Raw genomic sequence first — 115,343 nt, forward strand, 5'->3', positions numbered from 1 at the left:
GCAAAACGACGGTCTGTCGTCCTTAGTGATGCTGCTGAGCCCGTGTAGGGTACAGCTATCGAAAGACAGAGTGCCATTATACTGGCCTCAGGACCGAAGGACAGGCCCTTGATCAAAGGCCATTGTCTTGTCTTTTCTGTTTTCATATTTACTTTTTTTGTTTATAAGGTGCTTTTATCTTGAAATTTTTGACACAAAGCATCCCCTATCATGCAAAAAATTGCATGATCCAATTCGGTTGAGGACGCTATGTTTTGTTATTTTTCTTTTGTACGATAGGCGATCCAGTTATGATCTATACATACGTTAAGTTGTTGTGATTTGGGTGAATAAATCTGATAGTTCAGTATCTTACCATCTTTCCATTCCATATCTAGCGTGTGATTTCCCTTGATGCGCATGCCCCTCACCCGGCCTTCTTTTTTCCAGGCCTGAGGCACCGCCGGTAGAAGATACACCGTATCCTGATGGGACTGCACCAGCATCTCGGCGATACCCGCTGCTCCGCCAAAATTACCATCGATCTGAAATGGGGGGCCTGCTGTTAGCAAATTGGCGTAAACACCACCACCGGCGCCATAATTGATATGTGTATCAACACGTGGAGTCATGAGTTGCCGAAATAATTTATAAGCCCGTTCGCCTTCATGCAATCTGGTCCAAAACAGTAGTTTATGGGCAATGGCCCAACTCGGTCCATCATCCCCCCGTACATCCAGGCTTTTTTTAGCGGCAAGCTGCCAGTCTGGATGTTGATCATAACGGATCAGATAGCCCGGATACAAGCCATACAAATGCGAGATATGCCGATGCTGCGGATCCACCTCTTCATAATCTTCGATCCATTCCATGATACGGCCATCTTTGGCTAGCTGCACCGCTGGTGCTAAGCGTTTCAGTTGCGCCGCAACCTTCGTTAAAAAAGGATCCGATTGATTGCCCAATAATCCCGCTGCATGAATGATATTTTCAAATAATTCGCGTACGATCTGATTATCTATTGTTGGCCCCATCGTGACGTTTGCCTGCTGCCCATTAGGGAGCTTGAAGGAATTTTCGGGAGATACAGATGGCGAAGTCAACAGCCAGTCCATGGTTGGGTGTTCGGTCAGGGCACTGGAGTAAAACTGTGCTGCTCCATAGAGAATCGGGTATATCCGCCGTAGATAGTCCATATCTTCGGTATAGAGGTAATGTTCCCAAAGGTTATTGCAGAGCCAGCCCGAGCCCGCATTGGCAATTCCCCAGGAAGCAGACTCTCCCGGTTCGGTATAGCCCCATACATTGGTGATCACATGGGCTACCCAGCCCGGTGCATTATAGTACGCTTTCGCGGTCTTTGCTCCCGGGGCCATCAGGCCTTCCACAAGACCCACCAAGGGTTCATTGAGCTCCCCCAGATTAGCCGCCCCGAGGTGCCAATGGTTCATCTGCACATTGATATCCAGGTGGTAGTCCCCATTCCAGGGCGTCTGAATCTGATTTGCCCATAAGCCCTGTAAGTTTGGTGGTAGCAAGCCTAAACGCGTACTGCTGATACTCAGGTAGCGACCATACTGATAGAATAGCGCCGCTAATCCTGGATCCTGATCCGGTTCTTTACCGAAAGCCACCAAACGCTGATCGGTCGGTAAGTCATCTTTCGACTGCCCCAATTGGAGCGACAAACGGTTGAACTTTGCCAAATAGTTTTGCAGATGTTCGGCATACTGCTGGCTATAGGATTTTTTCAAAGCCTTTGTTAGCGTTTCAGCTGTCGTACGCTCAAAATCCTTACCTTTAAAATCAGTATCTGTTGCCACGTAAATTAGCACTTCGTCAGCCTGTTGAATAACAATAGATTGTCCTTTTACCAGCTGTTTTCCTCCTTTTATCTGCGCGCGGACACGTGTTTTGAACTGCATTCCTTTACCATCTACACCATTGTCCAATTGTCCTACCAAAACAAGCTCGCCATCCTCGGTCTTGGAAGTAGCCCTTTCGGGACGGTCAATCTTGATTTCCAGGCTAATCTGTCCTTTTTTGCTGCTCTGTAAACGAATAACGCCCAGGTCATCGGCAAAGCTTGTCCAATATTCGCGGCTATACCTGACACCTTTGAGCTCATAGCTTGTTTTTGCCATCGCTTTATCGAGATCCAGTTCCCGGCGATAGTTCTGCACTGCGGTGAGATCCGCTTGTCCGTCAAAGGCAAGCATCAAATTTCCGAGCACTTGATAACAGCCCCATTGCTTGCCGCCCGATCCCGGGCCTTTGCAGATAAAATGCTGGTCTATCAGACGCTGAGCAAGGTCGTTTTTCCCACTTTTGATCAGATTTCGAATACTATCCAAATACCTACTGGCCTCATAATTATTGGCATCCTGAGGACTTCCCGACCATAGTGTGATATCATTGAGTACAATATGGTCATTCTTTAAGCCACCATCGGGCATCATGCCAATTTTTCCATTGCCAAGGGGTAAGGTCTCCTCCCATTGTTTTGCCGGCTGCCGATACCAAAGTTTTCCCCCCTGCACTTGCCCAAATAAGTTGCCCGAAAAAAAGAAAACCACAAGCGTGCAGAGTAACTTACCTTTCCGAAGATTTATTTTTGATGATCTATTCATGTGGTTTTAGTTTTTTGTCCAGTCATCGGTTCGGAAGGGAGATCCGGGTATCCCGGCTTCGTTGTATAAGGTCAGGTCCGGATTATCGGCCCAGCCGTAACGTACCGCGACGGGTGATGGTACTTCTTTGGCCGATACGATCAGCTTATTTCCGACCTGTTTGACTTCTGCAGGATAAAAGACCTGATCGGCACCGGCAATGGTAAAACTACCGTTGCGTTTATCCGTTTCCTTCAGCACCAGCCTTTTGCCCATGGGGTTAAAGCTGAGTTGCATTGCTGTTCCCTTTGTCGTCCAATGCTTAAGAACAGGGCCCGAATAAGGGATCTTCTTGCCATACAGCTGCGCTGTTGCAATCCATCCAAGCCTTCTACCAACATCTTGCTTATTTTTCGGATGGATATCCAGTGCATCGCCGATATCAGCAATGACTGCCATACCTGTATTAGGCAGTTTGAGTGATTGGCGCTGTGCTTCCCGTAATCTCGCCCAGGAAGAAGGCTGCGGTGTTAAACTTTTCGCCTTAAAGTTGGCCAGTTGAACAAAATAGAATGGCATCTTTTCATTGTTCCACTGCTGGCGCCAATCCCGAATCAGTGCGGGCAGCAGTTGCTCATAGGGAGCGTCTTTTGAATCCGCGTTACTTTCACCCTGGTACCAAATGGCGCCTTTTATTTTAAAATCCACAAAAGGTTTAACCATGGCATTATAGAGCACAGTAGGCCTATTGGGACCCTCCATCGCATTAGGTTTTGCCGGCAGCTTCGCCAGATCATAACCTACTTTACATTTCCAGTCTCCAACGAGAGCTATCTGTTCGCCATTCGGTCCTTCCAGTCGTGGCTGTTCTGTACCGCCATATATTCCGCCATCACCGGCTCCATCAAATACGCGAACGGCGATATGCAATAGGCTGCCATTGTTGGCCGTTGCAGGAATGGTATACTTCCGAATCTGGTCGTAACCGACAGTTTCGCCCACCTTTGTACCATTGACATAAGTGATGTCGTTGTCATCAATTGCTCCCAAAATCAACTTGAGAGGTTTACCTTGCCAATGTGCCGGTAGTTCAACGTCTTTGCCAAAATAAACGACACCATCCATTCCCGGAAACAGGTTTTTGTCAAAAAAACTAGGAATTGTAACCGTAGACCAGCTGCTTTTATCCAGTTGTGGTGTAAACCACTCGCCCTGCGTTGCTGTCTTCACCTGATCCTGCTGTTCGGCGACGCGATTCCATTCGGCCAGCTCTTTCGCATAGATTTCCTGTGCATCCGGACGTTGGATTTTTTCGATAGCCGCTGTATAGGTTGAAAAAGGTGTAAGGGCATCCCGGCTCATCCAGGCTTCAATGATTGTTCCGCCCCAGGAAGAATGGATCAGGCCAATTGGAATGCCTGTTTTCTCGTAGATCTCACGTGCAAAAAAATAGGCCGTAGCCGAAAACTCCGGAATACTTTGTGGCGTCACCGGATTCCATCCACCGGACTCCACCTGCACTGCTGTGGTAGGTTGATTGGCGGTTGCTTTTGGAATCTGCAAAATACGAATATCGGGGAAGTTGGCTGCTTTGATTTCCTGCTCAAAGTTATTGATCTTACCCCAGCCCGCCAGGGGCATTTCCATATTTGACTGTCCTGAACAAAACCAGACTTCACCGATCAGGATATTTTTCAGGATCAATTGATCACCATCGTTGATGGTAATTTGGTAGGGTCCACCGTATTTTGGTGTCTCCAAGAGGACCTGCCATCTTCCCTGCTGGTCTACCTCCGCCTGATAATTCTTGTTGTTCCAGCTGGTGTTTACGCTAAGTTCCTTGCCTACTGCTGTACTGGTTCCCCAGATCTTGACCTTTTCCTTCTGCTGCAGCACCATATTGTCGCCAATAAAAGCTGGCAGCTGTACTTTTGCCTGTAGGGCAGAAAATCCACTGGCAACGCTGAGTAGCAGGGCCAACAAAGTCCGTTTATACTGTTTAGGTTTTATCATGATTTTTGAGTTTGTTGCTCAATTGGGTTTATACATTTGGCGCATCCGAAGCCCAGACTCTTGGAGTTGAGGCTACGGATGTGCCACAGTTATTTTTTTTAAAGTGCCGATATTTTTAGTAAAACACTGGTACGGTTGCTATTCAGGTCTGGATTTACGCCAACTTTCATCAGGTAGTCGCCCGAATAAGTTTGTCCCTGGCCTAAGCTCGACTTGGCTCCCGGATACAAGTTGATCTCCTCCACCCGATATTGCTTTTGGGCGTCCAGTCCTTTTAAACGGACGGGATCGGTTGTTCCGATACCGTAGCGGTTATTGACCAGGTAGTTGAAGATTACAGCCTCGGTTTTTTCGCTATTCACGTAGCTCAGGGCGGCAAAGTCACCTTCACGTGGATCGGCCAAACGATACTGCTCCCCATGCCAGATTGTTGCTTTAAGCGCGTCGTAATTCTTTACCGCCTGCTGGCAGAATAACAGATCCTGCTCATTCAGATGACTCACCACAATGTCAAAACCCAGTTTACCCATCATGGCTACATCCGTACGGAATTTGAGGGACTGTTTTCCCCAGTCTGTCACATGGTTTGAAGTGCTGATTGCCGGGAAAAAGTAAGAATACTCGTACTGCATAAAAATACGCTCCAAAGGGTCTGTATTGTCCGAAGGCCAGAATTCGGTAAAGTACCGAAGTGCCGCATAGTCCACACGTCCACCACCGCCCGAACATAACATCATCGGCACTTTCGGATACTTCGAACGAATACGCTCCAGCACTTTATAAAGACCTTCCACATAAGAAACATAGAAAGCACCCTGGTCTTTTAGAAATGCGGAATGCGCATTGTAAATGACCGCATTACAGTCCCATTTGATATAGGCCAATGCCGGATTTTTGGTAAACAGGTCGTCCAGGATGTTAAAGACAAAATCCTGCACCTTGGGATTTGTCAGATCCAGGACCAACTGATTGCGGAAGTAATGTTCTTCCCGCTGCGGCTGTTTGACGACCCAATCCGGATGTTGTTCGTAGAGTTCGGATTTGGGGCTAACCATTTCGGGTTCTACCCAGATACCAAATTTAACGCCCTGCTTAGTCGCTTCTTCCACGAGTGTCGCGATACCATTGGGCAGTTTTGTCCGGTTCGGTTGCCAATCTCCTAGACTGGAGTGATCGCTGTTACGCGGATATTTATTTCCAAACCAGCCATCATCCAATAAAAATAGGTCTACCCCTAGTTTTTTGGTATCCTGGAGCAAACCTTTTAATTTTTGCTCATTAAAATCAAAATAAGTCGCCTCCCAATTGTTGAGTAAAGTCAGGCGTTCGCCATTTCCATCCAGCAGCTGATATTTACGGGCCCAATTGTGCAAATTTCGGGAGGCGGTGCCTTTTCCCTTTGTTGACAAGGTATAGATCAATTTGGGTGTTGTAAACTCCTGGTTGCTGGCCAATTTCACATTGGAAGCATAGTTATTTATGCCGGCAATGATACGTAGGTTATTGAGGTAATCCACTTCGAAATCCACCTTAAAATTTCCACTATACCCAAGGCTTGCCATCAGGACCGTTCCTTCATCTTCGGATGCTGCCTTGCCCAGTGAGACCATAAAGGAGGGTGGCTGAAATAAATTCGCACGTGTTCCGAGCTTACTGTCCAGCACTTTAATGCCATGTGTTAACGGAGCCTCTTCCACCTGCATTTCTTTTGCCCAGTCGCCATGGTACTGCCGTAGCCAATATGCGTTGGAGCGCAAGGTCAGGTTGGCCGAAGCAAATTTTTCCAGCGTAACGACTTTCTTTTCTTTATTTTGGATGGTTGTCCACTGCTCGATGATATCCTCATTCAAAAAAGATTTGTAGTGTAAAACGACATAAATATCGTATACCGGATCTTTTAGGGTGATATCAAGCTGTTTGACATTGGCATCCAGGTTGTTCACCGCATGCTTTTCATAGCGCAGGTCGAGGGAGCGGTTACCGTCCGCATGGACGATACTAATCGCTGGTTCCAGCAAATTTTTTGAACCGGAAGGCGTATAAGCCGCATTGGACAGTCCACTATAATCTGTCAATTGTCGATAACTGCTTGCAATGGTCGAATACTCTTTTAAATCACGCAATTTTTCGCCGTAATAGAGCATTTTCAACGTTTTCGTGGAATCGTACTCCAACACTAGCGCATTCGACCTGGTTTCTATGGGAATCTGTCTGGACTGCGCCTGTGCTTCCAGATGGACAAGCCCCTGGGTCATCAAAAGCCCGAGTACAACATGTTTAAAATGAAGGGTTGGCATATATCAATAGATTTAGGATTTGTTAACGAACTTGACTATTTTGTTTGCTTTCAATTGAATCTTGTAAAGGTATTTACCCTTGATTTCCTGCTCTGGGTTTAGACCGGCCAATTGGGAAAGGCTTAATACCTGAATCGTTTGATCCTGCGGCGATGAAAGAATAAGCTGCCTAATGCTACTGTTATTCCATTCCATTTTTTCAATGCATACATTGCCCCGGGCTTTGAGCCCCTTGACTGTTCCGGCCGACCAGCGATCAGGCAGGGCAGGAAGTAATTCCAGCACATCCGTCTGCGACTGCAGCAACATTTCACTCAGGGCAGCCACATAACCCAGGTTGCCATCAATCTGGAAAGGTGGATGCGCGCAGAGCAAGTTGGCGTAAACACCACCGCCATTATTGTAATCAATACCGTCGCCGCCGACGAGGTTAATGAAATTAGTCAGGATTTTATAGGCGTGATTTCCATCCTGCAAGCGGGCCCAAAAAGCCACCTTCCAGGCCATGGACCAACCTGTAGATTCGTCGCCACGCGCGGTCAGCGTAACTCGTGCAGCTTTGGCCAGTTCTGGTGTTTTCAAAACAGAGAATTGGTTGCCAGGATACAGACCAAACAGATGCGAGACATGGCGATGCTTGTCCTGTGGATCATCACGATCCGTTTCCCACTCCTGCAACTGTCCCCATTGACCGATTTTGGGTTTGAGCAGCGCATCGCGAAGTGCCGTGATATGTTTACGGTAATCAGCGTCCATATTTAAAACTGTGCTCGCCTGGATGTAGTTGTTAAAGAGATCGTAAATAATCTGATGGTCATAGCTAACGGCATCCTCTGTAGGGCCATGTTCCGGCGACCAGCCCTGCGGCGCCACCACAGTTCCGTCCGGTCTTCGAACCAGACGATCATCCCAAAACTCACTTATTTCTTTTAAAATCGGATAGGCAAACTCGCGTAGATATTTCTCGTCCTTGTTAAAGGCATAATGCTCCCAGAGAGCCTGGGCATACCAGGCACTTCCGGGGGTGTTCCAGAGAAAGCTCTCGCCGCCGAAGATATTATTTTCGGTCTTTACGGTCCAGCCCCTGACGCCCGGAAATTCCTTTTGTGTATTTATTTTTTTCACCTCACGCATGCTATTGATGTAATCAAGGTAAGGCCAGGCCGATTCACTTAAATTGGCAACTTCTACTGGCCAATAGTTCATCTGTATATTGATATTGGAATGGTAATCTGATCGCCATGGTGGATTGTTACTGTTATTCCATAACCCCTGTAGGTTTGCGGGCAAGCCACCTTTTCGTGAGGAACTGATCAGAAGATAGCGTCCATATTGATAAAGTAATGCTTCCAGAGCCGGGATCGGCTGTTTTTTATAGGCTTCCAACAACGCTTTTGTTGTTTGCTTGCTATCCAGCTGGCTATGACCAAGATCAAGCTCCACCCGACTGAACAACGCTGTATAATCCGCAACGTGCCGTGCCAGTAGCTTATTTACGCCATATTTTTCCGCTTGGCGCAGATACCGTTCATTGACCTTCATCGGTTCCTCGGCCGACTTCCATTTGGTAGCCCGTGTATTGGCATAATCTGTTGCGGCACTCAGCAGCAGAACAATTCGATCGGCAGATTTTACGGCAAGGACAGCCTGTCCTTTTTCATCTGTTGTTTTGGAAAGTGAACCACCTATGACCTGCACGCGCACCTGCGCGGCATACCGCATGCCATTGTCGAGCGTTCCCTGAAACCACAAATGACCATCTTCTACCTGCACCGCCTGTCCATGTGCATCCTGAAGTGCAATTTGGGCATTGAGTTTCCCTTTTTTACTGTTTGCATAGTCAAATACCATAACCTGATCGGGCTGACTGGCAAAATACCGACGGTTGATCTGCTGTCCATCCTGCTGATAGGCTATTTCATGCAGGCCCTTATCCAAATTCAATTTCCGACTATATGCGGTAAAGGATTTATTAACGTCGGCGTCAAAGCGAACAAAAAGATCACCGAAAGCCTGATAGGCACCTGTTTCCTGTTCATCACCTGTCCATAGGCTATTTTCATTAAATTGAATATGTTCCTGATTTACTCCGGCAAAGATCATGGCACCGATTCGTCCATTTCCGATGGGATATGCTTCGGTCATCCAATCTGTTGCGGGCTTATTATCCCAGAGGTAATAGCGTTGTGCATACGATGTGGCCGAGCAAAGGGTTAAACATATAAAGATGAGATATTTAATTTTTCTGTGCATTAACATAGCGACTGATACAATTTATTGAGCGATGCCCAATGGTGAAAAAACAAAATAGATGACAATCATCAACAGGATGAGAAAGGCGCCGATCCTGTACCTTCCCTTCCAATAGGTGCCTTTGTCCTGGCCCGAAAACTCAAATTGATAAACCGATAGATAGTTTGGCTGGCTCAATTTACTTCCCCCCCAGATGACCAGCGCCACCGCGATAAACAACAGTGCGAACAAGTGCAGATAGTGCAGCTCTGTCTTCCAGACAAACACCAGAATGAAATAGCTAAACATGTACAGGAACAGGCCGATTTGTGCCATCCTTGGCGTCACACGACGGGATAGAATCCCTAAGATCATAATGGTGAAGATCGGCATATTGAACAGCCCCGATACGGTTTGTAGGTATGTATAAAACCCATCGTGGGCAAATAGGATAAAAGGCGCAATAAACATCGCCGAGGTGGAAATAATCAATTCAAACAGTTTCCCTTTTCTGACCAATTCTTTTTCACTAAGATCTCTTTTTTTATACTCCAAATAAGGCTTGTAGATATTAAAAATAAATAAGCTGCCACAGCTCTGTAATCCAGCCGTATAGGTGGTCATTGCGGCACCAAAGACCAGCGCCAACGAAAAGCCAATCAGCACATCAGGAAAGATCAGTACAATAAGTTTCGGAAAAACAGAAGCTGTAGGCTGCACATGCGGCAATAAGTGTACCGCCAGAAGACCGGGTAAATTAATCAACAGCGGCATCAACAGCTTCCCTCCGGCGGCTAAAGTCATTCCCTTCTGTGCTTCCTTTAAATTTTTGGCACTTAATGCCTGTTGTGCGATATAGGGTTCCATTCCCCAATAGTAAAAGTTGATCAGGAGCATCCCGGTAAACAGGGTAGAGAAAGGTACCGCATCCTGTTTGGATCCCACAGCATTGAGATGTTCTTTCTTGTCGTGAAATAACTGGAGGACACCCGCCCAGATATCGCCATTGCCCAGCTGCCAAAAGGCAAAAATTGGAATCAGCAGCGCAAGCAAAAACAGGCAAAGGCCGAGGCCCATATCAGACAGCGAGATCAACTTCAATCCTCCTAAAATACTGTACAAGCTTCCAATGATACCCAAAGCCCAGACCAGTATCCAGATACTCTGCCAGTAACTGATGTGCAATAGCCCGGGCACATCAAACATCGTGGCCAGGCTTAGTGCGCCACCGTATAATACCGGTGGCAATAAATTAACGATGTATCCGATCAGGATCAGGATAGATACCAACATTTTCGTTTTGGGGTCAAACCGCAGCGCAAGAAAGTCCGGTACCGTCCGAAAGCCATGTTTAAAATAGATAGGCAGCAAAAACTCCGAAACCAGCAGCATGGCGACGACAGAACTTACGCCCCAGCCGATCACCGACAGGTTGTTGATATAGACCGATTCATTTTCACCAATAAACTGGTTGGCGCTGAGGTTGGTCAACAGCAAAGCCGACCCCACCATCCAGAAGCTATTGCTCTTTCCGGCAAGGAAGAAGCCGTTTAAGGTATTGGAATAGTTGGTTTTAAACTTCCATAAGGATCCCAAAGCAACCAAACCGGTAAAAAGACAAAAACTAAAAACTATCATCTTAAAAACTTCCCTATTTTAGACAGAGTTGCGGTCTGCCAATGTCGTTGGCACCACTTCTTTGATCAACGTTCTTTCGAGTACAAACTTGTCGGCTACCGATCCGATACGCGCAAAACTTGTCGAAAAGGTGGTAATACCGCCGCTGATAATCTCTTTGATGACATCATCATTATGCGATAAAATCCCCAGATCCTGCCCTAGGGTCCAGCCTTTTTGTAAAACTTCCTTCAGCATCTGATAGAGCTCCGGATTATGAATGGTAAAATACAGTTTTCCCTTTTTTAGGTCACCTACATGGTATTGCTTTTCGATATGCCCTTTTACCTTATAGTCTTTCAGAAAGCGCAAGAACGCATCTTTGATTTCATTGGGTTCGGCTGTATTTTCCCTAAAATAGAAGATCACTTCTTTATACTTTTTGATCTTTGGATAAAGCTCCTGAAACACGGCATAGGTGGCTGCTTCAAATTCCTGGGATACGTAGGAATAATCTTCTCCGAGATCCATCAAACGATCAATAATCAATAACTTGGACGCCGGGATGGAACGTAACAGCATTTCGGAATCTTTATTTTCAATCGGAGCGACAATATATACCGTATATCGTCCCTGAATACGATTGAAAATATCTTCAAAGGTTTCCATATTGTTGTGATGGAAAAAGAGATCCACGCTTACTTCTTCCGGAAGGTTGGTCCGCAGTTCATTCACCAAGGTATCTTGAAAGGTATCGTATGCATACAGCAGGACCGCAACTTTTTGTTTCATCTGTGTATTGTTGCTCACCACAAAATATCCTTTTCTGTTTTTCGATTCCACGACTCCGTGGGCAATCAGGTCGCGGTAAGCTTTGGCAAAGGTTTCGCGTGCATAGCCCAGGTATTGGATCAAGTTATTGACAGAAGGCAAACTTGCGTGTACCTCCAGTTCATTGGCATCAATGGCATCCAACACGCCCTGTACGATACATTCATGTTTCGAAAGCCCATTTAAAGCTTCCAATCGTTTGATCCGATCGATCAACGCCTTAAACTGTTCTTCTTTGGTTATCTTCATATAATATTATTAACTAAAGAGCAATCTTAAGCAATTTTGCTCCTGCTTGCTCAAAGGCAATGGGATTTTTAGCAGTAAATTCCTGCGCTGTTTTTTCAAACAGTTCCACCGCCTTATAGGTTGTATTTGGCTCCAGGCCAATCTGTTTAAAATCTATGTTTATTGCTGCCGGGGCTGTCTTGTAATTAAATACGGCCACATACAGCGTTGTTCCAATCTTTTTGTAATAATACGTATTTGCTGCTTTTCCTTCTACAAATCCTGCCGGACGGAAGCTTTTACCGTCGGCTATAATTTTTAGAATTTCGGGATCCTGCAGATATTGATTCATCTTTGGCTGCCAGTTTTCTTTTTTCGATAGGTCATCACCAAGGATAATGGTCCCCGTTACCACACCGGAAAGCAGTCTTGCCTTATTGACTTCAGGGCTTTCATCGTGAAAGACCAGGTGGTCGGCATCGATAAAATCGTAAAGATAAGTTTGCCACCAGCCGTAACTAACGCTGTTTAGCGTATATTGAGTTTGATCGATCGTCTTCCAGGCATCGCAGGCTATTCTGCGCATGTGTGCAAATTGGGCTGTCGCCAGGGAAGGTGAAATTGCGGCATAGATCAACATTTTACCCTGCAGCACGTCGACGAGATGTTTCATCCCCACAGCATAAGCCTGCATACCTGTCTGAATTTTCTTATCGTAAAAACCTGTGGATTCGATTGCCGCATGAGAGAGGAAATCGACCTTGATCATTCGGAAGCCACAGTCGACCAATTTGCCCAAGATCACATCCATACGGGCCAACGTACCGGGATGTGTCGGATCAAGAGCCCGACCACCATCTAAATTGTGGTAGCCTTTTTGGGTTTTGGTCCAAAGCTGGCCAAAGGTAAACTGGCTCCCCTCCGCTTTGCGGTCTGGGCCACTTCCATGCCCCCAGTCTGTAAAAGGCGCCCAATACACCCCGGGCTTGAGTCCCAGAGAATCACAATAAAGAACAAATTGCTTCAGTTGTGTGTAGTCACCCGACATTCCTCCGGGTGTCATATTATCCCAGAAAGAGTCTAGGTCTATAAAAGCCTCACCATCTGCATTTCGGAAATAAGGAATATCTTTTGCAAAATAGTCTGCTGTACCTGTGGCATTCTGAAAATTAAGTTTTTCCTGAATCACGCCCCAGCTGTTCCAGCCGACAGGTGTGGCGCCTTGCCAAGATTTCACATAGGCGGGCGATAGCTTCCGGTGGATTTTAGCATAGTTTTCAAGCCCAATGCGCCAATCCTTGTCATAAGATACGAGGTATTTTGGGGAGCGAATCACATCCCCCTTTACAGCTCCATGCGCCATGGAATCCCGTGTGATATTTACATCTGTAAATCCGGCCTGTGCTGCTAAGTGGGTATATTGCCCCTGATCTCCTTTGATCGCAATACCCGATTTCCAAACGGATTGATCCAATGACCCAATCAACAGACCTTTTCCGCTGTCCTTATCGTATACAACTCCGACCTCTGCGCTGATCTTACTATTCATCGCAAGGATATTGTTTTCATAGGAAATAAAGGTATCGTTATCAAAAGGAACAGCCAGCTGATACAAGGATTTTCCCAGGCCGGTAATTGAGGCATTCGACCAGATAGGCACAAGTTCATTACTGGCTATATTTTTACCCCTAACTTCCATTTCAAGGATGACACCATCTATTGTGTCGTAGAAATAAAAATGCTGCAGTAATGTGATACCCTGCCCGGCTTTAACTGAGATTGTATACCGGATACCCTTACCCAGATTGTCCTGAACGGGCTTTTCTGTGACGCTGCGGGTTCCTGTCAGTTTATCTGTACTAATTTTTTGTCCATTGGCAAGTCGCACATAGGACACCGCCTGATTAATAAAAAGCTGCCTTTCCGATCCAATACTATAGGTACCTTTCGCTTTATTATAATTAAATGTAATTCTATTCTTCTTGATTTGAAGCGTCTGTCCCGACAAAGTCATCGAAGCCGCCAATAAGAGTAATATTCCAAAAAAATATTTCATCGGTTTAATTTGATTGATTCGTTTTGATTCCGTTTTTCCATATGGAAATACCTAGCATATCACCACTTTTTTATACTATTACTGTCCATTCCAAAAACTGAGTTCACTCATATTACTCTGATTTGTATCACCGTTTGCATTATGTTTGACCCGAATTCTAATATACCTAACTGGTGGCGGATTTTTGATCAGTTCAAACTTTTTGGCAGCGCTTCCATCATCGGTTCTGACGGCATCCAATAACAGCGTCCATCCTTTCCGTATCGCTTCATCCTTCCAACCTGCATCGTTGGCGGGCAAAGTAGTAGCTGCATTACTAATATCTGCTATTCCCCAGACCTCAAATTGATCCGGATTATGGCAGCAATTTCGCCCTGTTTCCTCTAAAATACTTAGATTATTGTATATCTTACCCATATCGAAACTAATGGTATGTGGTAAAGGGACATTGCCTTGACTATGATATATATTCGGATATCCTTGCGGGCCTACGCTACCGTCCCACAGATTACGAAGGGGACTTTCTGCTAATGTGCCGACATCATTGGGTAGCGAAAGCTCCCTGAACAATGATTTATCACATAAAATATTAAAATAAATCGGTGGAAAAACCGCATCGGATGTGGTACTAAAAATATCTATTGCATTCCTTGTAGGTTTATAAAAGGATCTATACCTAATCTCCGTTCCCGGCTTATAATCATTTAAATGCAAAATACTATCTGTTGGAGCAAGATCGGCTTCTTTGATCGTATTCGCAGTAGTGGTATATTTAACTGTTGTCGTCACATTCACTGTATCCGGCTTATTAAAATTAAGTTCTACCTTTCCATTATCAAAAGCCACATACGGAACATCACCATTGTAAGGTCGATTCAACAGGCTCGCCTGATAAATGGGACCATATATTTTGGCATTTAACAGTTTCGGAACCGATTTATTTCCTTTCGCATCATACGAATAGATTGTAAATGTATATACCGCTTCTTCCAAATTTGTAATCGTCGCCGAGACACTGTCTTTTTTATCGGTTACGTCAACAACTACGGAATCTTTTTGATTATAAAAAATCACATATTTGACAATGCTTGGATCAGAACTTTTTTTCCAGGTCAATATTGTCCGCAGATTTCCGGGTTTTTCAATCACCTGACCAACCAGACCGGTATAAACAATTTCATGTCCCCCCAATAAGTCCCTGAAATCTGTCTGTTGTTTGCTACAACTTGCAAGCAATGCAAGTAAGCAACAGATTAAAGTAGTTAAATTATTTTTCATTGTTTGTTTCCTTGATAAATTCCACTATTCAGGTGTTCCATAAGGTGTTACCTCCATCAAATGCGCACCGGCCTCCCTTCCCCAGACCGTTGACACGGCTATTCGTAGATATTTAACTGGAGGAGCGCCAAATGGTACTCTAAAACTTACCCCTTGCTTGACAAAATCTTCATCTGCCGCAGTAGAATTGGCCGGTGCATTTCCAGATGGTGGTTCAGGAAAAACGAAATTCCCTAGATTTACCCAATTGCCAATGACCGTACCTTCATCTGCACGTACAGGTAACTTCACGTTATCCGGTATCGCCGCGTTAGTCCCCCACAAAGAAAACTCTTTAGGATTGGCATACTTATACGTATACTGCGATCCTGTTCTTTCAAACAACACAAAGCGACTCAGTTTGTATGTTTTTCCTATGCCAAAACTGCAGGAATAAGGAAGAGGCTCACCGAACTTTGTATGCCACCCGCTACCATCTGCCCGGCCATCCCACAGATTCTGCACCTGCCAATTAAAATCTATTGGCGTATCTGTGCTCAAATTCAGTGTGCTGAATTTATTTTTATCCATTGCCTCCTCAAACAATGGGGTCAGGGAAGTCTGTAATGTATCTGAAAGGTTTCCCCAACGGTCAGCAACATACACTGCAAATCTGCGTTCAACGGCATTAAATCCAAATACCGAATGATCTATTTTAGTGTTTTTAGTAACAAACTGGTCTTCGATTTCCATTAGGCCAGTATTCTTATTGAAACTTAACAAAACAATACTGATCTGCTTGCCCGAAGGGTTATTGCCTGTAATATTAACTCCGGAAAAATCTGGTGACAGCACAAGTGATGGACGAGTTTCGAGATAAGCGGGTATCTTGGGGTTTACGGTAACAGTAACAGGATCTGACATAATATTAGCTCTAGTTACGGTGTATAACGTAACCTCATAAGGTTGTTCTTTCGCAAATCCCTCCACAACTACCGTATCTTTATAATAAGAAGATTTAGTTTCCCGTACTAGATTGTCGTTCACCCGGTATTTGGCTAACACATATAATATGTTTGGCGAATTGGGGAGGTTATAGGTAATATTGGCTCCGCCAGTAAAGTTTTCAACCTTAACGTTACTAACAGGCAAAGGCTTGCTTGTATCTTCCGAAATAACAGCGTTAAAGCCGTTGTTTTTCTTACAGCTGCTTATAATAGATACCATTATAAGGAGAAATAAAGGAAGAGTATATTTTTTTATATTTATCATAACTAAGTTTACTATTACCACAAAGGATTCTGAACCAGATTATTATTTACAGGAAAATTATCCGAATTAATTGGCCACAAATAGTTCTTCGCACTAAATACCGGAACGAATAAGGTCAAAGGGCGATAATAATTGACGGATTGCTCATTGTATATATTCCAGCCTTGTATAGGCTTACTCATAACACCCTGCAATTCTTTCCAGCGACGCAAATCCCATCCCGGCACACATTCAAAGGCAAGTTCAATTCTTCGTTCCTGATGAATGATCTGACGTAGGCCAGATTGTGTCGTATATTTTGATGGGTTAGTAGACAAGGCGGGTGTATACGCGTCCTCGATAGCGGGTATATTGGCTCTGGCCCTGACAATATCAATGTAAGGCAATACTTCACTATAGTTTTTACCTTGTTCATTTAAAACCTCTGCATACATCAAATAGAGATCGGAAAGCCGCATCAACGGAAAATGAAAATTTTCATAAGTCATCTGGGTACCATACACCGTCAGATAATTCACCAACTTTTTGACCCAATACCCAGTGATATTGGTATGTGATTGATCTTTAGGTCCGGCATAACTTGTCGTTCCTTTCGCTTGCACATAAAATGCATTTGCAGGATTATTTAATTCACCGTTTCCATACCATACACCGCCATCAAAAGCTATCGCAGCATAGAACCGAGGCTCACGCTTGAAATGCGCTGCGACAGTTTCATAACCATTGTGTACATGATATTGATCGGTAGCTGTTGCTGTTTTCAGGGCATACCTATTCCTATAATCCCAAGTTTTGTCTTCCTCAATTGGGAGTCCATTCGCAGTATAAAATAGCTCCTGCTGAGCAATCGGAACAGAAAGCGTGCCTTGGGCGCTACTTAAATTGGTCGCTGAAGCAGCAGATAGACGTGGCATAAAACGTTCTTGTAGGCCAAACCCAAAGACAGGATTCAACCCCCATATTAATTCAGTGTTCAATTCCCATTTTTCAGTAATGGCCGTTTGCATGGTCAAAACATCCTTTAATTCTTTTGGAAGATTTGCGGGCATCGCTGCTGTTGGTGTGAACGTGTGCAAACGCAGACCATTGGCAAGGCAAGCATTGAGCGCTTCGGAACAGGCTTGGGCCGCACGGTCCCATTTGGTATTATCTTTTGCCTGATTAAACAGAGGTTGTCCGTCTTTATTGCTAAAGCCAATGTAATCAGGATTTCCATTAAATAATGGACTAGCAGCAGTTGTTAAAATCTGTGCTTTGACGGAAAGTGCTATAAGTCCTGTGATCCGCCCCAATTCCAGTTGTGGATTCTGGATCTGAATAGGCAGATTTGGAATAGCTTCATCAATTAAACGCACCATGTAGTTCACGACCGAATCTACTGGTGCCCGTTTCACTTTAACGTCTTCGATCGAACTATTTATAGGAAGGTTGGCATCAATAATAGGAATAGGTCCATACATTCTAAACAGGTAGAAATGATAATAAGCTTTCAGAAACTTCGTTTCCGCAATCCATCTTTTCTTTTCCGATTCGCCGAGGTCTATGGGCTTATCAATGTTCTCAAGCATCGTGTTGCAGCGTCTAATTGCTTTAAAAATAGCTTGCCCTCCCTCGGTGCCATCCCAGTAATTCAGCCCCGGTTTTCCCGCGTTCTGCGTACCTCTCATGATATTAAACCCTACGGGGTTAAGTCCTTGATTGTCATTTATTTCATTAGGTGCAGGATAGATTATCTCCCCGGAAGTAGAAAAACCAGCGTCCAGCCAAGGCGTATTCATCTGTTGTAGCGTTGAGTAGCAGGTGAACAGATAATTTTCAGCCTCGTTACGATTTCTAAAAGCGTAATCTATTGTACCGACATTGTCCGGTGTGACATTCAGGTACTTCTTACATGACACTGTCGAAATAATCAGGACAGCCATGTATAAAAATTTTGAATATGATGTCTTCATGTGTTGATTCATTATAATAAAGATTTATATACCCAGATTGATACCGAGGTTATATACTTTCTGTAGCGGATAGGCAAATCCATTTCCTCCCAGCTCGGGATCCCACATTTTAAAGGGACTCCAGGTCAATAGATTCAGTCCGCTAAAATAGACACGCAAATTCCTGATTTTAATCCTGTTAAGTAATTTTGTCGGGAATCTATAGCCAAACTCTAAGGATTTCATCCGGATAAAACTACCGTCACGCAGCCACCATGTGCTGTTTTGGCGGTTATTTTCTATCTCCGCACCATTTGTACCCAATCTTGGGTATAAGGCATATAAATTTTGGTTATCTTCAGACCAATGGTCATCTGCATATTGTTGGATCACCTGCGTATTTCCCGGTAACCAGGAGTCAGGACTTTTGATAAATGGGCTTGTCCGTGCCGGATCGATAACGAAAGACACCCGTGCCTGTCCCTGAAAAAATACGCTAAGATCAAAATTCTTATATCCTGAGGATAAACCGAAACCATACACGATCTCCGGTACGGTAGGGTTACCGAACCAGGTTTGATCCTTACCATCAACAACGCCATCCCCATTTAAGTCACGATATTTAATATCACCACCTCTCGGTGCAATTCCATTGCTACTGAAAATTTGAGTCGGTGAATTCTGTGCTTCTGTATCATCGACAAATAAGCGCTCGGCGATATAACCATAATTTCTATTTATTGCCACGCCGGTATGCAGTCTGTATTTTTCATTGTAATCAGGTTCTTCATACTGGGTATATTTGTTTTTGGCGAAAGTAAAATTTGCAATGGAGGAGATCCACAGGTCGTTGCTAAAGTTGTGTTTTCCGTCCAAGGAGAATTCAATTCCCTGAGACTCCACCTTTCCAATATTTGCGTTTATACCGGCCTCTAAACCCATTGTTGTCGGAATGTTAGCACGATCTTGGAGAATATCAGATTTATAGTTTTTATAGACCTCGGTAATCAGCTTAATATTTTTCAGGAAGGTGAGCTCCAATCCCAAATTGATCTGTCTCGAAATTTCCCATGTTACATCTCTATTTTCATAGTTATTGATTGTTACACCATTATGCGAGTAGCCATTATTTATTCCAAAGTATGCTGGATTGCCACCATTTAAGTTTACATCAGATAGATAGAAGAACCTTCGGTCACTAATTGCATCATTTCCGACCAAACCGTAGCTACCTCTTAGTTTCATTCGGTTGATGACATTGGAAAAATGGCCATAGAACTTTTCATCAGATATAATCCATGATGCCCCCATTGTCGGAAAGAACCCATATCTATGATTTTCCGAAAAGCGTTCAGAACCGTTATAACCGAAGTTGAACTCCAGGAAATACCTACTTTTGTAGGCATAGGTCGCACGTCCGGATAAGCCTAAATTTCGATAGGGCAGCGAGGTGAACAAAGTCTTCGCGTTCGCATTTAACTGCTGTTGTTGTGTTCCTATCAGCGCTGCACTAATGTTGTGATTTTCATTCAGATCAGCGGCATAGTCCAATACACCCTGTAGATATAAAAATGTATTGAGTGTGCTCGCTCCGGCATAATAATTCAAATATTCCCGCGCCTGGTCCGGTTTATTGTTTATCCAGTTCAAGGTATATTGGTTACTGGCTTTATCGTAGGACTTTACATTGTAAAAATAAGGTGCATAGGCCAGTTCGGACTCAAATCGCGCATACCTATTCGTGCTAAATATACTTCTGAAATTCAGACCTTTTGTAATAAAATCCAATTTTTGATTCAGCTCCAATTGGGCCAGCATTCTGGATTCCGAAAATCTTCTGTTACCCCGGAGTAAAGCAGCATAAGGGTTTATGTTCTTTACATCCGTCGAAGATGAAGGTAATGTACTCCCATCGGGCAAAACAGTTGCGTCGGTATTATTTCCAAAAAGGATATGTTGTACGCCAGCATTGGCAGCATCAGGTTCATAAAAGGCCGGAAAGTCCACTGGGCTAGTATGCATCGCAATATTATAGAGATCGGTAGCAAAAGAGGGATCATTGGTCATCGGCCCTCTATACTCATTGAAATTTCCAGAAAGACGAACAACGAGTTCCGTGCTTTTTGTCAGATCAATATTGACATTGGAACGGAGCTGATAGTTTTTAAAGCTCACGTTGTTATTGTTGTTATTTCTGATATCCGTCTTCAAAATTCCGGCATCGTTCGAATATGAACCTGCGATATAATAACGGGCGACGCCACCTCCACCAGAAACATTTAGATTTGCCCGCTCGGTACTTGTACGTTTTTTAAACAGCATATCCATCCAGTTTACCGCAGGATAGACAAATGGATTACTCCCTGGCGCTCCCTCCATGGAGGCCTGTGTATTCATAATTTTGTTGGGCGTATAAAGCGGTACCGCTGACGGGTTTCGTGTTAAAGTCGCTTCATTGTACAACTTCATATAGGTAATCGGATCGGCGAGCTGCAAATTTTTAACAGATTCCGAAGCGGAACGTTCTAACCTGACATCTATTTTGGCTCTCCCGCTCTTGCCCTCTTTTGTCTTTACTAGAATAACACCATTACCTCCCCGGGCACCATACAAAGCCGTAGAACTTGCATCTTTCAAAATCGAAAAACTTTCGATATCATCAACCTGCAACCGCGCCAGATCTGAACTGGTCATCTCTACGTTATCAATCAAAATTAAGGGATCCTTTTTATAGCCAAAGGTTGTAACACCGCGGATAAAAAAATTTGAATTGTCCTGTCCCGGTTGGCCACTTGGCTGAAAGGCAATTACGCCAGCAACTTTTCCCGCCAACGCATTGGTCAGATTACTAGCCGGCACTTTTAGATCACCCGGCCTAACGGAAGTAACAGCACCGACAATTGCTTCCCGTCGCTGCTTTTGACCCATTGCCGTGACAACAACTTCGCCAATTTCGTTGCTTGTCGACTTCATGTGTATTGTAACAGTAAGCTGATTAGGTTGCACTGTCAGGAATTGCTGCTGATACCCCACTATGGAAAATTTGAGCACATTTCCAGTTGAAACATCCAGTTGAAACTTTCCCTGTGCATCGGTCTTTGTCGCACCTGCCCTCCCCTCCGTGGCTACAATGCTCACACCGGCAATTCCCGCTCCCAAAGTATCAACAACAGTTCCGGAAAGCTTCCGAAGCTGTTCCTGAGCATATCCTTTAGTCATTGCCAAAGCAATGAAAAGTAGGAATAACCCAGCTTTTTTAATAAAGTTAATAGAATTCACAAACATAGATAAGATGGTTATTATTGGTTATTATACAAGGTTTAAAACAGAATAGTGGCTCCCTTAAAACAACTATTCTATACTACTCTATACTAGTTATTGGTCAAATGTATAAAATGTATTTATTCCCTCCAAATAATTTTTTAAATAAATTGAATAATGCGGAGCAATAACTCACTGAATTATAGCCACATTAAAACATATTAAAAAAACAAGAATCTATTCGATTGCGAATAAGTTAAGCGAAGGAGGTTAGGCGAGCAAAAAAAGGTAGGCCTAGCCTACCCTTTTGTCAATGAGTGGTGATATTTTAAGGTATTATTGAGCGAATGTGCAGTCTGTCGGGCATCGTCCTGGTAAGACGACAGATCCTCACAATTTCGAATGTCTGCCACATCCACTTTCTTTCTTACTTTGCTGATGACCTGATTTAGCTCTGATTTCCAGTTACCCGGATCGCCAAAATCGTCCATCCAATTTTTATTGATAAACTTTTTGTAGTTCAAAAGCAAAATATACAATTCCTCACCACTACCGGCGCGATTGATTGACGTGCGCCAGTTCTCTAATTTTTCTTTAAAACTCATAACCAGCAATATACAAAAAAATATGGACATTCCAAAATCGCTTCCTTTGAAATGGATGAATATTATTAAAAATTAAGCGATAGAATGATTAAACCTTCGGTGAATTATTTCGGTCATAAGGTAGAGGTTCAATATTAATATTATAATACAAAACAGAATAAATTATGGTCTTTATCAACTTAAAAAATATGCTTGTTATTTCCTTTGCATTGCTATGTATAATGGAGAAAAGTATTGCTCAACACATTGGGGATAATAAAAGACCTACGTCTCAGACGACCTTTCGGCACGACAGAGAAAATGATTATGTCAGCATAGGCAACCGGATTTTCTACAGGGATAACATGGTCAAAGATGTCGATGCAGGATCTTTCAAAGACCTAGGTAATGCTTATGCAAGAGACAACTGGAATGCCTATTATCGGGGCATTAAGATCAAGGATGTATCGCCACATTCATTCCAATCACTTGGTTGGGGATATGCCAAGGATAGTTGGAATGCCTATTATCGGGGTGTTAAAATTAAAGACGTCTCTGCGCCCAGCTTTAAAGTACTGGATGAGGGATACGCTAAAGATAGTTGGAATGTCTATTATAGAGGTAATCAAATAAAAGATGTATCCGCCCCAAGCTTTGTTCTTCTTGGCGACGGATACAGCAAGGATAGCTGGAAAGTCTATTATTTTGGTCGGGAGATAAAAGATGCAACTGCTTTTACATTTGAATATTTGGGCAAAGGTTATGCGAAGGATAGCTGGAATGAATATTATAGAGGAAAAAAATTAGAGTAATTTATTCGATAATAATGTTAATGCCGACCATCTTCGCTTTGTATTTAATCTTTTCGATAAGACCGTAGTAGCTCCAGTTTCGCAACAAGAATTCATCACCTTTGGCCATTTCCTCCTTATTGGATTGGTTGACCAGTAAGAGGGTACCCGCTTGTGCTTTCACACAAAGCTCAATTAATCTACGGCTATACAGGTGGAGTTTGGTATCTACGTAATTTTTCTCCTTTTCATTGTAGTGTTCCAAGCTTTTCATTTTCCGCTTACGTCCACGCCCACCTTTATCAAATGCGGCGGCCTTTTGCAAGCGATGTCGCGCTGCTTGGATAGCCATACGGCGGTAAGTAAATTCCTCTTTATTGCCGATCTGAAAAGACTCCTTACCGATAGTTACCGCTATGGGATGTTCGATGGAAAGTGACGCTTCGGCGATAACGTTATCCTTTAGTTCTTGGATTTTTTTTGGAAGCTCGAGTGCAAGAAGGAGAAAAATCTTGCCTTTGACAATTTTGATTGCGCTGCTACAGATTTTGATCTGCCCAACCAGTGCACGTTGGAGCAACACCTTTTTATCCGATCGGTCTTTACCGAGGTATGTCCGAAACGGTATTTTGAATAGTGTGAATTTAAAATCTCTATTATTCTCATCTTTATTCAAGTTAATTTGTCTACCAGAAAAGGGAATAGGCATATCCTTTTTATAATTGCGGAGCGATTTTTCACCTTTCCAGTATGAGAGGCGGTCCGCCTGAAAATATTTGATTAAGGCCGTGTTTATTTGGGACAAGATATCCGTTGGGATACGCCCTTTGAAATAGCTGGAAAGCAGGCGATAAGTTGTATTCATCCGTGAAGTATTCAATACACCTTCTGGATCTTTCGCCTGATCGGCCAGTTTGATTTTAACATCTTCTTGTAGGTAAATCAGATCTTTCAAGTTCTCCTGTACATATTGGTGGGTGATGACCATATTCGCACCACGGAAGACAAGATCCTGCCATTCAAAGAGCTGTTTAAAATACCCCGATCGTTTTTCTTTATCATCACAATCAACAAAAACCTGTATTTTGCGGGTCAATACCATTGTATCAGCTGCCATATCTTTTTATATTTAGTTATGCCGTTTTCTTAGCAGATTTAATTTTTGCATGAGCATTAATAAATAATGTGCGCACCTGCCCCCCGTCCAATTGTAAAGCTTCTGAAATCTTGTCAAAGGAATACTGCAATTCATAGCGCATGCGGAAGACCTCAGCCTCCTCTTCGGTCATTTCGTCATTTAATTTAAATTCGACAGGTTTAGCCATCAGCTGCATTTTCTCTTCACTATGAATGATGGAACGCAGGTATTCGATTGTTTTCTCCATATGTAGACCAACCTCATAATCTGAGATGTTCCCCATATAGTAAGCGATACGTTCATAGTTAAAACTATATTTTAGGCAAAGACGAATAAAGAGTTGTTGATCGCTGTTGAGATTAGGCAGAATGGCATTAATTTGATCCATCTTCTTTTTCTTCTCCAATTCCAGTTGTTCGATATAGAGCAGATCGGCTTCGCTTTCCTCTTCCAGTTCATAGCCCAGCATAAACTCCTGATAATCCTCGATGCTATCGAGACGGAGTAAGCTTCGGTGAAATCTATTGCGCGATTTTTGATAAAAAGCCTGAATGGCAGACTTTACCTGGACTTTCAGAAACTCAAAGACCTCCGATTCGGAATGCACATTTTCGCGGAACAGCCAAAGCCTGAGGAATGCTTCCTGCGCAATACTTTCGCCCGTACATTCATCATCGGTTGCGCGGTGCGCACGAAAAAAGAAATGTTCATAGAATTTTTGGTAGAAAAATTTAAGTCCCTTTTCATGACCATTGTGAAGGTGTTCAATGGCAGCTTTAATGTCCTTGTTTAGTAAAAGTAGTTTCATAATTCGTTTTTATGGTTAGCAATATATCAGCAACTTACCACGGCTCCGGCGGAACTTGACGGATTTTATGGAAACCGAAGCCGGGTAAGTGTAAATCGTTACATGGTTATAAAAACTTATTGGTATTGAGTTGGATTAGAGTTTTGAAGATTACAATAGTTTTGATGGCTATGGTATAGCGCTCTATCAGATTGTTTTTTCATAACTCGTATTGTATATACCCTACATTTTGAGATCATCAACATCGGACAGTTTATCTTAAGATTTCTAAACTCGTTGTGTATACCCTACTTTTTGAGATCATCAACATCTAGAGCAATTAAATTTATTATTAACCGCTGTATATACCCTACTTTTTGAGATCATCAACATCCTACCTTCTAGTATCGTAATAATAATCAATAACATAGCATCAATTTTAACCAACATCTTTATTAAAAAGGGTATTTAGTGAGTCGACTTTGCGCTCACCCTACGGCATAACAAGATGCCTCAATATATAATTTTGAAAATTTTTATACTTTTCAAGTACTATGCAAGCGAATCACGGTAGCAACCCATGTGTCAATAGCCTGTACCGTACTTTTTGAGATCATTAACATCGTTTAAATGATAATGAATGCAACGGGAAGGTTGTGTATATCCTATATTATGACATCATCAATTGTCGGCGCAAGACAATTACACGTGATTTGATTTATATATACCCTACTTTTTGATATAACCGACATCTGGAATAAATGACATTATAAATGTCTATAAGTTGCATATCCCCTACATTTTGAGATCATCAACATGTTGCGTCAACCGGTATCCGGAAAATTATACGCTGTATATACCCTACTTTTTGAGATAATCACCATCCTCAACGAAAAGTTTGACTAAATTTATGGTGATTGTCCATACCCTATATTTTTTGAATCGTCAACATCTCCTAAGGATGAGCAAATCGTAATCCATTAGTTGTAAACCCTGCATTTTGAGAGCATCAACATCATCTCATTCACAATGAGTTGAATTTTCCATGTTGTGTATACCCTAGATCTTGAGATTACCAACATCGCTCTTGAAGCATATGAATTTCTTCTAATGTTGTGTATCCCCTTCATTTCGACATCATCAACATCCTCCCCCAGCATCTCAATAAGAATCAAGGACATAGTATAGAATGTAACTCGACACTTTTTAAAAAAGGTATTCAGTGAGTCGCCATTGCGCTCACCCTACGGCATAACAAGATGCCTCTTATCATCATCAAACCGATCAGCAAAACATCCGATCAGCCTATATTTTTATATTCTCCTTTTTCAATACCAATAAGTCAAAGAACATCCCTCACGCAAAATAATTATGTTATTTTTGCGCAAAAACAGCTTTAAAATAAACTCAGTAAGGAGTCTATTTCAACGATTCAAATATTTTATTTTTTATTAATCCTATGCTTTGAATGGCAGTTACAAGTCAATAATAGGGGTTATCAACATAGGATGCTAGATACAAGTCTATAAAATTGAAATCAATTTTATTCTGGTGACTTTGCGATATTTTTAAAACTTAACTTTCTCATTCATTAGATTTTAGTCATAAACAACAGATTCAACCTTCTCTCCAAGACTGTTGTTGCCTCTCATATTTTTTATCGGCCCTCGTTGAAACAAATATAAAAACAAATATTTATTTGCGCAAATAAAATTAAAATTTATTTATTCTAAAAATGCGCAAATAAGTTTTCCATTTGTATATGGGAGATATTAATGAGCAAATACTTGAGGAAATTGGCGAGCAATTGCGTATTCAACGTGAGAAAATATACTACACCCTGAAAGATGTAGCCAATATGACGGGATTAACGACCAATACAATAGCGGCTGTTGAAAGAGGAAAAGGCGCCTCGCTGAACAACTTTATCCTGATCTGCCGTGCTTTGAAAATTCAACCACATACCATATTCAAAAAACAGATAGATTTAACACCGCTCTACAATATCCCGCCTGAGTCAAAGCGCCGCATCGAAATGACCAAAGAACTGGATGACCTTGTTTACAATTCCAATTTTTTCGAAATACCCCGCCGCGTTTCTGATATCATACGACAACTGAATGCCAACAAAGAACAAAGCAATAAATTTTCTGTGTATCTCAGCAGTTATTGTGAGGAAGGTACACTGGAATACGAAAAACATGGAAATTATAAAGAATACCGAAAAAAGCATTCTCCAAAACCTGTCAAAAAGTATAGTAAATGATCGGTTTCGCACAGTAAAATTGCGATCCAGTCTCATGGAAGTTTCGCGAAGTCCTATGACTGCTACAAACAAAGCAATGGAACTTTGATTTCCCCTCGTGGAAAAATGAAACAAACGCGTGTTTGTCTCATCTTCCCGGGTAACTGAACGAAAAACTCCCCTGANNTCAGGGGAGTTTTTCGTTCAGTCGATGGACTGTTTGATTTCCCCACGTGGAAAAACCGAACAGTCATCGGTTTGTTTCATACTTTTAGATGGGGAAAATGCAATGATGCAGCGCGGATTGACAAATCCATCCCGCAAAATCCACCAAGTTAAATTCCCTTGCACAAAGGAAAAAAGTGGGAGAAAATTTTTAGGATCATTTAAGGATTAATGACCAAACTATTCCCTAATCCCGTCATAAATCCCGGACCGATATTTTGCGCTTTCAGTAAATCCCGATGTTTAACGTCCAATTTTGGAGCACCAGCATCTGCTGCGGCCGCAAAAGGATAATTACCAACAAAAGCACCCAACACCGGACTGGTACTGGTGGGCTCATAGATTCCGTCAGTTGTCAATGTATAATGTGGATTCTGACGTGTAAAGCCCGCCGGAAGCTGTTGGCTCGTCGGCACGTCATAGACGATATTTCCCTGATAGGTAAAGTTAACGGGTTGATCTGTGAAGGTCAGCATGGTTGAAGTCGCCGCTTGCGACACCACATTATTGGCAATATGTCCATCTGTCGGTGGCAAGGTACGGCTACTCCCCCCTTTCCCCGAACCGATATCAAATGACTGTTTACATTTAATCATAGTATTGGCCACCACCTTTGCACGTTTTACTTGATAGTAACCGCTTAATGGTGAATTAGGTACCCCGTCCATTAAAACCAAGGGTGCTTTTTGTCCCGTTCCCGCCATATGCTGAAAATAATTATTATAAACAATATGATCCTCGCCGATGATACGGATTCCGCCGGCGGAGCTAATCCCGTTACCGACAAAATAGTTTCCATAGACGGCAGAACCGTTTCCATGTCTCAGGCACAATGTCCCTTGACTCTCGTGGAAGAAATTATTGCGAATGGTATCAGCTCCCATTTTGTTTGAGATAATTTCCATCTCACCATTGCAACGCTGAAAGATATTATCCTCAATCGTCGTATAGGCATTGGTCATGGACCAGTCACTCGTTCCGATACGGATAGTTTCGCCGCCATTATTGGGCAGTTCCGCCCGCTCCCCAAAAAAATTATGGTCTATCCGGTGCTTCATGGTTTTGTTTGTTCCCCAGACCACCATCGTAGGGCCCTGATGGGATTTTCCTTTGAGATAGCAATGGTCAACACGGTGATTAGAGCCATTGATCGAAACCCAGCGGTAGTCCGTTGTTGCCGTAGGTGGATTATAATCCACGATAGCACTATTTGTTAACCGGCAATTCGATGAAGATGAGGTGAAATCAACGACATTTTTGCCTGATGTATATCCGTTCTGGAAAACCAGCCCGCTAACCACAAGCCATTTTCCCGTAATACTAACGGAAGACATACCTTTCAGAATCACTGTGCCGGGTTGTTCAGCCATCAGCACGATAGGCTGCAGACTTGTCCCCTGGGCGGCAAAGGTCAATTCCTGGTCTGTCCATTGCCCCGATTTCATAATCACCGTATCACCCGGCTGCAGACTTAGGGCCTGCAGATCGGCCGCAGATTGAATGGTATGACATTGCACACAGGCGACACCATTTAATTGCATGTTGATCATAGCCGGTTTCTCACAGCTGCTCCCGATCACCAATAAGAGTGAGAGCGAAGCAAATACCATTTTTTTTGCGTTCATATTTAAGTTTATCGAAGGTCTTTAATTTACTGTAAGGAAATAAAAGGATAGACAGTGGTGTTTCCCTTTACTCCGTAAACATGCACCACACCGTTCGTGACCCCATATCCCCCCGATCTATTGGTTGTTTTATTATTAATCTGAATCGGAGCCAGATCACTATTGTTCACCAGCTTTAAATACATCGCTCCCTCCTGATCAAAACCTTTCCCCTCATTCAGGTAGCCCAGCAGCGATCCTTTACTGGCAACAGTATTTGCCGGCAATAAAGTTTTTGCCTTCACATTGTCGATGCTCAGATCAGCGAAGTTATATTTCCCTTGCAAGATGAGATAAAGAAAATAATTCCGTACGTCCTCTTTGCTATAATCTTCCCATTTCACCGCAGGTTTGGTCAGTGGCTTTCCGGTTCCATCTACTCCTGTCACGATAGGAAAATCTAAAAAGAGTCCACCCGTTACCTTTTTTGTCTTCACATCCCAGATTTTAATGGCATCATTGTGCAAAAAAATAAATGTTCGATCTGCTTTTTCCAGTTCATTCAGATCAATGCCGGCGTATTCCAAACCCATGCGCATCCATTTGAAGGCGGTATCTGTTGGATTTTCAGGGGTTCCATAGGAACGGTTTTCTAAAAACTTCCTCGCGCTAATGCCAATATTAGGATCGAGCGTTTTATGTTCATAATCGTAATTTTCCTGCAATTCCATATCAAAAAGGGAACAGCCAGTTGTCAGTAAAGTCAGGAGCATCACTCCGACTTGTATCCACTTGATGTTAAAATTTCTTTTCATAATTTCCTTTTCTAAATTCCCGCATTAATCTGTGTACCCCGGATTTTGAACCAACAAACTATTGGAGTTCAAAACATTTCTATTCAATGGCCAGTAAGCTCGATTTTTAGGGTCCAAGAATCCCGGCATTTCCAGGTTTCCGGCATCCTCTTGTCTACGTTTCAGAATAGGGTCCATCACGACCTTGACACGGTTTGTTCTGACCAGGTCGAACCATCTTTTCCCTTCTCCGAAAAGCTCCAGCTGCCGCTCGTTCAGAATTGCGGTTTCCAGTGCATAAGGGGTTGCCAATTCGGGTGCACTCACATCATATGCTGGAAGCTGAGCACGTTTGCGCACAAAATTCAAGTATTTAATGGCTTTTTCCCTGTCGCCCCTTGCATTCAGGGCTTCGGCATACAGTAGATAAATGTCACTCAGGCGGTACATGGTCAGATAGACCGGAAGCAATTGATTTGTTGCAGGCCAGGGATCCGCTTTGGTTGGATTTGCTTCTGTCGGATACCATTTAATAAATCGATCCCGCTTATTGCTTGGCATACCGAAATAAACATCCAAGGTCTGTTTTGGCCGAATATCCGGACTTGGTGTACTTGTTGTCTGTGGCAGAAACCAGCTGGTCCAGATCCCTTCATCCACAATCACCTGTTTGTTATTTGATGTCCAGGAAGTTTGCATGCAGGCACAGCCATTTTTCAGGTAATCCCAATGGATACTCCAAATGGTCTCTTTGCTGGAAGATGGATTTGTAAAGATGGTTTTCCAGGTCGCTGCATCCTGTAGATTGGTTTCATTTAAACCAGCATAAGTAACATTGGTCGGTGACTTTGCCAGGAATAATTTCTCTATCCACTTGATCGCATTTTCATGATCTCCCTGCCACATATATACATCGGCCATAATCGCACATATTCCAGCCTCACCGATTGTCCACAAGGGGCTTCTGGCGTCTTTGGTGATTAATGAATAGGCTTTTTCCAGATCTGGAATAATTACGTCTTTTAGGAGTTTCTCCTTCGGTTCACGCGCTCTTTCAGCAGGTTGCTGCACATCTTCGTAGGGTTCTAACCAGACCGGTGCGTCACCCCAGACACGAACAACATAAAAGTAAGACATGGCGCGAAGCGCATAGCTCTGGGCCAAATAATCATTTTGCATAGCCATTGTTATCCGACTATCCAACTGTGCCGCCTGCGGGATATATTTGATGTTGTTATTCGCCCGCCCAATGGTTGTATACAGGCCACTCCAATCTGAAAAATCATTCGAAGGAGTGATACTGTTCAACACAATTTCATCGACATAGTCCTTGGTATAACTAATAAAGCGATCGAAATTATCGGACCGATATTCTCCCCAGTAAAGATATTTCTCGGTATACTGTTCCTTCCCGACCATTTCCAGCTGAAAAGCACTATACATGCCGGCCATTGCAGCCTGTACATCGTACATATTTTTGTAGTGCTGATCCAATGTCCCGTCTGCAAGTGGCTTTTCGTCAAGGAATTTGTTACAGCCACCCAAGGTGCCTAAAAAAAGTAATGCTGCTAAAATTTTTATTTTGTACATAATTGAAATCTTCTAAAAATTAACATTTACACCGAAACCAAACTCTCTCCTTCTTGGATAACGGCCATCGTCCTCGCCCGGTGTCAACGGATTCGTTGTGCTGAATTCAGGGTCATAGCCTCTATAATTCGTCCAGGTCAATAGGTTTGTTCCATAGATATAGGTTGTAAGGCCTTTCATTTTCAATTTATTGGCCAAATTTGGGCTAAACGTATAGGCCAGACGTGCACTGGCAAGTCGAATAAACGAAGCATCTTCGATGTACAGACTGTTTTGGTTCGTCTTCATATTTCCACGGTTATTTCTTTCAGGGTAGTAAGGATACTTGGCCTCATCCCCCGGTTTCCGCCATACATTGTATACCATATCCGGTGACCCCGCTCCGGTATTTGAAGGATAGTTCTGGCGTTGCAATAAAGCATTATACACTTCTCCACCGATGGCCCCATTGAACAGCACATTTAAAGAAAAGCGTTTGTAGGTAAATGTCTGCATAAAACCAAAGTAGAAATCAGGGGTAGGATTTCCCAGGATCATGCGGTCATCGTCATTGATCAAGCTATCGCGTTTGTTGTTGAACCACTCGGCATCGCCCCCCTTCAGCTTGCCGTCGGGAGCATACAGATGATGCACCGGGCCCTCGTAATTTTGACCGTCTGATGTATAAACAGGTTTACCGTCACGATACAATGGCTTCCCCTGGTCATCAAGTACGAGGGTCAGTTTATCCCAGTTGTCGTTATAGGCATTGGACTCATCCCAAGCATATACACCGAGATTACGCCATCCGTAAAAATTACCGATGCGTCCTCCCTCTTCGAGATACCATTTATTCCCCGGAAAGAAGGGAATACCGTCGGCGAGTTTCACGACCTTGCCACGCTCAAAGGAGATGTTTCCATTGATTTCCCAGGTAAAATTCGATTGAACGATCGGTCGGGCATTAACGACAAACTCCATTCCGCGGGTCCGGATTGATCCCACATTTACCTGTAGTTTTGTGTATCCGGTTTCTTTTGGCAATTCCCTTGGATATAAGAGATCCGTGGTTGTCTTCACATAGTAGTCCGCCGTAAAGCCCAATCTTCCATTAAGAAAGGTAAGATCCAAGCCCACATTGTTCTGCGTGGTCATTTCCCATTTGATCAAATAATTACCTAATGTCGGCGTCATTGAAGCTCCCCCCACACCATTATAATTTCCACCAAATGCTACTTTGGCGTAAGATTCGTAATCCCCTATTTTATCATTTCCTAGCTGTCCAAAACTATATCTGAGTTTAGCATCCTGTAATGCCGGTTTAGCCCATTTCATAAAATTTTCGTCCGAAAAACGCCAAGCTGCAGATCCCGAGAAAAAATTCCCCCATTTGTTGCTCGGTCCAAATCGTGAGGAACCATCTCTTCGATATGAAGCTTGCAGGAGGTAACGGCTTTTATAGTTGTAGCCAATTCTGCTGAATAACGAGGCTGTTGCATTTGCAGTCGCCGATGTATAGGTCTTCGATGAGGTCAGATAGTCCGGAAATGTGACCAGGACCTCCTCGTTTACACTGTTCAGATATTCAGAATGGAAGCGATCGAAACGTCTACGATCGGCACTGAATCCCAGCAGGGCATATACGTTATGGTCCTGTGCGAATGTTTTGTTATAATTGGCAAATGCCTGGAATTCCCAGGAGAAAGTCTTGGTAAATTCATTCGATCCATTGTTCTGATCTTTATTGGCCGATAGAAAACGAGGCGAAAAACCTGTATTTTGCAAGTTATCCAACCGCGCATTGAACAAAGTCGTCAATTTGAGATCATTCGTCAACTGATAGTCCAATTGGTTATTAAATTGACCAGAATAGGTTTCGTCAATATTTTGTTCATACAATGCATTGGCGACCGGATTTCGTTTAGATCCAACATAACTCGTCAATGATCCGTCAGGATAATAGATCAGCGAATAGGCCGGCCTGTCCATAACGACACGCACCGTATTGGCAATTGGAATGCTATTGCCTTTTTGCCAGGCAAAGGAGATATTGTTGGAGTATCTCAGTTTCGATGAGGCCTGATACTCCACATTGATCCGCGACTGCAAACGCTTTGCATAGCTATTCAGGATAATGGACTTATCATCCAGATAATTTAAACTGCTGTAATAACGAAGATTTTTTTGGCCACCACCTATACTCAACTTGATCTCTTTCTTTTGCGCAAGATTGCCGAGAAGCAATTTTTGAAGATCATTATCCGCATTAAAGCTTGGATTTAGCGAGTCTATATTGCTATTTTGTCCTTGTATATTTCTAAACTCGCGCACTTCAGCCGAATTACTCACCGGAATATAGTGTGCCAGACGGCCAAACAGGTGGTTGTAATTGACGTTAATCAGCGGTTTTCCTTCTGCACCACGCTTGGTTGTGATCAAAATAACACCATTTGCTGCGCGCGATCCATAGATTGAGGCAGATGCAGCATCTTTTAACACTTCGATATTTTCGATATCCGTAGGGTTAATGTTTGCGCCATCCGGATTGATAACACCGTCGACCAGATACAAAGGCCCGTTACCACCGTTTAACGTTGAGGTTCCCCGCACCTGTATGGAGCCTGTTGCCCCCGGAGCACCACCACCATCGTTAACGATCAGTACGCCGGCAGCTTGTCCCTGTAAGGCATCAAATAGATTAATGGGTTGTCTTTCCTGAATTTTTTTTGCGCTGACAGAAGATATTGCCCCGGTTAGGTCTCGTTTTTTGGCGACGCTACCATAGCCGGTCACTACAATCTCATCCAGCGCATTATCGCTTTCGACCAACTGTACATCAATCTGTCGCTGGCTGCTAATGGCCCGTTCCTCCTCTTTCATGCCGACCTGACTAAATACGAGGATATTCGTAGGAGCAGCCTCAAGCTGATACTTCCCGGCGGCATCTGTGCTCGTTCCCTGACTCTTTCCTTTAATACGGACGCTCACCCCTTGTAGCGCATCGCCTTTACTGTTGCTCACTTTGCCTGAAATCCGGATATTCTGCTGGGCAAAGAGCGGTAAGCCCATACTGCCCATTAGTAAAAATAGGCAGAGTACAAAGCACCCCATTTTTGTGATACTTTTCATCATAAGTTAGATTTTTATTAATTGGTTATTTACTATACTATGGAATTCGGACCATCATGCTCCCATTTCGTCCCGGCTTCGCTATTGACCGAAGCTAATGACAGACTAACCCGTATTTCCTTATTTGGTTATTGTTTATAATTCGTTATTACCCAAATATCGGGTACTTCCTCTTGTCAAAGGGGGTAAATTCTGTTCTTTTTAGCAGTAAAAAATGGTCATTTTATCCCAAAAAGCACCTGATTCCACCATCAGTGACAAGCGGTTTTACTATTCCTATTTTGTCATAAATTCAAATTGAACCCTTCCAAACGTATTTGGTTTTCCTTGCTGCGGTTTGGATATTTCGCCACTCAGACTCCCTTTTTCATTTTTTTTGACCAACACCCTACGCCAGGCATAGCTTCCTTTTTCATAGTCAAAGCTCACACCATCATCATCATACAGCCGATAGCTTCCCTCTTTCTCCCCGTAATGACGGATGGTCAAATCAACCTTTTCATTTGAAAGTGGTGCATGTAAACGGCTGCCCATCATGGGTATAATACCACCATCTTTGACGTAGACCGGTATGCGGTCCATATCCGGCGAGGCTACGATCTCTTCTCCATTACCCGCGTATTTTCCAGTATAGAAATCATACCAATTACCTTTTGGCAACAACACTTTTCGGGATGACTCTCCAGCGAATAAGGGCGCGACCAGTATATATTCACCACACATATACTGATCCTTGACTTCCCTGCTGACGGCTTCGAGATATGGATTTGTTTCCAGATCCTGATTGCCCAGCACCGCCTTGGACTGCCCCTGGAAACCTTCCTCCAATACCATCGCCCGGAAAGGAGGCGTACCCTCAAAGTGATACTTTGCAAATTCGGAATATAAATACGGCATCAGCTCCATCCGCAATTGTGCATAATATTTCACCTGATCGGCGACTTCGGGAAAAGACCAGGGTTTTGTCCCACTGGACCAGGCATTGATCATGGCCATTGGCGAAAAGACAACGGACTGAAAGCGACGTAGCCACTCCTGCCCTGTTTTCGATCCCCGCACTTCCGGCGTCCACAGTACACCGCAAAATCCGCTATTGACCAGTGCCGTGATAAAATCCTGATGACTGTAATAATCATTGTAGATAACATAGGGCAAATTATTGGCTCCGGCATTCGATGCGCGTACCAGTCCATAGGTGCGCTTATTCAGACTTCTATACAGACTATCGGTTAATTTCTGCGCGAGTACACCATAGGTCTGCCGCATCTGGATACCACTAATACCCGATGGAAATTTGGCCATATCGGGCCAAAGATAATAATCGTAACCATCGACTTCATCCATTTTATAACCACTGACGCCAATGTTGAGCTGCGCATCCATGAATTGTTTAGCCAGGATTTTTTTGGCTTCGGGATGATTCAAATCTGGTACCGTACCATTCCACACCGTATGGGAGCCCGTATAAGGTTCGATCGCCTTACTGATCCCGGCTTCGGGTGAGATATACGGATTTGTCCAAAGATTTAGACGGATTCCCTTGGCGGTCAATTTCCTGATCAAAGCAGCGGGATCCGGAAAACGCCCTTTATCCCATTCAAACGTGCATGGATAGGCCCGCGACTGCCATCCGGGTTCAAGACCAATGAAATCAAGCGGAAAACCATGCTCTTCAAATTGGTCGGCTTCATGGAGTACCTCTTCGGCCGTATAGAGTTTTTGTACCCGCTGCGTAAATCCCAGTCCCCATCGTGGAGGCAATGTACCACCGCCACAGAATAGATTATACCGTTTGATTGCATCCAAGGGATTGATACCTGCAAAGACGTAGATCTCTACACCTGCTGCCGGGATATAGATCTCCACCGCATCCGAATAAGGACGCGAGTTCCAGCTTTTATCGGTATTGCGATCCTTGGCCTCTGCCGGCTCCTTGGCGTCTTTACGAACAGCAGTCCCCACGTAGTAGGTCAGATACTGTGCGGAATTAACAAGTATACCATAGCCCTTGGAGGAGACATAGAAAGGAACGGGTGCGTGTGTGCGTCCGTTGTCCTTGCCGCCATAATGGTCCACATGCAGGTTAAGTATCTTGCCGCGCTGGTGAACAGTCTGAAAATTCAGCCCCAGACCATAGATCTGTTCATTTTTTGTCAATGGCATCCGCACATAGGTTTTCCCGTCAATCAGTTCGGCATGAACCTCCATTTTCGGCAGCGGGAAGTCCGTTGACTGCAGCTGTTCCAGTGTCGAAGCGCGCGGTTCAATACCCGCAGCACCCAGCAGGGTGTATTTTTCAGGTTGACCAAAGGTGCCCTTCCATACACCGGGGTATTGTTCTTTCCATTGGATAGGCTGTGCCTTTACATGACTACAGAGCAACAGCAACAGGATAATCAGGATTTTTTCCATAATGGGTTATTTTTTTAACAGGGCATATATGCACCAGAGTATTGGCGCCTGCCCATGCATATCACCTGTTTTTTGTTTTCGATCCAGGTAGTACTGATAATCATTTTTTCGGTTTGTCCCTTCACAGACATTGGCAATATCCCCTTCCTTATTGATATACCCGACCAGCGCCAACCAAGCCTTACGTGCGATTGGCGTATATTCACTGGCATCAAGCCAGCCGTTCCGCACGCCTGTGATCAGCGCATAGGTAAACATGGCCGAACCCGAAGTTTCTACCCAGGATTCCGGTTTATCGATCAGTTGCCCCCACAAGCCATCTTCACGTTGATATTTTTTGAGGCTGGCCATCATTTTTTTGTAAGAGGCCAAAATGGCAGGTCTATTGAGGTTATCCTTGGGCAAAGCAGATAGCAATTCGCTCATCCCGGCTGCCATCCAGCCATTTCCCCTACCCCAAAAGAAAGGGGCATCCGGGGCATGATAGAAAAGGCCGTTTTCTTTTTGAATGGTATCGAGGTAGACAAGCATTTCATGTGCTGCACGATCAATGTACTTACGCTCCCCGGTCACCTGAAATGCTTTGGACTGCAGCATGGTGATCATGTACATGTCATCTATCCAATAGCGTGTCTGCCAGGTCAGCCCCTTGTCCAGAAACTTTTGGTAGGAATCTTTCACCGTTTGGGGCGAATCAATAGGAATACTCCATTGCGCATCGGCAAAACGCATTCCCATCTTGCGAAAAGTTTTGTTTTTTGTCTGCCGGAAAAGTTCAAGGGGAACCGTTCCAAATACCGCGAAATCCACATGCCAAGGTCGCGGCACCAGATGCTTCTCGGTATCAAAAAAAGGCATAAAGCGTTGTGTCAGCTTATCGAGCAGCGCTTTGTCCTGAGAGATTTCCGCAAACTTCAATGCCCCATACCAGGTACATACTTCAGGATAAGTAATGGATTTGGGCGGTGCCGGCGGTTTAAAGCTGTTATGTGGACTTTCGACAAAACGCTGCGCGACCAAACGGCCAACGGTCATGGGATTGGCCGCTTCGGGCCAGTTTTTTAAATCTATGTTCTGTGCCGGAGCATATAGTGCCAAAGACACAGCAATACCCGAAAGTATCGACCTCATAAAAGTTATCATCAGCTGGGTTTATATTTAGTTATTATACCAAATATCGTTATGCCGCTGCTTTTTTGAGGGGTAATTTTCGGTCATTTAGGTGGAAATATTGACATCTGCGGTTGCACCGTCAAAAAATTATAGATCCATCATCACACGCAGGCTCATAAAGGCCATTAGGACAACGATTGTCACGCCAATCAGCGTGAGGATCAACGGTTGTTTATAGACACCGACAATTGCCGGTTTATAGGCAGCGATTAACATCACCGTCAGCGAGACGGGCAATATAATCCCATTTACCGCACCGGCGATAATCAATAAATGAACAGGTTTACCTACAGAAACAAATATGATGGTCGAAATCAAGATAAAGGCAATAATAACCCAATTTTCATTTTTAGCGATCCGTGCACTGAATGTTTTTATAAATGATACGGAAGTATAAGCCGAACCGATAATCGATGTAATTGAAGCGGCAAACATCACCAGCCCAAACAGGCGATAACCAAAGTTGCCAGCAGCAAGCCGAAAGACCGAAGCTGTAGGATTACCATCCTCGATCAGCAGACCCTGGCTCAGCACCCCCAGTGCAGCTAAAAATAGACATACCCTGACCAGCGAAGCAACAGATATCCCCATGACAGCACTCCTATTGACGGTAGGTAAAGCATCAAATCCCTTTACCCCCGCATCAATCAGACGATGACCACCCGCGAAAGTGATGTAGCCACCGACAGTTCCTCCGACCAGCGTAATGATGGAGACAAAGTCAATTTTTGCAGGAGCCACCGTACGCAGTACCGCCTCGCCCAATGGTGGCGAAGATATCAGTGTGATGTAGATAAAAGCCAATATCATAATTGCTCCCATAAGCTGCGTAAAACGGTCCATGGCTTTGCCGATCTGCTTGTTGATAAAAACAGCAATGGCGATCAATGCAGAGATGCAGGCCCCGGTCATGACATGAACACCAAAGAGCGCCTCCAGCCCCAGTCCAGCCCCGGCGATGTTACCAATATTAAATGCCAGTCCACCGAGGATAATAAGCAAGGAAATAAATCCCCCTAGCCCGGGCAGCAATTTATTGGCGATATCCTGTGCCCTCATTTCGGATACGGCGATCACACGCCAGATATTTAGCTGAACGCCAATATCAATCAGGATCGAAACCAGAATTACGAATCCAAAGCTGGCGCCCAGTGATTTGGTAAAAACCGTGGTCTGGGTCAAGAATCCCGGACCGATAGCCGATGTCGCCATCAACAATGCCGCACCAATAAGCGCTGAGGTATTTTTTTGTTTCATCGGATAAGTATCTGCTTGTCTTTTAACGTCTGGTTGATTGTCTTGGCAAATTGAACGGCCTCTTCGCCATCGCCATGCAAGCAGACGGTATCGGCCCGGATATCGACGGCAGTACCTTGCAGGGAAATAACTTTTCCGGTTTTAATCATACCAAACACCTGCTCGGCGGCCTGTTCAGGATCATGGATCAGCGCATGTTTATCTGACCTTGCAGTCAATGTGCCATCCTGTTGATAAGTACGGTCGGCAAAGACCTCACTATAAACATTCAATCCCTTTGCTCTGCCAGCTCTGATGAGTTCACTTCCCGAGAGCCCATATAATATAAGTCCGGGGTCTATATCATAGATGGCTGCTGCGATAGCATCTGCCAGTTCAGGTTTTCTTGCCGCCATATTATAAAGCGCACCATGCGGTTTTACATGTTGCAAAGTCGTTTGCTGAACTTTGGCACAAGCAGCAAGCGCTCCCACCTGATACACGACCAGTTCATACACTTCCCGCGCTGAAAGCTGCATCTCACGCCTACCGAAACCTACCAGATCCGGAAAGCCGGGATGGGCGCCTATTTTGACCTTGTACTTCAGAGCGAGCTGAACAGTCCTCATCATCGTTGCGGGATCTCCGGCATGAAAACCGCAGGCAATATTTACTGCGGAAACATAAGGCAGGATCGCCTCGTCATCGCCCATTTTCCAAGAGCCGAAGCTCTCGCCCAGGTCACAATTCAAATCTACGGTAAGCTGTTTATTCATATTTCAATGCGATTGCACTTTTCAGTTTTTTTAATTGCGTATGCTGTTTCTTCAGTAGGCCATGTGCCTCATCCAGGCTAATCCGTTCAAATCTGACACGATCGTTTGGTCCTTTTTGAGCCAGAAGCGGCAGGTCTATGGTGGCCACCTGTGCAATCACCGAGTAACCACCTGTGGTCGGATGGTCAGCCATTAGGATAATCGCATTGCCATCAGGCGGCACCTGTATGCTCCCGAAGGTCACCGCCGTTGACAACAGTTCCTTCTGTTCTGTTAGCCGAAGCGGTTTGGATGTCAGCCGGTACCCCATCCTATCTGAGTTGTTGCTGATGGTAAATACATCCGAAAAGAAGCTTTTTTGCGCGTTACTTTCAAAGCAGGCAAATTGAGGTCCATCCAGCACCCGAATAACCTCCGTGGTGAGGTCAGGATATAGGCCGGGATCCATGCTCCAATGGAACAAGCTATCTTTGCCCGTATAGTAATGTCGGAAAGCGATGCGGTCTCCTTCATGAAGCGCTCTTCCCTGCCAGCCACCTAATCCTCCTTTACTATAGGTCGACCTGCTTCCTAATATTTCGGGGATATCAAGCCCCCCCTGAAAACAAATATAAGCCCGGCAACCTAAATGTGGTCGGCCAAAAGAGAGCAGTGAACCAGCCTCAACCAGGACTGGTCTCCACATGGGCAGTGGATTACCATCAATCATGGGCGACAGGTCTGCCCCTGTCAGACAAATAAGTTGAGCCTGTTCAAAGTAAATTATCGGTCCAAGAACAGTACATTCTATAGCGGCTTCATTATCCGGATTTCCGAGGATGCCATTACCAAGACGGAGCGCATAGCTATCCATCGCCCCACTCACAGCCATTCCGTAACGCTGTAGCCCGTAGCGCCCCAGGTCCTGTATCGTTGTTAGCATACCTGCTTTGACAATCTTAATGCCCATTGCTTTTCGTTTTTTGTTGAACAAACTCATCATAGCTTATGGGAACAAAGCATACGCGGTCACCCACTTCAAGTAGCGAAGGGCTCTCCCGCGTTAGGTCAAACAGTTTCTTCGGCGTATGTCCGATAATCTGCCAACCACCTGGAGTTTCGATTGGGTAAACGCCAGTCTGTTCCCCCGCGATGCCGACTGCACCCGCTTCTATTTTCAAGCGGGGCACCTCCTTTCGTGGCGTCGCGATCCGACTGTCCATACCGCCCATATAGGGAAATCCGGGAACAAAACCGATCATATATACCCGGTATTCGGGGGTACTGTGTATACGGATAACTTCTTCCTCTGTCAACCCATTATATTGGGCGACATAAGCCAGGTCAGCCCCATTGTAATAGACAGGGATTTCCTTTTTTAGGCCTTTATATTCCGTATCCTCTGGTATATCTTGTACAATCATTTGGAGCGCCGACAATAGCTCCCGATAGGTAATCGTAAGCGGATCATAGTAAATCGTGATCGTCGTATAGGCCGGAACAAATTCGATAAGACCGGGCTGTGACCAATTTGCGAGAGATGCCACAACCTTACGTACCTGCGTATTGAGCGCTTCGGAAAGCGTATCGCCGAAAGAGAGGACAATCGCCTGATCTCCCATGGGATAATACCGGATGGGGTTTGGCAACGCTATACTTAGAGACTGCTCGTGGGAATTTCCCATAATTTATTTATTATAATCTATACAAAGATTATAAATACCTGACGATAATCAAAAAAGAATCGGGTTGTTATTTATCGTTATTTATAATGGCTTTATCGATTGTGATGAAGCTTCCGCTGACATTGTTATTTTCTTTAATGCGCGAAAACCAATAATAAAAATTGACTTCGTTGATGCCATTCTCAGTGCAGTACGCTTTTTTGCTTTTTCCACTTGTTTGCCAGTATGCTATCACGGAAGCATCGAGGCTCTTTTTTCTTGCATATTCATGATACAAAGCTACGCCCTTACAACTAAGCTATAATATGTACTTGGTAGGATGGATACTGTTATTTTTTATATGAAACCTAGAACAAGTCATTCTCATTTCCCCATTTATAATAATCGATATTAATACTGTAGTTGCAGCGATAGCCAGAAAGATAACTGGAAAACATACCAAAATCAAGTTTCAAATATTTTGCTAATATTGTGAAAAAATCGTTCGATTAATCTTTTATCTTTCAAAATAATATCTGCTTGACCTGTCATACCAGTTTTGAATTTAATATTTTTTCCCCTAGAGGTTATCATATCCGGAAATTCCACCAAAAGCATATTTAAATTACCATCCTTCTCTGATTCTGTAGTACTAGCAGATATTTCCTTAACATTTCCTTTAATATAACCAAATTCTTCATATGGATACTCTTCTATTTTCAAGTTAACTCGATCACCAATTTCTATTTTACCAGCACCTTGAGATCTAAGGCTTACATCCGCCGTCAATAATATTTTTTTTGGCACTAAACTAAAAACCGGTCTGCCGGACTCCAAAAATTGCTGAGTTTTCAAATGATTTTCAATTTGCAAAGTCCCAGGAATTGTCGCTCTCAAAATATACTTTTTTTCCCATTCTTGAGATTGAGCTCTGAGGTTATTAATCGAAGATATCAATGAATTCTTATATACCTCTTCCTTTTCTGTAAAATCAATCCTCAAATCATTCAAAGCCTTTTGAAATTCTTCATCACGCAATTTTAAATTAGATAATTCTTGTTTGTCTGTGAAATCGCTTTTTTCCATTCCAAGATATTGTGCTCTTTTTAGACGATATTCTTGTTCAGATATAACTTTCTTCTCAAATAAGATTGAATCTTTATGAAGATTTTCAGCGTGTAAGCTTAAATAACGCCTATTAAGAGAAATAGACTGTATTTTTTGCTCTTGGATATCTTTGTTTTTTTGTTTTAAATTGTTGATATCTCTTGCTTTAATTTCAAAGGCCCCTAAATTTATTAACGACATATATTTCGAATAATCATTGCGAAATTGATTGTAGGCTTGCTGAAGTTCTCCCAAATTTAATCCTTCAGGTAACAATCTAATTAAATTCAATCTATCATTATTTACATAAGTTGCTAAACTATCTATATATCTAATGAGCTCTAAAACATCATCATTGTTTGTCGAATTTTTAACAATTGCTACAATTTCGTTGGAGTCAATCCATTCTCCATGCTTAGCTTTAAAGATAATTAAACCTGAACTAGGCATTACAGATTGCAGGGTGGATGAAGTGGACGAAATAACAGCCTTCCCTCTGATAATATCGGGGTATTTTATAATGTAACTTAATCCCAATCCAAAAAAAATAATGGATAAAACAAGTATAATACCATATATAAAATTTCTACTAGGCATAGACTCTACTATCTCAGTTAGCTCTTCTGAACGATAGGATGTCCCTTTTTCATTTCTTAACATAACTCCTCGGTTCCTAATTGGTTTTCGATAAGTTTAAAATATTCACCTTTTTGAAGATATAATTGATCATGTGTTCCAATTTCCACAATAGTTCCGTCAGAAATTACAATTATCTGATCAGCTTTTCGTATTGTACTTAAACGATGAGCAGATATAATTACCGTTTTTTCTTGAAACTCCCGAAAGAGATTATTCATAATCCTATTTTCGGTCCTTGCATCTAGTGCATTTGTTGCCTCATCTAATATTATGAGTTTAGAATTTCTATAAAGTGCCCTAGCCAAAAGGATACGTTGGCTTTGTCCTCCACTTAATTTAACACCAGCTTGTCCAACCTTTGTTTGCAATCCCAATTCTAAATTTTGTATAAAATCTTTAACACAACAAATCTCCATACATTGAGAAAGCCATGATTGATCAATAGATTCACTTCCTAAAATTATATTATTGAGTATAGTGTCATTAAACAACTTACTTTCCTGCAATACCGCAGATGTCATGTCACGGTATTTTGTTAATTCAACTCCTTTAAAATTTATATCCCCAAGGAACAACTCACCGGAAGAAGGGTTATATAAACGAAGTAACAGTTTCAAAAGCGAGCTTTTTCCACTACCGCTTTCACCTACGATTGCAGTTATTTTCTTTGAAGGTATTATCAAATTAATCCCCCGCAGGGCTATATGTTCGACCCCAGGATATCTGAAATATAAATTTTTTAAAAGAATAGGAGGAAAATTCTGAGTATCTATATTAAATATTGTCATCTCTTTTCCCTCACCTTCATTTTCATGTTCATTTAATAGTCTTAAACGATCAAAGCTAAATTTTGCATGTTCAAAGGATCGGAAAAAAGTAACTAATTGAGCCAATTGAGGAGACATCATCCCCACCATAAACTGTACAGCGATCATTGTTCCCGTACTCATTTTCCCCTCAATCACCGAAAGTGCACACATAATCGTTAGGACCAAATTCGTTAAATTACTGATCAATTGAGAACCAAATGATTGCTGATTCGTCATAGACATCATTTTCATATTCATTTTGAAAATAGATGCTTGAAGATTTTCCCAAGACCATCTCCTAGCTTGTTCATAATTATTTATCTTTATATCGTAGATAGCGTCGACGGTTTCTAACCAGTAATTATTGTTTTTAGCATCTAGTGAGGCTAGTCCGTAGTCGACCTTGTTTTGCATTTTGACATAAATCCAATTCCAAAAAAGATAAATTAAATTTCCAATAAAAAAAACTAAAAACAATTTCCAATCATAAATGGCCAAAACTGTTGAAAAAACAAGCACTGTAACACTGGTAAAAATTGTATTTATACCAGAATGAGTGATAAACGTTCGAATACGATCATGGTCTTGTGCTCGTTGAAGAATATCTCCTGTGGAGCGTTTTTCAAAATAAGATAAAGCCATTTTATTAAGTTTATAGATATAGTCAGATATTAAACTTATACCTATTCTTCCAGAAATATGCTTAATTAAAATATCTCTAATCAAATTTCCACAGGATACAGCTAATAAGAGCACTACTTGAGCTAACAGAACTATAAATATGAAATTGATGTCTTGAGTTTGGATACCTACATCATATATTGATCTCGTAATAAATGGAAGGCTGGATTGAATCAAAATTATCAAAAACATTATTCCAAGAAGATAATATAAAAACCTTCTAAAAGGCAGCAGATACCCCGCAATAGATTTAATAGTATTGTCTTTTTTCCAATAGGAGGTGTTATGATCAATATCCTCAAAGTTTGCTGTAGGCTCAAATAACAATGCAACACCCTTAGAAACATAAGAATTAATCCAATATTTTTCAAACTCCTCATGCTTATATGAAATCAGCCCAATTGATGGATCAGAAACAAGCACTCTCTTTTTTGTAACTTTATAGACAACAATAAAATGTTTATTTTTCCAATGCACAATACAGGGAAGGGGAATACTTGTGAGCTGCTCAAATTTAAGTTCTGTTCCTAAGACTTTAAAACCTATTCTCTCTCCTGCTCTAGCTAAATCAGATAGGGATACCCCTTCACGCGTTACATTACAAATATCCTGTAAATACTTCAATGAGATACTCCTTCCATAGTATTTTGCTATTATTCTCAATGATGCTGGACCGCAATCCATTTGCTCTAATTGCCTGTAAAACGGAAAACTAAACATTCTATTAAATATTTTTTAGCGAATAATAAATGAAGCAATGATGTTCTTTTTTTATCAAAAAAAGTGATAATACGAGATTAAGAATATGATCTACAATTTCTTCGACAAAAGTGTCATAGAATGGATATATCACAAAAACAATTGATGAATGAGGAACCTTTTTTAAAATTTCGAATATATTATTCAAGTATGATTTCAATCCTTTTTGTAAGCATTCATCAACAAATTTCGTCGAAAAATATTGCACCTCCCTTTCCAATCTGTTCAATAAGCTAATTTTAGAATCTACTAACTGAGCTTTTGTAGTAAGATATCCTGTATCATAGGCCGAAACAAAGTAACGTTCAAATAGTTTTTCTTTAAATTCATTTAAAGATTCTTCAGGCAATAAAAACTCCAAAATTACTTTGCATAATCCCACAATATCACCTTTGGAAATTTTATAATTAACCGAATTGATATTATGGTATAAAAAAATACTAAAGTGATCAAGGCATTTTTTTAAACTCTCTTCAATAATCATCGGATGCAAATCTATTTCAATGGGATAATAGATGTACGGTTTGATATCTCTATACCATTCTAAATCACCCATAAAGTTCTTCCAACGAAATCCATTGTCTTCAAAAGAACAGACAAAGATAATCGAAGGATTATTTTCCCCCTCTATCTCATTAAATAATATTTTAAAAAAGGTTTTGCCAAACGAGTTTGTTAATTTTCTTTCAATTGTACTGCAACATAAATTAGTAGCTTCATGGTCCGTACTCTTTATTTGTATGCATAAATAATTGGCAAAAAAAAATGGTACGCCTGCCCCCTTTGCTGAACATTGCGGATGCGAATTAGCATATCTCAGATAATCATCGCTTATCGCAATAAATTCACCAAAATCTCCTTCGGAAATCCCCTTTTTTAAAGATTGTGTTATATATTCTAAATCCTTTTGTTGATTTTGATTTAATAAATCCAAAACATATCTATCAGTAAACAACCATTTATTATTTCTGATGAGATAAATCGCTATTAGTTGTTGGTAAATACTAGTTGCCGTAATAATTTTCGACGATAAATCGTTTGAAGACAACAGATCTGATATAGATCTATCGAGCTGATAGCAGCTTTTCTTCAAATTATGATAATCTGATTTGGGAGGCCCTTTAAAAAAGACTTTCGAACATCTATTTTTCAGATTTAACAAAATATTATTCTTGTCTCTTATTATTTTAGATTTTGATATCAAATTAATAATATGTCCTTTACTACTTGTATAATCAAGCCAAAGAGCATGATTTATTTTATGTAGGGGGTAATACAATACTTGAAATTTTATATTCTCAAATTCTAGATCGTATCTATTAAAATAATCACACACAGGGTCTATTACAATTAGATCAATATCCGACATACCCGAAAAATGTCCCACAGCGGCACTACCAGACAACAGAATAAATTCACACTCATTTAAAGTTAAATTAACAAAATTTTCTATGGTTTTCTCTAAATTCATTACTATATTTAAGCTAGAAAATTATTGTTAAATATAAAACATATAAACTTAAAGAAAATGAAATCAAGAAAAAAAATGACAATCGACGATTTCCCTGAATTGGAAATGAAAAGAATGCAAGTTATAAAAGGAGGCTTCCAATTTTATGATCCCACCTACAATGGAGGAAACCTTCCGCCAGTTGATATATATCCCGGAGGGGGAAATAATGATCCATGGGGAGGACAATATGATCCATGGGCTAATGGAGGTTCGAGTTCCGTAGACTATCCAGGAGATTATGGAAATAACGGTGGCTACGATAATTCAAATAATACAGGAGCAGATGAACCATGGTTAAGAGACAGCAATGGAAATTTGGTAGCAACAAGAACATCTACGCCCCGGCATATTGACAATACATACAATAATCAAATGCTCTTAGAAGAGTATGAATTAAACACTGGTAAGGAAACTTTTAAAGTATACAAGGTGATATCAGTATTAGACCCTGAGACAGGAGAAAGGAGACCTCCTTATGAAAGAGAGAAATCCAACTGTTTAGGCTATGCATTAGCAGATGGGGATTTTTGGATTATAGATAGCCCTTTGACACAAGGTGTAGATGAAGGAAAACTTAACGATTTCGTAAAAGATTACTATAGTGAAGTTTCTAAAAATGAATCAAACTTCGTTGCTATCTACGACGAAACAGGTGACATCGTTCATGCGGGAAAATATAATCCAGCTGACGGAACATACGAGGCAAAAGGAGGTGTCTATAATATAGTTGAAAATATATCTAATGAAGAAACCTTCAAGCAACCTTACGGTCCTAATGGACCTACGTATTGGGGAGAAGGATACCAAATAAAATACTTTAAATAATATAAATATTCTATCTTTTCTTGGCCATTAACTACTGTAGAAATAATTTGATTAGATTCAATTTTTAATTGAATTATCTCTACAGTAGTTAGTTTAAATTTACACTTATGATAAATATCTTAAAAATATCGCTTTTCATTATATTTTCATACTCTATCGCAGCTCTTGCTCAAAAACGAGATCAATTAAATGATAATGGTCCAAAAACAGAGCACTCATCAACTACATCAATTGCTCCTCAAAAAACGATATATGAAAAGACACCGAATATTAAATCAGTTTATTTGGCCTATAAAGCTAAACAGCCTTACTACGTTATAATAAGTTTCTTAGATAAAAAAGTAAATGAGACCTACAATCTCGATTTTGAAGGAGATATATTTATTCTTTCAAAAAAGTACCCAGAAATATATAAACTTACATCCGAAAGTTATCTTAAAAATATTGCTATAAACGATTCATTGAAAATTGATGAAAATTTTAAAGCATTAATTTTCAAAAGAGAGAGAACAGATTTCGAAGTTTTTAATGGAGATCTTGACCAGACGACAAAAAAACAATTAATTGAGAATATTTGGGCTACTCCACCAAAATTAAAAGCAGGAAATGTTGATTTAGTGAATAAGATAAGCTCTGCCTTAAAAAATAATAAACTCAAGGCCCCTATAGATTCGATACAAGTTTTCAAAGTTAGAATAGACAAAAAAGGTGTTTTTAAAGAATCTGAGCTATTATTTGGAAGGGAATCATCTTTTTCTAGGTTGATAAAAAAAATTCTATCAGATCGAGAAACATTTTTTTTTAAAGATGGCACCTCCAAATTCCTTCCAGCAATAAGATTAAATACTGCCGCTCCGTTCGAAACCAACTTAAAAATATATGTTAGACTGCAACCAGACGGCAACATCATTATTAAAACCCCCTTAGTTCAGAGAAATTGGAGCGGTGAAATAACACAGACAAATAACTAAACAGATCGGCTAGTTTATACAATACAACTAAATATATCGGACAGATGTCGATCGGCTTTGATTGAAATAATGATTATATATTTTTTATCATTGCTATCCCGTTGTTTAGAGAGGTTTTTCAACCAAATGAACTTGAAAACATAGTTTTGTATCAGATGAATCTGACACCCCATGTTTCAAGATAAATACGTTTTCGCTCAATTGACCTCCTTTCTCAACCGAAGTAAATTTAACCGTATTGTTGCCAAGTATGATGGCGACAAATACGTGAAGCACTTCACCTGTTGGAACCAGCTTCTTGTATTGATGTTCGGTCAACTTTCCAATCGTGAAAGTTTAAGAGATCTGGTGATAGCTATCGAAGCCCATCATTCAAAGTGCTACCACTTGGGAATGGGTAAGAACATATCCAGATTATCTTTGGCAGGGGTCAATCATGATAGATCTTATCTGAACTTTGAAGAGTATGCTTACTATTTGATTCCCCAAGCCCGAGAAAAACGCGCGACCGGGATTTTCAATATTGAAGGCAACGTCTACGCGTTTGATTCTACAACGATAGATCTATGTCTTTTTGTATTCTGGTGCGCAAAGTTTCGTAAGCGAAAAAGGAGGCATAAAAGTACACACGTGGTATGATTTGGAATCAGCATAGCTCTTCCCAAAACTTAACTATATTGGATAAATGAATAAAGGCTATAAAGCAAACACTTTCCTTCTATAATTTCCTAGCTTCGTTTTAAGTTTCACCTACTGTTGACCTACATTTTTCCTACTGTTGGCCTACTGTTGGCCTACTGTAGTAGGTCAACAGTAGGAAAAATGTAAACCAAAAGAATATAAAAGGGTGAATAAAGTCGGTAAAAATGGAAAAGAAAATAGGACGTTGATACGGTTGACGTTGTCAGCAAATTGTTCGTCCTTCTCCCGGCTTGTAAAAAAAAGATAGATGTACTTACACTATTGAATAAAAAAATCCCGGCAATACTGGCCGGGATCTCTTTATATTAGAAGTTCACCTTGGGTTAGAATATATAGCTAACACCTACTTGCATTTTCCAAGTAGTGGATAAAGCCGTTACATTTCGGAATGGAGTTTTTGATCAATATGCCCCAGTTTCTTTTGTGGTAAATTCGTGCGCTAGATCTTTGCATAGCAACTACTATACAGAGGCTTTCCTTAAAAGATCTTCTACGATTACGTCAAGTCTCACCTACTATTCCCCTATATTTTTCACAATGTTGGTATACCACTGTAAGGAAGCAGGAGGAAAATAGTCTACCAAATACCGGGCAAGATTCGAGTAAGCTCAGAAAAAATATTAAAGAAAGTAGGAAAATACTTGATTGGAGAGAACAAAGTATAGATTAATTTATTTAGTTTAACATTTCTTTTTTGGTTTTTGATTTTCAGAAACACAAAAAAGCCTCAAGAACAAATTCCTGAGGCTTTCTATTTACTGACGTACTATCTAAAATGAATATCTCAAACCGATCATAGCTGACCATGTTGTTGCCGTTGTACTTGCCGGAACAAAAGGAGACGTAACTAATTTTCCATCATATTGCAACATTTGGAAAGTTGGATCAGCTACAGCATTTTTTTCTACCTTACCTAATATTGCTCTTCCATTAGTCAATATTACATCTTGTACTCCCCACTTAGAGTTGAATAAATTACCAACATTTATAATATCCACTGTGAATTGTAATTTATCTTTCTCTGTTGCGATATTGTTAAACAAATTCTGTGTCCAACGAACATCAAATCTATTCAGCCAAGGCATTAAGAATTGATTACGCGGTAAAATTTGCCCTCTGTATTTCTCTAATCCGTTATCGCTAACAAACTTATCAAAAGCTTCAATTTGTTGCTCTTTAGAGAACAAAATGTCAGATCCCTTCATGATATTGGCAAATTTCATGTCACTAGTATTCTTCGGGAGGAAGATTAGGTCATTTGTAATTCCATCACCATTTAAGTCAAAACTATGATAGTAGGAGAAACGCCCTTGATTAGCTCCATTATAATAAATACCTAATGTTGTGTTTTTAATAGTATAACTCACATTAGCAACAATTCGATGTGGAATTGCATAGTCAGAAATACTCAAAAAATCTTGATTAGGACTGTTTATTACAGGAGAGCCTAACCATGCAGAACTTGCATTAGATCCATTATTAGCAGAAACCTCTTTAGCTTCTGAATACGTATAAAAAATAGATCCAGATAAGCCGTTCCATTGTGATAATGAACCTCCAAATGTAGCAGAGAAAGCATGCCCTTTAGTTTTTGTGTTGGTTAAAACGACCGCACTGTTTCCACCGATAGATTGATTATATTGGTAAGATCCGTTATTTGGATAAAAGTCACGATCTACACCTGCATAAGTCATTTTCTCAGTTGTTGCTTTTCTATTCGCCCCGAATTGATATGCCGCATTTACATCTCTAGTATACAAAATATCAGTGGTTAAAGTTATTGGTGTATTAGGGATTCTATAATCTGCACCGATACTTGACCTCCAAATTGTTGGCATTTTAAAATTATCATCGACCAAAGCAAACGAATCAGGAGCTCCGTCCTTTGGATTTGTAATAAATGGCGTTACGTCTTTACCTTCTTTATCTTTATAATAGATTGGATTTTTTACATAATAATAAGGATCCTCCGGATGGAATTGAACTTTTCCAATCCAACCTGCTACATCATCATAACTTTTGGGTTCTAATACATTTTGTAGAACACCTGCATTTGTTGGCATATTCGTTAACCATACGAATGGTACACGACCTGAGAAAATACCGGTTCCACCTCGTACCATGAAGGACTTATCTCCAAATACATCATAATTAAAACCTACCCTCGGAGACAAAATAACACGTGATTTAGGCCATTTACCCGATGCATAGTTACGTTCATTCCCATCGACTCCTAATAGTTTTAATGCATCAATCGAGCTATTAGGAGTGAGTTTATTCATATAAATCGGCAATTCTGCTCTCAATCCCACCGTCACATTAAATTGATCATTTACAGTAATTTTATCTTGAGCATAAAGAGAAGCTAAACCGTAACTGATTCTCGAATATGTATCCTGACCTTCGTAAGGATAAGTAAGCGAATACATTATTGGAGCGACCTCCTCTGGAGTGCCTGTTTTTAAGAAATCTGCTACGGAAGCATAACGGTAATAACCTGTTCCTGAACGAGTATAAGAGTTACCGAATTTCTGTATATCAAATGCGGCACCACCAGTAAATGTATGTTTTCCAATTGAATAAGTTAAGTTGTTGGTAAATGAAAAATTATCATTTACAACGTCATTCAAATAAGAAAACAACTCTGTTCCGAAACTCATATAGTTGCTTCCTGAACTGCTACCATCCCAAATATCAACAAACGGAAACAATCCTTTACTAGGTGATTTTCGCTTATCTTGTACCCGTGTATAAGTAAATAAAAACTTATTTGAAAGTTGTGAATTGAAGTTAGAATTTAACTCTGCAGCTAACGAACTCACTGTATTTTCAAAAGAATAATTAGCGTTTTCAAATACCATTGAATTTTCACTTACCCTACCTGAAGCGGATCTTGGAGATGGTCCAGAGTTAAAATTCGCTTGTTGCATCGAGGTTCCTTTTAGTAAATTATATCTAAAGGAAGCCTTATGTTTTTCACTAATATTCCAATCAATTCTAGTTAAAAATTTGTTACCATGTTGTTTTGCCTCATCAGCATAGCCTTGATATCTTCCAGGATCATAGCCCCATACGTTTTTTAAATGTTCACTTACAGCAATTAAATCTGATTCTTTCACTCTGGTTATATTCTGAGCAACATTTGCTACACCGTCTTGAGATGCTTTCCATAAGTTCGCACCAGAAGCATTAACACCAGTAGCAGCTTCACGTTCACCACTTACGAAGAAAAATAATTTATTTTTGATGATTGGTCCACCTAAAGTAAAACCATAATTTTGTTTTGTGCCTTCACCGTAATCTATTTTCTTTTTATTGATTCTAAACCCATTGAGGTTCTGATTATTATAATACCCATAAACGGATCCGTGAAATTGGTTAGTACCGGATTTTGTAACCGCGTTTATTCCTGCACCTGTAAATCCCGATTGTGTAATATCGAATGGCGCGATATTAACAGATATTTCTTCGATTGCATCTAATGAAATAGGTTGTGAATTCCCCCCAGGTAAAGGATTCTTTGTATCTGTTCCAAAGCCATTATTAAAATTTGCACCGTCAATCTGTAGATTGTTGTAACGAGAATCTCTACCCGCAAACGAAGTTCCATTAGCCTGAGGAGTCATACGAGTAAATTCTGTAATACTTCTGCTGATTTGCGGCAACTCTTGAATTTGCTTTAATCCAACATTTGTTGCAACCCCACTTTTTGTAGCATTTAATTTACCACCTTTTGCTGTTACTAAAACTTCATTTAAAGTTGTACCTGAATTTGTAAAAACAGGATTAAGTGAAAAAGCTTCCCCTAACTTTAAATAAATATCTTCATACACAATAGGCTGTTGTCCTACATAGGTTACCTCTACTTTGTAAGGACCGCCAATACGCATCGCTGGCAGATTAAACCGACCTGCAGCATTCGAAGAACCCGAATAAACCGTTCCCGATGGCACGTGCGTTGCCTTGATTGTAGCTCCTGAAGTTAGACTGCCATTTGCTTCTTTTACAATACCTGTAACGCTACTTGTTGTGACCTGAGCTTGTACAGCACCATAACTGGCCATTACAAGAGCGAAAAAGAGTAAAGATCTTTTCATATAATGTGATTTGTTAAAAAATGTTAAGCAAAATTACTAAGAGATTTCAAATAACAAAGGACTTAATATAAACTTAACACACTACAGCACATTCATTTCCTAACATTTACCGGCAAATTCCTACTTTCTAACACAATTTTTAAATAAAAAAAACGTTATAACACCTTTTAAACTGCCATTAACAAAGAATCAAATCCAAACAAAATAGTTTTCCACACCGCATCAAACCATCCTGTTTGTAACAACATTCTTCCAATCATAAAGAAAGCTTTTAAAAAAAATTCACTAACTTTCTGTCAACCGAGCATTTTATTAATCAACTCGTTTTTTTGTAGCAATGACGCTACTAACCTAGGATTTGTATTAAAACAGTAAACTATTGTCCCTGCGAACTGGTTTTCTAATAAAAATTTGTTTTAAAAAATGGATAACTTTTTAGAAATTCGCACACCTTTATAATTCTCTTTCTCATGGAAGTCGGTATTCAAAATTCCTCTTTTCACGAACCCGCTGACATTAAACTGTCTCCAGCAGGGCTCGCTTTCTTAGCTTCAGCAGCTAAATGGGCCAATTTTTTGGCTATCGTCTGTTTTATTTTTATCGGAATATCGGCCATCACCATGATTAGCCTGATCTTTGGCGCGAGTGCTTTATCCCTCGGTCAGGGCGAATATGTCTCGGCCGGTACAATATCCACCTTCGGGGTGCTCTATCTCCTGTTCCTGGCTTTCTCCTGCCTCCCAATTTATTATTTGTATAATTTCGGATCCAAAGCACGAAAAGCAATAGAAAACCGCGATAGCATTCAGCTTGAACTCTGCCTCGATGCCCTAAAAAAACATTATAAATTCATCGGGATCATCATCATTATCACGATCGCATTTAATTTTCTGGGCCTTATTCTCGGCATCGTCATGGGTATCTCTGATGCGATAGCTGCCGTATAAAACCAAAATAGCATAAACTGAAACAAAAAAGGGAGCATCTGATATGCTCCCTTTCTATTATAATTAAATTACATCTCTACTTTTTGTAATACCGCATTGCATTTGGAATCTGTTTCTCAATATCCGCAATACGACGGGCATCACTCGGGTGGGTGCTCAAAAATTCAGGTTGCCCTTTTTGACTGCCCGATGCCATACGCTTCCAAAATCCAATGGCTTCATTCGGATCGTAACCGGCCAATGCCATAATAATCAGACCGGCCTGATCGGCAGAAGACTCATCACTTCGTGAGAATTTCAACTGTGCCAAGCTGCCACCCAAGCCATATAGGTTGTTAAAAATACCTAGTGAACTGCTACCCGTCATCCCCGCTGCTGAGCCCAAGATCTGACCACCCATTTGTAAAGCCATCTGGTTGGATGCCTGAGCCACGGAATGCTCTTCAATCGCATGGGCAATTTCATGCCCCATGACTGTCGCCATACCTGCTTCCGTACGCGTTACCTGTAATATTCCTGTATATACGGCAACTTTACCGCCCGGCATACACCAAGCATTCACATCGTCGCTCTTCACCAAGTTAAATTCCCAGTTGAAATTATATTTATTGGCTATACCCTTGCTTTGCAGATACTGGTTTACCGCTGTTGCCAATCGGTTACCCACACGTTTCACCATTGCCGCATCGGCTGTACCGGTAATCACCTTTGCACTATTTTTCGATAAAAAATCTTTATAAGCTAATGCTGCCTGCTGATTCACCTGGTCAGCACTGACCAATTTCAAATATTTCTTTCCAGTAACCGCTGAAGTTGCACAACCTGACATCCCCGATGCTAGCGCAACACAGGCCAAAACCATAGCCGAATACTTAAATATGCCTTTCATAATATTCTATTAAAATCCGTTTTACAGGATACAATTATTGTGCCTATTCTTTTTCTTTCGATTTTTTCTTGAACAGATAAATCTTGGATTCATGTCCCTTTAACAGACGCTCTATATTCTTTTGGTGGGTAATTAACAACAGGATACAGATGGCTATCCCATAAAGCAGCACAGAAGGTATGGTTGTTTTAAAAATAAAGGCCAAACTAAAAGGAAATGCAAAACCTGCTGAAATGGAACCGAGCGAAACATAATGGGTTGTCAGCAAGATGATGATAAACACAGAAACACACACCAAAGCGGCAGGTGTATGTATAGCGAGGATCATACCACACAGGGTTGCCACCCCTTTTCCACCTCTAAATCCCGCAAACACAGGAAACAAATGCCCCAATACCGCAATAACGCCAAGTGCCAGCTGAAAGTTGACAAATTGGACATCGCTCGTATTTTGCCCCAGTTCTATTAAATAAGCCAGGTTTGTTGCTGTCCAGCCTTTAAATATATCTACAAACATCACGATCGATCCCGCTTTAGGGCCCAATACGCGAAAGGTGTTAGTCGCTCCAGCATTACCACTCCCATACTCACGCACATCTACGCCATAAAATGCCTGACCCAACCACACTGCTGTAGGTATAGAACCAAACAAATAAGCTAGTAATACTGCAATTACTAAATAAATCGATATCATTAAATTAAATCAGTTCTTATAATAATTTGGCCTTCAAACTAAGATCCAAACTCTTGACACTGTGTGTCAAAGCGCCCACCGAGATATAGTCTACTCCAGCCTCTGCATAGGCCCGAATGGTTTCAAATGTTATTCCTCCAGAGGCTTCTGTCTTAAATCGATGACCGATAATTTTAACAGCTTCGGCCACATCCGCAGGTGAAAAATTATCCAACATGATTCGGTCCACTTCGCCAAAGTTAAGAACTTCGTCAAGTTCCGCAAAATTTCGGACCTCAATTTCTATTTCTATCGGTTTATTTAATTTCTTTCGATAGTCGTTTGCACGTGTCAATGCAGGTACAATTCCGCCACTATAATCCACATGGTTGTCCTTGATCAGGATCATGTCGAATAAACCAAAACGGTGATTGGTGCCCCCGCCGATTTTGACTGCTTCCTTTTCCAATACACGGAGTAAAGGTGTCGTCTTACGGGTATCCAATACTTGGGTACCTGTACCTTTTAACAGGTCTACATATTTTCGGGTTGTCGTCGCAATGCCACTCATACGTTGCATCACATTCAACACCAAACGCTCTGCCAACAAAATACTCCGAATATTCCCGCGCACAAAAAAGGCTATATCACCAACTTTTACCTGGCTCCCATCTTGAATAAACACGTCACAGGTTAAGGTCTCATCGATGTAGCTGATGATCGCCTGGGCAACTTCAACACCCGCCAAAACGCCATCGTCTTTCACGATCAGTTTCGCTTCGCCCTGCGCTCCTGCCGCAATCGTGGATAATGAGGTATGATCGCCATCCCCAACATCCTCCGCGACTGATTGTTTTACAAATTGCGCCAAATAGTCCTTGATTTCCTTCTCCATAAATACAATTTATTGGGCTAAGATGTGGAATAATTTTTTAATCGGAAAATAGAATGATAAAAAAAATAGTGTCTGGCTTAACTTTTATCGACCCGAAGTTCCTCGATGGACTGATTATTGGATCCAGCTCCGATCTTAATAAATATGCGGTAGTTTGCCTGTTCGGTAGCCAGTGAAAAGGTGTAGTATTGATAACCATTATTCGCGTTGCTGGCCTGGGTCAGTTTGACTGTCTTGGGTTTATGTTGATTAAAAAATGTAGCTAGCATAATCTCAGACTGGTACTTGGTATACACCCCGTTTTCACCCAAAATGGACAAGGTCAGGTTGGATCCAAAATATTTAGCTATATTCTTTGCATTCCCCTCCCTTAAATAGGTTTTAAGTTCTTCGGAAATACTTCCCAAAGACAATTCCTCGACCTGTAAAGCAGGCTGCGCTAAGTCATTAAAATCTTTCGAATTATGCCCTGAGGCGTCAGTGTGTATAAAAAGACTATAGACAAATATAAATACGCAATAGCTAAAAAGTTTCATATAGCTCAGAATAAAATAGAACAGTTTCCACAATAGATGTATCAATTATTAGGTAGCATAGTTTACACCGAACATAAACTATGCCACAAACCTATAAAATTATTAGATATAAACAAGGGAAGATTTTAAAGATGCATTGATAGATTCTAAAATTAAGGTTATCTTTGTTATACGATGAATAAGAAAAAAGTTGCACTCATGATCCTAGACGGACTAGGATACGGAAAACATGATAAATCAAATGCAGTTGAAGCTGCAAATACCCCATTTTTAGATCATTTATTGGACACATACCCAAATTCAAGTCTGGAAGCTTCCGGTGAAGCCGTGGGCCTTCCCGACGGACAGATGGGAAATTCAGAGGTCGGTCACATGAATCTTGGCGCCGGAAGAATTGTCTACCAGGAACTAGGACGTATCCACAAGGCCGTAAATGACGGCGTATTCAATACAGATATCGTTATCCAGGACGCATTTAAATACGCGCTTGAAAACAATAAAAAAGTACACTTTATCGGTTTGCTTTCCGATGGTGGCGTACATGCGCATACCAAACACCTGAAAGGTCTTTGTGACGCCGCAAAACATGCCGGACTAAACAGTGACCAGGTATTTATCCACGCATTCCTTGACGGTCGTGATACAGACCCCAATTCCGGGATCAGCTATGTCAAAGATCTACAAGAATATCTAAAAACAACCTCAGGCACCTTCGCTTCTGCCATCGGTAGATATTATGCGATGGACCGTGATAACAGATGGGAACGCGTTAAGCTGGCTTACGACCTATTGGTGAAAGCCGAAGGCGAAAAATCCAATGACTTGGTTGCCTCCATCCAAAAATCTTACGATGCCGGTGTAACCGACGAGTTCGTTAAACCCATCTCATTGGTGAATACAGATGGTACCGCAGTAGCAACAATCCAGGACGGTGACGTGGTCTTCTGTTACAATTTCAGAACAGACCGTGGTCGTGAAATCACAATTGCACTGACACAAAAAGCGTTCCCTGAGTATGATCTGGCGCCATTAAACCTGTATTATGTCACCATGACTGCCTATGATGAAACGTTCCAAAATGTACGTGTTGTCTTCCAAAAAGATAACCTGACCAATACACTCGGTGAAGTTTTGGAAGCCAACAAGAAAACACAGACCCGTATCGCTGAAACAGAAAAATATCCACACGTGACATTCTTCTTCTCCGGCGGCCGTGAACAACAATTCGAAGGTGAAAACCGTCTTTTGGTACCTTCACCGAAAGTAGCCACTTACGACCTTCAACCTGAAATGTCTGCAAGTGGAATCACCGAAGCAATCGTCAATGATATGGAAACCCTTCAGCCTGACTTTATCTGCCTTAATTTTGCCAATCCGGATATGGTAGGCCATACCGGTGTATTTGAGGCTGTTGTAAAAGCAGTAGAAACGGTGGATCAATGCACAAAAACAGTAGTGGAAACTGGATTGAAAAATGGTTATTCATTTATCATCCTGGCTGACCACGGCAATTCAGAATTTATGGTCAATGAGGATGGCTCACCAAATACAGCACACACAACGAATTTGGTTCCATGCATCTTGATAGATGATCATTACAAAAAAATAGCAGATGGTAAATTGGGAGATATCGCTCCAACCGTCCTTAAACTTTTGGGCGTAGATATCCCTCTTGAAATGACAGGAAATGTATTGGTATCAGAATAAGAATCTATATAAAAAATTAAACAGCGCACTTCCACTACTGGTGGGAAGTGCGCTGCTTTTTTGGAGCTGTAGCTCCCCCTCGGGTCAACAGAAACCTAAAAAGACGACGGATATCTTTTCAGTAGACTCTTTCTTCAGTGCCGAAGCGCAACGCCTGCAGCAGCTCAATCCTTCGGTATTAAAATCTGTCAATAAAGACGGTGAAAAAGAACAACGTGAAATTAAAATCGCAAACTGGAAAAATGAACTTTCAGCTTTTCAGTCGGCAGATATCAGTAAAAACTTTGATCCTGCCCTCTATGATGTCAAAGCTGTAGATTGTGTGACAGAGTTTACCGCCAAAAAGGAAGAATTGCAGATACAAAAACTCAGGATCGAATTTGATCGCAACAACGAAAAGGTCAAACATATCCATATCGATAAAAAGATTGCAAACTCCCTCTACGATAGCAATGAAAAACTGGATTACTATAGCGACTCGTTGTATAGCATCATAAAATTACAGGATGTACAAGGTCTCGATGCAAATCAATATGAGATTATTGGAAAGTTTGTACAATCCAAAAAATAAACTACTAAAAAATGTCTTTATGTGAATCCATAAGGACATTTTTTTTATTTCCCCTTCCAATACAAACAAATAAATGCAACATCATTGCTTTATTTGTTTTTTTATTTATATTTGCCCATTATATGTCTACAAAGACGACAGTTTAGAAAAAACAAGGTGCGCGGTATTCCATTGAACAAATTAGCAGCGTTTACGCTTTTAATGACCTTTTTAATCGGTCAGTTCATTGTCTATACCCATTCCCATAAACCGTCGGTATTAAGTATCGTGGACTGCAATTCGAAAAAACATCATGCAGACCATCCCAAATGCTCCATCTGCGACCAAAATTCACATCCGCAACTACTCTTTAGTTTCATCCAAAGCGAATTTTTGCTTCCCGAACGGGAAATAGTATTTGGTCTTTTTGTACCCGGCGACCAGATGGTCAGGGCATTGCTATCGGGCAATCGCGGTCCCCCCTTGTGTTGATTTTGATCCAATATGCAACAATGGCTGTTTTTATCGAAAGCGGCTGTATGCGATGATATATCGGCTTTCCCTGTTCCCAGTTTTAGCGATCAGTGCTGCCGTTTTCATCATGAATTTTCTTCATATTCAACAATCGGATGATCGGTATGACAGGCCATCAGCTCGATAACGTCCCATCTACGATGGCATAAAAATATTTACAGATGAAACTCAAAATTAAAGACGGCATACTCATGCTTGTCTGCTATTTCCTGCTATTTTCTGCTACTGCTGCAACCATTTCTGGTCGAGTGACAGATTCAAAAACAAATCAACCGATCGCCGGAGCGACGATCTCGCTGCTCCAGCTGCGCTCGAGCACCTCTTCTGACCAACAGGGACATTATGCTTTCAAATCACTTCCTTCGAGTGGACGTTATCTCGTCGAAGTACGTTTTATTGGTTACCAATCGCTGATCAAAACGATAGCGCTGACATCGGAAGATGTGACTGTCGATTTTGCATTGAATGAAAGTATTATCGAAACAAATGAAGTCGTGGTTACAGGTACGCTTGTCACTTCACAAAGCCGTCGAAACAGCACCTCTGTCTCCGTTGTCTCCAAAGACGAACTGCAGGGCGGTGCGACAAACCTGATCGACGCACTTGCACGTCAGGTACCCGGATTAAGCCAGATTACAACAGGACAGGGAATTTCCAAACCCGTCATCCGCGGTCTTGGCTATAACCGCGTTGTCACCGTCAATGATGGTGTAAAACAAATGGGCCAACAATGGGGGGACGAACATGGCATCGAGATTGACCAGAACCAACCGGACCGTGTAGAGGTCCTGCGGGGAGCAGCTTCGCTGATGTACGGATCGGATGCCATCGGTGGTGTCATCAATATCCTTGAACCCAGTGTGCCCACTGCCGGTCAGATAAAAGGTGAATTACTTTCGAGCTACTCGACCAACAATGGCCTGACCAATAATTCATTGATGCTTACAGGTAATGAAAATGGCTTTGTATGGCGCGGGCGTGGATCTTATCAAAATGCTCATGCCTACAATACACCAGAAGGACGCTATATCAATAGCGGTTTTAATAATACGAATTTCAGCGGAATGCTGGGTTTGAACAAACAATGGGGATATTCACACCTCAACTTCTCTTACCTCAAAAATAACATCGGTTTTTACGATGCCGACCCCGGAGATCCTTTATACAATAATTCCAAAAGCCGGACATTGGATTTCCCAAAACAGGACATCCGTCATTATAAGCTTGCCCTCAACAATAATTTTGTGATCGGTTCGGGAAATTTAAAACTGGATCTGGGCTACCAAAAAAATCAACGTCGCGAACTGGAGTCGGCAACTCCTTCCCTCTTTTTCGATTTAAATACTTATTCTTTGGATGCTAAATATTACCTGGCGGAACGAAACGGCTGGCAGCATGTTGTTGGTATCAGCGCCAGTCAGGAACATAGCACCAATAAGGGCGTTGAATTTTTGATCCCGGCTTATGACCAGATCGAACTGGGGGCATTTGGTTATGCCAAGAAAAGCTGGGGCGAGAATACCTTTAATATGGGATTACGGTACGATTTCGTCCATACCAAAGGTAAACAGCTCCTTGTCGATAATGAGGAACAATTTCCGGGATTTAAAAACAGGTTCAGCAATATTAGCGGCGCGCTGGGGTATACGCATAGTTTCAGTGAAGATTTTAACTTCAAAGCCAATGCAGGATCAGCTTTCAGAGCACCTAACCCAGCGGAACTTGGTTCCAATGGTGTACACGAAGGGACATCCCGCTATGAAATCGGAAATGAAAACCTGAAGGCAGAACGTAGTTTCCAGGCAGATGCCACCCTCGAATTTGGACATAGCATCGTCACGGGCAGCATCGGCATCTACGAAAATTATATCCATAATTTTATTTATGCTTCGGCTAAAAAAGGAGATACCAAAACCATCATTGATGAAGATAATAACGAACAGACCTACGATGTCTATCGCTATGGCCAGGTCAATGCCAATCTCTTTGGCTTTGAAGGGAGTTTAAACTTCCATCCGCTCAACTGGGTTCACCTGGACAACACATTTACCTATACACATGCGCAAAACAAGACTTTTGACCGGCCATTGGCATTGATCCCTGCAGGTGTTTTACATAACACGCTACGTCTCGAACCTAAGATCAATGGCCTACATGCTTTCTATGTATCGGTAGGTTTAGACAATTATTTTAAACAGAATCGCATTGATGAAACCTTTGAAACGGCCACAGATTCGTATTCACTGATCAACGCCGGAATAGGTACTACCTTACACGTAGGAAAACAACAAGTGAAGGTATATGCAGCGGCATCCAATCTAACCAACAAACGCTATTATGATGCCTTGAGCAGATTACGCCCGGGAAGATTATCGCAGGACGATCCGAGCTATGGGGTTTACAATATGGGAAGGAATATGACCTTTGGCGTCTACCTCCCACTCAGCATAAAAAATTAAAACAACCATAAAAAAGCAGGGATCCAAAAAGAATCCCTGCTTTTTTATGGGCTATTCCAATCCATTCAAATGATACAAGAATAGCTCCTTGACATTATTTGGGGCCATTATTATTTGGGATCTTCAGCTGTTGCTTCGCGTGCCAAAGGCACATCGTCAGGCATGCTTTCCAAGGACGAATCCAATGCAAACAGTGATTCGTCCGAAGCCCGGTCTCCACCTGCAATCTTTAATTTATCAATCAGCTCAAGAGCAAGTTTCTCTTCTTCGATCTGCTCTTTGACAAACCATTGCGCAAAATTCCATGTCGCCCAATCTTTCTGCTCCATAGCCAGATTGACAATACGATAAATTGCTTCAGTGTTGTCCACCTCATGTTTAAATACACGTTGGAAACATTCAGTCAGGCTGCTCGGATCTGATGGCGGTGCCGCAATCGCCTGGATTCGGGGACGGCCGCCACGCTCGAGGATGTAACCCATGATTTTTGTCATATGATTCCGTTCCTCCTGCGCATGCCGATATAGAAAATTGGCAATTCCACCGTAGCCCTGATCATCGGCCCAAACGCCCAGAGCCAAATAAATTTGTGCGGCTTCTGCTTCTTTCGTCATCTGACTGATTAAAATGTCCTGCATCTCCGCTGACAATCGATTCGTTTCCATATACTAAATTCTTGTTGATTCAAGTATAGAACAGTATTGCCCAACATTTCGTTTGCAAATTTGTCAAAGACAGCGTAAAGAACCGACCTGTCAAAATGCAGATACCATCGCAGGACATTGGTTCAGCAAAAAGAATGGAAAGCAGAAAGAATAGAAAAGGTAAGGGACAGCCGGACACAAAAAAAGGGAAACCCGGCTGGGTTTCCCTTTTTATTATCTGTCGTACAGATTATTTCAAGTTATCTCTATACACTTTAGCTTTTTTGACTTCTGTCTGAATGTCTTTTTTAGACGAATCAAAGCTCAATACCTTTTCATAATCCTTGATGGCATTATTATAAGCATCTGTAGCCATTGCTTTGTTGTAATTAGGTGTACCTGCCGTACCGATCAAGATTCCTAGATCGCGGTTCGCGATCGCTCTATTTTGGTAAAATTTGGAGTCTGTAGGTGTGATGGCAATCGCTTTTGAATAATCTTCAATCGCTACGCGCAACAACTGCTCTTTGTTTGCCGCAGACACTTTGTTTGCCTGAATGGCAAGCGTGTTGTTTGCTTTCGCTTTGAAGTAAAGCGCATTTGCATTTTTAGGATTTAAAGCAACCACCTTTCCGAATGTTTCAGCAGACTTTTTATAATCACCATTTTGAAATTGGGAGTAACCCAACATATACAAGACATCCGGATCTTTGCCTTCCTCAGGTAAAGCTTTTGTCAAGTATGACTCTGCGTTTTTGAAGTCACCGTCCAAAAGAGCTTTTTGCCCCATTCTCACATTGGCATTGCTATGCTCAGCTTGTTTTTGTTGTGCATTGGCGCTAAGTGCGACCAAAGCAAAAACTCCTGTGAACAAACCTAATTTAAGTGATTTTAAGTTCATATCTAAATAGTTACGTTTTTTCAATATACCTTATTATTGACCAATATTGATCGTTTATTACCCTATGAAAAAATAACCCATTGCTTCACCCCTCGCAAGAATCTGCCATCGTTTATTCTTTCATATTCCAATATTACAATTATTATGCCTATTTATCCAACAAATGGCAGATAAATTTTATTTAACCTGCCTTTTTTTCATATTCTAAAAAATAGATTAGTAATTTTGCTACCTTTTAGCAATTGGCACTTCCCTTGCACTATAGGGGAAACAATATTTGAAGCTTAAAATTTGAACGTCTACCGACAACATGTCAGCGACTGACAAATACACAAAATAAACACTATGAGCAAATTCGAAACTTTTGATTTCAGTCAGGCTATTCCAATCGTTACGGAAGACACAGAATTCTTCCCCCTATTGACACAGCAGGATGAAGACGATATGGCAAATGCTGAAATTCCAGAAGCACTATCTATTTTGCCTTTACGCAATACCGTATTATTTCCCGGTGTCGTCATTCCGATCACTGTAGGAAGGGATAAATCCATCAAATTGGTTAAAGAAGCCTATAAGGGCAGCAAAACAATCGGTGTGGTCTCCCAAAAGGATATGACAGTAGAGGACCCTGGGTTTGAGGAACTGAATAAGGTGGGTACTGTTGCCCATATTATTAAAGTACTTCAGATGCCCGACGGAAACACCACCGTAATCATTCAGGGAAAGCAACGTTTCAACCTGGTGGAAATCGTCGAGACCGAACCTTATCTGAAAGCTCGTGTCGAGAAATTCAACGAGGCGAAACCTAAGATGACCAAACATTTCAAAGCGACAATCTCGACCTTGAAAGAAATGGCATTGCAGATTATTCAGCTTTCACCAAACCTACCTAGCGAAGCTGGTATAGCAATAAAAAATATTGAAAGCCCCTCTTTTCTGATCAACTTTATTTCGTCGAACATCAATGTCGAAATGATCAAAAAACAAGAGTTGCTACAAATCCCAAAAGTGGAAAACCGCGCCAAACTCCTTCTGGAACTGTTGACCACAGAAATCCAGATGCTGGAACTGAAACATCAGATCCAGAACAAGGTGCGCGTTGACTTGGACAAGCAACAACGGGATTATTTCCTCAACCAACAGTTGAAAACCATCCAGGAAGAACTGGGCGGAAACACACCTGACCTGGAGCTTGAAGAGCTCAAGAAACGTGGTAAAACAAAAAAATGGTCTCTTGATGTTGAAAAACATTTTAACAAGGAACTTGAAAAATTATCACGTATCAATCCAGCAGCGGCAGATTATTCTGTTCAGCTGAATTATCTGGAGCTCCTGCTTGATCTTCCATGGAATGAAACAACCAAAGATAATTTTGACTTAAATAAGGCGCAAAAAGTCCTGGACAGAGATCACTATGGATTGGAAAAAGTCAAAAAGCGTATCGTTGAATACCTTGCGGTATTGAAATTGAAAAATGATATGAAAGCCCCGATCCTTTGTCTGGTAGGCCCTCCGGGAGTGGGTAAGACCTCTCTGGGCCGCTCTATCGCCAAAGCATTGGGCCGCAAATATACCCGTATGGCCTTGGGGGGCGTACGTGACGAAGCCGAAATCAGAGGCCACCGCAAGACGTATATCGGTGCCATGCCCGGTCGTATTATCCAATCGCTAAAAAAAGCAGGCACGGCCAATCCAGTGTTTATTCTGGATGAGATTGATAAAATGAATGCTGATTTTAAAGGCGATCCTTCTTCGGCCTTATTGGAGGTGCTGGATCCTGAGCAAAACACGCATTTCTATGACCATTATGTCGAAATGGAGTTTGACCTTTCCAAAGTGATGTTTATTGCAACAGCCAACTCGCTGAGTTCCATCCAGCCCGCTTTATTGGACCGTATGGAGATCATCGAAGTCAATGGATACACCATCGAAGAAAAGATTGAAATAGCGAAAAAACACTTGCTTCCAAAACAGCGCGAAATGCACGGGATGGCTGCCAAGGATGTTGCCCTAAAAGGTAAGATCATCGAAAAAATCATCGAAGACTATACCCGCGAATCCGGTGTGCGCGGACTGGAAAAGAAAATTGGTTCGATCGTCCGTGGTATTGCCACACGCATCGTCATGAAAAAAGATTACAACCCAAGCATCAATGATCAGGATGTCGTGGATATCCTCGGGGCACCGATCTTTGATAAAGATATCTACGAAAACAATAATGTCGCCGGTGTCGTAACCGGGCTTGCCTGGACTTCGGTAGGTGGTGATATTTTATTTATCGAATCTTCTTTAAGTCCCGGAAAAGGACGCTTGAGCCTGACAGGTAATCTGGGAGATGTCATGAAAGAGTCCGCCTCCATTGCTTTAGCCTATTTAAAAGCACATGCAGCCGACTTTGGCATTGACTACCACGTATTCGACCATTGGGATATCCATATCCACGTTCCGGCAGGTGCCATTCCTAAGGATGGTCCATCCGCTGGCGTAACGATGCTCACTGCGCTGACATCTTTATTTACACAACGTAAGGTGAAAGAAAAACTGGCGATGACAGGGGAAATTACCTTGCGCGGAAAAGTGTTACCGGTAGGTGGTATAAAAGAAAAAATCCTTGCCGCCAAACGGGCGAATATCAAAGATATCATACTGTGCAAATCCAACGAAAAAGATATTCTTGAAATCAAGGAAGATTATATCAAAGATATGCAGTTCCACTACGTGACCGAAATGGCACAGGTAATCAAGCTCGCACTTCTGGAAGAAAAAGTAGATGGAGCCTTAGATCTATCCCAGGGAATTGAAAACACAAAAAAAGAGGGGTAATCGCCGCTCAGAAATTTAGAATAATAGATAAAAAACAGGGTGTCCAATAAAAATTGGACACCCTGTTTTTCTTTTATGCTGCCCCCTATTCTTCGCGGTTGCAGGTCAACTATTCAATACAGCATACGCTATCAGCCAAGTTTCTCATGTAGCAGTTCTTCATCCAGGCTATTTTCATATTTTGAGATCACCAGCGTCGCCGCTGAATTGCCGATCAGATTGGTGATGGCTCTTGCCTCACTCATAAAGCGGTCTACGCCAAAGACCAATGCGACGGACTCGACAGGCACATGTCCGACAACAGGGAGCGTTGCCGCTAAAGTCACAAAGCCGCTTCCCGTCACACCCGCAGCTCCTTTTGAGGTCAGCAACAGCACCAGCAGTAAGGTAATTTCCTGCTCCAGACTCAGATGCATATTCAGCGCCTGTGAAATAAATACCGCAGCCATGGTCAGATAAATACTCGTCCCATCGAGATTAAAGGAATAGCCCGTAGGAATCACCAGTCCCACGACCGATTTGGCACAGCCCGCATCTTCCATTTTCTGCATAATGCCCGGTAATGCGGATTCCGAAGAGGAGGTGCCCAATACAATCAAAATTTCACCTTTGATATACTTCAGAAATTTGAAAATATTAACCTTGACATAGAAGTGCAATACGGCCCCGATCACAATCACGATAAAGATAATGCAAGTCAGGTAGAAGCTTACCATTAACATCCCCAGCTTGGTCAGGGCCTGAATACCGAATGCGCCAATGGTAAACCCCATCGCCCCCATCGCTCCTATAGGCGCCAGGTACATCACCATCTTAATAATAGCAAAAAGTACCTTTAGAAAAGATTGTAGCACATTGATCACCGGCTCTGAGGCCTTTTTACCGATCTTGGTCATGCCGACCCCAAAGAGTACCGCAAAAACCAGTACCTGCAGCAGATTATCTGAAGCCACTGAAGCGACAACATTCTCCGGGATAATATCCATGATAAAATCCATGAAACTATGCGGTTTCTTGGATTCCGAAATATAGTGTGACACCGAGGATATATCCAGGGTCGACGGATCGGCATTCATGCCTGTACCGGGCTGAATCACGTTGACAAAGATCAAACCGATGATCAATGCGACCGTCGTCATGACTTCGAAATAAATAATGGAGGTGAGTCCGATCTTGCCCACTTTTTTCACATCCTGCATTCCGGCAATTCCGATGACGATCGAACTGAAGATCAGGGGGGCAATCACCATCTTGATCAGTTTGATAAAGGCATCCCCCAACGGCTTCAGCTTTACGGCAAAATCCGGAAAAAAGGCGCCGCAGAAAATACCGACCAATATACCGACGATAACCTGAAAATAGAGACTCTTAAAAATATGTTTCATGGTGCTAACGATTAACGGCAATTCCCTCGGCCTTCAACATGGTTTTAAATTTGGGGTTGCGGATATATTTATTAAAATCATGGCTTTTCATACCGGTAAAATCCGTATACTTCATGATCGGATAATGTTTTACCAACTCATTGCAGACATCAGCTTTATATCCTAAATCCGTTGCTTTCAGCTTATTGGATAAAAAACCAACAAACTTCTTCAACATCACATCGGTATTATTGATGGTGATATGGATTTTCTTCACCTGTTTGCTCAAACTACAGAATGAATCCGTTCCCGAAGTCACATCCCTGATCTTAAAGTCATCGAGACCTATCGCCGGTGCAAGCATAATGCAGGTAATGTCATTGCCATTTTCCGCAAGCTTTTTCGCCGCATCAACATCTACATTGTGGTTCTCTAACGTACCCTTAGCAAAACTCTCGCTGAATGTTGCGCTGCTTAAAGCACTCAGCACGACTGATGCTCCCCGACTATGGGAGATTAAAATGATCTTTTTATTATGGATGCTATTTAACAAATTCCGTAGTCCAAATTCACCCGCCATCTGACTGAATGAGGTAGCAGAAAACCAAACTTTGGCGCCACTAAAGGGATTCGTGGTATGTAAACCATCCCAATAAAATTTAACGACCTCATCTTTATTTGAATTGAGCTTCAACAGCTTACGCATATATTCATAGCTCTCATTGACTTCATCAGACGGTGCATTAAAACCATGTACAAAGATAAACACGCGGTCTTTCGCTTTCACTTTACTCTTCACAGCCAACATGCGGGTCTTTTCAAAACTTTTCAGCTGGCTTTCCAGGCCTTTTTCCGTTGCGATCTTCATCAGCGAGTAGGCATTGATGTCACCGCTTTTAGGGGGGGCACCATACGTCTTACGCCAATTATCCGGATAGAAATTGCCGTTTTGGTCTACAAATGAATTGACGATATTCGGTTTATCGAATGAATTGGGATATGGGTCCTTGGGTACATTATGGGTTATTCCACAGGAAACCATTAAAAAAAGAAGAAAAAAATAGAAAAGTTGTCCTCTCATGAAGCTATTTTTTAAGCTGTTAAAAACCATAATTTCATTATGGAAAAGATTGATCGAATCATAAATGTATATATTGGCAAAATATAGTGAACACTTTACGCCATATGCGGCACCATTTTAATCAATCCGTCCTACGAATATAAAAAAAAGGGATGCATAAATGCATCCCTTCCTCTGATATTTTTTAGTCTTTAATTACTAAAGTAGGCACGTACATTTTTACCTTCAATCCAGTTCATAAAGGCTTTGTTCACAACCTTATTTCCACCCGGAGTAGGATAATCACCGGAGAAGTACCAGTCACCGGTATGTGCCGGACATGCTTTGTGCAGGTTATCCAATGTCTGATACACCACCTCTAGTTCGGCTTTCAAATGGTGCGGTCTGACGATACGACCAATTTCTTCGGAAATCTCCTGATCAGTAAATGGCGCATAAATAGCCTTTACATAGTTCTCAATTTCATTGACATCCTGGGTCATCGACAACAGACATTTTTGATATACGTCATCAATAATATGTGCCATACCACGTTGTTTCAACAGGTTGATTGCCGCTTCAAACGCTACGAACTCACCCATACGTGACATGTCTATACCGTAACAGTCCGGATAACGGATTTGAGGAGCCGACGAAACAATTACAATTTTCTTTGGATTCAAACGATCCAGGATCGTCAGGATACTTTGTTTCAACGTGGTCCCACGTACAATGGAATCGTCAATCGCAACAATGGTATCTTCATGATCTTTAACGATACCGTAAGTGGTATCATACACATGTTGTACCATATCCGTACGATCGGCGTCCTGTGTAATAAAGGTACGCAATTTGGCATCCTTCACATTCAGTTTTTCAAAACGGGGTTTGATGCTTAATATGTCATCCAGCTCCTCGTCAGAAATTTTCTCCGAACGTTTTAACAAGGTTTCTTTTTGAAAATCCCGCACGTAAGTATTGATACCGTCCATTAAACCGTAGTAAGATACTTCGGCCGTATTGGGGATAAAAGAGAATACGGTATTTTTAATATTACTTTTGACAGATTCCAGCACCTGAGGCACCAGTAGTCTACCCAGTTCTTTACGTTCTTTATAGATATCAGCATCCGATCCGCGTGAGAAATAAATACGCTCAAAAGAACAAGAACGTTGTTCAACAGGTTGTCTAAACATTTCCTGTGACACTGTACCGTCTTTTTTAGCGATCAGCGCATGCCCCGGTTTAATTTCTTTCACGGCACCGATAGGTACATTGAATGCAGTTTGAATGACAGGTCTTTCCGAAGCGACCACTAAAATTTCTTCATCCTGATAGTAGAATGCCGGACGGATACCCGCAGGATCACGCATCACGAAAGCATCCCCGTGACCAAAAATACCGGCAATGGTATACCCACCATCCCAAGTTTTCGCTGAACGCTTCAGGATCTTGGAAACATCAATATTTTTGGCAATCAATGAACTGATTTCCACATTGGAATAACCTTCTTTTTTGAATTGATCAAAAAGCTCCTGATTTTCATCATCTAAGAAATGTCCAATTTTTTCCAAAACGGTGACGGTATCCGCCTTTTCTTTTGGATGTTGTCCCAACTCGTACAGCTGTTGCAAAAGTTCGTCCACATTGGTCATGTTGAAGTTACCCGCAACAACAAGATTGCGTGACATCCAGTTGTTTTGTCTTAAAAATGGGTGACAGCTTTCGATACTGTTCTTTCCATGCGTTCCATAACGCAAATGTCCTAAAAGTACTTCTCCAGTAAAACTGACATTATCTTTTAACCATTGGGTATCCTTTGACTCATCTGGAAATGCCTTCTGAACAGAAGCAAATTTTTTCTGTACATATTCGAATATATCTGCCACGGCAGTTGAGCCCATAGCTCTGTAACGCGAAATGTAACGATTTCCAGGTTTAACATCAAATTTAATGGTTGCAATTCCAGCCCCGTCTTGACCACGGTTGTGCTGTTTTTCCATTAATAGGTACAATTTGTTGATGCCATAGAATGGCGTACCATATTTTTCCTGATAATAAGATAAGGGTTTTAACAGGCGAATTAGTGCGATTCCGCACTCGTGTTTAATAGCGTCGCTCATATCTTGATTTGATGTCGCAAAAATAAGAATTATTTAGAACTTACTACCCCCTACCCACACTTTTTCCGCAATAAAATTACAGTGAATCAACAGTGCCTCTTCGAGATAGGTTTCAAAGCCTTATTGCGCGATAAAAACCGGAACTTTTACAGCATGCCGCAGCTTGTTGACGGTCTCTCCAAAAACAAAGTCTTTGACTCCGGTATGACCGTGGCTCCCCACGACCAATAGATCTGCATGATATTTTTCACAAACTTCGGCAATGCTCCGGATCCGATTGTTGTAGCCGAGTTCATATTCCGTCTGATGCCCTTTGGACAATAAAAAATCTGCATATAGCTTCAGGCGCTCCAAATCCTGCCGCGACTCAAAATCATCAGTAGACTCACCGGTGTATTTGACAGAGGCACTTTCGACAATATGGACAACGACAAAGCTGGTATCGGGATGTGACAACTGCAGGGCGTACTGGATCACTTTCTGATCCGAATTTGAAAAATCCAGCGCGATCACCACTTTCTTGAACGAACCTCTGTCCTCAAAATGTAGGGCCTCAAATGGGGGATGTACTTCCAATTCGATCGGTTTTGATTTACGTAAAATGGGAATCAATACGGTCATGATCAACAAAAAGAGCAGACCAACAGCACCCAGAATAAGTAACACCGTGACCAAAGGATTGTTTGCTTCGGCAATCCAGCCCCTGACCTCGTCATAAACCAGTTTAAAATTCAACACCGCGATCACAGCGGCAATTAGCCAGGCAAATGCTTTTGTCAGCGGTTTAATCGCAAAAATTCCCATCTTGGCCTTGTCACTGACAAAGTGAATCAGCGGGATCACCGCAAAGGCCAGTTGCATGCTCAGAATGACCTGACTAAAGATCAACAGCTGCCCTACCTGACCTTCGCCAGAAATCAGGATCACTAGGACCGCAGGTATAATCGCTAAAAGTCGTGTAATAATCCGCCGTAGCGTAGGACTGATCCGCAGACGCAGGTAGCCCTCCATGACGATCTGTCCGGCCAGTGTGCCCGTAACCGTTGAACTCTGTCCTGCCAGAATCAATGCCACCGCAAATAGTTTCGATGCCCATTCGGTGCCAAGTAAATTCCCCAGCAGGTGGTAGGCATCTTCCAGCTCGGCGACATCGTGCATGCCATTCTTATGAAACACTGATGCTGCCAGGATCAGAATGGCGGCATTGACCAAAAATGCCAGATTTAACGCAATGGCACTGTCCCAGAAATTATATTTTAAGGATTTCCGTATGGAGACTTCATTGCGGTCAATCTTTCGGGTCTGCACCAAAGCTGAATGGAGGTAGAGGTTGTGCGGCATGACCGTGGCACCGATGATGCCAATGGCAATATAAAGTGCGGCACTATTGGGAATGCTCGGAATAAAACCCGTGGCCACCTCCGCAAAATCAGGTTTGGCCAAAAACATCTCCACCATAAAGCACATACCGATCAGGGAAATCAAACCAATGATAAAGAGTTCCATCTTGCGCATCCCCAGCTTCTGCAAGTAGAGCAACAGGAAGGTATCGGCAAAACTGATCAGCACCCCCCAGAGCAGATCAATGCCAAACAGCAGGTTAAGCCCAATGGCCATCCCCAGCACTTCGGCCAGATCGCAGGCGGCTATAGCAATCTCGGCCAGGATATACAGCACAAAATTCATGCGCTTGGGATAGGTCTCCCGATTACACTGTGCTAAGTCCTTACCCCGCACAATTCCCAAACGGGCACAGAGATTCTGCAGCAATAAGGCCATAATATTGCTCATCAGCAACACCCAGATCAAGGCATAGCCAAACTGGCTCCCCCCGGCGAGATCCGTCGCCCAGTTGCCCGGATCCATATAACCTACACTGATCAGATAGGCAGGGCCAAAAAAACTGAGTACCTTTTTAAATTTGGATTTTCCTTGATTGACATCCACACTTTCGTGGATATCGGATAATGATTTATGATGGGAGTCGTCGTGATGCATAGCTTACATTAGGACAATATCTTTTATTGCTAGGGCTAAAGATAAAAAGCTTTACAGTATTAGGCAATTAAACAGCCATATAATTAGAATTTAAATGTAAGTTGGCCCGAGTTTTCTTTCGACTGGTTGCCGAATTTAACAAAATCAACCGGTTCATATTGCCCCATATCAGGATTAAAGCGGCGGATATACACACCGTTACACATAAAGCTCAGATCGACCGAACGTAGCATTTTCTTTGCAAATTCAAGTCGTGCAGGCTCCAGTCGGCGTCCGATGGAGATATGGGGTTCATCACTGATCTCGATCAGGTCAAAGGGGCTCAATGTGTGCACAACCTTTCGTGCTCTATCCTTCAGGTAACTGCGGGCATGTACTGTTGGACCGATATAGAAAGCACCACCAGCAAAGGAAGCAAAGTGATCAAAATACACATATTGGCTGCGCTCACAGCGCAAGGATTGTTGCAATGCTGCGATAGCCTGTGCCAGCGTATCGTCATTTCCTGTAAAAGCACAAATAGTTACATGAGCTTTGGAATTACAGCTATGGTACCAGCCTTTGTCCTTATCCGGAAATTCCTCCGCCAATGCTGCCCGCAAGCGCTGCTTTAACTCATCTACCAATACCAAACCAGCTTCATCAGGCTGAAAAACAAACGAATATTTATTGACGCTACCCTCCATAACAAAAAATCAACTTTTGATCAGTAGGTAAGATACCAAATCCGATGGAGATAACAAAACGATGCGGCTCTTCTGTTCAGACGTTGCCTGACTCATAGCGGTAGCTGCAGCTTGTGCAGATGCTACCAGCCGATTCCGTAATCCTCCCCATTATTGCTGCTACCGCCCCAGAGTGTACCATGCTGCTGATCAAAATAAATGGCGTTGATCGGACCACTGTTGCGCTCACCAAACTGTATACTGTAACCCATTTTCTGAAGCTTTTCGACGACTTCAGGCGCTGTGCGCTTATCCAGTAGCAAACTTCCCGCGCGTGGTTTTCGGTCATCCAATTTGGTACCGCCCAAAGACAGCCACAACTGATTGCTGTTGATATTTGGCGCCTCGCTGGCTTGCTGCGGCGTCATGCCGAACTCTACAGTATTCAAAAAGAATTGAAGCAGGTTTTGATCCTGCGTATCCCCGCCCTGCACCGCGAAAGAAAGGTAAGGCTTTCCATCTTTCAAGGCTAAAGAAGGTGTGAGCGTGACCCGAGGGCGTTTGCCCGGTGCCACTACATTGAAAGGATTAATGAGGGAGTCGAGGACAAAGCTTTGTAAACGCTGGCTCATGCCTACCCCCGTATTTCCAGCAATACAGGCCGGTAACCAGCCTCCACTTGGTGTAATGGAAACAACCCAGCCTTCGGCATCCGCTGCCTCCACACTTGTGGTTCCGCGCAATAAGCGGTCCATATACACACTATCTGGGTTTTGGGATGCCCAACGGGCAGTATCCGACAGGGATAGCAAAGATGAGGTGGAACTCACATCGTGCTTGGGCACAAAATCCTTGTTTGATTCGGTATTCGGCGTGAATTGCTTGCTGCGCTCCCGAAGCAGGCCGGTAAAAGGGTTCTGCTTCCCTTCATAAGGGTAAGGATCACCCGGAAGTACCTGCGGATTGTTACGTGCCGGGGCAATGGTGGCAGCCCGCGCCTTGGCATAGGATTCACTTAAGAGCCCCCGAATAGGTGCTTTAGGTTTGAAATAGGGATCACCATAATAGAAATCCCGGTCAGCAAAGGCCAGATTCATCGCTTGATAAAGCGTATGGATATAGGGAGCTGAATTATATCCCATGGCTTTTAAATCAAAATTTTTCAGCAGCTGCAAGCTCTGTAGCATGGCCGGTCCCTGTGTCCATTCCTGCAATTTATAAACGTCAATACCTTTATAGTTGACATGTAAAGGTTCTTCTTCAATAGGTTTCCAATTGGCCAGATCCGCTTTGGTGATCAAGCCCCCCTGTTCCTTACTGCCACGGACAAATTCATCGGCGATATCGCCCTTATAAAAACGGTCATAGGCGGCCATAATCGCTGTTTTCCGATCCTTGCCAGCTGCAAGGGTTTTCTTTTCAGCTTCAACAAGTTTGGTTAATGTCCCGTGTAGGTCTTGCTGTACAAAGATTTCCCCTGCTTCGGGTGCTTCCCTTTCCTTGCCTTCATGCACGAGGAAAACTTTTTTGCTGTAAGGCCATTCTTTGATACGTGCTTTACCACGTTCAATGCTATTGGCCGTCTGGGCATCAATGGGATAGCCCGCCGCCATCTCCATGGCTGGCGCCAGGACTTCAGCCAGGCTTTTGGTGCCGTACTGTGCCAACATATAACACAAGCCTCCGGGTGTGCCGGGGGTAACCGCAGCAAGCGGACCGTATTCCGGCGGGAATTCATAACCCTTCGACCGAAAAAAATCGACCGTTGCTCCTGTCGGTGCCACGCCCAAAGCATTGATAGCAATTACCTTTTTCAATTTTGGATGATAGATCAAAGCCTGTGTTTCCCCGCCCCAGCTCAGGACATCCCACATGGTACAGGTTGCCGCAAGCATCGCACAGGCCGCATCGACCGCATTTCCGCCTTGCTGGAACAGCTGTGCACCGGCAGTCGCCGCCAAAGGCTTTCCGGTGATGGCCATCCAATGCTTGCCATGCAAAGGCGGTTTCTCCGTCCGTTGTGCGCGGGCCTGCACCGGCACCAATGCGGTCATTATCCCTGCAAGAGCAGTAAATAGCGTATATCTTCTTTTCATCCCTGTTATTATTTTTTGTCCAAAGTCCGCGATTCTAGTCCCCTCCGATGTTGAAATAAGGATACCAGACCGGATTTGCGCATAGCAGCACATGTAATTTTATTGAAGACAAGATAGGAATTTTTTAAAAAACCATCAGACCATTGCTGCAAATCCAGGTTATAAAAGGCCTGAAAAATTGTTCTGAAAACAAAAAGCCCATATCAACTGAAGTTGATATGGGCTCTCTATACGGCCTTTTTGATTATCGGCTTACCAATAAATGGAGTACAATGCTGTTACCAATAGGGCAACAATCAATGTTCCGATCAAAAATGCTTTATGCGGTTTAAACATTGTCGTATCTACTTCCAGTCCCGCAGGCACTACACCACGCTTGTTGTCAATCAGACTGATAATGATCATACCAACAATACAAATGACAAAGACAAAGCCCATCCGATCCAAAAACGGAATTTCGTAAACACCGGTTGTCGGATTTGGAATAGAAAATCCGGTAGAGGCCAAGAACGAAAGATCTGCCCAGTCCGGTAATTTTTTGAAAATAATAGACAAGATAAATCCACCTATCGTCGCAAATAACGCAGCATTGGACGTCGTCTTCTTCCAGAAGAATCCTAAGATAAACATGGCAAAGATACCCGGCGACACAAATCCGGTGTACTCCTGAATATACTGAAATCCACCTTTTTTGTCGATACCCAAATGTGGCGCGATGATCACGGCCAGAATCATGGCAACAACAACAGTCAGTTTACCAATATTGACCAATTTCTTGTCAGTAGCTTCGGTATTGAATACTTTTTTATAAATATCCAGCGAAAAAATTGTCGCAATACTATTTGCCTTACCCGCCAACGAAGCAACGACCGCAGCAGTCAAGGCCGCAAATGAAAGTCCTTTCAGTCCTGACGGCAACAGATTCAATAAAACAGGGTAAGCATGGTCTGGGTTTACCTCGCCATGTTGCATCATTTCATTTTGGAATAAGCCATCTTTCCACATCACGTAAGCGGCAATACCCGGCAATACCACAATAATCGGCATTAACAATTTTAAGAATGCTGCAAACAAGATTCCGTTGCGTGCAGTCTTTAGATCAGCGCCTAATGCACGCTGTGTGATATATTGATTACAGCCCCAATAGTTTAGGTTTACAATCCACATACCACCGATCAAAACGGTTAATCCCGGTAAATCGAGGTAGTTTTCGTTCTTACGATCCAGGATCATATGGAAGTGATCAGAGGCTTTCTCTGTCATCAGGTGATAGCCCTGCAATATGCCCGAACCACCGTAATGTTCTGAAACCAGATTCAATGCCAAATAGGTCGTTGCCAAACCACCCAACACCAAAAAGAACACTTGAATAATATCCGTATAGCCAATCACCTTCATACCGCCCAAGGTAATGATAACGGCAAAAATAGCAATGGCATACATACATGCTTCCAGACTGATACCCGAAATACTGCTGACGGCAATGGCTCCCAAATAAAGAATAGAAGTCAGGTTGACCACAACGTATAACAGCAACCAAAAAACGGCCATAATCATGGCAACGGTACCATTATATCGCTTGTGCAGAAATTGTGGCATGGTAAAGATCTTGTTTTTGAGGTAGACCGGTATAAAAAATACCGCAACCACAATCAAGGTAATTGCTGCCATCCATTCGTAAGTCGCAATCGCTAGTCCCATCTTGAAGCCCGAACCACTCATACCAATAAATTGCTCCGCAGAAATATTGGACGCAATCAGCGAGGCTCCGATCGCCCACCAAGTCAGGGACCCTTCGGCAAGGAAATAATCCTTTGAGCCTACAGATTCAGACTTTTTGCGATAATACACCCATAATCCATAGCCTGCAACAATGACAAAGTATATCAGGAAAACGATGTAATCTTTTGTACTTAAATAATTATTCATGTGTTGGTAATTGGTTTAATTTGATCGCCTAATATAGAAATATTTTGAATAACTATATATATCTATTGATCAAATTTTCTAAATACTCCTGTCTGCCGCTGATCGTTTGTGGCTCACCGAATTCTACGGCCAGATCTCTTAAACGCTCCAAACTCAAGGTTCCTTGCTCAAAAGAAGCCCCATTGCCGCTATCGAAAGAAGCATAGCGGTCGGCCCGTATTTTACGGTATTCGGAGTCTTCCAAGATGCGTTCGGCGGTAAGCAAAGCCCTTGCAAAAAGATCCATTCCTCCGATATGGGCATAGAATAGGTCTTGCGGATCGGTTGAGTTCCTGCGAATTTTGGCATCAAAATTAACTCCACCACCCTGGAAGCCGCCGCCTTCCAAAATAATTAACATAGATTCGGTTAGTTCATTGATATCATTTGGAAATTGATCGGTATCCCAGCCATTTTGATAATCACCCCGGTTGGCGTCAATGGAGCCTAATTTTCCGGCATCAATCGCGACCTGCAATTCGTGCTGGAAAGTGTGGCCTGCTAAGGTAGCATGGTTTACTTCAAGATTAAGTTTGAAATCGTCCAAAAGATCATATTGTCTTAAGAATCCCAACACCGTGGCCGCATCGTAATCATATTGGTGCTTGGTCGGTTCGCATGGTTTTGGTTCGATAAAGAATGTACCTTTGAAACCATTTTTACGCGCATAGTCCTTCGCTAAGTGTAAAAACTTGGCAAGATGCTCCTGTTCACGTTTCATATTGGTATTAAGCAGGCTCATATAACCTTCCCTTCCTCCCCAGAACACATAGTTTTCACCACCTAGGGCAATTGTTGCATCCAATGCAGCTTTTACCTGCGCAGCACCATGTGTCAATACCTGAAAATCCGGGTTGGTCGCTGCCCCATTCATGTAGCGCTTATGGCTAAAAAGATTGGCTGTACCCCAAAGCAGCTTGATACCACTCGCCTGCTGTTTCTCTTTGGCGTAATCCACGATCGTTGCCAATCTTTTTTCATTTTCCAGCACGTTGTCGGTATAATCAACCAAGTCCACATCATGAAAACAGTAGTATGGAATATTCATTTTGCTGATAAATTCAAAAGCGGCATCCATCTTGTCCTTGGCACGTGTGATCGCATCCGTGCTCTCATCCCAAGGGAAATTGTGCGTAGCACCGCCGAATGGATCCGAGCCATCACCATTGAACGAATGCCAATAGGAACAGGCAAACTTAAAATACTCCTCCATCGTTTTACCCGCAACGATTTGTTTCGGATTGTAATAACGGAAAGCAAATGGATTTTTACTTTCTTTTCCTTCAAATTCGATCTTCTCGATCCCTTTGAAAAACTCTTTTTGTCCTTTAATAATATTCATTTTTATTTGCTATTGATTTTAATTTCTAATATTTCCTTCCATTGTTGATAATTTTCTTCGTATTGTTCCACATATTGGGGTTCCACGGTATAAACAGGTTTTAAACTCCTGAAAGCTTCGGTGAGATCACTATAATAACCGCTGCCGATGCCTGCTCCCAAAGCCGCGCCAACACTACCATCATGATCATATACTTCCACAGGAACATTGGTCGCCCCTACGAATGAGTCGCGGAATACCGGGCTCATAAATAAATTGGCGTGTCCGGCACGGATCATCTGCGGATAAAGGCCATTTTCACGCATAATATCCAAGCCATAGCGAAAAGCAAAGGCAATCCCTTCCTGAATAGCCCGTAAGATATCGGATGTTTCATGTCTATTCAGGTCAATGGATGAGATCGAAGCACCTACCAGTTGATTATTTAACATACGCTCGGCACCATTGCCAAAGGGAACAACCTGCAAGCCCTTACTTCCAATCGGCGAAGTAGCAGCCATGGCGTTGATCCGATCGTAGGATAAATCTTTTCCCAAAAGTTTCCTGCCCCAGCTATTCATAATCCCCGTACCATTGATACAGAGCAATACGCCTGTCCGGATCGCATCTTCCCGATAGTTGACATGAGCAAAGGTATTGACACGGGACTCTCGGTCAGCGATCAGCTGATCACTCACCCCATAGATCACACCGGAAGTTCCCGCCGTGGCAGCCACTTCCCCCGGCTGTAACACATTCAATGACAAGGCATTGTTTGGTTGATCCCCGGCCTTGTAATTGATGATCACGGTGGATGAAAGCCCCAGTTCTTCGGCCACTGCTTTCTTGATTTGACCGTGTTCAGCAAAAACAGGTAATATTGACGGAATCAGTTTGGGATCAAAACCGTAATAATCCATCAGCGTTGTTGAAAGTTCATTCTGTTGAAAATCCCAAAATACCCCTTCCGATAACGCAGAAATGGATGTACTGATGGATCCCGAAAGTTTCATGGCAATAAAATCACCGGGAAGCATGATCTTGTCAATTTTATGATAGATTTCGGGCTCGTTTGCCTTCACCCAAGCGAGCTTGGAAGCCGTGAAATTACCGGGAGAATTGAGATGGTGGTTCAAATTGAATTCCTTTCCGATCTCCTCAAAAGCTTTATTTCCCAATGCAACAGCCCGGCTGTCACACCAGATAATCGCATTGCGCAATACCTGTTGATCCTTATCGACCACAACAAGTCCATGCATTTGATAAGCGATGCCGATGGCCGTGATCTGCTTCGGATCGTATAAGCCCGTGGCATTGGCCTTGGATAAGGCCTGCTTGAAATAGCTCCACCAATCGAGCGGATCCTGCTCTGCCCAATTGGGCTGCGGCGAATAAATGGGTGCTTCAACAGCGGGATACTGCGTTGAACAGATCTTTTGTTGTGAGGACGCTTCGACAATGGAAACCTTGACCGAAGATGTACCGATATCTATCCCTAAAAAATACATCTGATTTTTTTTTAAAACTGGTTATTTAAAACAATAAGCGGAAACAACATTGCAACCGGTTGCATAAAAGTAGGATATGTTTCTGAATTTTCCAAAATATTCAATAAAATTATTTACTTTGGGGCGTGAATAAAAAAACAACGATTTATGATATTGCCCGGGCGCTTGGAATCACGGTTTCAACGGTTTCCCGTGCCTTGAATAACGTACCTACCATCAGTGAGGCTACACGGCAGCTGGTTCTGGCAAAGGCCAAAGAACTGAATTACAGTGTCAATAAAATTGCGTCTTCGCTCTCTTCGGGCAAGTCCAATACCATCGGGGTTATCGTGCCGACGATGCAAATCCACTTTTTTGCAGAAGCTGTTCACAGTATCGAAAAAGAATTAAAGAAACACAACTATAGCCTATTGCTCTATCAGTCAAACGAATCCTATACCGATGAAGTAAATGGTGTAAAAACCTTACTGGAAGCACAGGTAGACGGAATCATTGCTTCCCTCTCCCTGGAGACACAGGATATTGCACATTTTCAGGAAGTCATCAAACAAGGCAAATGCCTGATCATCTTTGACCGTACACATCAGGACATTGCCGCCCCTGTCGTCAAGCTAAACGACTTTGAGGCGGGTTATCTTGCGGCTAAACATCTGATCGAACAGGGCTATAAAAAAATTGGTTTTATCACCACAAACAAAGAAATCGCTATTTTTCAGGATCGTTTCAGCGGTTTTGAAGCAGCGTTGAAGGAAGCGGACCTTCCCCAACTCGATGAACTTATTGTAAAGGGCGAACTATCTATCGAGGCGGGGATAAAAGGCACAGAGCAGATTTTGAAATCTTCCGTTAAACCGGATGCCATCATTGGCGGGGATGACTTTACTGCTGTCGGGATTATTCAGGCGCTTAAAACTGCACAGATAGATATCCCCGAAACGGGTGTGATCGGTTTCGCAAATCAGACCTTCTCTTCGTTTATCACACCGACCCTGTCCAGTATCGATCAACAGGCCAACAAAATGGGGGAAGAATGTGCCAAGCTCTTTTTACAAATGGTCAAACAAAAGGATCCTTATGAAGATATCCAGCAGGTTGTCCTCGATCCAATCCTGATAAAAAGAAAATCTACCTGCAGAATAGACAAATAATTAATAACTTTGCCGAAATTTGAAATAAATGCAAGCCCGGCAGAAGTTTAGAATTCTAAGTATTTGCTTACTATTTGTTATCCAGGCACTCTTTCTAGTAGCCATCTTTGTTGAAAACACCAGTTCATATATTGTCCTGTCTTTCATCGGATTACTCTCTTTATTCATGTTATATAGCTACTTTAAGTCGCCTATACATCATCATATACATGAATATGAGTCGATCAAAATAGCAGTATGGGTGCCCGTAGGTGCTATTGCCTCCTATTATTTTAATCAGATTTTTGGCCTTGGCCCAGTGATGGGTGCTGCACTGACAGGAACATTGGCATCATTTATCCCCAATATCAATAAAAAGTCCGGTTATCTCCCCCACCTCCCTGCCGCCGTCTATTGTGGTGCCTTTGTCGGCATGTCCAGCGCACAGGTTGCCCACGGTTTTTCTTTTATCCTGACCGCGAGTGTTTTTACCGCCATCTTTCTGGTCATTTCAAAAAGCCTGCTGAATGGGATCGGTGGCAAATTGGGAACATTGGCTTTTCTTGGTGTTTCGATGACCTATTTACTGCTTTATCTTTTCAAATAATATGGAAACATTCATTCTCTATCTTGTCGGAATTATCGGAAGTACAGCAACATACTATGTCAATACCCGATACAAACAGGGGGCTGTCCGTTCCTCCGCCTTATTGACTTTGATCGTGTCCGGTTTTCTCTATTTTTTTCCACAGCTATTGTCCAGCTATCTCACACAGTATATTCCAGCCGTATTTATCGGTGCATCTTTTATCGGAATGGTGTCCAAAACGCAGTTGTCCACTTATTTCGGGCTCTCTTTGGCCGGCGTAATCTTCACCACCATCCTGCTCAATACCAGCAAGTTCTTTAATGGATATGGCGGCGCATTGGGGACATCGGCCTGTATATCGCTACTTGTAGTATTGAGTATCCCTTATTTTAAATCACCTAGAAAAATGACGGTCGGTTTTCTGCAGTTGCGCAAAACAATCTTAAAAAAAGGGCGCAGGAGAAAAAGAAGAGGTACAGATTTATCGAAATAATATAGGTAGATTTACTGTAACAACGCGAGCGGAATTATGCAATAATACCATCGAATTTAACGCAAATAAACCGTATGGCAATGATATAACTGAATTTAATGTAATTATAGGGCTGAATTTACTGCAATAACTAGTATAACCACATGAAACCATTCTTATTTCTCCTCCTCATTCAGGTCTTTCTGACCGAAACGCTATCCGCACAAAAAAACACGATTCAGTTGCTGAACCAAGAACGCAACAGTAGCTACCGTGGACTAAGCGTAGTTGACGATCAGACGCTCTGGGTCAGCGGAAACAATGGAACAGTCGGATTAAGTACGGATGCAGGAAAAAACTGGCAATGGATCAACCCCATAGGCTACGAAAAAATCGACTTTAGGGATATTGAAGCTTTTGATGAAAATGAGGCACTGATTATCTCCGCCGGTTCCCCGGCCTTGATCCTGCGCACCACTGATGCCGGCAGAAGCTGGAAAGAGGTTTTTAAAGATACACGACCTGAAATATTTTATGATGGCTTTGCTTTTACACCAAAAGGTGTTGGTATCGCTTTTGGTGACGCCATCAACGGGAAGATGCCTTTATTAAAAACAACAGATTTTGGACAGACATGGAAGGATATATCCGTCAACCTAACATATACCATTGCGGATGGCGAGGCTGGTTTTGCCGCCAGCGGTACCTCTATCTTTAGTCTGCCGACGGGGAATTTCTGGATCGCAACTGGCGGAACGGTTTCCAATATTTACACGAGCAGTGATCAGGGGGACACCTGGCAGCGTTACAGTTGCCCCATCACGCAAGGGCAAAATAGCAGTGGGCCATTTTCCATAGCATTTCATTCACCCAAAAAAGGCATCGTCGTCGGGGGAGATTACCGGAATGACAAGAATACGGAAAAGGCCTGTTTTCTGAGTCATGATGGCGGTAAAACCTGGCATCCGTCCCGTCAGCCCATATCAGGCTTTAAGTCAGCGGTGATTTATCTTTCAAGCAAACAGCTTATTTGCACCGGAACATCAGGCACAGACCTGTCGGATGATCAGGGAAAGACATGGCATACCATTTCCCGGGAAAGCTACAATGCAGTGCAAAAAGCAAAAAAAGGGAAAGCTGTTTTTCTGGCTGGGGATAAAGGAAAAATAGCAAGGCTGGTCCAATAGGTCAACCTTGCTATTTTATGAGCTTCCCAGCTTTTGGTGCCGGATGCTACGAAATGAATTGAAGTCTTTTTCCGGGTAGTCGTCTTATCTGCGTGACAGCCGCGACTCTTCCAGATCCAGCGAATACTCCAGTTCTTTGATCACATCGCTATCATATTCTTTGCTCTCTTTCATCTTCGCTAATCCATCGCGACGCAAAGCCAGAATTTCCAGCATAATTTTGTTATATAATCCCCGTACAGCTGAGAGTTGCGCACGGGTATCCTCTTCCTTAGCACGTTCAGAAGCATTTACGCTTCTGATAAGCTGCTCTTTGACCCGTGCAATGGTTTCATATTCCATCATTTCTTTGGCATAATGCTTATCCAGATAAGCTATCGAATCCCTACCGAGCTTAACACGGATCTCATCAATTTGTTCTTCCACGGATACCTGTTCGTCGACCTCATCAATTTTTATTAGCTTAATTAACAGCGGCAAGGTAAGTCCCTGAAACACCAAGGTCACTAGAATAACGACAAAAGTGATAAACAAAATAAGATTACGGTGCGGAAAAGCTGTTCCGTCATATAGCGTCATGGGAATGGCCAAGGCCGAGGCAAGTGAAACAACACCCCTCATACCGGCCCAACCGACTACCAAAGGCAGTTTCCAGCCCGGACCTTTTTCTTTGACACGCACCCGCTTGAACAATAGACGCGGCACATAGGCTGAGAGATAAACCGCTACCAAGCGCAGGACGATGACAATAACACAGATTGCCAAGGCGTAATCTATGGCTTCTTCCATCGAGTACTCACCCAATCCGTTGATGATCACAGGAAGTTCAAGCCCGATCAGGATAAAAACAAAACCATTCAATAGAAAACCTATTGTTGCCCAAACCTCCTTGGTCTGGATACGGGTATGATAGTTCAGATAATCACCTGCACGGAAGGAAAGGAATAATCCGCCACTGACCACTGCCAAAACGCCCGACCATTCAAAATGCTCCGCAACGATATACATCAGGTATGGGGCAATCAAGGTGATCGGAGTTGATATGCTGGAGGATTTGGCCACGTAACGCAAAAAGAAATACAAGATATGGCCGATCACCAGACCAACAACGACCCCCATCACGGACAGAACAAGAAATTGTGTTGTTGCCGTACCCATGGCAAATTGACCTGTTAGAATAGCGATGGACGCAAACCGAAACACCGTCAGAGAGGCCGCGTCGTTGACCAGGCTCTCCCCTTCCAGAATAGCAATCCCCCGTTTGGGGATACTGATCCCCTTTAACACCGAACTCGCAGCGACGGCATCTGGTGGTGATATAATTCCACCCAGCAGAAAACCCAAGGCTAAGGTGAAGCCCGGGATAATGCTGACCGAAAAATAAGCGATTGCCAAGGATGTGAAAAAGACCAGGCCAAAGCCCATGATAAAAATAGATCGGCGCCATTTCAAAAAGTTTCCCCAATTCGTATACCAGGCAGCCTCAAATAACAATGGCGGTAAAAATACCAAAAAGACAATATCCGGATCTATGCTAATGACCGGTGCTCCGGGAATAAGGGAAATACCTAAGCCGCCAATAACCAACAGGATGGGATAGGATATCTTTAAGCGCTGACTGAGAACAAACAGCATCGCCATAAAGAAAAATAGCACCATCACCAGCAGCAGATTGTTGTGTATAGTATGTCCCTGCTTTCCTCCTACGGCAGATTTAACATCTTCATAAGGCGCCAGCATCGCGATATTATATTGCCTGATCTTCCAATCGTTGTCTATTTTGCTCACTACGCCGGTACCACGAAAGTACTTCGTATTTATCTTAAAGGTTTCATCAAACCAGGCCGTTGTACTATCGCCATTAAAATGCACATATCTGTTTTGATAGGTATAATTCCAGGCATATTTCGGGTTAAAATACTGTTCAGAGAATTTATCACTATGGTTCTTATCCCAACGTTCCTGTCGGTCTGCCCCCAATATAACCGCATCTGCCGCAAGTGAATTGATAAAAGGGCCAAACTTCGCTTCGCCCGAAGATTTATGCCAGGCATCCAGGGTAGCATTGATCGCGTTGACAGGCTCCTGAGCCTTAGACGAAACGGCAAGTAAAAACAGGCTTAAAAAACAATAAATCGCTATATAGGTCTTTTTAATCATAAATTATGAAAACGTGTTTTTATTTTGTGGAAATATATTTCCATGTAGATCATAAAACAAAAAGCTGCAGATGCAGCTTTTTGTTTTATTTAATTATTTCTTCGATCTCACGAATGATCTTTTGAGCAATCTGCTCAGCAGCTTCGGGGCTCGGGCCTTCAGAGTAGATCCGAATGATTGGCTCGGTATTGGATTTACGTAAGTGCACCCATTCATTTTCAAAATCTATTTTCAGACCATCAATAGTGCTGTGCTCTTCATTTTTATACTTTTCTTCCATTTTCGCCAATAGATTGTCGATATCCAGTTCCGGGGTCAACGTGATCTTATTTTTAGACATAAAATATTGCGGTAATGAGGCACGGTATGCTGAAGCTTTCTTGCCCAGTTTTGCCAAATGTGTCAGGAAAATAGCCACACCTACCAAAGCGTCACGACCATAGTGCGAAGCCGGATAGATAACACCACCATTACCTTCACCACCGATTACGGCATCCACCTCTTTCATTTTGGTGACTACATTGACTTCACCGACCGCAGCAGCATAATATTCACCGCCATGTGCTTTGGTCACATCACGCAAAGCACGTGTAGAAGATAAATTAGATACCGTGTTTCCTTTTTTATGCTGCAGAAGGTAATCTGCCACGGCAACAAGTGTATATTCTTCACCGAATAGCTCGCCATCTTCCATCATAAATACCAGACGATCCACATCCGGATCGACAGCAATGCCCAAATCAGCTTTATTTTCGATGACAGCAGCAGATAAATCTGTCAAATGTTCTTTTAAGGGTTCCGGATTATGCGGGAAATTACCATTGGGCTCACAGTGAATTTTATAAATTGTCTGTACCCCCAATGCATCCAACAAGGCCGGAATAAATGTTCCCCCCGTACTGTTCACCGCATCCAAAGCAACTTTAAAGTTGGCTGCTTTGATCGCCTCTTTATCAACATATTCCAAGGCCAATACAGCGTCAACATGTTTTTGTAAGTATGAATAGTCTTTGTGTACCGATCCGAGTTCTTCGACGGCAGAAAAATCAAAATCCAGGGATTCTCCAAGTGCCAATACTTCCTGACCTTCCGCATCCGATATAAATTCACCCTTGGCATTTAACAGTTTAAGCGCATTCCATTGTCCCGGATTATGCGAAGCTGTCAGGATAATACCGCCAGCGGCTTTTTCCAAGGGAACAGCAATCTCGACTGTAGGAGTCGTCGATAATCCCAAATCAATCACATCGACACCGATACTCTGCAGGGTACCGATAACCAGATTACTGACCATTTCGCCTGAAACACGGGCATCTCTTCCGACTACAATTTTCTTTATGCCACTTTGTTTTACAATGATCGTTCCGTATGCAGCTGTAAATTTAACAATATCTATTGGCGTAAGTCCTTCTCCTGCACGACCGCCTATCGTACCACGTATTCCTGAGATTGATTTAATTAAAGTCATTTCCTTTGAATTGATTAACGTGTAAATTTAGCATTATGCCAATAAAATCTCGAATTAAAATTATAATTATTGAATTTTTAACGTATCTTTGTTGCAACAAAGTTGTTTTTAAAAGAAACAATCGTTTGCAATGAAATTATTTTTACTTTTGAAAAGCGAGTTTTTAAAAGTTTGGGAATTTCATTGTAATCAACAACATTTATGATTCAACAATTAGTACACATCGATCAAGAGATTTTTCTTGCCATCAACCAGGGCCTGAGTAACCCCGTGTTCGATTGGCTGTTGCCTATATTGCGTAATCCATACACTTGGGCTCCTTTATATCTTTTTCTGATCATTTTTTTCATCAAAACGTATGGAAAAACGGGTATACTGATTGTAGCGATGACCTTGATTACCTTTGGTATATCCGATGGTATCTCATCTCACTTGATCAAAAAGAATGTTAAGAGAATCAGGCCCTGCAACGATGTGGAGTTTAAGGAGAATGTCAATATCCGGGTACGCTGTGGCTCTGGATTTAGTTTTACCTCCTCTCATGCGGCCAATCACTTTTCCTTGGCTTTCTTTTGGATCGTGCTATTCCGCAGAAGATGGAAATATGTCCTATGGCTCTGTATTGCCTGGGCATTTCTGATTTCGGTCTCGCAAATCTATGTTGGTGTCCATTACCCCTTTGACATACTCTGTGGCTCCGCGCTGGGAATCCTGGTTGGATTGGCTACAGGTTACCTGTTTAAGCGGTTCGTACCTAGCTTTTTTAAAACTGAACAAGTATAATGAATTCAATTTTATTGATTTTAATTTTATTCATACCTGCATTTGCAAGTGGAATCGCTGTTTTTTTCGTCCAGAAAAAAGGAACAAATTTTCTAAAATTGATCCTTTCTTTTAGTGGGGCTTACCTATTTTCCATTACGGTACTGCATTTAATTCCGCATGTTTATCAGTCAACGAATACTTCCCCCGAGGTATTGGGCATCTATGTACTCGGTGGCTTTTTGTTCCAGTTATTCCTTGAGCAATTTTCCCAGGGGATTGAACACGGACACATCCATACGGAGCATGAGCATGGACATCATAGCCATCGTTTTCCGATCGGTATTATGTTTAGCTTATGCCTTCATGCTTTCTTGGAAGGGATGCCATTGGCGGCAACACATCAGACCGAACTCGCGTTAGGGATTTCGATCCATCACATTCCGGCAGCGTTTGCCTTAGGCAGTATTCTCATCAGTACGCACCTGAAAAAAAATACCATTATCATCACGCTTGCGCTATTTGCAGCGATGACGCCATTTGGATTTCTATTGAGTAAGGCCATCAGTGCTGGCGAAGTCGGTGATATACAGCAGTATTTTGATAAGATTATGGCTGTTGTCATCGGTATATTTCTACATATATCCACGACCATATTGTTTGAATCCGGATCTATAGACCATCACAAATTCAACAAGAAAAAGATGATTGCGGTGATTGCCGGCGTGGCCATTGCCCTGGCGAGCTTTGCTTTCGTTGGCGAACACGATCATGCACATGGCCATGGAGAAAGCCACCAAGAAGAACGGCATGATCATGATCATCATGACCATGCACATTAATTAGCCCCTTAATTTGTCTAATAAAGCACTGAGCTGGATGGCTTCTTTTTCACTGATCCTATTGGGTAGAATATCCGTCATCAGCATAGGCTCCTCGAGATTTTCAAGAATCTTCAGGCCCTTATCGGTGATGAACAGATCGACAGCACGTTTATCACCACCGGATTGACAGCGGGATACGAGTCCTTTGGTGACCATGCGATCCATCATCCGGGAAATATCTGGCGTGTTGCTCAGCATTCTTGATTTGATCAGGTTATTGGTGGCCGGTTTTGGGTATTGACCTCGTAGGATACGTAAGACATTAAATTGTTTCAAAGTGATCCCCTCCTTGCCTGCCCTTTGTTCAAGTTCATTATTGAGCCAATTGTACGTATATAGGATGTTTACGGTACATCGATGCCATTCATTGCTGAATTTGCTTACTTTGATTTCCTGCTCGATTTTCATTTTGGTTGATAATTAATCCCTTTTTAATCGTAAAGATAGCTGTTTTTTACGCTAAATACATAACTATGACATTAGAATCATTCTAAATGGTAGAAAATCTGTATATTTGGAGGATACAAAAAAATAGGTAGATGCGTAATAAAAGTAGCTTAGATAAGCTAAAAAAAGGGGAAAAAGCGGTGATTATTGATTTTGATTCGCACGATATTCCAGCTAAATTTTTCGAATTAGGCTTTGTGCCCGGTACTGAAGTAGAAGTGAAACATATCGCACCGCTCGACGGTCCTATATGTTTAAATATTATTGCTAATAACGCCTTGATTGCCATTCGCAAATCAGAAGCTAAAGTCATCCTTATTGATCAGAAATAATGAATAACCCGATTATTGCACTTTTGGGTAATCCAAACGTGGGTAAAACTTCCCTTTTTAACCGGATTACAAAATTAAACCAGAAAGTAGGAAACTATCCCGGTATCACCGTAGAAAAACGTGAGGGCCAGGTGAAAGCCAACAATAAGACCTATCGCATCATTGACCTTCCGGGAACCTATACCTTGTTCCCCAGTTCAATGGATGAAGAAGTCGTCTTCAATACCCTGGTCAATAAAGAAAACAGCTTTAGACCAAATCTCGTTGTCGTCGTTGCCGAACCGACCAACCTGAAAAGATCCATCATCCTTTATCAGCAAGCGCGCGAACTCGGGCTGCCGGCCATCTTTGTGATCAATATGATCGATGAGGCCAAAGAAAAAGGAATCAGCATAGATATCGCAAAACTTGAACAGTTACTCAACACAAAAGTATACGAAACGAATGCACGCACTGGACAGGGCATCGATCAACTGATCAAAAGCTTTGATGCGGTACCACCGATGTATATCAGCAAATTCCAGTTGCCGACAATAGCAAATGAAGCATTGGAAGAAACCAAAAGGCTGTTTCCGTTGGATACAGAATACCATACCTGGCAATACTTGGCTAAAGGTGAAGTTTCGTTTCTCTCCAAAGAAAAAAACCAGGCTATTCAGCAAATTCGTGACAAACATCAGTTAAAAGCCGAGAAACTACAAAAAGAAGAAGCCATCCTACGGAGCAAATCCTTGGATCATAGCTTATCCGAAATTTATACCAAGGACGATGCATCCAACAAAAATAAGACAAATGCCATTGACAGGATATTACTTCATCCGATCTTCGGTTACCTGATTTTCTTTGGTATTCTTTTCCTGATTTTTCAGGCAATCTACACCTGGTCAGGACCAGCCATGGACTTTATTGATGGACTTTTTGGTGATCTTGCGGCTTATACGCAGACCACGCTTCCCGCAGGTCCACTCACGGATCTGTTAAGCAATGGTATTATCAAGGGTATTGGTGGTATCGTCATCTTTATTCCACAGATTGTTATTCTGTATATTTTCATTTCCATTATGGAAGAAACGGGCTATATGAGCCGTGTGGTTTTCCTGATGGATCGTTGGCTTAGACCTTTCGGGTTAAACGGAAAATCCGTTATCCCTTTAATCTCCGGTGTAGCCTGTGCGGTACCGGCCGTCATGTCGGCACGTAATATCGAAAATGCCAAGGAACGGTTAGTCACGATACTGGTCACACCGTTCATGACTTGTTCTGCCCGCCTCCCCATCTACATCGTATTGATCGGACTGGTAATCCCGGATACCAAATATGCTGGATTTCAATTGCAGGGTATGGTTTTATTTGTCATGTATCTCCTGGGAATATTTGCCGCATTGTTTTCAGCGATACTCTTGACCAAAATCATTAAATCCAAACACAAGTCTTTTTTAATATTTGAGCTTCCGACCTATAAGTCTCCGGACTGGAAAAATGTCGCTCTGAATGTGTGGGAGAAAACGGCAAGTTTTGTCTTCGGCGCCGGTAAGATTATCTTGGCGATTTCCGTTATCCTTTGGGCATTGGGCAGCTTTGGTCCAAATGACAAATTCGCCAAAGCGGAAGAATATGTGACACAAAGCAATCCTAACCTCACAGGCGAGGACCTCGACCATGAGATCTCTTCTTACCGACTGGAGCACTCCTTCCTTGGCTATCTTGGCATGGCAATTGAACCTGTAGTGGAGCCCCTGGGCTATGACTGGAAAATGGGAATCGGTTTGATCTCTTCATTTGCGGCAAGGGAAGTTTTTGTGGGAACAATGGCAACCGTGTATAGTCTTGGTGACGAAGTGGATATTGAAGATGAAGCTACGAAGACTACAGTATTAAGCAAAATGCGGAGCGAAATTAACCGTAACACGGGCTTACCGGCCTATAATTTTGCTTCAGGAATATCGCTGCTTTTATTCTATGCTTTTGCCATGCAATGTATGAGTACAATAGCAGCCGTGAAACGGGAAACCGGATCTTGGAAATGGACATTAATTCAAGTTGGTTTTATGACAGGCCTGGCTTATTTCAGTGCCTTGATTGCCTATCAGCTTTTAAAATAAATTAACGCGTTGTGCGAGTTCCATCATTTGGACGTTCACAACCTTAAAAATTAAAGATCATGGATAATTTAACAGTACAGTATCTCATCGTTGGAGTTTTGGTATTAGCGGCTGTATGGTATGTCGTTGGAAATGTCCGCAAATCACTGAAAGGTAAATCAAGTTGCTCCAAAGGTTGCGGATGCAGCTGCGGAACAGTGGAAAAACCTCAAAAAGCAAATTAATTTATCTTTTACTGTATCATTTGCAAACAAAATTTCGTTCTAAGGTAGAGTGGCCAAAAATCACACTAGCTACGAACAAAAGAAACGCTACCATTCTCATGGTAGCGTTTTGCATTAAATATCATATTCTTCAGCAACATAAATCAAAATTACTTACCGGTTTAATAAAAAGGGATGCCTAAGGTGCATAAAATACCTAAGGGTTTTATTAACTTTATGCGCTTAGGTCAAAATATCATGGTAACAACATGAATAATTTGTGGTACTTTGCAGCTAAGTTACTGTGCATCATGATTCCGCGTTGGACAGCAGCGATATAACCGTTGAAGACCAGACCGGCCAACACAAAATAAGTAACCGTATTAACCATACAGATGGAGAAACAGGATAACAAGGATTCGAAACAATTAAAAAGGGGACTACAAAATAGACATATTCAGCTGATCGCTCTCGGCGGTGCCATTGGAACAGGATTGTTTCTGGGAATCGGAAAGGCAGCGACACTGGCAGGACCGGCAGTGATACTCGGTTACGCATTTGCTGGAATAATTGCCTTTTTCATTATGCGCCAGTTGGGAGAAATGGTAGTTGAGGAACCCGTTTCGGGGAGCTTTAGTTACTTCGCCAATAAATACTGGGGATCTTTTGCCGGTTATGCTTCCGGCTGGAACTATTGGGTGCTTTATATTTTAGTGAGCATGGCCGAACTGACAGCCATCGGTGTGTATGTACAGTTCTGGTGGCCAGAAATCCCATTATGGGGATCGAGTTTATTTTTCTTCTTCGCTATCAATGCCCTGAACCTTGCTTCTGTAAAAATTTATGGTGAGACCGAATTTTGGTTTTCGATCATCAAGGTTGTGGCTATTATTGCCATGATTGTATTTGGTGTCTACCTCTTGGTCAGTGGCACCGGTGGCGAGCAGGCGAGCCTGAGTAACCTGACATCTCATGGTGGCTTCTTCCCGAAAGGCTGGTTTAACCAGACCGGAGACGGAAGTTATGAAGGATTGCTATCGGCCTTGGCACTGATCATGTTTTCCTTTGGCGGACTAGAATTGGTCGGTATCACCGCAGCGGAAGCCGAACACCCTGAAAAAAATATCCCAAAAGCCACCAATCAGGTCATCTATCGGATCCTAATCTTTTACGTCGGTGCGCTAATTATCCTATTTTCGCTCACCCCGTGGACAAATATCACAGCCGATACCAGCCCCTTTGTTCTGGTCTTTGACAAGCTCAATGGTTTTGAGTTTAGCCTATTTGGAAAAACATTCCAGTTCACAAAAATTATAGCCAACGCACTCAACCTGATTGTTCTTACTGCGGCCTTATCGGTGTATAACAGTAGTGTATATAGCAATAGCAGAATGCTCTACGGTCTCGCTGAGCAGGGTAACGCCCCTAAGTTTTTATCCAAACTCAACAAAAACCACGCACCTATCAATGCTATTCTGGTTTCGGCAGTATTTGCTGCGATCTGTGTTTTTATCAATTATGTCGCTCCAAAGAATGCATTGGAGATTCTGATGTCGCTGGTCGTATCTTCACTGATTATCAACTGGGTAATGATTTCAATTACACATTTGTATTTTAGAAAAAATAAACTCAATGTAGATGTTCAAACGAAGTTCCCTTCGTTTCTCTATCCATTGAGCAATTACATCTGTCTGATCTTTCTGATTGCTGTACTGGGCATTATGTGGATAACAGGCATGAAACTGCCGGTTGAACTGATTCCCGTATGGCTCGTATTATTATATCTCAGCTATGTATTGATCAAAAGAAAAAAATCTTAGTCTGCTGAACCTTGATCCTGTCAATAGCAAAGGGGGACTGATCAAAAGTTGTCTTTGACGATTTGCTGCCAAATAAAATCTTGACACTACATTCGATGTAATGAAAAAGGGCCAAAACTTACGAAGATTTTGGTCCTTTTTTATACAATTTCGATAATTAAAGCATGCATCCAAATTTAATTCTGATTTTATGATACGCCTGTTTTGTCAAAATTTAATTTTTGTAATCCTCTTTTAGAATAGCCAATTCATAATTATCACTCCAACCATCTTTTAATGGTAAAATTTTTCGTCTGTGAGCTTCTTTAATCATGCCGACTTTCTGCATTACCTTAAAGGAAGCTTTATTTCCCACTGCACAGCCACCTTCAATTCTGTGAAAATTAAGTTGGTTGAAACCAAATTCTATTATTCGTTTTAACGCCTCCGTTGCATAGCCTTTATTCCACATTTCTGGAACAAGCTTAAACCATACTTCCGAATTTTTATATTTCAACTTTACAACACTGATATTAATCAGTCCAATAAATTCCGCTCCTGCAATGGTTTCAATATAAAAAGTATAATCCTTTCTACCCTCGGATTCATTTTCTTGTTTTGACCAAGCTTTTACCATTTTTTCCGTATCCGCCATTCCATCCGGAAATCCGCTAGGATTAAACAATGCCGTTTCCGGACACATTAATAGGGAATGAATCTTTTCCAAATCTAATTTCTTTACTGTTCTCAACTTGAGCCGTTCTGATATAATTTCCATTTTTAAAATTACAAAATAGATTAGTTTTTATTTCTTAATTTGAAAAGAACAATTAAAACAATCCTAATTGCGTACCTGCATCCGGTAAGCGGAAAAGATCTTTTCGCAAGGAAGGCAAGGTGCCATTCCCCATATATTTTTTGACCGACAATTTAAACAGATGCTGCAGGCTCTCGGCCATATTGCCATCCCCTTTTATCCGTCGTCCGAAATCAGTGTCATTAATCTTTCCTCCATGACAAGCCTCGATCCAATGCAATACCTTTTCAGCACGATCCGGATAATTCTGATACAACCAATCTTTAAAGATGCCACCGATCTGTCCGTTAAGCCTTACGATGGTATAAGACGCTGTAATTGCTCCTGCGTCTGCTCCCGAACGGATCAAATCTGAAATCTCATCGCTATTGATTCCCGGAACGATGGGTGCCATCATCAGCATTACGGGTACACCTATCCCCGTCAATCCCTCGATTAGTTTTAACCGCGCTGACGCTGTAGCGGTCCTGGGTTCCATCTTCTGCCGTACCTCTTCACGTAGCGAATTAATGGTCACTGCAACGGATACCAGATTCAGTGCTGCAAGTTCGCGCAAGAGATCAAAATCTCTTCGCATCAATACATTCTTGCTGATAATGGAAACGGGATTTCTGTATTTAAGCATCAATTCTAAAAGCGAACGTGTGATCCCCAATTTTCTCTCAATAGGTTGGTAGCAATCCGTATTGCCGGATAACATAATCAAATCAGGCTGATAGCTCGACTTGCGAAACTCATGTTCCAGGAGCTGCGCCGCATTATGCTTGACCAGGATTTTGCGTTCAAAATCCAGTCCCGCACTAAAGCCCCAGTATTCATGCGAATTGCGGGCATAGCAGTAAATACAACCATGCTCGCAGCCCTGATAAGGATTTATAGACCTTTCAAAGCGCAGGTCCGGACTATTGGATTTGGAGATAATGGACTTTGGATGCGTCGGAATAAACTGTGTTTTTTCGGCCCCAAGAAATTCTTCGTCCAACCCCTCAATGTGCTCCTGCACATACTGATTGGAAAAAAATTTGTTATTGGGATTGATCTGTGCCCCCCTGCCCTTAAAATATTCTGACGGATTCATAATTTAAAATTACTAAAATTATTAGTAATATTCAAACTAAAAATAAGTGCTGGAATTTATCAGTTGACGCTATGAGGTAAATATTGACCCTCCATCCATTTAATCGCGGCTTTTATCTTTTCATCATCTTTCAATGATGGAAAATTATCTCCGCCTAAAATATGAATATCGGGAACAAATTTGTCCTTATAAACTTGGTTATTATTATCCTTGACATAGCCTGCAGAATACGTAAAGGAAACTCCGTCCGAAAGACGATGAAGATCTGTCATTGTAAGATAGCCAGCGGTAGGTTCACCTATAAATTTTGCATCTTTAATCTTTCTCAAGGCAACTGCTGTCTGTTCTCCGGCGCTACCTGTTATCGGCCCCGTAATCACAACAATCTTTTCCCCTTTAAAGGAACAGCTGTCCAGCGATGTACTTACCTGTTTTGTGTTGTTAATATAAATACTGCCATTAACTAGTCTTACTTGTTCTTCCTTAGAACCATTACTTGTTATGCTAAAAAGATTCCCATCGCCTAGCAAAGGTATTAAAGCGCCCAAGTCTATCCAGAGATTTCCTCCCATGCATAATCTTAAATCAACGATGAGGCCTTTTAGATCATAATTACTCAGCGAACATAGTGAATCCTGTAGCTGCTGCACCATTTGTGACACACGTGTTACTGCAATTAAACTATCCTTAGATTCCTCGACTGTGAGTTGTGAGGAAGGAAGTGCAAAATACCCATATTTATGATCAATAACAGCGGTTCGGAATGCATAATTTTCATTAAAAGCATATTGATATAAAATAGAGTCCGAAGTTGAGTGCTCATCATTTCGAGAAGATCTGACTGATTTTGTTTTAGTCATAAATATCCCATGCTTATCACCTAATTCAGTATACAATCTTCGAATTGCTGGAAGAGCCTGTTCGACAGGGTCCAGCACAGTGCGGTCTAGCGTTTCGGAAGTAGTTATCTTTATACGATTCCAATTCACGCGGTTTTTATAAATTGATTTTGCCTCTAAAACACGAATGACCGAATCCAATATCGTATTCTGCTGTCCAAAAACGCTAATTGTAGGACTGAAAATCATTAAGATTGCGAGTAAATATAGATTTCTTAAAATTGGCTTCATGGATTTAATAAGTCATTTCCTTACATCCAACGGATATATGTCCAAAAAACAATGATCTCAACGAAAAATACAATTTTATTTTCTACTGCACAAGTAAATATAGAAAATCCCCACACTCGTTAACATCTTCCCTGAGTTTAAAGTGCAAAAAATCGTTTATGGATAAAACTCGGCCACTTATCCATATTCCAGACATAAATAAGATGAGCTGCTTCAATTACGCGTTGCAGATATCTATGAAATAGTCCTTTATGAAAATAACTTAGCTCTGTTGTCTACCAGAGATTGGAGCGCACAAATAAAAATCCCTATACTGCATCTACAGTATAGGGATTAGAATTTTTAGGCCTAATTTCTTATCAGATCTTATTATTTCATCAAGAAACCACCCCCTAAGAGGTCGTTTCCTTCGTAGAATACGGCCGACTGTCCGGGCGCGATACCTTTTACATTATGCACGAAATCTATCCGCACTTTATCGCCCTCTTGCGAGATAGTCGACAAAGCACCTGAATCTTTATAACGTACTTTTGAAATAGCTTCCATCGGTTGGTCGAGACCCGCATATTTCACGAAGTTTACATTACGAACGTAAGCATGTGACTTTTCAAGTTCATGCTCCTCTCCCAATACCACTGTATTACTTTCAGGAAGAATTTCGATCACAAACATGGGTTTACCCAAAGCAATGCCCAAACCTTTACGTTGACCGATGGTAAAATACGGGTATCCAATATGTTTACCGACAACTGTTCCGTCTGAAAGGATGAAATTACCCGGACCGATCTGTTGATCCAATGTAGGCACTTTATGTCTCAGAAAAGCACGGTAATCGTTATCCGGCACAAAGCAGATTTCGTAGCTTTCTGATTTATTGGCGAGCTCTTTCTGTCCCATATCCAGGGCCATCTGACGGATTTCTTTTTTCGTGAAGGATCCCAATGGGAACTGTGTACGTGCTAGGTTTTCCTGCGATACTCCCCATAGGACGTAGGATTGATCCTTATTTTCATCCTTACCCTTTGATATCACATAACGGCCATTATCGTGCATACGGATATTGGCATAGTGGCCCGTAGCGATAAATTCACAATCCAGTTTATCGGCACGTTTCATCAAAGCTTCCCATTTAATGTGGGTATTACAAAGAACACAAGGATTGGGTGTACGCCCAGCAATATATTCCTCTACAAAATTATCAATTACAAAGTCTCCAAACTCATCGCGTATATCTAATATATAATGAGGGAAACCATAGTTTACGGCTAATGTACGAGCGTCATTGATACTGTCGAGGCTACAACATCCCGTCTCCTTAGATGAACCACCCGCGGACGCATAATCCCAAGTCTTCATCGTAATACCTATGACCTCATATCCTTGTTCGTGGAGCATGACAGAAGCAACGGAGCTATCGACCCCTCCACTCATTGCAACTAAAACTCTTCCTCTTTTACTCATCGCTATTTATTGAAATGCAAAGATACAGCTTATTCCTTTTCCTCTATGTTAGTTTCTTGTAATTTTATCTCGATCAAAATCAACACTTTCGAAAAAAGAGGAAAAATAATCCACATAAAAATTTTAGAATTCAAATTATCACACTATATTTGCATCGCAATAGGGGAACAAACCCATAGCAAAAAAGCGGTGCCATAGCTCAGCTGGTAGAGCAAAGGACTGAAAATCCTTGTGTCCCTGGTTCGAACCCAGGTGGCACCACGCTTCAATCTGATGATCACAGATTTAAATAAAAGGTCAACTGGTGCCATAGCTCAGCTGGTAGAGCAAAGGACTGAAAATCCTTGTGTCCCTGGTTCGAACCCAGGTGGCACCACAAAAAAAGCCTGTTCATATGAACAGGCTTTTTTTGTTTAACTGCCTTAATATCAGAGATTCTACAGCTTCTTCCCCGCTATGAAATCCCTCCCGTAGTGGTCCAATATCCGGTTATAGGCTTCTGCTGCAGCGCCATTGCCCCAATCGTAGATCGTAAACTCTCCTATGCCCAGACCTTTTGCATTTGTCTCCCCACCATGACCATAGTTTTCCATCATAAAGCCATAATCTTCCTTTCCAAAAAATGGCCAAGCCTCTTCCCATTGCGCTTTGGTATCGGGATTTTCAGGGCAGTACATCATGACAAAGGAAGCCCGTAGCGCAGCTAGTCCCCGCTGGAAATACTCTTTTTGCTTCAATTCCTTTCCATAACGAATAATCAATTCAGCAAACAAACTCTGCCGGGCATCATTCCACTCCCCGTCTGCGTTCATCACCCCAAATCCGCCCAATGCTTTTATTGGGATAAAATGGGGTTGCCAGGCGGCCTGTGTCATCAACAGCTCATCCAGCGTGCGCTGTCCTGTTTTGAGGTACTCTTTTGATTTTGTGACTTGATAACATTCCAATAAGGCTTCCGCAGTCCAAAACATGGAAAAATTGTTCTGCTTGTACATGTCGTTGCGCGACACCTTTTTCCCTACCCAATCTTCGGATCCGATACGTGAACAAGACCAATAGGTCTCGAAGTCTTCCCAACGCCCATCCGGGATTATCTCCCGCATAATCGCCTGCATTGCCTTTAGGGCTGCAAGCTTATATTCCTCCTTTTGCGTTATGCGGTATAGCATCAATAAAAAGGTAACGGACAGTGCACTCTCTGGAGATTCGTTTAGATGAGCGAGCGGTTTTAATGTTTCTACATCCAACCAGCCCGGAAAAAATCCATTCGCTGATTGAACTTCGAGCAGTGACTTCCCATAATCTTCGGCATAGGCGAGCAAACGGGGGTCTTTTTCGAGCTCGTTGTACCAGCGCAACATCAGCAGCGCTGTCCAACTCATATCAAGGATATGAAAGGGCGATTTACGGGCATCCCAGGTATAGGGATTTCGGTTTGAATTCCCCCAATAATAATGCGCCCAGCCTTTGCTGCGTAGGGATTTTTTAGTACCATCTCCGTCCGTAGTATCCTCCATTTCTGTTCCGATCAGGCCATAGAAAAACCCCTTCTTTTTGGGATAGGATAAGGCCAGCTCTTTGGTCAGATTCGCTTTATCCAAAAGGTCCTGATTTCCCGTTCGCTTTGCAAAACGATACAGGCCACTGGCAGACCGTAAAGAGCTAAACCAGGCCTGATTCCATATCGAACGAAATTCCCGTTCGGTGGTCTTTCCCGGATAGTTGGGGCTTTGTGTGGTATTGACTATAAAAGTTGGCGCCCCCACTTTTTTCCCGTTAATTTCAAAAGACTGCCACACCTGCTTGACCCAGGATTGAAATGCCCAGTGATAGCTATGCCTAACGTAGGTTTCCAAATCCCCGGAGATCGGTTCGCCCTGATCAAAAAGCCCCTCACCCCACTTTTTCCAGTAAAATGCCAATGGTCTTCGAAAAGGATTATCCGCGACCTCCCGGTCGTCAAACGATAGCACATAAAACGCAAATTCAAACTTTCCGCTGGCGTAGGTATTTCCTGATTTCCGCTTGAACAGGACATGTTCCGCGACTTGTGCCAGTGAACGTCCCAGTGTTAACTGATTTCTTTCCGCATCCATATCCATATACCAATCCCTGGCCAAGGTACGATTCAGTAGGTCAACATCAGGGATAATAACAAGTTGCTTGCGCTGATGAGCAAGCATCATCATCGGAGCCCTAAAGACGTGCTGGGCAATAATATGATCATCCGAAGGTGTCAAATGTGGCGCCCAATGGAAGTTGGGCTGAAATGCCGGCAAAATCCTGATCTGCCAATCAGCACAGTTCATATCTTGGGGCAGGTTTAACGAAACCTTGACTTTAACAACCTGACGTCCAATTTTTTCATAGCTCATCTCGGGCAGTTGTCCCCCGATACGATCCACCTCAATGGCTTTAATCAACGAACTTATTTTCCCTGGATCTGTATTCGCCCAGCACACAGCGTATGGACCACATACGATCAGCAGCATCCGTAGAAGACGACGAAGGAACAGCCTATTCTTGATCAATATCTTTATCATCACTTTTTAAAATCGTTATCATCATGGATTAATAGCCCGGATTTTGTGTGTAATTTCCTTTTGCCCAGTTAATCTGGGGCTGCGGGATCGGAAAATATTCATCACGCCCAGCCGTAAAACGTGCTGCTCCCATCCATTTAAACCTATTCTTTTCGACCGAAAAGTATGCATTCATTGTTTGCTCCAATATCCCCCAGCGTTGCAGATCAAAAAAACGACGGCCCTCTGCTGCCAGCTCAAGACGGTTTTCCCATTGCAATGCTTTCCAGGCAAAAGCTTTATCCCAAGTGCAATTGACACTGGGTTGATACGTTGCAATTTTGTAGTTGAGCACCGGCGAGCCATCCTTTTTCACCAACCGTGCAGTACTTTTTGCAGCGCGTTCGCGAATCTTGTTAATCAAGGGCAACGATTCATTCCAACGGTCCAACTGAATAAGCACTTCAGCTTTCCAGAGCAATACTTCATCGTAGCGGATCATTTTCTTGTTCATCGAGTTAAATTGCCAACCATCGTATAGCAAACATTTACAATCTGGTTGTGGCAGCTCCTTAATGGATTTCAGGTAGCCGTATTCAGCACCGTTTCGGATTCCTTTTGTTTCGAAAAGAAGATTTGGATTGTATTTCCAGGGCTGCCCCGGAGCAGCTACAGTATGGCTAAATCTTGGATCAAAACTGTTACCGCCAAAAAACACCGCATCCCCGTCCGCATAACTCCCATTATTATATGTATCGAATAGAGGAAGCCCATTTGTCCCCGTTTTAAATGCATTGGCCATCGTATAGCTGATCTGATGAAATCCGCAACATTGGAAACCACCCCATTGAAAAGGGTGATTTAGTCCCTCACTCCGATTGATCTTGCCACCGGTGGAACTTCCATCATCAATCGAATATTGAATCTCCCAAATGGATTCTTTTGTCTTATTATCAAAATTTATATCAAAATTTTCCGCGAAATCATTCTGTAGACCGACCTTTCCACCTTCTTGATCGGTCAATTTGTTCAGATAAGTCAATGCTTCACTTAGTCTTTCTTTATTGATATTGACGACAGTATGTTTATCATTCTGTTCATAAGCCATAAATAACAGTGTTCGGGCAACCATCGCTGTTGCCGCATTTTTATCAACACGTCCCTTTTCCTGCTGGGTAGCAGGCAATAATTGTTCGGCTTCTTTAAAATCAGCCAATATTCTATTCCATAGATACTGGTCATTGGGCTGGTCCTGCTCTCTATTGGGTACCGCTTCAAAATCTGCACTGGTACCAACTACTTTTTCATCAATATAGGGTATATATTTCCAGAATTGTTTTAGCCTAAAAAAGGTGAATGTCCGTATAAATTTCACCTCTCCGAGACGGGCATTCTTTTGCGGAAAGTCTTCCTCCTTAATCTGCTCCAATTTTTGTATCGCGGTATTACAGCGTTGGATAATCTGGTAAGATACATACCAGGGATAATCCAACGGCCATCCATTGGGATTGACACCGACAAAAATCTCCATATTATGCCAACCATCACCATCCCATGTTCCACCGCCGCCTTTATAGGAATCATCAGCCCGCATCGAACCCGACCACCAGGGTGCAAAAGGAGAATCAAAGGATGGAATATCGGTCATTCGCGCATAAGCAGCGGTCACAAATCCGTCCATATCCTCCGGCTTGACCAAAAAAGACTCATCCAGCACCTGTTTAGGAGCAATATCAAGGGAATCAGAACAACTTACGCCGGATAATAGCAAAAGCGCAAGGCATATCTTTATTTTATACGTTTTCATAGTATGAAAGTTTAAAAGGTTACGTTGATACCAAAGGTTAAAATCATCGGGGTCAGGTAGCCATAATCAGGCATTTCAGGATCAAAACTGGTATATCGGTCCCTGCCCCAGCTTTTTTTGAATGTCAACAGATTACGCCCGGAAAAATAAAACCTTAAATTATTCATTGCTATTTTTTTGGAAATCGCCTGCGGAAGCGTATAGCCAAGCTCGATATTCCGTAATTTTAAATAGGAACCGTCTTCGACAGTATAACTTGAGGGGCGCTGCTCGGCATTTAAAGTCGAATTGGAGATCGCCGGAATATCAGAGTCTGTATGATCAAAATACCAGCCATCCAAAATCCGTGTAGGGTGGTTCTTGTGTGCCGGTACATTGATGTTCCACAGATCAGACTCCAATTTCCATAGGTTGTTTACTTTATTGCCAAATACCCCCTGGAAGAAGATATTGAGGTCAAAATTGCGGTAACTCAAATCGAAGGTTACCCCACCGAAAAACTTGGGATCTTTGACACCGATATAGGCACGGTCATAAAACTCCTCGATCTTTCCGTTGCCGTCAATGTCTTTGTAACGAATCCGGCCGATCGCTTTGCCGGGTTGCTCCGCATGATTGTCGACTTCCTCCTGTGTGTTAAAAATACCATCTGCGACCATGCCGTACAAGATATTTGGCGTCCTTCCCAACACAAGGTCATTGACTCCGTTGCCAGGGTATTTATTGATGACATCTTTGGGCAGGCTAACAATTTTGGTCTTATAAGTGCCTAGATTTGCCGAGATGGAATACCGGCATGCGTTTTGTGGATTGTTGTGATAGCTGATATCCACTTCGATCCCACGGTTATTCATACTTGCGCCATTGATCCAGGGTTCGCCCCCCTCGCCCATAGCCGCAATGTATGGCGTCTGAACCAGGATATCCTTTGTTTTCTTAAAATAGTAGCCAAAGGAACCGGAAAGCCTACTGTCAAATAGGCTAAAATCCAGGGCCACGTCTGTTTGTGTTGTTGTCTCCCATTTCAGATTGGGGTTGCCCAGCCAGGTCCGTCGATACCCCGAATACAGTGGCCCCGTCTCATTTCCTTCGATCGGATAAGATGTACTAAAATAATCCGTTGTAAATGGTGTAGAGGTATACCCCCGTGGCAGTCCCTGTACACTTCCATTGGCTCCCCATCCTGCCCGTAGCTTTAGGTCAGATATAAATGTATAGTCTTTCATAAAGGGCTCATTGCTTATCCGCCAGCCAGCTGAAAAAGCCGGAAACATGGCAAATTTATTATTCGCCCCAAAAAGTGAGGATCCATCCCGGCGCAAAGTTGCCGAAAACAGGTATTTTTGGTTATACACGTAATTGGCTTTTGCGAAATACGAAAGGTAAACGTATTCATCCGCCGTACTTCCAAGTGAATACTTTGTCCCATTAGTTACGCCGATATGTGCAAAGTCGCGATCCTCCAGGTATATTCCTTCCCGTCGTGCCGAAAAACCTTCTTCGACAAAACGTGTATATTCCGTGCCCAGTACCGCATCTAGACTGTGCCTGTCATTCTGTAAGGTATAGGAAAGTGTATTTGTCCAAACATAACTCAGCGGATGAGATTGTGTATTCCCTACATAGTTTTCGTCATCACTATTCCGCCCACCTGTTTCAGACCATTTCTTCTCCACAGTCCTTCGATAGGCATTTCCATAGTCTACACCAAATTGGGAACGGGCGGAAATTCCTTTCCAGATATTGAGATCGACAAAGACATTACCGATCATCTTCACATAATTATTGACATTATCTTTGTTGTCGGTAAGTACACGCACAGGATTTGTGAAGTCGTCAAAGCCCGCGGCGCCGGCCCAGCCACCATAAATATCATGTACGGGAACAGCCGGCGGATTGATCAGTGCCCAACGCATCTCGTTGGCATCGCGGTAGCGCAGGTAGGAAATCGCGAAATTCTCCCCCACTTTTAGACGATTATTTATTAAATTGATCTCATTATTGGCACGCAGTGAAAACTGTCTAAAAAAGGTATGTATCTGTGTTCCCTGATTTTCAAAGTATCCCAATGAAAACATGCTTCTTGATTTTTCTGTACCACTGGAAACGGCTACCTGATGGTTTGTCATCAGGGCGAGCCGGAGTATTTCATCAAGCCAGTCCGTGTCGGCACTTTTCACCGTTTTTTCGGCATTGAGATACTCTGCTGGTTTGACAGCATCCAGCACCGCACGCCCCTCGGCATCCCTGTGCCAGGTAAAATCATAGGTTTTGGGCAACGTCATCGGCACCCCGTAAACTGCTTCATCGTAGGCGTAAGCCCTAAAGGTTGCCCTGCCGTATTGTTCTGCATTCATCAATGTAGGTTTGCGCACAATGTTGCTTATACCAACACTTCCATTGTAATCGACTTTTGTCTGTCCGATTTTACCCTTTTTTGTCTGGACGAGGATGACCCCACCAGAAGCCCGGGCACCATAAATACTTGCAGAAGCTGCATCCTTCAATACCTGAATAGATTCGATATCTGCAGCATTGATATCACGGAGATTAAGATTCTCGGTGGGCATACCATCCAACACAATGAGCGGCTTCACCCCTCCGGAAAGTGATGACAAACCCCTGATCTGTACGTTGACTCCTTCCGCCGGATTTCCGCCATTGGTGGTGATGTGCACACCGGCTAATTTTCCCTGCAGGGATTTCATTGCATTTGCCGATGGGTTCTTGGCAATATCACTTGCATTTGCGATCGCAACGGAACCTGTCAGATCTGCTTTTCGCTGTGTCATATAACCAACATACACCTCTGCAATCATATTGGTCTCATCCGTAAGGTCCACATCAATCCGATCATTCCCTCCCACCGGACGCTCCTCGGTCTTCTTTCCAGTATAAGAGAAAACAAGTATACTTTCTTTGGAGTCTACACGGATTTCGTATAGCCCATTTGCATTGGTGATAGTCCCACCTGTTTTTCCTTTTACCCTCACATTGACACCCGCTAGTACTGTATTCGTACCACTTTCCCTAACCTCGCCCCGAATGATCTTTTGTTGTAACAAGGCCGGAGATTGTATCGCTTTTGCCTGCAAGAAAAATGTACAGAACAGAAAGGCTATACAGAGCCTGTTCACTAAATTTAGGTAGCATTTCATAATCATTAATATTAGGTGTTATTAATCAGTTTATACTACGGCACAAAAATTTAATCGTTTAAGCTAAATATGCGTAATGCGATAGCAACTATAAACTAAATACGTTCGATCACGCGAAATCCTCTGCTCGGAAATTATTTTTTTTCTTTAATCAACCTATTCTATAGGAGGATTTATCGTTTCGTTGGTTACTGTTTGATATGCTCGATAAATGCTTCGGGCGAAAGCGGTGTAATTCCAAAAACGAAGGAATCTCCCGGCTTAAATGGTTCTTTCAATTCAAAATTTTCAATGGCGATACCTCCGGGTATAGCTTCTTTACTCGCCCAATACGTGAATCTTCCATTCAGCAGTCCGCTGAGCTGTTCACTGGGATTCTTTTTTATCCAATATTGGGTTGCCCTTTTACCTCGATACTTCCAATGTTGATGAGTCGCTGCAGTATAGCTAGTTTTGCGGTAGTCTATTTCATCTGGAGCTGCAATAAAATAGACACGTCCATTTTTATCCCGCAGCATGCGCTTTTGTGAAAAATGGGCATGCGGCGTAAAATGGATATCGTTGTAATCGGGCCAAAGTTCAAGCGAGGATTCCCTGCCGCCTCGAAAGAACAGGGTCCTTAGCCGGGCTTTGTTGCCCATTGTCGCAGTAGTGATAAAATAATCCAAGTCTTGAGAGCCGGGGTAAGTATAGGTCGCCAACTCAAATTCATAGGGTCTGGCGGCAAAAAAACGAAGCCGCACATATACATTGGCCCCATTGTCAAAGGATTCAGCAAAAATATACACAGTCAGCGTCTCGTCACCATCAATCTGCTCCACGATCCCCCGTGCGGGATATGCTCCATCCAGGGGCAAAAAAGCTGTCGCATGATCTGCACTCCAAAAATGCTTTCCACGTTTTCCGGGATGGATGCTGCTCATTTCAAGTTCAGAAAACCCACGTGTTTCCTCTCCCTTAGGGATAGGTTCAAAAGCAATAAAATTCATGACTTCTGGAAAAGCGTAATCCAGATATGGTGTATAAATCCGGATCAGTCCTCTTGGTCCGGGCAAGGGGTCCAGTCCTATCCTTATACCATTTGTATGTCCCCAAACTGGCATTGCGGGTTTCCCCTGCACAGGTTGCACCCATGTTCCCAAGGTATCCGGTGCCATCAGCTGTTGCCATGACCTCGAAGTTCCCTGGCCGTATAAGAGGCCCGTTACAAATAGGAATAAGAGAATCAATAGCTTTTTCATTTTTTTTTCTGGCAAGACTTGCGTTCAACGATTTCGACGTCCAACATGACTTGTTGTTCACTGGACGGTTTCCCTTGTAATTGTTCGAGCAATACCCTTACGGCTTCCTTTCCGATCATGGACAAGGGCTGCTTCACATAACTTATCGGACAATAAAATAGGTCATAGGATTCACTCTCGTCAAAACAAAAGACCGCTAAATCATCCGGAATGGTAATATGCAGTTCATTGATAATCTTTAGGCCCATAATAGATAAGGTATTTGTTGAAAATAGAATCGCCTCTACCCCATGATCTGGTTGCAATAGCTCGATAAATTTTTCCCGAAAATAAGTCGTGTTATTAAATTCCACTTCGCACACCAGACTACTGTCTTCGGATTTTCCCTGATCTACCAGCGCCTGTAGATACCCCCGATACCGATCCTCCGTATGTTGCAACTGGTTTTTATAACAAACATAGGCAACTTTGGTATGCCCCTGGTTCAGCAATGCCTGTGTTGCTTGATAAGTCGCATTAAAATTATCGACCACCACGTAACTAGTTTCCAAATCCTTAAAGTAACGGTCGATAAGCACAAAAGGAATATTCGCTGTTTTCAGATACTCCAATTGCGACGCTGTCCCTTCGGCCGGAGCAATTATAAACCCATCAATCTGTCGATTAACAAAGGTATCAATCAACCGTTGCGAGTTTTCCAGGTTCTCATCGGAACTTCCAAAAAGTACGCTATAACCATATTTTTTGGCTTCATCCTCAATCGCCCGAGCGAGATTCCCGAAAAAAGGATTGGAAATATCCGCAACCAATAACCCGATTGCCTGCGACTTACCGCTTTTCAAACTTTTCGCAATCTGGTTGGGTTGATAGTTCATTTCTTTTGCCATCTCCCGTATACGCTTTGCCGTGTCCTTATTTACCCTTGTCTGTTCGTCTTTATCATTCAATACATAAGACACCAATGCCGTAGAAACACCTACCGCCTCTGCGATATCCTTCAGTGAGATCTTCTTGCTCATATTATTTTTTTAAACTAAATGCTGTGATCATCATTAACAGGCTAATTCCAATGCACTTTAATAAACTGCATTGCTTTCACGATATGATCACTTATCGTGGATGGTGAAATATGCAATAGTTCGCTTACTTCTTCATAAGTTCTTCGCTCCAATTTGCACAGTTCAAATACCTGCCTTCTTCGCGGGGGTAATTTATTGATAATTCCTTCTAATTTAGAAAATTTGTCTTCATGGAATATACATTCCACATCTATTTGATCCACCGCATTCACAAAATCACGATAGATGAGGGTAAAACCATGCTCCCGTTTTTGCCTACGGTAGTGATCCATAATTAAATTCCGACCGATCTGAAACAGATAGCTCTTCAATGATTTTTCTGTTTTGATCGTATCCCGCAACTGCCAGGTCTTCAAAAAAACATCCTGAAGAATATCCTCTGCTGTCTCTTGAAAATTGAGCAGAAACATAAACTTTTTATACAAAGTCCCTTGATAAGTCGTATAGACCAGATTAAATGTATCATGATCCAGAACACCCTGCAGCCCACCCGTGCGGACCTGTTTTTGCGCTATTGTTTCCATGCTAAAAGACATTAAGTCAACACTTTGTTGTCACGATCATTTTGCACAGCGCCATACCGTAAATACTGTGCATACCGATGATCAAAATGCGCCTTATATTCAGACCTAGGCTGTACAATTTCCTTATCTCCCTTTCCCATACGGGCTGCCGCTTCTTCGATCGTGTCGTAACTGTTACTAACGACCGCGGCAAACATACAAGCGCCCAACGCACAGACCTGTTCTGTAGCAGCGATATGTATCGGGCGATTTAAGATATCAGCCATCATCTGCATGGCGAAGGGAGATTTACTGGCTATTCCGCCGATTGCATTGATCCCTTCCACTCTTATCCCTTCACTTTCGATACGTTCCATAATCGCCCGCGAACCGAAACAAGTAGCCTCGACCAAAGCGCTAAAAATAGCAGGTGCTGTTGTGCCTAAGGAGAGCCCCCCGATCAGACCTTTCAACCTCGGTGCAGCATCTGGCGTTCTCCGGCCATTAAACCAATCCAAGGCAAAAGGGGCGTCAATATAAAGTGGTAATTGTGCTGCCGAACGATTGAGTTCCTTCAGCAGCTCATCTTCCAGATGTTCATAGACTGCACTGAAATCAGCAGAAGTATTTAATTTTGCCGGCCATAGCAACAAATCTTTAAACCAGGAAAATACATCTCCAAAAGCTGACTGCCCAGCTTCAAGTCCCACCATACCAGGGATGATGGAATCTTCTACCTGACCACAGATTCCCTCCACAAAGACATCTTTCATCTCCGCTTTGGGCACGACCATCATATCGCAGGTCGATGTGCCGATGACTTTGCTGATATAATAAGGCTTTATTTCTCCACCTACAGCCCCTACATGTGCATCGATGGACCCAATACCGATCTGTACATCGGTAGAAAGCCCCAGTCGCTCAGCCCATGCTGCGCAAAGGTATCCCGCGGATTCAGTAGCCGTATATACGCTATCCCCAAATCGTTCGGCATAGGTACCCAACATCGGATCGATCTCATTAAAAAACTCCGTATCGGGTAAGCCGCCAAAAGCGGGTGACCAAAGTGCTTTATGTCCTGCCGCACATACATTCCGCTTCATCTGATTTGCATCATTGCCACCTACCAACAAAAAAGGCATCCAGTCACTGTGTTCTACCCAGGTATAACAAGCTTCCCTAACGGCTGGATCAACACGAAGTACATGTAATAATTTTGCCCAGTACCACTCCGAAGAATAGATTCCACCGACATATCGCAAGTAACCTCGGTGATCTTTTTTTCCGACCACATTGATTTCCGCCGCTTCATGGATAGCTGTATGATCCTTCCAAAGCACAAACATTGCATTGGGATTCTCCTTAAAAGTATCAAGAAGAGCCAGGGCCGTCCCCTGTTCATCAACAGCTACGGGTGTCGATCCCGTCATTGCCATAGATAAGGCGCCGATGCTTTGTCTAACTTCCGGATCCACCGTCTGTAGACAGCTTTTAACCGCTGAGGTCAACCCTTCTATATAATCCGATGGATGTTGACGAAATTGACTGCTGCCGGCATCACAGTACAAACCTTTATGCCACCGTTCATATAAACAAACCGATGAAGAAAGTATCTTTCCAGTGACTGTATCCATCAGCATAGCCCTGACAGAATCCGTCCCAAAATCCACTCCAATAACATATTTATTCTTACTCATATTCCTGTTCTCCTTATTAATGGGACGCGCCCACAGTGATACGTTCTGTTTTAAGTTTACGCTTGATCCAAAACCCGTAAAACGCAATAAACAAATAACATAGTAATGGTATAAAAAAACCAACAGCCATCTTAGAATGATCAGAAATCAATCCCATAATGGGTGGACAGAAGGCTCCCCCTGCAACAGCCATCACCAAGAAAGAAGAAGCCTTCTTTGTCAATGTACCTAGATCTTGAATTCCTAGCGCAAAGATGGTCGGAAACATGATGGACATAAAAAAATATGTCGTAAACAGGCTGAAAACCGAAAGCCATCCGATATCAGCAATGACAACCGTAACCAACACACTATTCGCTATCGCGTACCACATCAAGAGCTTTCGCGGGCTAATAAATCGCATGAAATAGGAGCCCGTAAGACGGCCAATCCAGAATGCCCCCATCCCACCGAAAGCGAGTAGAATCGAAGCCGCCTGTTCGTTATTTTTGGGCATAAAAAATTCACCAAAATAGCCCAAATGTCCCATAATATGACCAATAGGTGTTTGTAGATCATGAACTGCGTCGATGACATAATTGATAAAAAACGAGTTCGTGCCTGTCTGTGCAGCGACATATAAGAATTGCGCTGCAACAGCCAATATAAAAGCTGGATATTGCAATAGCTTTCGCAATGGTGGATTTTCTTCCCCATCTGTATCAGGGTCTTCTTTGACTTCGGGCAACTTGATGACCATAAAAATGAGCAGCACCACCACCACGATACTACCAATCATCATATAGGGAGTCACTAAAGAATCAAACTTATCATGTTCGCCCGTTGACTCCATCCCAAAAACGAAAAGCCCTCCAATAAGTGGTCCTAATATCCACCCGAGTCCGTTGAAAGATTGAGAAATATTAATTCGTCGGGCAGCTCCAGCCTTATCTCCCAATACAGTAGAATAGGGATTAGCAGCAGTTTCTAAAAAAGTAAGTCCACAGGCCAACACAAACAAAGCGATCAGGAAAGGAATAAAAGCGCCCAAGGCCGCAGCAGGATAAAACATAAAAGCACCTATAGCAAAAATAGCTAGGCCAAGGATAATACCTCTTTGATACCCATAGCGTTTAATGAATAATCCTGCAGGCAGCGCCATGGCCAAATAACCAATATAAAGAGAAAATTGTACAAAGCCTGATTGTGCTTTACTGACATGTAAAAGATCCTGAAAATGCTTATCTAAAACATCTAAAAAACCGTGGGCAAATCCCCATAAGAGAAACAGGCTACAAATAAAAATGAACGGCACAAGATAATTCACGCCCTGCTCATTGACAAAGAGGGATCTTTTCTTTTTTCCAGGGTCTACATTGTTCATGGTGATAACAATTTTATTGATGTTTAAATCTTATTTATACAATGGCCCATATACCCGGCATGCACTATAATCGCTTCCTTCCCTGTCCATTCCAAAAGCTCCCCATGCCGATGGTCGAAAAATATCGTCTTGAGCGATATTATGCATATTGACCGGAATCCGTAACATGGCCGCCAATGTAATCAGATCGGCACCGATATGTCCATAACTGATGGCGCCGTGATTGGAACCCCAATTGGCCATAACGGCATACACCGTGGAAAAATTAGCATCATTGGTCAAGCGAGGTACAAACCAGGTTGTCGGCCAGATTTTATCGGTACGTTCATCGAGCGTACGATGCACTTCTTCGGGCAATGCTATGGTCCATCCCTCGGCAATCTGCAATACCGGTCCAAGTCCTTTCACAAGATTGAGNNAATGTCGTGGCCTTGAGGCAGGCATCAACTTCCTGATCCGAAATCTCCCAATGGGGTTTCATCACGGGTTTGTCACCAATACGCTGCTTACCCGTGCCGTCAAGGGTTGCCGACCCTGAATTGATCAGATGCAAGAAACCATCGGCAGCCCTTCCTTCTGGCTTCCAGCCCGACACGCGCGCTACGGCTTCCGGACTCCAATAGGTACGAACATCAGCAAAAATCTGTGCCGTATTGGTCAATAAATAATTAAATAGCATGGACACTCCGTTCAAGGCATCATTTTCTGTAGCGACGAGATACGGCGCCCGTATACCATTCCAATCGAAAGACGAATTCAATAGGGCCTCCGAGAAATCACCATCCGGTAAGAAATCTGTCCACTGCCGTTGTCCCTGAAATCCCGCCAAAAGGGCATGATGACCTTGTGCTTCCTCGCCAAATCCCTGATCGACAAGCCTTGGATTGCCGATCATCAGATCACGCATAATCATCGTCATCTTGACAACGAACTCCCAATCCTGATCTTTCTCCTGACGGTTTTTGATGTTCTTTTCCCGATTAAAATCTTCACCTTCCTGACAATGTTCACGTGTCCAATTCAACGCCAGTTTATATTCCTCCGGATCGAAGATATTTTGTTGTATCCGGCGCAGGATTTCTGAGGAGTCCACATATTCATTACGCATACCCAGATAACTCTGAAAAAAATCTGCGTCTACAATAGATCCGGCTATTCCCATCGAAACAGAACCGATAGCCAAGTAGGACTTACCCCGCATGATAGCCACAGCTAATCCTGCTCGCGCAAACGCGAGCAGTTTTTCACGTACGTCTTCGGGTATATGCTGGTCTCCCATATCCTGTACGTCCTTGCCATAGATCCCAAAGGCCGGTAGCCCCTTCTGGTTATGGGCGGCCAAGGTTGCCGCCAGGTATACTGCTCCCGGTCTTTCGGTACCGTTAAAGCCCCAAATAGCTTTGGGCAGCAGGGGGTTCATATCCATTGTTTCAGAACCATAACACCAGCATGGTGTCACAGAAAGTGATACACCTACATTTTCGCGTTCAAACTTCTCGGCACAATGTGCCGCTTCTTGCACCCCGCCGATACAGCTATCTGCGATCACACAGGCCACCGGCGTTCCGTCAGGATACCGCAGTTCGGTTTGAAATAGAGCAACGACAGCCTTGGCCATATTCATTGTTGTCTCTTCCAACGACTCTCGGATGCCCCCCAACCGGCCATCTATGATCGGGCGAATACCAATTTTAGGATATGTTTTCATATTTATTACTTTTTAGGTTGACCAAAAATTGTTGAAACACGTGCTAAGGACGTTCCCAATACCTTCTCAGCTATCGTATTCAATTGTGTTTTATCGCCTGTAAAATGAAAGACGCTATGACTGTGCACAATCTGTTCATTGGGCGGAATAAAAGCCGCAGGAGAGACACTTTCGATTTCATAAAAAGGCCCCATTTGCGTACCATCTGCCAATGGACCGTCATTATAGGCATTCATTGCATCACCTAGGAAAGGGTCTTTTTTTGTCGTCCATTCCTGGTTGAGATAGGTGGCGCCATTGGCTACATCAAAAAATGTGATGGTAAGCACACCTTCATCGGCGGCGTAACTCCCCGCGATGGGCTTCGCACGATGTGGCGGTATCCCCAGTTTGCCCCTGGACAAACCATCGGCTTTAAAGTATAATATGCCTTTTTCCATGGCAATACGGTCGGACTGAATCTCACCAAAGTAGTCTGTTGTGGCCACTTTCCCAGTAGCATCCTCTTTATAGGGGATTAAAATCACTGTTTCAGGGCTAGGTGTAAACATATCCAAACTCCATATGCAGGGTGCTCCGGTCTTTTTATCCCAGCTAAAATCTCCTGTATTGCGCAAGCTATTAGTGGTTTTGAAGCCAACAGATTTCACCTGATCCCCCAATGCAACGGAAAGCATTTGCTCAATTTCTTTACGTTCCAATATCTCGACTTGACGATTGACGTTTATTTTGAATTGCGTCCCGGCATAGTTTTGCAGTTCCATATCCTTGGCGAGTCGCACACTTTTCGTGGA

The 115,343-nt window shown here is 42.5% G+C and carries 83 protein-coding genes and 2 tRNA genes (1 of these 85 running past the window's edge); 23 read left to right on the forward strand and 62 right to left on the reverse strand.

The features are described 5' to 3' along the window. Window positions 1–257 precede the first annotated feature (257 nt). From B4G94_RS14655 to B4G94_RS14710, 12 genes are all read right to left on the reverse strand, one after another. Complete coding sequence (locus B4G94_RS14655) at window positions 258–2,609, reverse strand: glycoside hydrolase family 95 protein (RefSeq protein WP_286859754.1); 2,352 nt, start codon at window positions 2,607–2,609, stop codon at window positions 258–260. Window positions 2,610–2,615: 6 nt separating this feature from the next. Next, window positions 2,616–4,601: a sialate O-acetylesterase gene (locus B4G94_RS14660; RefSeq protein WP_286859755.1), complete on the reverse strand. Its 1,986-nt coding sequence runs from the start codon at window positions 4,599–4,601 to the stop codon at window positions 2,616–2,618. Window positions 4,602–4,699: 98 nt separating this feature from the next. Next, window positions 4,700–6,898 (reverse strand): alpha-galactosidase, encoded by a 2,199-nt coding sequence (locus B4G94_RS14665; protein WP_286859757.1) that lies wholly within the window; start codon window positions 6,896–6,898, stop codon window positions 4,700–4,702. Between the two features lie 12 nt (window positions 6,899–6,910). Then, window positions 6,911–9,151, reverse strand: coding sequence for a glycoside hydrolase family 95 protein (locus B4G94_RS14670; protein ID WP_286859758.1), 2,241 nt, complete (start codon window positions 9,149–9,151; stop codon window positions 6,911–6,913). A 21-nt stretch (window positions 9,152–9,172) separates the two neighbouring features. Beyond that, window positions 9,173–10,768, reverse strand: a complete 1,596-nt coding sequence (locus B4G94_RS14675; RefSeq protein ID WP_286859759.1) for a solute:sodium symporter family transporter — start codon at window positions 10,766–10,768, stop codon at window positions 9,173–9,175. A gap of 18 nt (window positions 10,769–10,786) precedes the next feature. Then, window positions 10,787–11,827: a GntR family transcriptional regulator gene (locus B4G94_RS14680; protein WP_286859761.1), complete on the reverse strand. Its 1,041-nt coding sequence runs from the start codon at window positions 11,825–11,827 to the stop codon at window positions 10,787–10,789. A 13-nt stretch (window positions 11,828–11,840) separates the two neighbouring features. Continuing rightward, window positions 11,841–13,862 (reverse strand): alpha-galactosidase, encoded by a 2,022-nt coding sequence (locus tag B4G94_RS14685; RefSeq protein ID WP_286859763.1) that lies wholly within the window; start codon window positions 13,860–13,862, stop codon window positions 11,841–11,843. A 78-nt stretch (window positions 13,863–13,940) separates the two neighbouring features. Next, complete coding sequence (locus tag B4G94_RS14690) at window positions 13,941–15,140, reverse strand: DUF4998 domain-containing protein (protein ID WP_286859764.1); 1,200 nt, start codon at window positions 15,138–15,140, stop codon at window positions 13,941–13,943. 24 nt (window positions 15,141–15,164) lie between these two features. Continuing rightward, complete coding sequence (locus B4G94_RS14695; RefSeq protein WP_286859766.1) at window positions 15,165–16,346, reverse strand: DUF4959 domain-containing protein; 1,182 nt, start codon at window positions 16,344–16,346, stop codon at window positions 15,165–15,167. A gap of 59 nt (window positions 16,347–16,405) precedes the next feature. Further along, window positions 16,406–18,343 (reverse strand): RagB/SusD family nutrient uptake outer membrane protein, encoded by a 1,938-nt coding sequence (locus B4G94_RS14700; protein ID WP_286859768.1) that lies wholly within the window; start codon window positions 18,341–18,343, stop codon window positions 16,406–16,408. 24 nt (window positions 18,344–18,367) lie between these two features. Beyond that, on the reverse strand, window positions 18,368–21,541 hold the full coding sequence (locus B4G94_RS14705; protein WP_286859770.1) for a SusC/RagA family TonB-linked outer membrane protein: 3,174 nt from the start codon (window positions 21,539–21,541) through the stop codon (window positions 18,368–18,370). Window positions 21,542–21,882: 341 nt separating this feature from the next. Beyond that, window positions 21,883–22,188: a hypothetical protein gene (locus B4G94_RS14710; protein WP_108632869.1), complete on the reverse strand. Its 306-nt coding sequence runs from the start codon at window positions 22,186–22,188 to the stop codon at window positions 21,883–21,885. Between the two features lie 164 nt (window positions 22,189–22,352). Here B4G94_RS14710 and B4G94_RS14715 point away from each other — a divergent pair, with 164 nt between their 5' ends. Then, window positions 22,353–22,979: a DKNYY domain-containing protein gene (locus B4G94_RS14715; RefSeq protein ID WP_286859772.1), complete on the forward strand. Its 627-nt coding sequence runs from the start codon at window positions 22,353–22,355 to the stop codon at window positions 22,977–22,979. Window position 22,980: 1 nt separating this feature from the next. On the opposite strand, the gene B4G94_RS14720 is transcribed toward B4G94_RS14715, so the two are convergent. Continuing rightward, window positions 22,981–24,075, reverse strand: coding sequence for a hypothetical protein (locus B4G94_RS14720; RefSeq protein ID WP_286859774.1), 1,095 nt, complete (start codon window positions 24,073–24,075; stop codon window positions 22,981–22,983). 16 nt (window positions 24,076–24,091) lie between these two features. Further along, window positions 24,092–24,904: an RNA polymerase sigma factor gene (locus tag B4G94_RS14725; protein WP_286859776.1), complete on the reverse strand. Its 813-nt coding sequence runs from the start codon at window positions 24,902–24,904 to the stop codon at window positions 24,092–24,094. A gap of 1,741 nt (window positions 24,905–26,645) precedes the next feature. Between B4G94_RS14725 and B4G94_RS14730 the strand changes: the two genes are divergently transcribed. Further along, window positions 26,646–27,149, forward strand: coding sequence for a helix-turn-helix domain-containing protein (locus tag B4G94_RS14730; RefSeq protein WP_286859777.1), 504 nt, complete (start codon window positions 26,646–26,648; stop codon window positions 27,147–27,149). Between the two features lie 365 nt (window positions 27,150–27,514). Here the strand turns inward: B4G94_RS14730 and B4G94_RS14735 are convergent, their stop codons facing one another. From B4G94_RS14735 to B4G94_RS14795, 14 genes are all read right to left on the reverse strand, one after another. Then, a complete protein-coding gene (locus B4G94_RS14735) occupies window positions 27,515–28,978 on the reverse strand; it encodes a polysaccharide lyase 6 family protein (protein WP_286859778.1) in 1,464 nt (487 codons plus the stop codon). Between the two features lie 26 nt (window positions 28,979–29,004). Further along, window positions 29,005–29,772 (reverse strand): hypothetical protein, encoded by a 768-nt coding sequence (locus B4G94_RS14740; protein WP_286859779.1) that lies wholly within the window; start codon window positions 29,770–29,772, stop codon window positions 29,005–29,007. Between the two features lie 24 nt (window positions 29,773–29,796). Then, window positions 29,797–31,341 carry a RagB/SusD family nutrient uptake outer membrane protein gene (locus B4G94_RS14745; protein ID WP_286859781.1) on the reverse strand — a complete coding sequence of 515 codons (1,545 nt, stop codon included), beginning with the start codon at window positions 31,339–31,341 and terminating at the stop codon, window positions 29,797–29,799. A 12-nt stretch (window positions 31,342–31,353) separates the two neighbouring features. Then, window positions 31,354–34,452, reverse strand: a complete 3,099-nt coding sequence (locus B4G94_RS14750; RefSeq protein ID WP_286859782.1) for a SusC/RagA family TonB-linked outer membrane protein — start codon at window positions 34,450–34,452, stop codon at window positions 31,354–31,356. Between the two features lie 273 nt (window positions 34,453–34,725). Further along, on the reverse strand, window positions 34,726–36,861 hold the full coding sequence (locus B4G94_RS14755) for a TIM-barrel domain-containing protein (RefSeq protein ID WP_286859783.1): 2,136 nt from the start codon (window positions 36,859–36,861) through the stop codon (window positions 34,726–34,728). Between the two features lie 6 nt (window positions 36,862–36,867). Next, window positions 36,868–38,004 (reverse strand): glycoside hydrolase family 88/105 protein, encoded by a 1,137-nt coding sequence (locus tag B4G94_RS14760; protein WP_286859785.1) that lies wholly within the window; start codon window positions 38,002–38,004, stop codon window positions 36,868–36,870. A gap of 117 nt (window positions 38,005–38,121) precedes the next feature. Continuing rightward, window positions 38,122–39,291, reverse strand: a complete 1,170-nt coding sequence (locus tag B4G94_RS14765) for an NRAMP family divalent metal transporter (protein ID WP_108637018.1) — start codon at window positions 39,289–39,291, stop codon at window positions 38,122–38,124. Further along, the gene (locus B4G94_RS14770) at window positions 39,288–40,046 is read right to left on the reverse strand and encodes a LamB/YcsF family protein (RefSeq protein WP_286859787.1); all 759 of its coding nucleotides are present in this window, start codon (window positions 40,044–40,046) and stop codon (window positions 39,288–39,290) included. The genes B4G94_RS14765 and B4G94_RS14770 overlap by 4 nt, the downstream gene beginning before the upstream one ends. Then, a complete protein-coding gene (locus B4G94_RS14775) occupies window positions 40,039–40,995 on the reverse strand; it encodes a biotin-dependent carboxyltransferase family protein (protein WP_286859788.1) in 957 nt (318 codons plus the stop codon). Before B4G94_RS14775 ends, B4G94_RS14770 begins: the two co-directional genes overlap by 8 nt. Then, a complete protein-coding gene (pxpB, locus tag B4G94_RS14780) occupies window positions 40,985–41,710 on the reverse strand; it encodes a 5-oxoprolinase subunit PxpB (RefSeq protein WP_286859789.1) in 726 nt (241 codons plus the stop codon). Before pxpB ends, B4G94_RS14775 begins: the two co-directional genes overlap by 11 nt. A gap of 67 nt (window positions 41,711–41,777) precedes the next feature. After that, entirely contained in the window at window positions 41,778–41,945 is a 168-nt protein-coding gene (gene tnpA / locus B4G94_RS28115; RefSeq protein ID WP_414711826.1) for an IS66 family insertion sequence element accessory protein TnpA, read from the reverse strand. 209 nt (window positions 41,946–42,154) lie between these two features. Beyond that, entirely contained in the window at window positions 42,155–43,456 is a 1,302-nt protein-coding gene (locus B4G94_RS14785; RefSeq protein ID WP_286859791.1) for an HlyD family efflux transporter periplasmic adaptor subunit, read from the reverse strand. Then, complete coding sequence (locus B4G94_RS14790; RefSeq protein WP_286859792.1) at window positions 43,450–45,645, reverse strand: peptidase domain-containing ABC transporter; 2,196 nt, start codon at window positions 45,643–45,645, stop codon at window positions 43,450–43,452. The genes B4G94_RS14785 and B4G94_RS14790 overlap by 7 nt, the downstream gene beginning before the upstream one ends. Before the next feature lie 4 nt (window positions 45,646–45,649). Then, window positions 45,650–47,155, reverse strand: coding sequence for a hypothetical protein (locus B4G94_RS14795; RefSeq protein WP_286859794.1), 1,506 nt, complete (start codon window positions 47,153–47,155; stop codon window positions 45,650–45,652). Window positions 47,156–47,212: 57 nt separating this feature from the next. Between B4G94_RS14795 and B4G94_RS14800 the strand changes: the two genes are divergently transcribed. From B4G94_RS14800 to B4G94_RS14810, 3 genes are all read left to right on the forward strand, one after another. Further along, window positions 47,213–48,022: a hypothetical protein gene (locus B4G94_RS14800; protein ID WP_286859795.1), complete on the forward strand. Its 810-nt coding sequence runs from the start codon at window positions 47,213–47,215 to the stop codon at window positions 48,020–48,022. Between the two features lie 107 nt (window positions 48,023–48,129). Then, on the forward strand, window positions 48,130–48,993 hold the full coding sequence (locus B4G94_RS14805) for a hypothetical protein (protein ID WP_286859796.1): 864 nt from the start codon (window positions 48,130–48,132) through the stop codon (window positions 48,991–48,993). Window positions 48,994–49,164: 171 nt separating this feature from the next. Beyond that, complete coding sequence (locus tag B4G94_RS14810; RefSeq protein ID WP_286859798.1) at window positions 49,165–49,632, forward strand: DUF4372 domain-containing protein; 468 nt, start codon at window positions 49,165–49,167, stop codon at window positions 49,630–49,632. Between the two features lie 833 nt (window positions 49,633–50,465). On the opposite strand, the gene B4G94_RS14815 is transcribed toward B4G94_RS14810, so the two are convergent. Continuing rightward, window positions 50,466–53,792, reverse strand: coding sequence for a TonB-dependent receptor (locus B4G94_RS14815; RefSeq protein ID WP_286859799.1), 3,327 nt, complete (start codon window positions 53,790–53,792; stop codon window positions 50,466–50,468). A 470-nt stretch (window positions 53,793–54,262) separates the two neighbouring features. Here B4G94_RS14815 and B4G94_RS14820 point away from each other — a divergent pair, with 470 nt between their 5' ends. Next, window positions 54,263–54,739, forward strand: coding sequence for a hypothetical protein (locus B4G94_RS14820; protein ID WP_286859801.1), 477 nt, complete (start codon window positions 54,263–54,265; stop codon window positions 54,737–54,739). Between the two features lie 76 nt (window positions 54,740–54,815). On the opposite strand, the gene B4G94_RS14825 is transcribed toward B4G94_RS14820, so the two are convergent. The 4 genes from B4G94_RS14825 to B4G94_RS14840 all read right to left on the reverse strand — a co-directional run bounded on the left by B4G94_RS14825 (window position 54,816) and on the right by B4G94_RS14840 (window position 57,732). Beyond that, window positions 54,816–55,628: a M48 family metallopeptidase gene (locus B4G94_RS14825; protein ID WP_108637028.1), complete on the reverse strand. Its 813-nt coding sequence runs from the start codon at window positions 55,626–55,628 to the stop codon at window positions 54,816–54,818. Between the two features lie 43 nt (window positions 55,629–55,671). Further along, on the reverse strand, window positions 55,672–56,322 hold the full coding sequence (plsY, locus tag B4G94_RS14830; RefSeq protein WP_286859804.1) for a glycerol-3-phosphate 1-O-acyltransferase PlsY: 651 nt from the start codon (window positions 56,320–56,322) through the stop codon (window positions 55,672–55,674). 16 nt (window positions 56,323–56,338) lie between these two features. Then, the gene (gene nadC / locus B4G94_RS14835) at window positions 56,339–57,196 is read right to left on the reverse strand and encodes a carboxylating nicotinate-nucleotide diphosphorylase (protein WP_286859805.1); all 858 of its coding nucleotides are present in this window, start codon (window positions 57,194–57,196) and stop codon (window positions 56,339–56,341) included. A 77-nt stretch (window positions 57,197–57,273) separates the two neighbouring features. Then, window positions 57,274–57,732: a DUF4783 domain-containing protein gene (locus B4G94_RS14840; protein WP_286859807.1), complete on the reverse strand. Its 459-nt coding sequence runs from the start codon at window positions 57,730–57,732 to the stop codon at window positions 57,274–57,276. 174 nt (window positions 57,733–57,906) lie between these two features. Here B4G94_RS14840 and gpmI point away from each other — a divergent pair, with 174 nt between their 5' ends. The 4 genes from gpmI to B4G94_RS14860 all read left to right on the forward strand — a co-directional run bounded on the left by gpmI (window position 57,907) and on the right by B4G94_RS14860 (window position 62,982). After that, window positions 57,907–59,439, forward strand: coding sequence for a 2,3-bisphosphoglycerate-independent phosphoglycerate mutase (gene gpmI, locus B4G94_RS14845; protein ID WP_286859808.1), 1,533 nt, complete (start codon window positions 57,907–57,909; stop codon window positions 59,437–59,439). Beyond that, window positions 59,420–60,010 carry a hypothetical protein gene (locus tag B4G94_RS14850; protein ID WP_286859809.1) on the forward strand — a complete coding sequence of 197 codons (591 nt, stop codon included), beginning with the start codon at window positions 59,420–59,422 and terminating at the stop codon, window positions 60,008–60,010. The genes gpmI and B4G94_RS14850 overlap by 20 nt, the downstream gene beginning before the upstream one ends. A gap of 156 nt (window positions 60,011–60,166) precedes the next feature. Then, window positions 60,167–60,481: a hypothetical protein gene (locus B4G94_RS14855; protein WP_286859811.1), complete on the forward strand. Its 315-nt coding sequence runs from the start codon at window positions 60,167–60,169 to the stop codon at window positions 60,479–60,481. Window positions 60,482–60,684: 203 nt separating this feature from the next. Next, window positions 60,685–62,982: a TonB-dependent receptor gene (locus tag B4G94_RS14860; protein WP_286859813.1), complete on the forward strand. Its 2,298-nt coding sequence runs from the start codon at window positions 60,685–60,687 to the stop codon at window positions 62,980–62,982. A gap of 110 nt (window positions 62,983–63,092) precedes the next feature. On the opposite strand, the gene B4G94_RS14865 is transcribed toward B4G94_RS14860, so the two are convergent. After that, window positions 63,093–63,647 (reverse strand): ferritin, encoded by a 555-nt coding sequence (locus tag B4G94_RS14865; RefSeq protein WP_286859814.1) that lies wholly within the window; start codon window positions 63,645–63,647, stop codon window positions 63,093–63,095. Window positions 63,648–63,876: 229 nt separating this feature from the next. Beyond that, window positions 63,877–64,527: a tetratricopeptide repeat protein gene (locus tag B4G94_RS14870; RefSeq protein ID WP_165305827.1), complete on the reverse strand. Its 651-nt coding sequence runs from the start codon at window positions 64,525–64,527 to the stop codon at window positions 63,877–63,879. A gap of 345 nt (window positions 64,528–64,872) precedes the next feature. Between B4G94_RS14870 and lon the strand changes: the two genes are divergently transcribed. Continuing rightward, window positions 64,873–67,350 (forward strand): endopeptidase La, encoded by a 2,478-nt coding sequence (gene lon / locus B4G94_RS14875; RefSeq protein WP_286859816.1) that lies wholly within the window; start codon window positions 64,873–64,875, stop codon window positions 67,348–67,350. A gap of 131 nt (window positions 67,351–67,481) precedes the next feature. On the opposite strand, the gene dctA is transcribed toward lon, so the two are convergent. The 9 genes from dctA to B4G94_RS14920 form a co-directional block, all read right to left on the reverse strand. Further along, window positions 67,482–68,735, reverse strand: coding sequence for a C4-dicarboxylate transporter DctA (gene dctA / locus B4G94_RS14880; RefSeq protein WP_108637039.1), 1,254 nt, complete (start codon window positions 68,733–68,735; stop codon window positions 67,482–67,484). A 4-nt stretch (window positions 68,736–68,739) separates the two neighbouring features. Further along, window positions 68,740–69,795 (reverse strand): alpha/beta hydrolase, encoded by a 1,056-nt coding sequence (locus B4G94_RS14885; protein ID WP_286859818.1) that lies wholly within the window; start codon window positions 69,793–69,795, stop codon window positions 68,740–68,742. Between the two features lie 191 nt (window positions 69,796–69,986). Further along, window positions 69,987–71,897, reverse strand: a complete 1,911-nt coding sequence (locus tag B4G94_RS14890) for an amidophosphoribosyltransferase (protein WP_286859820.1) — start codon at window positions 71,895–71,897, stop codon at window positions 69,987–69,989. 120 nt (window positions 71,898–72,017) lie between these two features. Beyond that, complete coding sequence (locus B4G94_RS14895; protein ID WP_108637041.1) at window positions 72,018–73,895, reverse strand: Nramp family divalent metal transporter; 1,878 nt, start codon at window positions 73,893–73,895, stop codon at window positions 72,018–72,020. Window positions 73,896–73,978: 83 nt separating this feature from the next. Beyond that, window positions 73,979–74,581 carry a 2'-5' RNA ligase family protein gene (locus B4G94_RS14900; RefSeq protein WP_286859822.1) on the reverse strand — a complete coding sequence of 201 codons (603 nt, stop codon included), beginning with the start codon at window positions 74,579–74,581 and terminating at the stop codon, window positions 73,979–73,981. Window positions 74,582–74,703: 122 nt separating this feature from the next. After that, complete coding sequence (locus B4G94_RS14905) at window positions 74,704–76,656, reverse strand: gamma-glutamyltransferase family protein (protein ID WP_286859824.1); 1,953 nt, start codon at window positions 76,654–76,656, stop codon at window positions 74,704–74,706. 252 nt (window positions 76,657–76,908) lie between these two features. Continuing rightward, on the reverse strand, window positions 76,909–78,585 hold the full coding sequence (locus B4G94_RS14910) for a sodium/sugar symporter (RefSeq protein WP_286859826.1): 1,677 nt from the start codon (window positions 78,583–78,585) through the stop codon (window positions 76,909–76,911). A 52-nt stretch (window positions 78,586–78,637) separates the two neighbouring features. Beyond that, window positions 78,638–79,966, reverse strand: a complete 1,329-nt coding sequence (xylA, locus tag B4G94_RS14915) for a xylose isomerase (protein WP_165305819.1) — start codon at window positions 79,964–79,966, stop codon at window positions 78,638–78,640. Window positions 79,967–79,968: 2 nt separating this feature from the next. Next, a complete protein-coding gene (locus tag B4G94_RS14920) occupies window positions 79,969–81,453 on the reverse strand; it encodes a xylulokinase (RefSeq protein ID WP_286859828.1) in 1,485 nt (494 codons plus the stop codon). Between the two features lie 125 nt (window positions 81,454–81,578). Between B4G94_RS14920 and B4G94_RS14925 the strand changes: the two genes are divergently transcribed. The 4 genes from B4G94_RS14925 (at window position 81,579) to B4G94_RS14940 (ending at window position 84,828) form a co-directional block, all read left to right on the forward strand. Further along, on the forward strand, window positions 81,579–82,601 hold the full coding sequence (locus B4G94_RS14925) for a LacI family DNA-binding transcriptional regulator (RefSeq protein WP_165305817.1): 1,023 nt from the start codon (window positions 81,579–81,581) through the stop codon (window positions 82,599–82,601). A 166-nt stretch (window positions 82,602–82,767) separates the two neighbouring features. Continuing rightward, window positions 82,768–83,187 (forward strand): hypothetical protein, encoded by a 420-nt coding sequence (locus B4G94_RS14930; RefSeq protein ID WP_241254937.1) that lies wholly within the window; start codon window positions 82,768–82,770, stop codon window positions 83,185–83,187. A 1-nt stretch (window position 83,188) separates the two neighbouring features. Beyond that, window positions 83,189–83,662 carry a hypothetical protein gene (locus B4G94_RS14935; RefSeq protein ID WP_108637048.1) on the forward strand — a complete coding sequence of 158 codons (474 nt, stop codon included), beginning with the start codon at window positions 83,189–83,191 and terminating at the stop codon, window positions 83,660–83,662. Window positions 83,663–83,805: 143 nt separating this feature from the next. Then, entirely contained in the window at window positions 83,806–84,828 is a 1,023-nt protein-coding gene (locus B4G94_RS14940; protein ID WP_286859831.1) for a WD40/YVTN/BNR-like repeat-containing protein, read from the forward strand. 84 nt (window positions 84,829–84,912) lie between these two features. On the opposite strand, the gene B4G94_RS14945 is transcribed toward B4G94_RS14940, so the two are convergent. Next, the gene (locus tag B4G94_RS14945) at window positions 84,913–86,988 is read right to left on the reverse strand and encodes a Na+/H+ antiporter (RefSeq protein ID WP_286859833.1); all 2,076 of its coding nucleotides are present in this window, start codon (window positions 86,986–86,988) and stop codon (window positions 84,913–84,915) included. An 85-nt stretch (window positions 86,989–87,073) separates the two neighbouring features. Continuing rightward, a complete protein-coding gene (glmM, locus tag B4G94_RS14950) occupies window positions 87,074–88,456 on the reverse strand; it encodes a phosphoglucosamine mutase (protein ID WP_108637050.1) in 1,383 nt (460 codons plus the stop codon). A 201-nt stretch (window positions 88,457–88,657) separates the two neighbouring features. Between glmM and B4G94_RS14955 the strand changes: the two genes are divergently transcribed. Continuing rightward, on the forward strand, window positions 88,658–89,239 hold the full coding sequence (locus B4G94_RS14955) for a phosphatase PAP2 family protein (RefSeq protein ID WP_108637051.1): 582 nt from the start codon (window positions 88,658–88,660) through the stop codon (window positions 89,237–89,239). Next, complete coding sequence (locus B4G94_RS14960) at window positions 89,239–90,060, forward strand: ZIP family metal transporter (protein ID WP_108637052.1); 822 nt, start codon at window positions 89,239–89,241, stop codon at window positions 90,058–90,060. The genes B4G94_RS14955 and B4G94_RS14960 overlap by 1 nt, the downstream gene beginning before the upstream one ends. Here the strand turns inward: B4G94_RS14960 and B4G94_RS14965 are convergent, their stop codons facing one another. Then, window positions 90,061–90,510 carry a MarR family winged helix-turn-helix transcriptional regulator gene (locus tag B4G94_RS14965; RefSeq protein ID WP_108637053.1) on the reverse strand — a complete coding sequence of 150 codons (450 nt, stop codon included), beginning with the start codon at window positions 90,508–90,510 and terminating at the stop codon, window positions 90,061–90,063. A 131-nt stretch (window positions 90,511–90,641) separates the two neighbouring features. Between B4G94_RS14965 and B4G94_RS14970 the strand changes: the two genes are divergently transcribed. The 4 genes from B4G94_RS14970 to B4G94_RS14985 all read left to right on the forward strand — a co-directional run bounded on the left by B4G94_RS14970 (window position 90,642) and on the right by B4G94_RS14985 (window position 95,006). After that, a complete protein-coding gene (locus B4G94_RS14970) occupies window positions 90,642–90,881 on the forward strand; it encodes a FeoA family protein (protein WP_165305813.1) in 240 nt (79 codons plus the stop codon). Continuing rightward, window positions 90,881–92,983, forward strand: a complete 2,103-nt coding sequence (gene feoB / locus B4G94_RS14975; protein WP_286859838.1) for a ferrous iron transport protein B — start codon at window positions 90,881–90,883, stop codon at window positions 92,981–92,983. Before B4G94_RS14970 ends, feoB begins: the two co-directional genes overlap by 1 nt. A 59-nt stretch (window positions 92,984–93,042) precedes the next feature. Beyond that, on the forward strand, window positions 93,043–93,207 hold the full coding sequence (locus B4G94_RS14980; protein WP_108637056.1) for a FeoB-associated Cys-rich membrane protein: 165 nt from the start codon (window positions 93,043–93,045) through the stop codon (window positions 93,205–93,207). Window positions 93,208–93,581: 374 nt separating this feature from the next. Further along, complete coding sequence (locus B4G94_RS14985; RefSeq protein WP_286859839.1) at window positions 93,582–95,006, forward strand: amino acid permease; 1,425 nt, start codon at window positions 93,582–93,584, stop codon at window positions 95,004–95,006. Between the two features lie 214 nt (window positions 95,007–95,220). Here B4G94_RS14985 and B4G94_RS14990 read toward each other — a convergent pair whose 3' ends face one another. The 4 genes from B4G94_RS14990 to mnmA all read right to left on the reverse strand — a co-directional run bounded on the left by B4G94_RS14990 (window position 95,221) and on the right by mnmA (window position 99,471). Beyond that, on the reverse strand, window positions 95,221–95,763 hold the full coding sequence (locus B4G94_RS14990) for a GNAT family N-acetyltransferase (protein ID WP_286859840.1): 543 nt from the start codon (window positions 95,761–95,763) through the stop codon (window positions 95,221–95,223). A 52-nt stretch (window positions 95,764–95,815) separates the two neighbouring features. Then, on the reverse strand, window positions 95,816–96,880 hold the full coding sequence (locus B4G94_RS14995) for a PA0069 family radical SAM protein (protein ID WP_108637058.1): 1,065 nt from the start codon (window positions 96,878–96,880) through the stop codon (window positions 95,816–95,818). A gap of 59 nt (window positions 96,881–96,939) precedes the next feature. Beyond that, on the reverse strand, window positions 96,940–98,010 hold the full coding sequence (locus B4G94_RS15000; RefSeq protein WP_286859841.1) for a S41 family peptidase: 1,071 nt from the start codon (window positions 98,008–98,010) through the stop codon (window positions 96,940–96,942). A gap of 369 nt (window positions 98,011–98,379) precedes the next feature. Continuing rightward, the gene (gene mnmA / locus B4G94_RS15005; protein WP_046672147.1) at window positions 98,380–99,471 is read right to left on the reverse strand and encodes a tRNA 2-thiouridine(34) synthase MnmA; all 1,092 of its coding nucleotides are present in this window, start codon (window positions 99,469–99,471) and stop codon (window positions 98,380–98,382) included. A gap of 188 nt (window positions 99,472–99,659) precedes the next feature. Here mnmA and B4G94_RS15010 point away from each other — a divergent pair. After that, a tRNA-Phe gene (locus B4G94_RS15010) sits at window positions 99,660–99,732 on the forward strand. Window positions 99,733–99,774: 42 nt separating this feature from the next. Continuing rightward, window positions 99,775–99,847: transfer RNA gene (locus B4G94_RS15015), tRNA-Phe, on the forward strand. 61 nt (window positions 99,848–99,908) lie between these two features. On the opposite strand, the gene B4G94_RS15020 is transcribed toward B4G94_RS15015, so the two are convergent. The 11 genes from B4G94_RS15020 to B4G94_RS15070 form a co-directional block, all read right to left on the reverse strand. Further along, window positions 99,909–102,017 (reverse strand): hypothetical protein, encoded by a 2,109-nt coding sequence (locus B4G94_RS15020; protein ID WP_286859842.1) that lies wholly within the window; start codon window positions 102,015–102,017, stop codon window positions 99,909–99,911. A gap of 25 nt (window positions 102,018–102,042) precedes the next feature. Continuing rightward, complete coding sequence (locus B4G94_RS15025; protein WP_286859843.1) at window positions 102,043–103,800, reverse strand: RagB/SusD family nutrient uptake outer membrane protein; 1,758 nt, start codon at window positions 103,798–103,800, stop codon at window positions 102,043–102,045. A gap of 11 nt (window positions 103,801–103,811) precedes the next feature. After that, window positions 103,812–106,958, reverse strand: a complete 3,147-nt coding sequence (locus tag B4G94_RS15030; RefSeq protein ID WP_286859845.1) for a SusC/RagA family TonB-linked outer membrane protein — start codon at window positions 106,956–106,958, stop codon at window positions 103,812–103,814. A gap of 188 nt (window positions 106,959–107,146) precedes the next feature. Continuing rightward, window positions 107,147–108,199, reverse strand: a complete 1,053-nt coding sequence (locus tag B4G94_RS15035) for a hypothetical protein (RefSeq protein WP_286859847.1) — start codon at window positions 108,197–108,199, stop codon at window positions 107,147–107,149. Continuing rightward, the gene (locus tag B4G94_RS15040; RefSeq protein WP_286859848.1) at window positions 108,196–109,218 is read right to left on the reverse strand and encodes a LacI family DNA-binding transcriptional regulator; all 1,023 of its coding nucleotides are present in this window, start codon (window positions 109,216–109,218) and stop codon (window positions 108,196–108,198) included. Before B4G94_RS15040 ends, B4G94_RS15035 begins: the two co-directional genes overlap by 4 nt. A 41-nt stretch (window positions 109,219–109,259) precedes the next feature. Next, complete coding sequence (locus tag B4G94_RS15045; protein WP_286859850.1) at window positions 109,260–109,802, reverse strand: RNA polymerase sigma factor; 543 nt, start codon at window positions 109,800–109,802, stop codon at window positions 109,260–109,262. An 11-nt stretch (window positions 109,803–109,813) separates the two neighbouring features. Next, complete coding sequence (locus tag B4G94_RS15050) at window positions 109,814–111,478, reverse strand: ribulokinase (protein ID WP_286859852.1); 1,665 nt, start codon at window positions 111,476–111,478, stop codon at window positions 109,814–109,816. A gap of 16 nt (window positions 111,479–111,494) precedes the next feature. Continuing rightward, window positions 111,495–112,841, reverse strand: a complete 1,347-nt coding sequence (gene fucP / locus B4G94_RS15055) for an L-fucose:H+ symporter permease (protein WP_286859854.1) — start codon at window positions 112,839–112,841, stop codon at window positions 111,495–111,497. Window positions 112,842–112,871: 30 nt separating this feature from the next. Further along, window positions 112,872–113,249 (reverse strand): hypothetical protein, encoded by a 378-nt coding sequence (locus B4G94_RS28220; protein ID WP_286859856.1) that lies wholly within the window; start codon window positions 113,247–113,249, stop codon window positions 112,872–112,874. Beyond that, the gene (fucI, locus tag B4G94_RS15065; protein ID WP_286859858.1) at window positions 113,167–114,549 is read right to left on the reverse strand and encodes an L-fucose isomerase; all 1,383 of its coding nucleotides are present in this window, start codon (window positions 114,547–114,549) and stop codon (window positions 113,167–113,169) included. Before fucI ends, B4G94_RS28220 begins: the two co-directional genes overlap by 83 nt. Before the next feature lie 5 nt (window positions 114,550–114,554). Continuing rightward, window positions 114,555–115,343: the 3' portion of a DUF6786 family protein gene (locus B4G94_RS15070; RefSeq protein ID WP_286859860.1), read on the reverse strand. 450 nt of this gene lie beyond the right edge of the window; 789 of the gene's 1,239 nt are visible here — the last part of the coding sequence; its start codon lies beyond the right edge, outside the window; its stop codon occupies window positions 114,555–114,557.

This window comes from Sphingobacterium sp. UBA7625, assembly GCF_002484085.1.
GTDB lineage: Bacteria > Bacteroidota > Bacteroidia > Sphingobacteriales > Sphingobacteriaceae > Sphingobacterium > Sphingobacterium athyrii.

What these genes read in the sequence shown, in the direction of transcription:
- B4G94_RS14655 (WP_286859754.1), bottom strand. Translation starts at nt 2,609, where the DNA reads ATGAATAGATCATCAAAAATAAATCTTCGGAAAGGTAAGTTACTCTGC.
- B4G94_RS14660 (WP_286859755.1), bottom strand. Translation starts at nt 4,601, where the DNA reads ATGATAAAACCTAAACAGTATAAACGGACTTTGTTGGCCCTGCTACTC.
- B4G94_RS14665 (WP_286859757.1), bottom strand. Translation starts at nt 6,898, where the DNA reads ATGCCAACCCTTCATTTTAAACATGTTGTACTCGGGCTTTTGATGACC.
- B4G94_RS14670 (WP_286859758.1), bottom strand. Translation starts at nt 9,151, where the DNA reads ATGCACAGAAAAATTAAATATCTCATCTTTATATGTTTAACCCTTTGC.
- B4G94_RS14675 (WP_286859759.1), bottom strand. Translation starts at nt 10,768, where the DNA reads ATGATAGTTTTTAGTTTTTGTCTTTTTACCGGTTTGGTTGCTTTGGGA.
- B4G94_RS14680 (WP_286859761.1), bottom strand. Translation starts at nt 11,827, where the DNA reads ATGAAGATAACCAAAGAAGAACAGTTTAAGGCGTTGATCGATCGGATC.
- B4G94_RS14685 (WP_286859763.1), bottom strand. Translation starts at nt 13,862, where the DNA reads ATGAAATATTTTTTTGGAATATTACTCTTATTGGCGGCTTCGATGACT.
- B4G94_RS14690 (WP_286859764.1), bottom strand. Translation starts at nt 15,140, where the DNA reads ATGAAAAATAATTTAACTACTTTAATCTGTTGCTTACTTGCATTGCTT.
- B4G94_RS14695 (WP_286859766.1), bottom strand. Translation starts at nt 16,346, where the DNA reads ATGGTATCTATTATAAGCAGCTGTAAGAAAAACAACGGCTTTAACGCT.
- B4G94_RS14700 (WP_286859768.1), bottom strand. Translation starts at nt 18,343, where the DNA reads ATGAAGACATCATATTCAAAATTTTTATACATGGCTGTCCTGATTATT.
- B4G94_RS14705 (WP_286859770.1), bottom strand. Translation starts at nt 21,541, where the DNA reads ATGACTAAAGGATATGCTCAGGAACAGCTTCGGAAGCTTTCCGGAACT.
- B4G94_RS14710 (WP_108632869.1), bottom strand. Translation starts at nt 22,188, where the DNA reads ATGAGTTTTAAAGAAAAATTAGAGAACTGGCGCACGTCAATCAATCGC.
- B4G94_RS14715 (WP_286859772.1), top strand. Translation starts at nt 22,353, where the DNA reads ATGGTCTTTATCAACTTAAAAAATATGCTTGTTATTTCCTTTGCATTG.
- B4G94_RS14720 (WP_286859774.1), bottom strand. Translation starts at nt 24,075, where the DNA reads ATGGCAGCTGATACAATGGTATTGACCCGCAAAATACAGGTTTTTGTT.
- B4G94_RS14725 (WP_286859776.1), bottom strand. Translation starts at nt 24,904, where the DNA reads ATGAAACTACTTTTACTAAACAAGGACATTAAAGCTGCCATTGAACAC.
- B4G94_RS14730 (WP_286859777.1), top strand. Translation starts at nt 26,646, where the DNA reads ATGGGAGATATTAATGAGCAAATACTTGAGGAAATTGGCGAGCAATTG.
- B4G94_RS14735 (WP_286859778.1), bottom strand. Translation starts at nt 28,978, where the DNA reads ATGAACGCAAAAAAAATGGTATTTGCTTCGCTCTCACTCTTATTGGTG.
- B4G94_RS14740 (WP_286859779.1), bottom strand. Translation starts at nt 29,772, where the DNA reads ATGAAAAGAAATTTTAACATCAAGTGGATACAAGTCGGAGTGATGCTC.
- B4G94_RS14745 (WP_286859781.1), bottom strand. Translation starts at nt 31,341, where the DNA reads ATGTACAAAATAAAAATTTTAGCAGCATTACTTTTTTTAGGCACCTTG.
- B4G94_RS14750 (WP_286859782.1), bottom strand. Translation starts at nt 34,452, where the DNA reads ATGATGAAAAGTATCACAAAAATGGGGTGCTTTGTACTCTGCCTATTT.
- B4G94_RS14755 (WP_286859783.1), bottom strand. Translation starts at nt 36,861, where the DNA reads ATGGAAAAAATCCTGATTATCCTGTTGCTGTTGCTCTGTAGTCATGTA.
- B4G94_RS14760 (WP_286859785.1), bottom strand. Translation starts at nt 38,004, where the DNA reads ATGATAACTTTTATGAGGTCGATACTTTCGGGTATTGCTGTGTCTTTG.
- B4G94_RS14765 (WP_108637018.1), bottom strand. Translation starts at nt 39,291, where the DNA reads ATGAAACAAAAAAATACCTCAGCGCTTATTGGTGCGGCATTGTTGATG.
- B4G94_RS14770 (WP_286859787.1), bottom strand. Translation starts at nt 40,046, where the DNA reads ATGAATAAACAGCTTACCGTAGATTTGAATTGTGACCTGGGCGAGAGC.
- B4G94_RS14775 (WP_286859788.1), bottom strand. Translation starts at nt 40,995, where the DNA reads ATGGGCATTAAGATTGTCAAAGCAGGTATGCTAACAACGATACAGGAC.
- pxpB (WP_286859789.1), bottom strand. Translation starts at nt 41,710, where the DNA reads ATGGGAAATTCCCACGAGCAGTCTCTAAGTATAGCGTTGCCAAACCCC.
- B4G94_RS14785 (WP_286859791.1), bottom strand. Translation starts at nt 43,456, where the DNA reads ATGTTAAGAAATGAAAAAGGGACATCCTATCGTTCAGAAGAGCTAACT.
- B4G94_RS14790 (WP_286859792.1), bottom strand. Translation starts at nt 45,645, where the DNA reads ATGTTTAGTTTTCCGTTTTACAGGCAATTAGAGCAAATGGATTGCGGT.
- B4G94_RS14795 (WP_286859794.1), bottom strand. Translation starts at nt 47,155, where the DNA reads ATGAATTTAGAGAAAACCATAGAAAATTTTGTTAATTTAACTTTAAAT.
- B4G94_RS14800 (WP_286859795.1), top strand. Translation starts at nt 47,213, where the DNA reads ATGAAATCAAGAAAAAAAATGACAATCGACGATTTCCCTGAATTGGAA.
- B4G94_RS14805 (WP_286859796.1), top strand. Translation starts at nt 48,130, where the DNA reads ATGATAAATATCTTAAAAATATCGCTTTTCATTATATTTTCATACTCT.
- B4G94_RS14810 (WP_286859798.1), top strand. Translation starts at nt 49,165, where the DNA reads ATGTTTCAAGATAAATACGTTTTCGCTCAATTGACCTCCTTTCTCAAC.
- B4G94_RS14815 (WP_286859799.1), bottom strand. Translation starts at nt 53,792, where the DNA reads ATGAAAAGATCTTTACTCTTTTTCGCTCTTGTAATGGCCAGTTATGGT.
- B4G94_RS14820 (WP_286859801.1), top strand. Translation starts at nt 54,263, where the DNA reads ATGGAAGTCGGTATTCAAAATTCCTCTTTTCACGAACCCGCTGACATT.
- B4G94_RS14825 (WP_108637028.1), bottom strand. Translation starts at nt 55,628, where the DNA reads ATGAAAGGCATATTTAAGTATTCGGCTATGGTTTTGGCCTGTGTTGCG.
- plsY (WP_286859804.1), bottom strand. Translation starts at nt 56,322, where the DNA reads ATGATATCGATTTATTTAGTAATTGCAGTATTACTAGCTTATTTGTTT.
- nadC (WP_286859805.1), bottom strand. Translation starts at nt 57,196, where the DNA reads ATGGAGAAGGAAATCAAGGACTATTTGGCGCAATTTGTAAAACAATCA.
- B4G94_RS14840 (WP_286859807.1), bottom strand. Translation starts at nt 57,732, where the DNA reads ATGAAACTTTTTAGCTATTGCGTATTTATATTTGTCTATAGTCTTTTT.
- gpmI (WP_286859808.1), top strand. Translation starts at nt 57,907, where the DNA reads ATGAATAAGAAAAAAGTTGCACTCATGATCCTAGACGGACTAGGATAC.
- B4G94_RS14850 (WP_286859809.1), top strand. Translation starts at nt 59,420, where the DNA reads ATGTATTGGTATCAGAATAAGAATCTATATAAAAAATTAAACAGCGCA.
- B4G94_RS14860 (WP_286859813.1), top strand. Translation starts at nt 60,685, where the DNA reads ATGAAACTCAAAATTAAAGACGGCATACTCATGCTTGTCTGCTATTTC.
- B4G94_RS14865 (WP_286859814.1), bottom strand. Translation starts at nt 63,647, where the DNA reads ATGGAAACGAATCGATTGTCAGCGGAGATGCAGGACATTTTAATCAGT.
- B4G94_RS14870 (WP_165305827.1), bottom strand. Translation starts at nt 64,527, where the DNA reads ATGAACTTAAAATCACTTAAATTAGGTTTGTTCACAGGAGTTTTTGCT.
- lon (WP_286859816.1), top strand. Translation starts at nt 64,873, where the DNA reads ATGAGCAAATTCGAAACTTTTGATTTCAGTCAGGCTATTCCAATCGTT.
- dctA (WP_108637039.1), bottom strand. Translation starts at nt 68,735, where the DNA reads ATGAAACATATTTTTAAGAGTCTCTATTTTCAGGTTATCGTCGGTATA.
- B4G94_RS14885 (WP_286859818.1), bottom strand. Translation starts at nt 69,795, where the DNA reads ATGAGAGGACAACTTTTCTATTTTTTTCTTCTTTTTTTAATGGTTTCC.
- B4G94_RS14890 (WP_286859820.1), bottom strand. Translation starts at nt 71,897, where the DNA reads ATGAGCGACGCTATTAAACACGAGTGCGGAATCGCACTAATTCGCCTG.
- B4G94_RS14895 (WP_108637041.1), bottom strand. Translation starts at nt 73,895, where the DNA reads ATGCATCACGACGACTCCCATCATAAATCATTATCCGATATCCACGAA.
- B4G94_RS14900 (WP_286859822.1), bottom strand. Translation starts at nt 74,581, where the DNA reads ATGGAGGGTAGCGTCAATAAATATTCGTTTGTTTTTCAGCCTGATGAA.
- B4G94_RS14905 (WP_286859824.1), bottom strand. Translation starts at nt 76,656, where the DNA reads ATGAAAAGAAGATATACGCTATTTACTGCTCTTGCAGGGATAATGACC.
- B4G94_RS14910 (WP_286859826.1), bottom strand. Translation starts at nt 78,585, where the DNA reads ATGAATAATTATTTAAGTACAAAAGATTACATCGTTTTCCTGATATAC.
- xylA (WP_165305819.1), bottom strand. Translation starts at nt 79,966, where the DNA reads ATGAATATTATTAAAGGACAAAAAGAGTTTTTCAAAGGGATCGAGAAG.
- B4G94_RS14920 (WP_286859828.1), bottom strand. Translation starts at nt 81,453, where the DNA reads ATGTATTTTTTAGGGATAGATATCGGTACATCTTCGGTCAAGGTTTCC.
- B4G94_RS14930 (WP_241254937.1), top strand. Translation starts at nt 82,768, where the DNA reads ATGTTATATAGCTACTTTAAGTCGCCTATACATCATCATATACATGAA.
- B4G94_RS14935 (WP_108637048.1), top strand. Translation starts at nt 83,189, where the DNA reads ATGGAAACATTCATTCTCTATCTTGTCGGAATTATCGGAAGTACAGCA.
- B4G94_RS14940 (WP_286859831.1), top strand. Translation starts at nt 83,806, where the DNA reads ATGAAACCATTCTTATTTCTCCTCCTCATTCAGGTCTTTCTGACCGAA.
- B4G94_RS14945 (WP_286859833.1), bottom strand. Translation starts at nt 86,988, where the DNA reads ATGATTAAAAAGACCTATATAGCGATTTATTGTTTTTTAAGCCTGTTT.
- glmM (WP_108637050.1), bottom strand. Translation starts at nt 88,456, where the DNA reads ATGACTTTAATTAAATCAATCTCAGGAATACGTGGTACGATAGGCGGT.
- B4G94_RS14955 (WP_108637051.1), top strand. Translation starts at nt 88,658, where the DNA reads ATGATTCAACAATTAGTACACATCGATCAAGAGATTTTTCTTGCCATC.
- B4G94_RS14960 (WP_108637052.1), top strand. Translation starts at nt 89,239, where the DNA reads ATGAATTCAATTTTATTGATTTTAATTTTATTCATACCTGCATTTGCA.
- B4G94_RS14965 (WP_108637053.1), bottom strand. Translation starts at nt 90,510, where the DNA reads ATGAAAATCGAGCAGGAAATCAAAGTAAGCAAATTCAGCAATGAATGG.
- B4G94_RS14970 (WP_165305813.1), top strand. Translation starts at nt 90,642, where the DNA reads ATGCGTAATAAAAGTAGCTTAGATAAGCTAAAAAAAGGGGAAAAAGCG.
- feoB (WP_286859838.1), top strand. Translation starts at nt 90,881, where the DNA reads ATGAATAACCCGATTATTGCACTTTTGGGTAATCCAAACGTGGGTAAA.
- B4G94_RS14980 (WP_108637056.1), top strand. Translation starts at nt 93,043, where the DNA reads ATGGATAATTTAACAGTACAGTATCTCATCGTTGGAGTTTTGGTATTA.
- B4G94_RS14985 (WP_286859839.1), top strand. Translation starts at nt 93,582, where the DNA reads ATGGAGAAACAGGATAACAAGGATTCGAAACAATTAAAAAGGGGACTA.
- B4G94_RS14990 (WP_286859840.1), bottom strand. Translation starts at nt 95,763, where the DNA reads ATGGAAATTATATCAGAACGGCTCAAGTTGAGAACAGTAAAGAAATTA.
- B4G94_RS14995 (WP_108637058.1), bottom strand. Translation starts at nt 96,880, where the DNA reads ATGAATCCGTCAGAATATTTTAAGGGCAGGGGGGCACAGATCAATCCC.
- B4G94_RS15000 (WP_286859841.1), bottom strand. Translation starts at nt 98,010, where the DNA reads ATGAAGCCAATTTTAAGAAATCTATATTTACTCGCAATCTTAATGATT.
- mnmA (WP_046672147.1), bottom strand. Translation starts at nt 99,471, where the DNA reads ATGAGTAAAAGAGGAAGAGTTTTAGTTGCAATGAGTGGAGGGGTCGAT.
- B4G94_RS15025 (WP_286859843.1), bottom strand. Translation starts at nt 103,800, where the DNA reads ATGAAAACGTATAAAATAAAGATATGCCTTGCGCTTTTGCTATTATCC.
- B4G94_RS15030 (WP_286859845.1), bottom strand. Translation starts at nt 106,958, where the DNA reads ATGAAATGCTACCTAAATTTAGTGAACAGGCTCTGTATAGCCTTTCTG.
- B4G94_RS15035 (WP_286859847.1), bottom strand. Translation starts at nt 108,199, where the DNA reads ATGAAAAAGCTATTGATTCTCTTATTCCTATTTGTAACGGGCCTCTTA.
- B4G94_RS15040 (WP_286859848.1), bottom strand. Translation starts at nt 109,218, where the DNA reads ATGAGCAAGAAGATCTCACTGAAGGATATCGCAGAGGCGGTAGGTGTT.
- B4G94_RS15045 (WP_286859850.1), bottom strand. Translation starts at nt 109,802, where the DNA reads ATGGAAACAATAGCGCAAAAACAGGTCCGCACGGGTGGGCTGCAGGGT.
- B4G94_RS15050 (WP_286859852.1), bottom strand. Translation starts at nt 111,478, where the DNA reads ATGAGTAAGAATAAATATGTTATTGGAGTGGATTTTGGGACGGATTCT.
- fucP (WP_286859854.1), bottom strand. Translation starts at nt 112,841, where the DNA reads ATGAACAATGTAGACCCTGGAAAAAAGAAAAGATCCCTCTTTGTCAAT.